The sequence below is a fragment of the Escherichia sp. HH091_1A genome (genome assembly GCF_030295175.1).
Taxonomy (GTDB): domain Bacteria; phylum Pseudomonadota; class Gammaproteobacteria; order Enterobacterales; family Enterobacteriaceae; genus Escherichia; species Escherichia coli_F.
This window is the reverse complement of the sequence record NZ_AP025747.1, coordinates 5232186-5343931: the sequence shown is the minus strand read 5'-3', so window position 1 is coordinate 5343931 and position 111746 is coordinate 5232186. Positions and strand designations below refer to the sequence as shown.

Genomic DNA, 111746 nt, shown 5'->3' with positions numbered 1-111746 from the left:
GTATTGTCGGTGCGCGACGCTGGATCGCCACCATAATGGTGCTTTGGGGCATCGCCTCTACTGCCACCATGTTTGCCACTGGCCCCACCAGCTTATACGTACTGCGTATACTGGTTGGCATTACCGAAGCCGGCTTTCTGCCTGGCATTCTGCTGTATTTAACCTTCTGGTTTCCGGCCTACTTCCGCGCCCGTGCCAACGCCTTGTTTATGGTGGCAATGCCGGTAACGACAGCGTTGGGATCTATCGTTTCCGGCTACATTTTGTCGCTGGATGGCGTATTGGCACTAAAAGGCTGGCAGTGGCTGTTTTTGCTGGAAGGCTTCCCGTCGGTATTACTCGGCGTCATGGTGTGGTTTTGGCTTGATGACTCACCGGACAAAGCTAAGTGGCTGACGAAAGAAGACAAAAAATGCCTGCAAGAGATGATGGATAACGATCGTCTGACGCTGGTTCAGCCAGAGGGAGCCATCAGCCACCACGCCATGCAACAACGCAGCATGTGGCGGGAGATCTTCACTCCGGTGGTGATGATGTATACCCTGGCGTATTTCTGCCTGACCAACACACTTAGTGCGATCAGCATCTGGACACCGCAGATCCTGCAAAGCTTTAATCAGGGCAGCAGTAATATCACCATCGGTCTGCTAGCCGCCGTACCGCAGATTTGTACCATTCTCGGGATGATCTACTGGAGCCGTCACTCAGATCGCCGCCAGGAACGAAGGCACCACACCGCCCTTCCTTATTTGTTCGCGGCCGCAGGTTGGTTACTGGCTTCGGCAACTGATCACAATATGATCCAGATGCTGGGGATCATTATGGCTTCGACCGGATCATTCAGCGCAATGGCAATTTTCTGGACAACACCGGATCAGTCCATCAGCCTGCGGGCACGCGCGATCGGTATTGCGGTGATCAACGCTACTGGCAATATCGGTTCGGCGCTGAGTCCGTTTATGATCGGCTGGCTGAAAGATCTGACCGGCAGCTTTAACAGTGGATTGTGGTTTGTTGCCGCGCTGCTGGTGATTGGTGCGGGGATTATCTGGGCGATTCCAATGCAGTCCTCCCGTCCGCGAGCGACCCCGTAAGGAACGACGATGTGCGATAGTCAGATTGCCAATATTGATATCAGCAAAGAGTATGATGAAAGCCTGGGCACGGACGATGTGCATTATCAGTCGTTCGCCCGCATGGCGGCCTTTTTTGGCCGCCATATGCTGCCACATCGTCACGAACAGTACTTTCAGATGCATTTCCTCAATAGCGGACAGATTGAGCTACAGCTTGACGATCATCGCTACTCGGTGGAAGCGCCTCTGTTTGTCCTGACGCCGCCGTCAGTACCTCATGCGTTTATTACGGAGTCTGACGCCGACGGTCATGTGTTGACGGTACGGGAAGATCTAATCTGGCCCCTGCTGGAAGTTCTTTATCCAGGCACTCGGGAAACCTTCGGCCTACCGGGGATTTGCCTGTCACTGGCAGATAAACCCGACGAACTGGCGGCGCTGGAACACTATTGGCAACTGATAGAGCGGGAATCGGTGGAACAACTGCCTGGACGGGAACACACCCTGACGCTACTGGCACAGGCAGTGTTCACCCTACTGCTGCGTAACGCAAAACTCGACGACCATGCCGCCAGCGGGATGCGCGGGGAATTAAAACTGTTCCAGCGTTTTCATATGCTGATTGAAAGCCATTTTCATCAGCACTGGACAGTTCCTGATTACGCTAACGAACTGCATATCACCGAATCACGACTCACGGACATCTGCCGTCGCTTTGCCAACCGTCCGCCAAAACGGTTGATTTTCGACAGACAGCTGCGAGAAGCCAAGCGGCTGCTGCTGTTTTCTGATAACGCCGTAAACAATATTGCCTGGCAACTCGGTTTTAAGGATCCGGCTTATTTTGCGCGCTTTTTTAATCGCTTAGTCGGTTGCTCACCCAGTGCTTATCGCGCCCAAAAAGTACCTGTGACGTGATAACCCTATAGTCTTAACGGGAAACCAGGCACCACCTGCTATTCCCCTTTCTCCGCCTGGAGCAAGGGGATTGAGTAACGTCAAAAATCGCTAAAAGCGACCTCGATCACAAAACCGTACCCTACCTGAAAAGTACCAGCCATTGTCCCAAAAGTCTCTTCCCGTAATAGCCCCTGCAAGCTTCAATTGAATAACAAAAACAACACACAAAATTAACAACCGTATTCCGATTAATACTGTAGAGGTCGACATGAAACCAGAAGATTTCCGCGCCAGTACCCAACGTCCGTTCACCGGGGAAGAGTATCTGAAAAGCCTGCAGGATGGTCGCGAGATCTATATCTATGGCGAGCGAGTGAAAGACGTCACCACTCATCCGGCATTTCGTAATGCGGCAGCGTCTGTTGCCCAATTGTACGACGCGCTGCACAAACCGGAGATGCAGGACTCTCTGTGCTGGAACACCGACACCGGCAGCGGCGGCTATACCCATAAATTCTTCCGCGTGGCGAAAAGTGCCGACGACCTGCGCCAGCAACGCGACGCCATCGCTGAGTGGTCACGCCTGAGCTATGGCTGGATGGGCCGCACCCCAGACTACAAAGCCGCTTTCGGTTGCGCACTGGGCGCGAATCCGGGCTTTTACGGTCAGTTCGAGCAGAACGCCCGTAACTGGTACACACGTATCCAGGAAACTGGCCTCTACTTTAACCACGCGATTGTTAACCCACCGATCGATCGTCATTTGCCGACCGATAAAGTGAAAGACGTTTACATCAAGCTGGAAAAAGAGACTGACGCCGGGATTATCGTCAGCGGTGCGAAAGTGGTTGCCACCAACTCGGCGCTGACTCACTACAACATGATTGGCTTCGGCTCAGCACAAGTGATGGGTGAAAACCCGGACTTCGCACTGATGTTCGTTGCACCAATGGATGCCGATGGTGTGAAATTAATCTCCCGCGCCTCTTATGAGATGGTCGCGGGCGCTACCGGCTCGCCGTACGACTACCCGCTCTCCAGTCGCTTCGATGAGAACGATGCGATTCTGGTGATGGATAACGTACTGATCCCATGGGAAAACGTGCTGATCTACCGCGATTTTGATCGCTGTCGTCGCTGGACGATGGAAGGCGGTTTCGCCCGTATGTATCCGCTGCAAGCCTGTGTGCGCCTGGCAGTGAAACTCGACTTCATCACGGCACTGCTGAAAAAATCACTCGAATGTACCGGCACCCTGGAGTTCCGGGGCGTGCAGGCCGATCTCGGTGAAGTGGTGGCGTGGCGCAACACCTTCTGGGCATTGAGTGACTCAATGTGTTCAGAAGCGACGCCGTGGGTCAACGGGGCTTATTTACCGGATCATGCCGCACTGCAAACCTATCGCGTACTGGCACCAATGGCCTACGCGAAGATCAAAAACATTATCGAACGCAACGTTACCAGTGGCCTGATCTATCTCCCTTCCAGTGCCCGTGACCTGAACAATCCGCAGATCGACCAGTATCTGGCGAAGTATGTGCGCGGTTCGAACGGTATGGATCACGTCCAGCGCATCAAGATCCTCAAACTGATGTGGGACGCCATTGGCAGCGAGTTTGGTGGTCGTCACGAACTGTATGAAATCAACTACTCCGGTAGCCAGGATGAGATTCGCCTGCAGTGTCTGCGCCAGGCACAAAGCTCCGGCAATATGGACAAGATGATGGCGATGGTTGATCGCTGCCTGTCGGAATACGACCAGAACGGCTGGACTGTGCCGCACCTGCACAACAACGACGATATCAACATGCTGGATAAGCTGCTGAAATAACGCAGCGGGAGGTTAAGATGCAATTAGATGAACAACGCCTGCGCTTTCGTGACGCGATGGCCAGCCTGTCGGCAGCGGTAAATATTATCACCACCGAGGGTGACGCCGGACAATGCGGGATTACGGCAACGGCCGTCTGCTCGGTCACGGATACACCACCGTCGCTGATGGTGTGCATTAACGCCAACAGTGCGATGAACCCGGTGTTTCAGGGTAACGGCAAGTTGTGCGTCAACGTCCTCAATCATGAGCAGGAACTGATGGCCCGTCACTTCGCGGGTATGACGGGCATGGCGATGGAAGAGCGTTTTAGCCTCTCATGCTGGCAAAAAGGTCCGCTGGCGCAGCCGGTGCTGAAAGGTTCGCTGGCCAGTCTTGAAGGTGAGATCCGCGATGTGCAGGCGATTGGCACACATCTGGTGTATCTGGTGGAGATTAAAAACATCATCCTCAGTGCAGAAGGTCACGGACTTATCTACTTCAAACGCCGTTTCCATCCGGTGATGCTGGAAATGGAAGCTGCGATTTAAGCTCCAGCCCCTTCACGTATTCGTTGAAGGGGCATTTTTATTGTGATCTCAATCACATATCCACCCGACGAATAATTCTTGCCCAACCGCTCACCGCCATTCCTGACCGCTTACGTCCCAAATATAACCACTCAGTTATTTACCTTACTTTACGCGCGCGTAACTCTGGCAACATCACTGCAGGATAGCGGTCAATTTACCTCCTCAAACGCAACGCAAACCTAGAACGGCTTCGGCCAACTATTAATCAATACATGCCAGGTTTTACTATGGATACTAAAAAGATATTCAAGCACATACCCTGGGTGATTCTTGGAATCATCGGTGCATTCTGCCTCGCGGTAGTTGCATTACGTCGGGGGGAGCACGTCAGCGCCCTGTGGATCGTGGTCGCCTCTGTGTCGGTGTATCTGGTGGCTTATCGCTACTACAGTTTGTACATCGCCCAGAAGGTGATGAAACTCGACCCCACGCGCGCGACGCCTGCAGTTATTAACAATGACGGTCTGAACTATGTTCCGACCAACCGTTACGTGTTGTTTGGTCACCACTTCGCCGCTATCGCCGGTGCGGGTCCGCTGGTTGGTCCGGTTCTCGCCGCGCAGATGGGTTACCTGCCTGGCACACTGTGGCTGCTGGCGGGGGTAGTGCTGGCCGGTGCGGTACAGGACTTTATGGTGCTGTTTATCTCTTCTCGCCGTAACGGCGCATCTCTCGGTGAGATGATCAAAGAAGAGATGGGGCCAGTACCGGGAACTATCGCGCTGTTTGGCTGTTTCTTAATCATGATCATCATCCTCGCCGTTCTGGCGCTGATTGTGGTTAAAGCCCTGGCCGAAAGTCCGTGGGGGGTCTTCACCGTTTGCTCAACCGTACCAATTGCGCTGTTTATGGGTATCTACATGCGCTTTATCCGTCCGGGGCGTGTAGGTGAAGTCTCTGTTATTGGTATCGTGCTGCTGGTTGCCTCTATCTACTTCGGTGGCGTAATTGCTCACGATCCGTACTGGGGTCCGGCACTGACCTTTAAAGACACCACCATTACCTTCGCACTGATTGGCTATGCGTTTGTTTCCGCACTGCTGCCGGTGTGGCTGATCCTCGCACCGCGCGACTATCTGGCAACCTTCCTGAAAATCGGCGTTATCGTCGGCCTGGCGCTGGGTATCGTGGTGCTGAACCCGGAACTGAAAATGCCTGCGATGACCCAGTACATTGACGGTACTGGCCCGCTGTGGAAAGGCGCTCTGTTCCCGTTCCTGTTCATCACCATCGCCTGTGGTGCGGTATCTGGCTTCCACGCGCTGATCTCTTCCGGTACGACGCCGAAACTGCTGGCTAACGAAACCGACGCGCGTTTCATTGGCTACGGCGCAATGCTGATGGAGTCCTTCGTGGCGATTATGGCGCTGGTTGCTGCGTCCATCATCGAACCGGGTCTTTACTTCGCGATGAATACCCCGCCTGCGGGCCTTGGCATCACCATGCCTAACCTGCATGAAATGGGTGGCGAGAACGCGCCGATCATCATGGCACAACTGAAAGACGTTACCGCACACGCGGCAGCGACTGTCAGCTCCTGGGGCTTCGTGATTTCGCCAGAGCAGATCCTGCAAACCGCGAAAGACATTGGTGAGCCTTCTGTCCTGAACCGTGCAGGTGGTGCGCCGACGCTGGCGGTAGGTATCGCTCACGTGTTCCACAAAGTGCTGCCGATGGCTGACATGGGCTTCTGGTATCACTTCGGTATTCTGTTCGAAGCCCTGTTCATCCTGACCGCGCTGGATGCGGGTACCCGTTCTGGCCGCTTTATGCTGCAAGACCTGCTGGGTAACTTCATCCCGTTCCTGAAAAAAACCGACTCTCTGGTTGCCGGTATCATCGGTACTGCGGGCTGTGTGGGTCTGTGGGGCTACCTGCTGTATCAGGGCGTGGTCGATCCGCTGGGCGGCGTTAAGAGCCTGTGGCCGCTGTTCGGTATCTCCAACCAGATGCTGGCAGCCGTAGCGCTGGTACTGGGCACCGTTGTGCTGATTAAGATGAAGCGCACCCAATACATCTGGGTAACTGTTGTTCCGGCTGTATGGCTGCTTATCTGCACCACCTGGGCGCTGGGCCTGAAACTGTTCAGCACCAACCCGCAGATGGAAGGCTTCTTCTACATGGCAAGCCAGTACAAAGAGAAGATTGCTAACGGTACTGACCTGACGGCACAGCAGATTGCCAACATGAACCACATCGTTGTGAACAACTACACCAACGCGGGCCTGAGTATTCTGTTCCTGATTGTGGTGTACAGCATCATCTTCTACGGTTTCAAAACCTGGTTGAAGGTGCGTAACAGCGACAAACGTACTGACAAAGAAACACCGTACGTTCCAATCCCGGAAGGCGGCGTGAAGATCTCTTCGCACCACTAACCGGTTGCCGGATGCGCTGCGCGTATCCGGCCTACAAAGTGTCTATCGTAGGCCGGATAAGGCGTTTACGCCGCATCCGGCAAATCCCCGGCCCGGACCTTCCGGGCTTTACGCATATCTGGAAGGCAAAATGTTTGGTAACTTAGGACAGGCAAAAAAATATCTCGGCCAGGCGGCAAAGATGTTGATTGGCATTCCAGACTACGACAACTACGTCGAGCATATGAAGACCAACCATCCCGACCAGCCGTACATGAGCTATGAAGAATTCTTCCGCGAACGCCAGAACGCGCGCTACGGCGGCGATGGTAAAGGCGGTATGCGCTGTTGTTAATGGAGAGAGCATGAACCCGATTGCAGTTACCCTACTCACCGGTTTTTTAGGCGCAGGCAAAACCACCCTGCTGCGCCATATTCTTAATGAACAGCACGGCTACAAGATTGCCGTGATTGAAAACGAATTCGGCGAAGTCTCCGTTGATGATCAACTGATTGGCGACCGCGCCACGCAGATCAAAACGCTGACCAACGGCTGCATCTGTTGTTCGCGCTCCAACGAGCTGGAGGACGCGCTACTCGACCTGCTGGATAATCTCGACAAGGGCAATATTCAGTTCGACCGTCTGGTCATTGAATGCACAGGCATGGCCGATCCCGGCCCGATTATTCAGACCTTTTTCTCCCATGAGATTTTATGCCAGCGTTACCTGCTGGACGGCGTGATTGCGCTGGTAGATGCGGTACATGCCGATGAGCAGATGAACCAGTTCACCATCGCCCAGTCACAGGTTGGCTACGCCGACCGTATTCTGCTGACCAAAACCGACGTCGCAGGCGAAGCAGAGAAACTGCGTGAGCGCCTGGCGCGCATCAACGCCCGCGCACCGGTCTACACCGTCACCCACGGCGACATCGATCTGGGCCTGCTGTTCAACACCAACGGTTTTATGCTGGAAGAAAACGTCGTCAGCACCAAACCGCGTTTCCACTTTATCGCGGATAAACAAAACGATATTTCGTCGATTGTGGTAGAACTGGATTACCCGGTAGATATCAGCGAAGTTTCCCGCGTGATGGAAAACCTGCTGCTGGAGTCGGCGGATAAACTGCTGCGTTACAAAGGAATGCTGTGGATTGACGGCGAACCTAATCGCCTGCTGTTCCAGGGCGTCCAGCGCCTCTACAGCGCCGACTGGGACCGCCCGTGGGGCGATGAAAAACCGCATAGCACGATGGTGTTTATCGGGATTCAGCTGCCGGAGGATGAGATTCGGGCGGCGTTTGCGGGGTTGAGGAAGTAATCGTGAAAGGTTGAGTGTAAAGCAGCTCAATGCCCCATTTAGCAGTGAGGGGGGAAACAGAACGACGTGCTCCCCTCCGCTAAGTTTTATTGCGCGTGAATACCTGGATCTGGCAAAAAATTGCCGCGTGTGGCGTCAGACCATGCTTCGCTACCAGAAGCAGGAATGTCGCTGTAATCAATGTCTTCGTCGGATTTATTAACCAAAGCCATGAGTTCAGCTTCTTGCTGCACATCAAGTGTGTAGAGTGTGCCCCGTTTATGTTTAATCATGCTCATTTATGATCAGAACCTTTACGATTTAATTATAAAGATGACTTATTTCAGCCATCCAGGCACGTTATATTCTGAGACATTCTCAATGGAATATGCATCTCTCCTGTCAGAACCTTTCTTACATTTCAACTCATTGAACCCCCATTTACCCTCTCTATTGGAATAAAATACAGTATATTTATCGGTATTAAACCCGAAATATCTTTCATCCGGACGTGAAATATTCAACTCTCCACATTTAACCTGATTATGCCATTCAAAATCTATGGTGCTTTTTAAAACGTAGTACGAAATACCTTCTACATTTTTTGAAGCAAAAGCCACTAAAATAGTAGATACGATAAATGCTCCGGCAAGTATAAACAACCTATATACACTTAATTTATCCCACAGAGTTAAAAAAGCAAAATAGATAACAAGTTGCATTAACATAAAGAAAAGCAACATAAAAGCCATCCCTTTCCAGAAATACTCAACCCATGGCGTTAGTGTGATATTGAGATTACTCAAACTTAAAAACAAACTGGAAGCACAACTACTTGCAAACAAATATATAATTGGTATGCAAGCTATAATCATGGACCTAATAAGTATTAGCTTATTATTGTTTTCAAATTCCAATTCTAATATAACGAAAATACTTCCCAGAAAAACGAATACTGAAAAAGCACTAAAAACGTATAGAGAGGCACTGGCTGAAAAAATATTAATTGACAACACAAAAAACAAAAATATAAACCATGCAATAAGTGAACACCAGGCAGCACAACTATTCAACCTGTTTTTATTACTGAACTTAACAAAATACTCCATATATTCTGTAATGCGATTTTCTTCCACTAATGCATAAAGAAGAATACCAACAAAGCACAGAGATAAAATAATATCTTTCCACAGATATTTATAAGGGAGAAGTATAAAACCAAGAAATAGATAAATTAGCAGAATGACATCTAATGCCTTAGTACAAAAATATTGTTTCACTCCTTGCAAGAACCGAACATTCTCCATATGAATCCTTCTCCAGCTATTGATGAAACTCAAGAATACCTTTAAAACAGTGACTTAACGCTGATAATACTCTTTGAACAGATGAATTCATCTATTTTTCTGTGTAGAATTTGCGCATCGCATTTAGATGAGAACACCCCATGGCGGAACTGAACCTAAGTAACCTGACGGAAGCAGACATCATTACCAAATGCGTTATGCCAGCCATTCTCAATGCAGGCTGGGACAACACAACGCAAATCAGACAGGAGGTCAAACTCCGGGACGGTAAAGTCATCGTACGTGGTAAAGTTGCGGCACGCAGAACGGTAAAATCTGCTGACATCGTGCTGTATCACAAACCAGGCATTCCCTTAGCCGTGATTGAAGCAAAAGCCAACAAACATGAAATTGGCAAAGGGATGCAACAGGGCATTGAATATGCGCGCCTGCTGGACGTTCCTTTTGTTTTTGCCACCAACGGTGATGGCTTTATCTTCCGCGATGCCACCGCAGCCGAAGGTGAATGCCTTGAAAAGCAAATAACGCTGGATGACTTCCCTTCCCCCGCTGAACTCTGGCAAAAATTCTGCCTCTGGAAAGGATACACACAAGCTCAGCTTCCGGTTATTACTCAGGACTATTACGACGATGGCAGCGGTAAATCGCCACGTTATTACCAGCTTCAGGCAATCAACAAAACCATTGAAGCCGTCTCCAACGGGCAAAACCGCGTTCTGCTGGTCATGGCGACCGGAACAGGGAAAACCTATACCGCATTCCAGATCATCTGGCGCCTGTGGAAATCAAAAAATAAAAAACGCATTTTGTTCCTTGCCGATCGCAACATTCTGGTCGACCAAACCAAAAATAATGATTTCCAGCCATTTGGTACGGCAATGACCAAAGTCAGCGGACGCACCATTGATCCCGCTTATGAAATTCACCTCGCGCTCTATCAGGCTATAACTGGCCCGGAGGAAGACCAAAAAGCGTTTAAACAAGTCGCACCAGATTTCTTCGATCTGATCGTGATCGACGAATGCCATCGCGGCAGCGCATCCGAAGACAGCGCCTGGCGAGAGATCCTTGATTATTTCAGTTCCGCCACCCAAATTGGCTTAACCGCCACGCCAAAAGAGACGCATGAAGTCTCCAGCACGGATTACTTCGGCGATCCGGTTTACGTCTACTCGCTAAAAGAAGGGATCGAAGACGGCTTCCTCGCCCCTTATAAAGTTGTCCGTGTTGATATTGATGTTGATCTGCAAGGCTGGCGCCCAACCAAAGGGCAAACTGACTTAAACGGCGAAGTGATCGACGATCGTATCTATAACCAGAAAGATTTCGATCGCACGATGGTAATCGACGAACGCACAGAACTGGTTGCCAGAACCATTACCGACTACCTCAAGCGCACCAACCCGATGGATAAAACCATCGTCTTCTGTAACGACATCGATCATGCAGAACGTATGCGCCGCGCCCTGGTTAATCTCAACCCGGAGCAGGTGAAAAAGAATGACAAATACGTCATGAAAATCACCGGCGATGATGAAATTGGCAAAGCTCAGTTGGATAACTTCATCAACCCGAAAAAACCGTACCCGGTTATCGCGACCACTTCAGAGCTGATGACCACCGGTGTGGATGCTAAAACCTGCAAACTGGTAGTACTGGACCAGAACATCCAGTCGATGACCAAATTCAAGCAGATTATCGGTCGTGTGTAACTTCGCGTTTTTTTCTGGGCTAATTGACGCGCAATTCCGGGCGGGGAGCGCGCAACCCAAAAGCCCAGAATTGACCGCTAATTACCACTAATCGCCATCGCTCTGATTGAGCGTAAATCCTCCAGGCTACTCAGTTCCTCTTTCATCTTCCGCTGACGTTCGTGGATTTTAAAGCCCTCCGCCACCATGGCCACCATCATGGCATCGTTCAGCGCAATAAGTTTCTCCCTGGTCAGTACGACGTTGTTATTATCCGCATCAGTCCAGAAAAAACCATCCGGAAGCAGTCCGGCCTGTGCTGTTGCAACCACGGGGGCAAGGCGTGACTGCGAGGTTTTTCCGCCATCAAAACGACGGCCATCAAACGTGAAAATAAACTCAACGTTTTCCTGACTGTCGCGCCATGCCTCAATTTCCCGCCTTTTGGCATCCTTTGCCGCTGCAATAAGTTCAGGCGTGACAGTGAACGGGGCGATTTCGCCCCATTTCCCGCTTTGCAGCTCCTGCCAGACATGCTGGCCTGTCGGGGCCATATCATCCTGTATGGCAGTATACAGGGCGAACTCCGTTTCACCTTCAAATAACACCTCGCAGTCAACCGCACCATTTTCAAGATAATGTGCGTTTCTGATACCTTTCACCGCTCTGATTTTCATGCCTGATTTCCTCATTACTCAATGCGTACAAAAAGACCGATAAAGCCACGCTGAGTACCATAATTGTTACCCAGGCCCGAAAGCGCCGTGTAACGACCGGGGAAGTTGTATTCACCGGCACCGCCAATCACAACCTGCGGTGAGGATGCGTATGTCCCTGTATCACTAACCTGTGCACTCATGGCCAGAGGACCAAGACGGGAACCCGGCACAGTATCACCGAGTCCCAGAGAAGCATTTTCACCAAAACTTTCTCCCTGATATACCGCCATAATCGGCACACCGACGGCCGGGTATTGGTAATATGAGAACGGACCATTACCGGCGGTTGAGGACATCAGATATGCCAGGGAGTTGCCGTCATACACAATAAGGCTTGATGTTGCATTCCAGCTGTTACCACTGTAGCGATAACGCATACAATGTATGCTGTGCTCATCCTCGTAATACTGGTTGTAGTACAGCAGCATTTTGAATTTACGCGCTGAGTCTGAACCATCGTTATCAGAGGGTGACCACATCACATCAATGATACCGTTAAATTTCGTGGTGCCCACCAGCAGCGTGGAGGAGTCCGCAATACTGACCGCATAACGCCCCGGGGTGACTGTCTGCAGCCATATAACGAAATCAGCCTGTCCGTTAAATGACAGAGCTTCGGCGCTGGTGAATGCCTGTCCAAACCCATACATCCCGGACAGGGCCAGCCTGCCCGGTGTGCGGTCACGGATATCACTCTGGGGTTCCATCGTCGCAGCCGCGCTCAGCTCAAGCTCCGTGCGCATGGCTTCAGCCGTGTCATGCGCCAGCAATGCGCGGCCCTTCTCTGACAGCAGAGACAGTGAGGCATTCCCGTCCGTATTGAAGTACAGAAGATTATCTGCCCGTTGCGTCAGTGCGCTGATTGCCGTTAAGACGTCATTAAGCGGTTGTTTGCCTGCCAGCGCGTTTGTGATTGTCGTCGCAAAGTTCGGGTCATTGCCCAGCGCCGCTGCCAGCTCGTTCAGGGTGTCCAGAACTTCCGGCGATGAGCCAACCAGCGCAGCAAGCAGTTTGCGCACAAACGCTGCGTTCGCTGCTTCCAGACCGGCGGCATCATCCGGTGGGGTTGGGGTGGTTGGGGTGCCGGTGAAGGCCGGGCTGTCCAGTGGCGCTTTTGTTTTCGTCTCGTCCATGACGGTTTTGACAGCCTTTGGCGTGGCAGCCAGTTCCTCGCTGTCGTTGTCCGTATCACTACACAGTTGCACCAGACCTTTTTCTGTCGTGGAGGCATTTGTTGCATTCAGGTCATCAACTATCTGCTGCGCCTCATCCCTGTACTGTTTCGCTTCCTGCGCATTGTCTGCACCTGCATCCTGGCTGGCTTTAGCCTGTCGGGCGTATTCAGCGGCGCTGTTTTCATGCCCGAGTGCAGCATTTGCTGCATTTTCCGCGCTGGTTGCAGCTGATGATGCGGCATTATGATAAAGGCGGGCACGTTCGGCGGCATCGACTGATTCGTCCCGCGCTGTGCCTGATGTCTGTGCGCTGTTTTCTGCCTCACCCGCAAAACGTTCCGCATCATCACGTGCGGTGACCGTTGCCTCCACATCCTGCGCGGTCTGCTGTGCGCTTTGTGCTGCATTATCAGCGTGATTTTCCGCATTCTGTTCGCTTTGTGCGGCAGCTTCGGCACTGGCCTTTGCCTCGCCGGTCAGCGTTGCGGCATCAGCAAGTTTATCGACCGCTTTCCGGACTATCGTGTCGGCATCCTTGACAGCCTGCTCTGCGCGGGCCGCATCCTGTGTGGCAGATGACGCCAGCAACGCCACCTGATTTTTGTCTTCGGCAACGGCTTCTGCATTCTGCTGTACGTTATCCGCCAGCGTCTCGCAGTCTTCCTTTATCTTCTGCGCATCAGCGACATGTTGCCCGGCCTGTCGCTCGCTTTCCGCTGCTGCTTCCGCGCTCTGCTGCGCCTGCGCCACCATTTCCTCAAAGCGTTTCACCACGTCGGGCTTGAGGTCGCCTTCATCCAGCGCGGTCAGAAAATCATTCAGTGTGCCGGGCTTTGAGTCATCGTAAACCGAAATATCACCCACACAGCACTTAGGGCCGTTCTTTTGTTTGATGTGTACGGTGTATTTGCCTTTTTGTGCTTCAAAGGCATACTGTCCCGCCGCATCGGTTTCAATAACCGCAAATGATTCAATAACCACTTCACTGGTATTAACCAGTGCATCTAAATAAATTTTGCATTCCGCCATCGGAATGCCAGCGCCATTAATCAGCGCTCCTGAAATTAATACAGACATAAAGCCTTCTGAACTGAAAACGGTCACCAGACAGCGACCGTTACTGTTTTACACGTCAGGTTTTTCCGGCCACTGAATTAAATCAAAGGAAGATTTATCACTGACCAGGCTTAAATCCAGCGCCTTCACCGCTTTGATATATGCCATCCACTGCGTAAGACGGGCTTTGTCATCGTCGCTGATGGTGCCCAGTCCCAGCTCGGTTTTCCAGTCGGAGGTGATGTCCCTGGCTTCAGCCAGAAGACGCTGGCGTTGCTTTTCTGCCAGTTGCGAATAATCAACCGGAACCGGCAGCACTTCGCCATCCCGGTAATACCAGCAGGCTTCAATGCCAAAACCCTCCGGCAGTTCGTCCACTTCCACAATAGTGAAACCAGCCGGATAAAGACGGGACACGTCTTCCGCCATCGAATAAATCACGCCGGTTTCAGGGTGAATACACAATTTGTATTTCTTCGTGAATTTATCCAGTGATTCATAAAAATCCTGTCCGTCTTCACTGCGGAAATACTGAATGTTTTCACCATAAGGCATTTCTTCCGGGTAATAACGCGTGACGTTTCTGAGTTCCATTATTTTCTCCTTAATTAACCGGATACGGTGCGCCATGAGCCATTGATATAAATCTGCGCGGATTTGTAATACACACCACCGATATTGTCTGCTGTATTATCTCCCGTTTCCTGGACATAAATGCCTGACAACTGACAGCCGGAAGGTGCCCGGAATGTCCATGTAATTTCAGTACCGCCGGGATTATGAAACACCTCGTTGGTATACTGGAAATTACGCACAGCACCAGAATCGGTACTGGTGATTGTGATATCGCTGGAGCCATCAAACAGCACATTGTTGATTCTGCGGGCGTTCTGAAGGCGGGTTGCTGTTCCGGCGTTGCCGCTGATGCTGCTGATGGTGATATCCGAAGTCAGGGCCATACCGTTGACCTTGCGTGCTTTTGGCACACCGCTGATGTTATCCAGAAACAACTGTTTATTCGGGATGTCTGCGCCGTTACGGTCTTTTGCCAGTCTGGCGTTTGCGTTATCTATCGCAATTTTGACCGCTTTTGGTGTGGCAGCTTCTGTTTCTGATTCACTATTAACAGCACTGTTAAGCTGCACCACGCCTTTTTGCGTCAGTGATGCATCCGGGACTTTCTGACCAATAAACGAGGTCAGCGCCTCAACCAGCTGGTTTTGTTTTTCCGGGTCAGGGGTGACGCCAGCCTCTTTAAGGACGTTAATCACCTCCTGCTGCAAATCACGCGTTGCTGCCTGATGATTATTCATAAATTCAGCAGTAACGATGGTTCCCTCAATTCCCTGAGTCGGGTCACCATCATGAAATAACTTATCCGGCGTATTCACCGGGGGCATTAAATTCTGCATTATTCCTCCACCTCATACGTAAAATAACAGTCTGTAAAAGCCGGTTTAAGGTCTTTAAACGTGTTTTCTAAAATGGATTCACCAAAGGCCGTCAGAGGTTCGCCGGTTGCCGATGCGCCCGTTCTGAACCGGTAGACCGGTGTTTTTGTCCCGATAACGTTGACCTGCCACGCCCAGCGGATTTCCGGTATCAGCAGACGGTCGCCGCAGCGGTTTATCCCCACCCGGAACGGTCGCGGCTCCGTAATGGTGATGGTATAGCCCAGACTGGCGGCAAGGCTCTTAAAGTAAGGGATTGACAGTCCGCCAGTGGCTGCCATTTTTACCAGAATGTTCTGCCGCCGCTCCTGTTGTGTTGCCTCTTCACGGGGGACAACACTGTACACGCGCTCCCAGTCGGACAGCGTCATCGATGCCTGCAACGGGGTGATTTGTGCCAGAACGCGCGCCGCTGAGGCCTTCACGGCCTCCATGACGTCAGCCTCGGCTGTCAGTTCTGCGGAAATATATTTCCCGTTCAGGTCATAACTGACAGGTGGCAGCATGGCGCGAAATAAATCGACCATATTCATAAAATCACCCCTCACGTGGAAAATACTGAATATCAATATTTCCCGGGCGCAGCCATTCCCACGTTGACGCGTTAATAATGGCTTTTACGTTGTCTGCTGGCGTAATGATTCGCCGGTCACTGACACCGGAAATTAATGAAATCTGGGTTTCCAGTTGTGAAATTATTAATTCCTGCCCCGGCTCCAGCCGGTTCATAAAATCCGTGATAACGTCAGTTATCTGCGGTTTTATCTGCTCAACGGTCAGGCCGCTGGTTTTTACCCGAACAACGAAATCAACGGCTTTTTTCGTCGGGGCCAGTACCATTGTGTCCTTCGCTGTGACCGGGCGGACTTCCTCAATATGTGCCAGCACGGCATTAATCAGTTCCTGCGAAGGGAGGTCATTGGCTGACGTAATGGCCACATCAACCGTCCCCAACCCACGACGTAACGGCTCCACATATGCTGAGGTAACGCCATCCACTTCCAGCGCCCAGCGTTTGTAATCATATTTGTTACCGCCAGCGGGCGGCCTGCGCAGGATATCCAGATAACGCGCCAGCAGGTCGGTGTCACTTTCCCTGTCCGTTCCACCGGTCAGGGATTTAATCGTCACCGTGCTGTTGATGCCTTCCGGCGGGCTGACCAGCGTTGCCGTCTGCGTTGCGGATGCGTTCGTCTGTACACCCGTGGCGGTGCTTTTTACCGTCACCTCTGCGCTGCCTTCATCACCGATGGTGCAGTCTGCTGTGGTGGCCACGCTGACACCTTCACCACGAATTTCCGCACCGGCTGGCAGCGTCTTACCGGGTGTGCCGGTAATCACTACCGGACCGGATGAGGCCGTTGCTTTTTTACGAAAAACATTGCGCGTACGGCAGTGCAGCTCCAGATATTCAGGGTCTGCCGTGTCAGGAAACACCTGACGGAGGATCCATCCCTGATGCATATAAAGTCCGTCCGCCACGCCGGATACGGCATTTGCTCGAATGCGGTAATCGCTGTCAGCGCCGGTGTCGATGGTTTCTCCCGGCAGGGCGTTAGCGATATCACGTAGCTGGCGTTCTGTGTTTTCAGCAACGCCCGGAACAGGAAACGGCATTACATAATCCTCACAGGGTGTTCAAACGTCTGCGGTGTGCCCGCGTTATCCGTGACGGTGATTAACAGCAACAGCCAGCCTCGCTGGCCCGCTTTCGTGTCAACGGTAATGGATTTTGCCCGCCCGTCATCAAGCAGGGGCTGAAGTGCCTGGCTGGCATACTGCGCCGCCAGCCTGTGAACACGGGAAACGTCTTTTTCCCGCTTCAGTTCGTGCAGGCGTGACCCCAGCGACGCATCCGCCCAGTAACTGCCAAGCGGTGTCGCCAGTCGCAGATAAACCGCGTTATGGAGTGTATAAATCCGGCGGCGTTCGTAGTCGCCGGTTGCAGGTGAAATCGTCTGGTCCATGCCGCCAGTCTGGCAGCATGGACAGGTCAGAATCAGGTGAGGGTGTTCAGCACTTAATTAACCGGCGTGTCAGACATGCCGTGTGGGGTCGGGTGTTTGTGCGTTCCGATTTTAACGCCATTAATGGTGACGTCAACGGAGGTAATCACACCGCTTGTGTGGTTGATATTGCCTTCAAAGGTGGCAGTATATTTTCCTTTGCCGCCTTTAATGGCCATACCCCCATTACCGGATATTTTCCCTTCAGCAATTAATTGCTCACTTGCGGTAAGTTGGGGAGTAATAAAACCAGCGCTGTCCTTTGCTTCAACTTCAAACGAATTACATTTCACCCGGTAAATATCACACTCCGTTTCAATCACACGTCCGCGCTTCAGCACAATTTTCGCGCCTTCGTCGGTATACAGGGCCACTTCCCCGGGTTTCAGTTCCGTCAGGCGATATGCGCCGTGCTCTGTGGCCACGACGACGGTATGGGAGGTATTACCATTCAGCGGAACGGCAATACCCATCGAGCCGGGCGGCGGGGATGTGGTGAGGCCGTAATGTTGAAAATACTCCGCACCGTCCAGCTGTTCGCCTGCCAGCCCGTTCAGCTGAAGCAACTGTACTTTGGTCGAACTGTCCACCGTACCGGTCACCACCCTGAATGCCTGGCGAACGGCGGCCAGTGCCTGCTGTATGCGCTGATTAACCTTGTCCCACATCATTTCTCCCAGACCTTAACAATGGCGACCTCTTTTTTCTTTTTGCCCCTGCGGTGATGGCGTTTCGTCTCGCGCGGGAAGGCATCAGGTATCCACACGCCATCCTCCTTAAAGCGGAGCCGGGTTGTCTGCCCGCTCCGGCCTCCGCTGAACTCACGCCCCATCAGGAAAAAGATGGCGTCGATGCCGTGGGGTTCGCTGACAATCCGCACACGCTGGCCGGGCTGCCACAGGACACCGTCCGCCGTGCGATGACCTGCAACCAGTGCGACGATATCCAGCCCCGACAGACGGGCATCACTCATCATTTTTTTGGCGCGCCAGTTCACCTGCTCCATGTTACTGGTGTCGCCCTGGGTGATTATCTGCGGGCGGTAATAATCCACGGTGGGGTCGGTGGCCACGGCTTTCATGTTATGAATGCCCGTCTGGCCACTGTCCGTATTACCGCTGTCCTGCCCGGACAATGTGCGCACGCTGCCGTCCTCGTTCCAGATGTCCAGTGGCACCACGGCTACCTGTTTCTTGCTGTCTGCGCGGCGGGCGTGGCTCTGGGCCAGCACCGTCAGCTCGGAGAAACAGCCGTTAATGGACCGGGTATCGTCCAGCTCCATCACGTTGTTCCCGGTGCCGTCCAGCTTCATAATCAGTGTATCCACCGGCGTGGTGGTGTAGTCAGGGCCACCCACAACCAGCGTACCGTCAGGCTCAAACCACGGCCATAAGCCGCGACCGGCGGCAGCTTTGGCCAGTGCATCCCACGCACGCATCCCCGGCTCTATAACGACCTTGTCATTACGTGACACGCCGGACGCCTGAATACGGATGCGCTGTATCCCCAGCGGTCTGACTATCCTGTCGATGACCTCGTCCAGCGTCAGCTGGTTGGCGCTGAATACCGGCGCGGCACAGTCCACCAGGATGGCGGCATCATCACGCCCGGACAGGGTCAGCGTGCAGCTCTGACGGGATACACTACGGCGCACGCTGTCCACGCGACCACTGAGGACCGTCTCGTCTCCCACCTGCAAACGGACTGGCGCACCCCGGACGATATCCGCCGGGAACACCTTTTCAGGCAGTCCCAGCTGAAGCTGCCACCCGTCGGCGGCTTTCAGGAAATCGCTGTCAATACGATAACTGCTCCAGTCAGAATGCGACCTTCCGGCAATGACCAGGCTGATTTTGTCGTCGTTATTTTGCGTAGGCATTAATCACCATCCCGGCGGTTATGTTGTTCGGGTCACGCAGCTGCGGGTTCAGACGTTGCAGCTCTGCCGCACGGCTGTAGTCGCCGTACCACTGCCACGCCAGCAACAGCAGACAGCTATCCGCCTGCACCTGTTTCTGCGTCAGCGGTGGGAGGCGTGACAGAACCAGCAGACCGACATCCTGCACGGATGCCGCCACGTTCTTCATGCTCTGAATAATTTCCGGGTACATCAGCCCCAGCGGTGATGCGGTTTCGGTTATCCGTTCGCGTTCGCCTTCATAGCGTTCACGGAACAGCGTGATGGCGGCCTGTAAGCGGGTGCGCACATCCCCGACCAGTCGCCCGATATCCGCCGGTATAAGCTGCTCTGACTGGGCCTCATCTGACAGTATCGCCGTCGCCACGCTGGCCAGCTCTGAGGCTGCCAGAACCGCATAAGCCGCTTTCACGTCCTGCACGTCTTCCACGGACGCATCCGGCGGAAGTGCCACAGACGGCGTTTTATCGCCGCTGACCAGTGCGACCGGCAGCGCGACCAGCTCATCCATATCTGCCATCACCTCATTCCAGCAGGTCATCACTGTCGCAGAACTGGCGACGCTGTCTTCCCCGGTCAGTCCGGTCGTGGTGGCGGAATCAGTACGCTCCAGCACCGGCACCGCGTGCCCGACATCTGACGTGTGGATTTCCAGCACCTCTGCCAGCCCGCCGATAAACTTTCCGGGTTCGCTGGCCAGTGACATCATATTGTCGATGGATGAGAGAAAATCGCTTTTGAACATCAGCAGGGTATTCACCAGCGTGGCACGTACCGTCTGGATTTTTTTAATCACGCTGTTAATGGTCTTTAAAGGGGCCGTAACAGCGTCAAATAATTCGCTTAACTGTGCCAGTAACTTATCCAGTTCTTCAAATAACTGCTGTGCAAACAGCTCCGGTAACGGGGTGCTGAACAACGCGCTGCCGGTGCGGTTCTCCAGAAAGCTCATGTCGATGGTGCAGCTGTCCGGGCTTTCTGCGTCATGGCGAATGCTGTAGCCGGTCACAATCACCGACGGTACGGAGCCGTAAACCGGATGAATCAGCTCACCATCGCCGCCTTCGTCCAGGGCGGCGATCAGCTTTTCGAGTTTATATTCGTAATACTCCCCCCACAGGAACGCCGTCATGCGGAACGGTCGCGCCTTGCGTCCGAGGTCGTGCAAATCCGCCCCGTCAACAAACGGGTATTCATAGGCCGCATGGTCGCGGCTGATTTGCTCATCCGTGTTCAGTACATCAAACTGCACACCGCGAAAGGAAGCGTTTTGCAGGTTTTCAGCCCAGCCCATCAGTAAGTTCCTCCCGTGCCTCTGTTACCGTCCTGAAGGTTGTATTTGTTCACTGCCTCCGCCACGACCTGACCATCGAGCACCAGTTGTGTGGTGAAATTAATGGGGCTGGCAGGTGGCCCCCAGTGCGTGAGGTATTCCGGCTGGGTGATGCGTCCGGGTTGCGTTGATGCCGGTTCAGGCGTTGTGTTTCCTGCGGCTTTGTTAACCTGCGCCGGTGATGGCAGGGCATCAGATGCGGCTTTTTTCGTGTCTTCCTCCCAGCGCCTCAACCATTCTTCGTTTTCGGTGGAATAGCCTTCCCCAAACTGCCACCATGGCTGGTATTTTTTGCGGGCGGCGTCGATGATTTCCTGGGGATATCGGGCGCGGATGCGTTTCCAGCGTTCTTCGCTTCCTTCGACGGCGGCGTCTTCTTCCGGGCTGGTTGCGGTGGCCAGTGCCGTAACGGTGCCACCGAAAGAAAGCAGGCTACCGGCAATGCCGGGGAATTTAAATCCTTTGCCTTTTTTGACCGTGTTTTCAATTACATCACCGACAACCTCGCCAGCCTTGCCACCGGGTTTACCCCCGGTCAGGATTTTGATCCCGGCCCATGTCAGAGCCGCTGCGGTCATCGCTTCAATCGCGGTCGTGGCACCCACCACTGCTGTGGTCAGCCCCGGAAATTTTTCACCCGCCCAGCTTATGGCATCGGCCACAGTACCGGACGCATCCGCCAGCTTTTTCATGCTGTCCATTTGTGAAAATTCAAGCGTGTTTTTAGCCTGTTCGGTTTTAAAGTCATTGAGGCCGGATATGAAGTTAAAATCCACATCACCCGCGCGCTGACCTTCCGGCAGGGTGCGCTGCTGATTAATCGCGTCTTCAACCTTTTTCCGGTATTCAGGGTTGTTACGGTAAGCCAGCAACGCTTTTAACGCCTGTTGGTCTGCAACCAGTTTCCCGACACCAAAGCCTTCAAGGAGTTTTGCCATCGAATCATAAACAGCCGTCTGCTCACCTTTATCCCGGGCGGAGGCCAGTTTCTTTTGCAACTCCTGAAAGCGTTTATCGCTGGCAACGATTTTGTCTATCAGGCTGGACAGCGCATCTATCGGATCAAGCCCATGTTCGCGCGCCTGAACCAGCGTGCCGGAAAAATCAATTCCTTTACCGTTGTAATCAATGCTCTTTGCCGCTGTTTCAATATCATGGCTGGTCAGTTTAGCCAGCAGGTTAAACACGTTATTTCCGGCCTCATCACTGCTTCCCGCCGTAATGGCGGCAGCTTCATTCAGCGCCAGAATCTTGACAAAATCATCCTTGCCTCTCATCCCCGCAGCTGACGCTGACCCCAGTTGCGAAGATAACCAGCGGGCCATGTCGCTCAGTTCAAAGCTGCCTTCTTTGCCCGCTGCAATTGCCATATTCAGAACGGTGGAAATATCTTCATCCCGGAATCCAAAGGTCTTTTTGCCCTTAAGCATCACATTAGCCAGGTCTGTCGCTGATGCACCAGAAGCCGTGGCGTATTTCATCAGTTCAGGTAGCCACTTGTTGGCTGTTTCAAATGAAATGCCGTCTTTCAGCAGGGCATCCAGCGTTTCGGCTGCATCCTCTTTCGTGCCGCCACCATAGGTCACTGCGTTACGGATGCTGCTTTTCATCTGCTCAAGACCAGCCCTGCGCCCCTCCAGACCGCCATCACTGAAAGCGGTATTGGCCATCATTGCCAGCTGGCGTTCGTAGCTCATCTGCTTTTTGACCGGCTGCGCCATAATGGCAGCACCTGCTACGATACCAGCGCCTGTAGTCACGGCATTCCCGCCAAATGCAGCCGCACGCGCAAAACGCCCCGGTTCAGGGATAACAGGCGTTTTCGCCATCTTCATCTGAGCCTGAGTAACGCCATCCAGTTCACGCTTGAGTGCCCGGGCTTTTTCCCGGGTGGCCTGCATGGCGCGTTCCTGCTCCTGCGCAGATTCAAAACCGGCGCGGGCCAGACGGTTATAACTGGCAACCGTCTGATAAATCTCACGCCGGATCTCACGCTCTGCACGGATACCGAGCGTTTCCCGGGCACGGGCGGCACGCTGTATCTCTTTTGCGGCCTTTTTCGTGCTGTTAACGCTCTCCTGCTCGGTACGCTTCTGCTCTGCGCCTGCCTTCCGTGTCGCCTTTGTTACACCTTCGGTGGCTTTGATAACCTGTTTTTGTCCCTTTTCCAGAACCTGCGAGGCTTCGTCCTTCGCAGTCAGGGTCATGCCAACTTTGAAATTACCGGCCATTTTTCTGCTTACCTTTTCTGCGTTTCTTTCTGAGGGATTTAAATGACTGGCGGGTGGTCTGTGAGGTGCCCTTCCTTCCTGAGCCGCCGCCGTTCAGCCTGTCAACGGCGGCAAGCCAGCCGTCCAGCTCGGGACGGCTCATGGTCATGATTTGCTCTTCGGTTATTCCGTAGCGCCCGAGGATGAGGACTGCGAGCCGGAGTCCGGCGAGCCGGGATTCCCGCCGTTCCGCTTTACCTTCAGGACGTTGCGTGATGCCAGCAGAATATTAAAATCGTCCGGCGTCATGTTGTCGTGCAACAGCTCCGCCGTCAGTTCTTCCTGCGGAATATCCCCCAGACGGACCAGCGTTGCCGCCATCACCGCACAGCGGTAGTAATAATCCGCCGCGAAGCCATCCACCGTCTGAAAGCGTTCTTCAGTTTCTTCCAGTGCCTGCCCGTTATCACGCATGACCGGCAGACGCAGCTCAAAGTTTTTATGAACGGTGCCGTTAAATACCACGCCATCAGACAGTTCGCCGGTCTGTGTATTACTCAAAGTCATCCTGTCACCTTCCTGAGTGCAGCCATTTTGATATCAATTTTCGCTTCACTGTCGACGGTGTATTTCTCACCCACTTCAACAGTGAAGCAGTCCAGATAGGAGGTGCGCTTACCGCTGTTGCTGAGCGGATAAATTGAGATTTTCACACCTTCCAGATTTTCCCAGTCCGGCTCGTTGGTATCAGGGATAACCGCCGAAACTGAAATATCGTAAGTGGCAATGCCACGGGCAAAGCCTTTGGCCCTGCCGGTTTTGTTCATGGTCTTGACCAGCTTTCGCCCGGTGTTGATCTGAACATCGAAGTCGGTGATCTCGATTTCCTGGCTGTCCACCTCCAGCACAATCGAACCGACATATTCTTTAATGGACATTTACCGCGCTCCTTACAAAATCATGTCGATGCGACCGGCAAACACATGCAGGCCGTTAACCACATCCGCCGGAACCACGCAGTCGAGACGGTTTGCATCTTTCCCGTTTCGCTGAACGCGCAGCTTTGCTTTGTTCGCTTCCACGTTCTCCAGAATTTCCGCTTCCTCCAGCTTGATCAGCACGTCATACAGTTCGCTTTCCACTTTTGCGATAGTGCGGGTGCTGAGTTTTTCGCGCGGGAAGCGAAGGCTGATGCGTTCGCGGCACGCCTTGCGGGTGTAGTCCAGCGTTCTGATGGACGTGATATCCAGTAACGAGACGTCAGTCACGCCCTGTGCGTTAACCGTGTACGTACTGACCGCACGCACAATCTGCACCGTGTTACCCGGGCCAACCTCAACCGGCGTCAGGCCGTTATGCAGGGCGTTTTCCTGCTCGTTACGGCTTTCACGCTGTGACATGGCGACCACATCCAGCCCGGACAGCGCCAGCGAGTTCAGCGGACGCGCCGGGTCTTCCTCGCCCGCCATCACAGCGCCGTAGATGGCAGCCAGTACCGCTGGCAGCTTCACGGAGCCGCGATACCAGGGGACGGACACGCGCCCGCTGTTCACACCGGCTGCCAGGGTGATCCCGTTTCCGAGACTGCCCGTCCAGCCCGCACAGCCAATCGCGCCGCGCTGTTCCATCGCGTTCCCGGTTTTCTCCAGATGCTGCTTCAGGGCGGCAAGGGCTGGCGTGGTACTGAACGGACAAATCAGAATGTTGTGACCGGCGGCAAAGACCGCATCCAGTGCGGGCTGAATATCCGGGTCCATTTCACCGTTCGCCATCGGCGTGGCGCTCACGGTCAGACCACCTGCCGTGGTGGACGCTGACAGGGTGATGTCATTCCCCCAGGCTCCTTTGGTCCGGGTGGTCACCGTCAGCTGAGAGGTTTCTGATTTGTATTCCCCCGTCACCAGAAGCGAGGGCGTCTGCGTCATTGCTTCCACCAGTGCCGGAATGATTTTCGACGGTTCATCACCGGTTTCCACATCCACCGAAACCTGCTCACCGGCAACCCATATCGACAGTGTGCCGCTGCTGATTGCCGTACCGTTGACGGTAACCGCGCCGGTTGCTGCCTTTCCTGCGCCACTGTCTGCAATACCGATAACATCCAGTTGCAGATAGCTGTTGGCATTAATGGCCGCGCGCGCCATTGCAGCGGCCAGCGAACCGGCCCCGAAATACAAATCCGCTTCGTCTTCGGAATACACGGAAACGGCATTCAGGGGCGTGGCGGTGCCGCCTGACAGCATCGGACCAATCACAAGAACACGCTGTTCATTACCCGGCAGCGTGTTAACGGCCAGCCGGGTATTAAACTCAAAATGCACACCGGGCTTACGGATACCGCCCGAAATGGTGTCAAACTGAATTTCACTCATCGGAATCCACCTGTTTCTCTCTCTTCGCCTTCGCTTTTACCTGCACGGCGTCCTGTTCAGCCGTCACGGTGGTTTCAGGCTCATCCTTCACCAGAATCAGGTCACCGTCCTGAACGGCGCGCCGGTAATAAGCGGTGTTCTCAACGTTCACCGCTTCCGTGGTGATGTATTTCCGGGCGTTATCCTCCATCGGGAACTTCACCCCGGGAGCCGCCTTAACCTTCATTTTGTTCATGCTGTTGCTCTCTTAATTCATCCAGACCACAGATATCTGCGCCGTATTGCGTACCAATTCGCAGTAAATCCGGGTCAGGGTCTGACAGCCTGCCGTGGTAGCGGTTGAAGAGACGGTCCGCTTCTGCGCCGCGCTCCGGCCATTTGCCGTTCTCCAGCGCGTGCTCCACCCAGCGGGTATCGAACTCACAGGCAAACACGGACATTGCCCGCTCTGCCACGCCGGTGTTAAACAGCGTCCTGACCCGCCCGGGTTCGAAATAATCAATCTCCAGCCCCAAATCCTGACCGGTCAGCAGGCGACGGACGGATTCAACAAGCTGGTTTGTCCCGACTTCATCCCGGACAGTGCCTCCCTGTCTGGCGCTCTGTTCGCTGCGGGTGTTGTAATCACCCACCACAACCACAAAGCGTCCGGTGGCAATGTATTTCCGGCGTGACGTGGAATAGCGTTCGGTTTTCACGATGCCGCCGAACGTCACCCAGGCTGCCGGAAGGCTGCGAACAATCCGGCCCGGGTCTTCATCCAGTTCACCGGCATAGGTGCGGACATCCTGCACCATATGCCCCAGACCACAGCGCAGACGCTCAACCAGCGCCCGTTCAATGTCAGTAATCAGAATGCACCTCCCCGCGTGGACTCACGCCCGAACTGACGGGAGCCGGAGCGGATACGCACCTGTGACGATGACTGGATCACGCTGCCGGACGTATCCCGTCCGAGGTTGATTTGTCCTGCCGCGACTTTCTCCAGAAAGCGGATGGCATCCCGGTAGCGCATCTGAATTTCTTCTGAGCAGATACGGTAATCGGTCGCCAGGTGATAACGGGCGATATCGCAGCAGTAACCCACCAGTATCCCCGGGCTGTCAGGCCACGGGGTCCGGTAACGCCCCACCAGATAGCCATCAATCCAGGCACTGGCACGTGCAAGCGCGGAGGCCAGCTTTTCTTCGTCGATGAATCCCGTCATGTCTTCATCCGTCAGTGTGCGCGCCTCGCGTTCACTGAACGCCCTGATGAACTGTTCCGGTGTGGCGTAAGACATGGGTTACTTCTCCTTTTTGTCCGCTTTTTGTGTTTTCTGTGCGGCGTTCAGCTGTGCGGTCAGTTCACTGACTTTCTGGCGTTCTTCTTCCAGTTGCGCCGTCAGTTCGCTGACTTTCTGACGCTCGGCATCCAGCTGTGCGGCCAGCTCATCACCCCGGGCCGCGTCGTTCTGGCCGGACGCTTTATCGCGCTCCACCACAATCAGCATGGGGTCAGCCTTCAGCACCGCCAGCTGTTCCGGGGTGAACGCATCCGCAGGCCATTCCTTCGTGGTTGCGCTGTGTGCCACACCGCAGCGGCGAAAACCCTCACGGCGGGCGGTAATTTCAATCACCTTTTCCATGCATTACTCCGTCGTACCATCAGAACCAAATGCCATCTGCCAGAAGCCGTAACCGCCGTTACAGCGCGCTTCGGCACCAAACAGGAACTTCTTACGCTTGAACACGTTGTCGCTGTTGTAGTCCGTCTGCTCCACAAAAACAGGCTTTTTACGCAGCTGATAAATCAGCGGTTTCACTGGTTTGGTGGTGTCAAACAGGAACCACGCAGAATCCGACGCCAGCTCCGGCATCACCAGCACTTCGGCGGTATTGCGGTACGGGTTCGGCGTGCCGTCCGGGAACTTCTCGGCGGTCATCAGGTAGTTCGCGTCATCCTCCAGCGCCGGTGGCACAACCAGCAGATTCGGGCGAATTTTGAGGGATGCGCCTTCGTCATCTTTCAGACTACGCATGGCCGTACGGGCGGCACCGTAGGAGGCTTTCGCCTCGGCAAGCGAGCCAACTTTGAGTTTTTTGGTGCCTTTGTTGGACACCGATTTACCGGCGACCAGGTGGTCGGTATCAAAGAACATCTGACCGTCGTAACAGGGATTGGTAAAACCGTTACTGATAAGGGACGCCACAATATCTGCTGGTAGCTCTGCCGCCGACTGTCCGGCCCCTTTCGCCTGAAGGGCATAGCCCATAATCTGGTCGTCCTCGATGTCGTTACGATCGACTTCAACCGTGGCTTCCCAGTCCTTGTTACGGATGGTGTAGTTAAATGCCGCCAGTGATTTAACGACCTTGTCACCAATCCACTCGCGCATTTTCGGGAAACGACTTAACCAGCTGTAGTCGTTCTCCTTGCCGTTTGATGGCACTTCCATTGCCACCTTCTGCCAGTCAGTTGGTGACTGGTCGAAGGCTTTCTGGAAGGTGGCCTTCAGATTGATAAAAATCTGTTTGACGTTTTTAACGTTGACTATCACGTTTTGCTCCTTAACTGAAATGAACCCAGACGCCATCGTCACCGATGCCGATTATTTTCCCGGCGACAGGGCGGGCGCTGCTGTTGTCGGTTTTTGCCACGGTCACGCTGTCTTCCACGTAGCACACCTTGCCGACCTGCGATTGCGTGACCGGGTCTGAGGTGCTGTTCGCCATCAGAAAGGCTTTGCCGCAACGCACCAGAACGGTGGCGTCGCCATCGCTGCCGGTGCTGTTATCCACCCAGCCATCAGACACGCCCAGCGTAATCTGTGAGGCCGTGGCACTGGCCGGAACGGCATAACCGGATGCGTTAACGGCCACCATATGGCCGCCAAAAATTTCGGTCGCAGCGGCAACCGGCACCGGGTTCAGCTCGCCGTCACGATAGGGGGTATTGCGATCCATTTACTTGTCTCCTGCGTAACGGGCGACATCCTCTGGATCAACGCCCATCATTGAACAAATGGCGATATCGACATCGATGTCATCACCGGTTTTAATCTGCGCCGGGGCAGGCGACGGCGTTTGGGGTGGTTTACCGCCGGTCTGGGTCTGACTGAGTGCAACAAGTTTTGGTGCGTTATCCAGCCAGGACTTAAAGCCGTTGATATCGCGGCTGGCGTAATCTTTCGCCCAGTCTTCCTGCGCCGGAAGCAGTCGCCCGTCAGACAGCGCCGCCTGAATCAGTGCCCCGGCTTCGGCCTCACCGGACTGTTGCGCCAGTGCGGCATAACGCCCCTGAAGTTCTTCAAAGGCCGCAAGGGAAATGTGTTTTGACGGGTCATAGGCACTGGCTGACAGGCTGGCGATTTGCTCGTCTTTCTGATTCAGCAGGGCCAGCAGGCTGACGGATGCCGCCGCCGTTCCCTGACCGTTCGAAATCATGTCAACGACCTTTTGCAGCTCGTTTTTGATATCTTCCGCCGTTGAGGTAACCGGGAGGTTAAGCATCCAGCGCAGACTGGACAGCAAGTCGTTTAACAGTTCTTCATCCACCGTTGTGTTCTCCGTTTCAGTTGACAGACTCGCCAGACGGCTGGCCGCAGCCAGCATGACCGCGTCCATACCGTCGAGCGCCGGGGTATTGGTCAGCGCAGCATGTAACAGCTCCAGCACTTCGCCGCGCTTGTTGTAGGCAAAAACAGGGGAAATAAATTTGTACTCACCGGCGGCAATCATGGCCGCCGCGTTATCCGTCCACTCCACACCGGTGGCATACAGGCCCGCGCCTTCTCGCCATTCCACCTGGCTGAACCAGCCCGCCGCCGGGGCGGGCTTGCCGTTGTTTACGGCGCGCAGCGTCTGATGTTCGTAATCAATGACAAAAGGCGTGGTACGGGCGGCCACCTGCGCGACAAGCTGCGCGGCCAGTTCAGCGGTCAGCACCCATTTACCGCTTTCGACTTCATCGGTATGTGGGCGACCATCCACCGCGCTGAACTCGCCCGCCGGAAACAGCTGGATTTCGCTGTGGGTTGCTTTAGTAATTTCGAGGCTTAACGCCGCAATGTTCAGTTTCATACGCGGCATGATGACGGAAGGGGAACACGGGGTACTGTGGAGGGTGTTCAGCACCCAGCCATAACGCGAAAGGATAAAAGGGGAAATAAAACCGTTTTTAAAACCCTTTTAAAAACGATTCTGACAGCATTTACGGGGTGCGGTGCTGTAATGCCTCATCCGTGAGGCGTTTATGTTGCCACAGACGATTACAGCGCGTTTGTGGTCATTCAGTCAATCACACGCGCAAAATAGCGGTTTGCGGTGTTCTCCAGCTCGTCGATGTCGTCCTGTACAAGCTGAAGGAAGGGGCGCGCGGGCATGTTGACCGTATACGCTCCGACCGTTGCGCTCTGCACAAAATTACTGTTGCGCTTTTTCACAAAGCGGGTGCTGACGCTGCCGTTTTTGTACTGTTTAAAATACAGGTTCTGCGTCCGTGCCTGATGGCGGATTTCGCCGCCTTCGTTGTGGATACGGGCATAACGGACGTTTGTCCCGACCGTGGCCTCGTTATTGTTAACCGCAGAGCGGATACTGGCAGCCAGTCGCCCGGATTTCTGAAGGATTTGCCCGGGGCCGCGCCGTTTCGCATAAGCCGGACTCCAGCCCATCCATTTCGGGCGCCCCTGTTGTTCAAAGTTAGTCTCAACCGCATCCAGCATGGAACCCGCAAGTGCCGTCATCAGATCGCGCCGGTCCTTCACGGAACGAATCAGTTTCCCCAGCGTGGTGTTATACGCGCTTAAATCAATCTTAATATCCAGTTTACCGTTGCTCATGATGCCTCCGGGGTATCCTGCATAACCCAGTCTGTCAGCACGTCATCCTCAACCGTCGCCACTGACCAGCGGTCGCCCGACTGTAACGCATACCGCCACGCGTTGCCGTCCTGCGTGACATGCTCCGCCCGTTCGATGGTCTGCTGCATCAGCACATAGTCGGCGGCGGCCGGGGGCGTGTCTGTTGCACTGAGGCGCTTCATAACGTCAGCCGTAAGGTTTACCGTCTGCCGTGCAGCGCCCGTGGCGGCGACCTGTTCCGGTGAACGGATGGCCAGCGGATATCGCTGGCGCGCATCCAGTTCGCTGACGTTCGCCAGTCCCCGGGCAAAATCCGGCCCGGTCAGAGTGCCGGTGACATACTGGCGGGCACTGCGGTAATCATATTTCTCCAGTTCCGGCTGCCATGCCACCCGACCGGGATTAAATCCGAAGCCCGGGTCGGCGGTATACACGGAGCCGTCCGGCATCTTCAGTCCCATTGTTCTGATGGTCAGGCCCGGCTGGCCATATTCCTGCTCAACCTCAACCAGTCGCCCCTCGCTGCTCTGCACCGTCAGGCCATATTTCTCCACATCAGACGCCGAACGCGCCCGGATACGGCAGCGGCATCCGTACCCGTCAGGGGCGTAGAAATACTCCCAGACCGGGTCATCCGCCCGGGCGGTAAAGCCGTTCAGGGCGGCGTGTTTCGGGCGTGTGTGAAGGTCCATCACCGCCACGCGCTCAAAATAAGGCCGGTCGGCCACGTTCGCCATCTGTTGCTGATAACGTCCGGCGTTGTAGGACGACTGAATGTTGGTATCAAATATCGTGCGCAACCGGCGCGGCGTCAGCTGTCTGCCGTGCAGTTCGCCGGTGTCCTCGTCCACAATCAGTTTTTTACCCAGCCAGCCTTTTTTCTCCAGCAGTGGCTCCAGTTGTGCAGCAAACTCCCGGAACGTCCCGCCGTCAGCCAGTGCGGCCGTCAGGCCATCACGGATATCCTTCAGCACATCCAGTTTCAGCACGCCAGCCACCGTGAACGCCCGGGCGTTGGCGATATCCTTCACATCGTGCCAGCGGAAGCCGATAACGTATCCCTTACTTTCGAAATACTTAATCGCTTCTTCCGGTTTCAGTGTGTACGCATACCCCAGGTCAACATCGTCAGCTGTCGGCATTCAGTCGCCCCCAGATATCCGCCACAAAGAATGCCTGCGCCAGCAACTGCCGCAGTGTGTCATCCGGCAGCTCCGTCCATGCATCCGCCAGTACGTTCATGACCTCGTCTGCATTCCGGCCTTCCTGTATGGCCTGCACCAGCGGGGCCACCAGTTCGTTCATTCCCTGCGCGATGGCCTCTGCCGGAAGTGCTGCCCGGTCGATGGCGCGCTGTGCCGGGTCGTCCTCCCCGTTGTCCTGCTGACTGAGTGCGGCAACATTCATCCGCTCACGCAGCTGGCTGAGACCGGCCTGCACAGGGAGACGCTGTGCCACCGGAACCAGTACCTCTTCGCCGTCTTTCGGGGTGGGGATACCGGTTTTTTTGCGCACCCACGACACCGGGATATCCTTCATTCCCACATTGTTGACCAGCACACTGACGGCTTCCGCCACCCCCTTAATGTCGGCTTCCTGCTGCACATCAAACACCAGACGCGGCAGACGGCGTGGCGGGATATCCTGCCAGCCGTTGAGGCTGGCCATCATCTGTATCAGGCTGCTGAACATGCCGGACAGCTGGCGCGCATCGGCGGCCAGAATGTCGTGCCGGACCTCGTTATGCACATTACCCAGCGCGTTGGTGGAGGTTTTACCGTCAGCCTGGCTGGTCAGCGTACTGCCCAGAATCACTTTTGAGGTGGTACGCTCCGCCCATTCCACCATCGACATGAACGCCTCCGGCCCACCGGACGCGGCTTCCTTGAACTCGATTTCGTTACCCTGCGGCAGGGCTGCCACCGCTTCATGGCCCAGATTAACCAGGGCTTCGAGAATGTTGTCCCGGTCTTCGTCACTGGTGCCCTGTGCATAGTACGCAATGCGCGCCGGAAGGCCGTAAATCTCCAGAAATTCCGCCATATCACGCAGCGCGAAGTTTTTGAACAGATACGGCCAGACCAGTACGCGGAACAGGCCGGATGAACCCAGGAACCCCGACCGGGCGTTGTAACGGTGAACCAGCCAGCCGAACGGCCACAATGCGGAACCGTCCTTACCATCTTCCCCACGGTTGCCGTCATCCAGCCGGAGTTCGTCATTGTGTTCCGGCAGGGTAATAAACCAGTTATGCGGGCGCAGCGTCACCGCATCCGGTAACCACGTTTTATCCACGAACGCCCAGCTGATTTCCTGACAGCTGAAGCCATAACCGACACTGCTCATCCCGTTGAGGATGATGTCCTCCATATCCGGGATACCGTGCAGCCACTCATCCACGGCAGCGGCCAGTTCCTTTTCTGCCTTCGAGGCATTGCGGGGCGGCTCCACCGACCAGTCCAGCGTCAGCAACGCTTTTTTGCGCTTTTCCATCTCGGCGAACAGATGGCCATCACGTTCTTCCATATCCGCAAACAGCATCGCCTGCGCCGGAAGATAACCGCGTTCGGCAGCTTCCAGAATGCGCGGCAGTTTTCTGATGTTCAGACCACGGGACGGGTGGTCGGGATAAATGCGCAGCCGTTCTGCCACTCTGACCGACTGCGTGGTTTTGAGTGCCTCACGTTTCAGCGGGCGTCCGTAAATATCAACAAGCTGTGCCATTAATTACCATCCTCCTGAACCAAAACGCCCGCCACGGTCACGCCCGCTGCTGCGTGGGGTGTGAATCTGAAATTTTGCGCTGCGCGAAACCGCCAGCGTCCACAGCATGTGCAGACAGTCCGGGCCATCATCGTGGTCGGCTTTGGGGTAGTGGCGCAGCTGGTCAATCAGTGTCTGATGTGTGTGACTGATGCGAATCAGGCCGTTGGCCATATGCGGCTGAAGGGATTCGATACGCAGCGCCTTATCCTCCAGCGGGATGACCGGCAGCGCCGGAACCGGCACACCCAGCGCCGCCGAACGCTCAACCAGCACGGTACGCAGAAACTCCTGAAACTGGACGGACTCAAACGACCAGCACAGGCAGTGATATTCCCGCTGATACTTAATCACGTCTTCGATAATTTTATTCGGCAGTCGTCGGCGGATATCGGCTTCAACCACATCCAGAATGCCGGTAAAACGGTTAAAGCCCCCCACGAAAATGGCCGACGGGTCGCGGTTTTTATTCTTCTTCCCGAGGCTGGGGTCAACAGCGCCGTAGAACACCCATTCATCAAGACGGTTAACCCAGAACTTAATGCAGCCCGCAAACAGCGCATCTTCACCGCTGACCGGGTCGTTCTGGTATTCAGAATCAAAGGTGTCGTGACCGTCACGGACACGGATTTTCATCAGCGCCAGCAGGGGCCGCGCCGCCCATGACACCACCGACCCGGCGAGCATATCGGCTTCGTTCTGCTGATAAAGTGCCTCCGCCGCTTCCGGCTGTTTGTTGCGGATGAGTTCTTCCCACTCGTCCCACAGCTTCATATTGGCAGGCCACTGAATGACGGCCTTAAAACGGGCCGTTTTCCACATCGGGTTATTGAGTGTGCGCGACAGCACGGAGTCGTAATGCAGGATGGTCCCGATATAAATAATATCGGTTTTACCGCCAGCCTCGCCCAGTGGCATCACGGTTTTGGTGAGCCAGTCATGCAGCTTGTCGCGCTGCTCCGGGTTACGCACCATCTCGTCGTTCTCGATATCGTCGAGGATAATCAGGTCAGGACGGTACGGACCGTGGCGCAGACCACGCAGTTTTTTACCACTACCGGCAACGGTCACCTTGATATTGTTGGCCGTGACGATGGTCCCCATACGCCAGACGCGACCCTGCCCGCACACCTCCGGGAAATCGTTTTTTAAACGGGGGTTAAACTCCAGTTCAGCCTTGATGGCTTCCAGCATCGGATAAGCCTGGTCGATACTGTCCATAATGATGACCGGGTAATGCTTAATGGCCCGGATAATGGTCCACAGGGTAAACAGCTGAGTCACCAGCGTGGATTTTGCTTCACCACGGGGCGCGGCGATGGCGTCGTTCTCCGGGTCCGGGCTTGCCACAACCTGTGGCAGACGGCTGAACAGGTATTTATGCAGCTCGCTTTTTGCCGGGTTGCGGACGTAGTGCGGGAAATAGTTTTCGACAAAATAATCGTAGCCCGTCACCGGGTCACAGACTGCCGCCCGGCGGGCCTGTGTGGCCTGCGGGTTAACATCGAACCCCAGACATTCAGCCTCAATGGTCTGGCGGAGGTTGGCGATGTACTCCTGTAAGCTTCTCTGAAACTCTTTAATGGAAAGTTTACGTTTTGCCACGTCACACCTGGTATACAAATATCAGACGGCCCGGAAAACCGGGCCGCTGTGGTTAACTGAAATTATCCTCAAGCTCTTTAGTGAAGCCTTCGAGCACCTCAAGAAACGGGGCATACTGTGCCGGATGACGCTCCTTGATGAACGCGCCGAGCCGCTGCACCACTTCCAGTGCCGTGGCGAGCCGGTCGGTTTCCGGCAGGATTTTTTTACTGCTGGCCACCGCCTTACTGAGACTGTCAGACAGACTCGCCAGCAGTTCGACGGACTCCTGCGGCGGGATGTCCGGGTTCTGGTTCAGCCGTTCAAGCGTCGTCTGACACTTCACCACCAGACTGATAAGCACGGTGCGGGCGACACTTTCCAGCCCGTCACCGGCGAGCGCGTGAGCGGCCCGCAGCTTGTCCCAGTCGTCACCGTTCTTCATCGCCTGCGTTTTCCAGCGCCGCGCGGTATCGTGCGGCACGGCGTACTTCATGGCGACGATATCCAGCGGAAGCTGGTCAAAGATGTACCCGTTACGGACTTTGTCCCTGATATCCTGTGACCACGCCATTAAGTGTCCTTCTGAGCCTGTTCAATCCTGCGCTGAACTTCGTCGGGATTTTCAAGAACGAACACGTTTTTCCCGGTATCCAGTTCAATGACAGTGCCATCATGTGTACCGTGCTGACGGTAAAAATGGGTGATGCGTTCAGCGAGCACCATGACAGCGCCTGCACCTCCTGAACCTGTGTATTCTGTAAATCTGATAACGCTCACTGTGCCAGACCTTCAAAAAATCAGTTCTGCGAACACTGCCGGATACCGTCGATAATCCGGCAGACCTGTGCCGCCGCGTCAAACAGCTGGCCCGCTCTGTTAATGTCAGTGCATCCCACCGGAAGCAACATCACCAGAAACAGGGCCAGAACACAGCGCACGGCTTTACGTGGCGTTCTGTGGGGCCAGTGACTTCTGTTCATAATCCCTCCCGCATCAGCGTTTTAACTGGAAATGAGGCCCGTCTTTCAGCGTTTTCCAGTCTCCGCCCCATTCGATGGCGACACCCAGCTCTGCGGCAGCCTGTTTAAAGGCTCGGGCGATTTTTTCGTATAACGGCCAGTCCCATGAAATGGTGCCACCAACGTAAGCCACGACATCAACAGCATCGCCAGTAAGGTGACGGCTGTTCATGGTCTGGCTCTTGCCTTCAGCGACAAGTTGTTTCTGACGTTCTTTCGTGCGTAAACCTTCGGTAATACCAAAATCGACGTCCGACAACGCCAGCGCACGGCGTACAACCGCCACCAGTTGTGGTTTTACGCCAGCCAGATTTTTCTCGCTACGTTGACTGAAACGGAATTTTTCCGACATATTCACCTCCGCAGTAACGAAAGGATTTTTGACAAATTCCCGTGCGCCCACACGATAAGCGCACAGAACACCAGATTCAGCGCCACAACCAGCCAGCTGGAGTGTGTGTATGTACCTGACAGCCAGCGGAACGGGATGATGATGTAGCCGAGCATCAGCCAGTACGCCAGCCAGGTAATCATCGGTTTATGCGCCGCACCGTGACGGCGATACACAAACAACCCCAGCACAATGGCGAGACACAGCCAGACATTCACGATACCGGCAAGGCTACTTTCCATTTCCACCCCCTCCGCCGCGCAGTCTGGAAAACAGGCCGAACAGCGATGAAATTTCCTGTTGATAAAGAAAGGTCAGTATCTTGATGGATAACGCCGAGACACCGACCGCACACAATGCATCGAGCGGCTTGTCGTTGTAGTGGGTCAGCCACTGCATCAGTGACGCAGCCACGCCAGCCCCCAGAACGCCAACCACAAACGCGACGAGCAGGTGGATGGCCATTCGCCACACCGGGATTTCTTTCTGTTGCGTGACAACAAAAAGCGCCCCGGCAAACGCGCCCACCACGACGCCAAAATCGGTATTGGTGAGAAGACCAAACACACTGGCACCACCGATGGTGACTGCCACAGCTCCGCCGCCTGATAAGGGTTCAGACATGAGTTTCTCCTGTAAATCTGAGCCACTGACGGCCCGTAAATAACACCCGGTCAAAGGCACAGAATGACTTTTGCCGGGCGCTATCCCTTAAGGTGCCTTGTGGTCTGAGTGGAGAGGGTAAACGGTCTGGTGTGGTGGGTACTGCTGGGGGAGTTCAGCACCCCGCCGCGGCGGGGTGCTAAATCAGAAGCGGGAAAGAGAATCCGGCGTAATAAGAGGTTTATTACAAAGCGGAGCAGAGGCGTTCGCCTTTTCCATCGCTGCGCGCATCTCGTTTTCGCTGGCGATGATGTCAGCAATGGCACACTGCAACGCTTCTTCCTGAACAACCATATCCGGTTGTTCGGCCATTCGGTTTAGCTGGCTGGCCAGATTTTTCATATAAGCGAAGCGGCGTCCGGCAGCATCCCGGGCCTGCTCTGAGTAGGCCGTATACTCGCCTGGTGCCGTATAGTTGGTCATAAGTGTCTCCTTTTTCTGAGGCCTGTTAATCAAAAAGCCCCACCTGGGTGGGGCTTTTCAGCGAAGTCTGTTTTTGTCGTCGGTGTATCAGTTGCCATGCGTACCGGTCTGAAATCCCGTAACGGGGACAGAGTAGTGCCAGCGCCTGCCGGTGTGAGCATCCGTCTTTTACATGCTGCTGTAAATCAGCCATAAAACGGGTGTTACGCAGGGCACGTAACGCATGATCGCAACGAGGAATGTAAAACGGTGCACCGCCAAGAAAGCGGATCAATTTGTTGATTTCGTCTTCGGTCAGCACGTCATGTAACAGGGCATGGACACCGCCGGTGCGTCCGGCGTGTGCGCCGGTTTTACCGCTTAACGTCACGCCACCAAAAGAACGGATTAACCGGGTCAGGGCGGGGAAGCCAATCACGCTAATCAGTTGCTGTACGGAATCGGGCAGCAGTACCTGCGCATCGCGAAGATCTGTTTCACTGAAGGTCTGCATGATGGCGTCTCCGGTAGTAACTTACTGTTATTATAGCCATACATGATCGCCTGTACAGTTCATAAAAAACCTCCGCGTTTGCGGAGGTTCCTGTTTATTCATCCCAGACATTAACAATGGCAAGGTCTTTTCTGGCCTCTATACGTTCTTTACCAAAGACGAATTGATCAAAGCAATCCATGCGATCCTGTATAAACAAACTTCTGGAACGCTCGAGAAACTGTTTGTTGTTGCCGAGGACGTTAGACCAGTAATCCTGTAGTTGAATCCCCATATTTACACAGGAACTATAAACAGGATCGAAGCCATTACCGCCAATTTTCTCTATTTGTTTATCGAATTCCTTCAGGCCTGTTATGACCTTACGCCATTTTTCAGGGTTACCGTTATTATATTCTGATGCAGCGTCTGGCATGTCATAATAGAGTTTCAGGCTTTCCCTCAGAAGTTGCTCAACCTGTGGTTTCATATCCTGATAACGTTTCAGTTCCTTTTGCGCCTGTTCCTCTGTCTGAGCCAACGCAGAACAAGAGAAAATAACCCCTACTAAACAAAACAACCATTTTTTCATCATTGATTTCTCCTTCTTGAATCTTTAACCAGCGCCACCATTACCCCAAAAAGCTGTTCATCCGTCAGCCATTCGATCACATGTTGCTTATACATGTGAGATGCCAGCCCTTCTGCATATGCCCAGGAACGACCGGCATCAGCCAGCAACGCTTCAATTTTGGATAATACTGATTTTCTGCTCATTGCAACACGGGGGCGGCGACCTTTACCGGCGGGTGCTTTGCGCGGAAATCCCTGTTCGTGCATGTATTCCCGGATGATGCGCAGTTCATCGAGGTTGCAGCGTGTGGTGCTGGTTTTACCGGTCAGGCGGGCCAGCGTCTGGCGATAAAGGACATCATCCCACCCCAGATACGCCTGACCGGCTTTAATGGCTCCGATCATCTTTTTCAGCATGTTTGTTATCCTCAAAACGCACGGTAAAACGTGAAACGCCAATCCCTGACAGGAACGCGGCGGCACGGTCAAGAGACAGCCACGTCTTGTAATCGCCACGGCGTTCCTGTAGAAAATAAGACACACCAGCGCGGCGATTCACAGCGAAGAGGTGATACACACCACCGAACCTCTGCACGACGAACTCATCCACGCCACCGCTTTCAGCCTGCTGCCGGAAGGCTGCCATTCCGATTTGTTCAATCTTCATAATGACCAAAACATCGCTTTTGGCAGACCAAAACATATATTTTGGTCTGCTATTGGTTATTATTTAATTACTTTGCGTTAGTGTGATTCTTCCAGCGGTTTTGCGCCGCGCTGGGCTTTTTGCAACAACTGTGCCCCATCACACCACGACACCCCGTCAACCTCACTCGTCTGTTACTAATCCTCAACCATCGCCAGACCCCAACACCGTTTCTGCGAGCTAACAGAATTTTTGCCTTACGGTTTTTCATCTGATTATTCCCCTGAAACCAGTTCTGAATAAATGACTGTTGTTGCAATACGCTCCCGTAATTGCTGCGTTCCGTGGTATTTGATTGCCACATCTCGTAACTGATTAACCAGCTCTCTGACCTGATGCTCCTTTACTCTCAGCGTCACTGGAATGATTCCAGCACTCCGGCGTTCCTGAAGTTCAACCAGGGACTGCCGTAAAAGCATCCACCACTCTCTGTCTACAATCGGTCCGCGCATATCAAGCATTTTGTCAGCATCGGCAATCAGTCTGGTCAGGCTCTTATCGCTTATTCTGGTTTGCTGGTTCACTGCGCCGCCTCCTGTTCATTTTTTTCACTCCGGTATACCAAAATCACGACATCTCCCTGGGTAATTACGCGTGCCGGGTCTCCCTGTTGCATACGGTCAATATCAAAAGCGTCATTAAACGCATTTAGTGCCTTCACGCGCTTGTCTTTGCGGCAACGTTTTTCACATTGCTTAAAGAACGAAGAAATCAACCACCTGAATGACATAAAAGTGATATAGCCATAACCGATAAGCGCCAGACCTGTATTCATGGCTACATCGATCGTTATCGTTTTATCAATGACCATTGCAAGCCTCCTGTTTTGCCACTTTAAACGCCCGCAACATCGGGACCGTTTTACCGCTGATGACAGTGTTCATAACAATACCGATTCCACTGTGATGTAACGCTCCCGGTGCAACAAACAGCGCAGCATCTACAACTCTGAAGTAACGGTGGAACTCCCAGAACCAACAAGAAATAGTGATAGTTGCGGTGACCCCATGGTCATAAAATTCAATTTTCATTTGCAGTTAAACCTTCTCTTATGACGTTCTACGGCAGCCTTCATATTGTTGTGCACGGTTCTTTTAATAATCCGACGTCCCACACTGTCATAGAACCGCCACCGGGAAGCCCCCGGATATCCGGGGAACTCAACCACCGCGCTACCGTCATTCATCCTGTATTCGTGGCGTTCTCCGGGCGGCTGGTATATTGCTTCGGTAACACTAAGAAGTTTAAAAGCCATCGTTACACCCTCCCCAGTGCCAGCGGTCTGTTGCTCTGACCATTAACCCCCTGATGCAGTCTGGCGTTTTTCCCGGCGATAAAACCGGCTGTAGCGGCAAACTCTGCACCTCGACACGCTTTAGCTGTGCGCATATCCCCGTCGCGCAGCCCCTTAGTGCTGTGCAGGTTCTTTCTGTAAAGCTCAAGGCGGCTTTTTTCTTCCGGGGAGACGTCATACACCGCAATGACATCACGGGCACCAAAGACCCAGCCTTCGCAGAACTGGTCGCCACGGGCTACCCGCGTGGACGGACCACAACGTTTGCAGTGTTTATCCTGATATTTCTTACGCTCTGCCATCATCTGACGGGAAAGCACATCAAACGCGTAAGCCGCGATTTCCGGGCGGCTGTCAGAGCCATAAAAACGCACGTGACGTTTGAGTGAACCAGAAGCCCGGTATTCGCCGGATATGTAACACTCGACACCGAAGGCTTTACAGACCAGGTCACACAGGATGTGCATATAACGCGGCGGTGTACTGGCATCACTCGGCGCACCCGCGCTGGCAGCTTCCTGAATGTCGAACAATTCAGCGTCGTTTTCGCTGATGCCATGCTGGCGCATATAAGCCTGGGCTTTTGCAATAGCGTTAGCGGCTTCTTTCGGGCTTGATGTTCCTCTGGCAAGGCGTAACAGCTTTTTGATTTTGGCGATGTATTTGCTTTTATTTTCCATAATGAATTCCTCAGATTCAGGCGTAAGCCAGCCCCGGCGGGTTTACGCCTGTTTTAAATAACAATTAAAAACAAATTAAATTAATGCGGTGCTTTCAGTGTTTCGACTTTTACGAAATAAGGCTCGACATTAATTTCAACCACACAACCACATTTAAAATCTCTGGCAGGTGAAACGGTTTTCACCACACGACCACCACGCAACGCCGGATGTGCAGTGTGCATGAAGCGAGTCCCTACCGGATACTGCTTATTAAAGTTCTTCGCATTCATGGCGTGGCTTCCATCCTTTCAGGTGAGCATTAGCACAGAACTCGGCCCGGTGTTCCGCCCAGATGCGGCGCAGGGTGCTACACGGGCTTTGTGCTGCCTTACGCCACAGCTTTTCAGCCTCGGCATAATCGCCGCGTTGTTCTGCTCTGGACGCGCCCAGCGAATACGCCGCGCAACTATTTCCGGCTCTGTACTCTTTGATATCCTGATGCATGTTAAACCCCTGCAATATCAAGCGGGATTGCGCGGTATTCAGCAGAATCACCGACGCGCTCATACACGCGGATATAGCTTTTGCTGCCAATTACCTGGACGGCTTCACCAATCAGTTTCATGGCGTTATCCCAGCGTTCCTCCGTAATATCGAGACGACGCAGAGCCAGAACGCGCCCGGTGTTAATGTTGCCTTCCTTGTCCGTGCTGAATGCTTCACTGATGATGGCTTTAATTTCAGGGCGCGCTCCTTCCGTCCAGTCAGCCAGACAGTCATCAATCAGTGCCTTCGCGGTCTGAATGCGTTCATCAAGCGCGATACGGTCCTGCATGGCGCGCTGAATCTTGTAACGCCCGTCAAAGCTGTAAAGTGTGATATTCCCTTTTTTACCGCCTTTCACAGCGCCGTATTTCTCCGCCGACAGGTCAATAAATGCCTGAATATCACCAAACGCACGCAGTTTCAGTTCACGCAGTGAGGCAGAGGCAGCAATCACCATCTCCACAAGCTCACCGACCAGCTGCTCACGGTCGCGGTCAATATCTTTGATAAGACTTTCAGGCGTCATCACACCACGGGCATCAACCCAGTAGCCTTCCTGCACTTTATTTTTTGTATATTGCTTAACTTTATTTTCAGTCGTCATAATTAAATTACCTCAGTGATATTTACAGATTAATGTGTGTTATGTGCGCGAGGCGCAACATTTTCAGAAAAAAGATTCACGCCGTTATAGTCATTTCTGAGCGTTTCCTTGATAGCATCATGTAATCTTGTTGCCACCTGAAACTCCTTTTCGGAAGCTCCGTCCTTCGAATAACTCCCCGTGGTCTGGGTTAAAACACAGCCTTTTTCATCGGTATAGATAATTACTTCTAACTTAACCGCCATTCTGATTTCCTCTTATTGCCATACGACGGTGCAGCCGTCGATACAGGACGTTTTCACCACGCGGCGCAGGCCGCTGAATGTCTGGATGATTTCCGTTACCGGCCATACAGGGCCGCCCACGGGCGGGCAGGCATAAACCACAGGTAAACGGTGATGTTGCCCAGTTACGCGACCGCCGGTGGTGTGGATGGCCACACGGGCACGGGAACGGACGGCGTTAATGGTCTGCTTGTCCATCGTCTTGTTCTCCATCAGTGAATTAACATTTCTGCGAATTTATCAATGGCCTGCACACTGACCGGTGCATCGCTGATATCACAAATCCGGTACACACCGCGCGCCAGTTTGAACAGGCGGCGGGCATTACCCAGTGAGCGTGCGTAGAGCGCCTCGCTGATTTCCGGTTCTGCTGCTTCCGGCATCAGCCCGGTAGCTATCTGGTTAAAATCTTCCTGCGACAGCGTATCGCCCAGGTTAAGCGCCAGCGCCACACGGCTGTATAACTGGGCGAACTCACCGCGACGTCCCTTGAGGTTAATCAGAAGGCGTGGCATACCCGCCAGGACAATCCCGATACCCGCTTTGTCATGCAGACGGCGCAGAACCTCCAGTGCGCGATAGGGGAGCAGTTCAGCCTCGTCCACCATCAGCAGGCGACCGGAATCACGCAGTTCTCGCACACATGCATCAATCAGTTCGTGGATATTGCCGCGAACTTTTACCCCCAGCTGGCGGCACAGCTCCTCAAGCAGTGTTCTGGCTGTATAGCCCGGGTCGGCTTCAATCAGGACCGCATCCCGGTTTCTGGCGGCGTATTCACGCAGAATCATTGTTTTGCCAAGACCTGCTGCGCCATACAGCACACAGATTTCACATTCCAGGTGAGCGTAGGCCAGCACCTCCAGTCCTTTGGCAGCCATACCGGTGGTCACAAACTTTGCTTTAATACGGCGGCTGTTTTCTTTTTCCCGCTCACGGGTCACAAAGGCAGAAATGCGTTCTTCAATATCAGACATATCGCCCTGATATTTACCCTGCAAATACTGGCTGATAACGGCGCTGCTACGACCAATAGCACGGGCGACGTGGGTCTGCGTATAGCCGCGACGGGCCATTACGTCATTTAATTGCGTAATTAAACTCATAATTAAATACCTTTTAAATTAATGGTTGTTTGTGCCGTTTTTCTTTAAATTGCGCTCGCGTTCAGATGCGAATAAATAAAGTTCTTCTTTTTCCTTTTTCTCCGGGCGTTCCAGTCCATATCCCAGATTAAAGTCAGGCTTCTGCGTAATAGCCGGGGTAAGCTCGCGTTTAGCCTCTTCGATTTTCTGCGTGGCCCGTGCAATGCGGCCCCTGACGCGTTTCTCCAGTTTTTGTTCGATAACTGGTTTAGCGAAGGCATCAACCTTGTTACCGTTCCAGATGGCATCGCAGATATAAGAGCCATCAGCCCGCCGGACAATGACGCTGTTTGCATCATGAATATCGTAACTGACCCTGACTTCATTCCCGTGCTCTGCGGCCAGCTCATATGAGTAATAAATATTGTTGAATAACTGAATTTCCCCGCGAAATGTTTTGCGCGTCACTTCCGGTCTGAACATTTCATGCAGTTCTTCCGGCGACAGGAAATCAATTTCAACATTCTGCTCTTTTATCAGTTTCCGGCGATACGCTGCCGGGCTGTAATATTCGCCATCCTCTTTGCGGGGTAGGCTGCTGTGTGGCCGGTTGTTATAGCGTCTGACCTCCAGCTCTATGGCTGCCAGCAGTTGCTCAAAGGTGGGGATTTCATCCCTCGCCTTAACCTGCCGTTTTGTCAGTTCTTTCCCTTTGTGGGTGGCCTTAATGGCTGACTGCATAATCCGTTGCTGCATCATTACGGTTTCCTTGTCTGCATCCCTTGCGCAGTACGTCTGGAAACTCAGAGCCACGTCTTTGGGTATTCCTTTGTTTGCCCGTTCAATCACCCCGCGCCCCTGCGGGTTACCTGGTATCCCCGTGTGATGTTCCACACCCAGCCGGGGCAGAATCCCGGTAATATCGGCATCAAGCACCCGGTTTTTTTCACCGCCCCCGTTATCGGAGTAATAAATCAGCGGTATCCCGTGCTGCGCCATGCCGTAACGTAACGCATCAGCAACGGCTATCACGTTCTCCGACAGGGATAGTGACCAGCCCACAACAAAGCGTTGACCCGCATCCATAACCAGCGTCACTTCTGGCCGGAAAATATTGCCGGTCAGTGGGTTAAACGCAGTCATTTTCATACAGTGACCATCCCCGACCCATACCGCATTAACCGGTAATGTGCTCCAGTCGCGCCGCACAAAAGGATTGAGCGAACGCCAGGCTGAACCGGTGGAGCGGAAACGCTCCTTAACAATCACCGGGACGTTGCTTAACACCCGTCTTACTGCGTGAACTGAAGGCAGTGCCGCCAGCATTCCCGCATCATTCGCGTGTTTCTCATGCCACCAGGCTGAAAACTCGCGATAAGCGTATTCAACGGTCGGGCGCTTCCATGAGCGATAGAACATAAAGAAATCGCTCAACCACCAGACCTGCTCCCACGGTGTTCCCTTATGATGACCGGGAGCCAGTAACGCCAGTAACTGATTGGCATCACCGCGCGCCATCACCCAGCTGGAGTACCAGCTATCCAGGCTGCCGGTGCTGACACCGGTTCGCTTTCCCTGACGTGCATTTGCAGTATTCGCTGCTTCGATAATGCGGTCAGGCAACGCCCCCATGCGCACACCATCAACGATGTGCTTTAACGCGGCCTTCCTGGTCATTCCGGCGTATTCACGCAGTTTATGCACTTCAGTAGCCAGCAATATCCGCGCATCAGCAATGGCCTTTTGCTTGTCGGTCAGTGCCTGGACTTCGCGTAATGCCAGTTCCGGGCATTTGACCATCACTTCCAGTTCATCGCGAACGGCGACGTTTTTAACTGCTTTCTGCTCAACCACGGCGGGCAGTTGTGCATCTTCCAGGACCTGATGGGTCAGGCGCTTACGTAAAACTTTCTGCGCTTCAGCGGGCAGGCAGTCGATGTGATACTCGAATGCTTTGGTGCCTTCACGCTTGCGCTTCCATTCCGGGTTATTTTCAGCAAGACGATCCAGACGTGCCCGGATGTTTTTTTCTGCTGATGGAAAACCGGATAATCCCAGGCAATCCCGCACTACAAACCACACGATTCCACCTTACACCGCTATTTGCGATGTCTCATGCAAATAGCGACTTGGCCAAATCACATCAGGCGTTACGCCAACAGCCTGGGCAATTACCTGTTCGTATTTGGAGCACGGTCGATAAAACACATTCCGCATGGAACCGGGTTTCAATCCTTGTGCTTTTTCCAGCGAGGGTAAATCAATCCCTTTATTTTTTAACGCTGTTTGAATCGCCATTGCTGACCAGTCATGACCGCGACGAACAAACAGGTCGGTTAGATCTTGTCTCAACAACTGCATTGTGTGATCCTCTCACGTTTATCGAATTCGATAATCAAATTCGATTATCGAATGTGATAAAAGATATGCGATCAAAAGTACGCGGTCAATAACTTTTTGCGTATTTTTAGTCGCGCAAGCACAAAAGTACGCACATGCTTGTAACCTGTTAATTTATATGGTGAATTATGGAAAAGAACGGAAATGCGCCAATTAACGATAAACGTACTTTTTCTTATGATGGAATAGTACGCTTTAACGAACGTCTGAGAATCGCCATGGGAGATATGAGTAATCACGCTCTTGCACGGCAAAGCGGCTTATCCGAGGCATCTATAAGAAAGTATGTAAAAGGTGATAGCTATCCAACTATTGATAATGCAGCAAAAGTTGCTGATGCGTGTGGAGTATCTCTTGCATGGCTGTTAACTGGTGAGGATTGCGGTACTGATGATAATCACAAACGACCAGGTGCGAACAAAAAGACGCAAAAGAAAGCGTTAACTGATGCGTGCAATGATGCGCAGAACGGATTACAACTTATATTGGCTAATCTTCTACCTGAAGATGCTGAAATGTTATTCTCGACGCTATGCAAAGTAGGTATTAACGGTGTGTTGGCACGATTACACGCAACAGGCGACCATGTTTTAAGTGCTGACCCAGAAACGGTCATCCGAAGCCTGAACATCAGAGAATCGCTCAAAGATGCCATTAGTGTGGCATTGGCTGGCAACGAAGAAACTGACAAAGAGATTTTGCAACGCGCCAAATCCTGTATCCGAGCAGGAACACCAGGTGATCGCGTTCCCGTCACACCGGAGCAAAAAACTAAGCCTATAAACAAGAAATCAGCATAAGCGCCTCGTTTTGGCGGGGCGTGTGCTGTTAGCTAATCAGCAATAACCACAACAAAACCGAACACAACAGATGAGAACAACTTGAGGAAAACGGGCAAGGATAAAACACTTTTTAAAAGCATTTAAAACCCGTTAAGTTTGTAGCAGAACCAGATCAAAAGCGCCCAGAAAAAAGCGCAAAAAAAAGCGTTTTTGGTCATTTCTCACAAAACCGCCCAGAATCACACTAAATCACCACACCCCGCGCCACACAAGGCTTGCAGGTTCTACCAGGCTGCACGAACTCCGCCCAGAATTGATCACTACCCCACACGTGGTACACGCATCGACGAACGTTACGGCAAACTCTGGTTTACCATCCTCGACTTTAAAAAAGCCACCGAACTGTTTGCCGATGAGCGTTTCGATGGCATTCCCGAAAAAGTCATGGATACCACGCCAGAGGATATCGCCGACCCAGAATCTGATTTTGAAGAGAAACTCGAAGAAATCAGCGAACATGACGAAGAGCAGGTAACAGGCGTTGATGAACCGCCTGCGCCACCATACCAGGTTACCGATACCGATGATGTCGGCCCACTTCCGGAAGAAGACGAGAAGAAAATCCGCAAGTTTCACGTCAACGGTGTCGCGGTGGGCGTTATTGCGCAGCGCGTTCAGTATTACGATGCCGACGGTAAACTGGTTACCGAATCTTTTAAAGATTACACCCGCAAAACACTGCTCAAAGAATATGCCTCGCTGGATGACTTTACCCGCAAGTGGCAGGACGCCGATCGCAAAGAAGCGATCATTCACGAGCTGGAGCAACAGGGGATCATCTGGGAAGTACTGGCAGAAGAAGTCGGTAAAGATCTCGACCCGTTCGACATGCTTTGCCACGTAGTGTATGGTCAGCCGCCGTTAACCCGCAAAGAGCGTGCCGAGAACGTGCGCAAGCGGAACTACTTCACAAAATACTCTGAAGCAGCACAAACCGTGCTCGATAATCTGCTGGATAAATACGCCGATGCGGGCGTACAGGAGATCGAAAGTATTCAGGTGCTGAAACTTAAACCATTCGACAGCATGGGCACTTTACCGGAGATTATTAAAACCGGATTTGGCGACCGTAACGGGTATAATCAGGCGCTCAGCGAGCTGGAAAACGAAATCTACCAATTACCGCCCCGCTCTGCTTAACAACTCTCTTTTGCGCCTTCTGCAACCATCATGTTGCAGAAGGCCTTGTTTTTCATGGAATACAACATGTCTATCAGCTCAGTAATCAAATCATTACAAGATATTATGCGCAAAGATGCCGGTGTGGATGGCGATGCGCAGCGTCTCGGTCAGCTCTCCTGGCTGCTGTTTTTGAAAATCTTCGATGCCCAGGAAGAGGCGCTGGAACTGGAGCAGGATAACTATCAATATCCGATCCCACAGCGTTATTTGTGGCGCAGTTGGGCCGCCAACGCGCAGGGCATTACCGGTGATTCCCTGCTGGAATTCGTTAATGATGATCTGTTCCCGGCGTTGAAAAACCTCACTGCGCCTATCGATAAAAACCCACGCGGCTACGTGGTGAAGCAGGCGTTCAGCGATGCCTATAACTATATGAAAAACGGTACGCTACTGCGTCAGGTGATCAACAAGCTGAACGAAATTGACTTTACCAGCGCCAGCGAACGCCATCTGTTTGGTGATATTTACGAACAGATCCTTAAAGATCTACAATCTGCGGGCAATGCTGGCGAATTCTATACGCCACGCGCCGTCACTCGCTTTATGGTGGATCGCGTTGATCCGAAACTCGGCGAATCCATTATGGACCCGGCCTGCGGTACGGGCGGTTTTCTTGCCTGCGCGTTCGATCATGTAAAGAACAAATACGTGAAGAGCGTCGCCGATCATCAGACGCTGCAACAACAGATCCACGGTGTCGAGAAAAAACAGCTTCCGCACCTGCTGGCGACCACCAATATGCTGCTGCACGGCATTGAAGTGCCTGTACAAATTCGTCACGACAACACCCTGAACAAACCGCTTTCCTCCTGGGATGAGCAACTGGATGTCATTGTTACCAACCCGCCATTTGGTGGCACGGAAGAAGACGGTATTGAGAAGAACTTTCCGGCAGAGATGCAAACCCGCGAAACGGCGGATCTGTTCCTGCAACTGATTGTGGAAGTACTGGCGAAAAACGGTCGCGCGGCGGTGGTATTGCCGGATGGCACACTATTTGGCGAAGGCGTTAAAACCAAAATCAAAAAACTGCTTACCGAAGAGTGCAACCTGCATACCATCGTGCGTTTACCGAATGGGGTGTTTAACCCCTATACCGGCATTAAAACCAACCTGTTGTTCTTTACCAAAGGTCAGCCAACCAAAGAGATTTGGTTCTATGAGCATCCGTATCCGGCGGGCGTAAAAAATTACAGTAAAACCAAGCCGATGAAGTTTGAAGAGTTTCAGGCGGAAATCGACTGGTGGGGGAACGAGGCCGATGGTTTTGCCAGCCGCGTCGAGAATGAGCAGGCGTGGAAAGTCAGCATTGATGACGTGATTGCGCGTAACTTCAATCTGGATATTAAAAACCCACATCAGGCGGAAACCGTTAGCCATGATCCGGACGAACTGTTAGCGCAGTATGCAAAACAGCAGGCGGAGATCCAGACGCTGCGTAATCAACTGCGCGATATTCTTGGCGCTGCGCTGTCTGGCAAGGAGGTTAACTAATGAGTGTGGAAAAGCTGATCGTTGATCATATGGAAACCTGGACCTCGGCGTTGCAAACCCGTTCCACCGCCGGGCGCGGCAGTTCCGGAAAAATTGATTTATATGGCATTAAGAAATTACGTGAGCTGATTCTGGAACTGGCTGTGCGCGGTAAACTGGTGCCGCAAGACCCGAACGATGAACCGGCGTCGGAGCTGCTGAAGCGTATTGCTGCCGAGAAAGCAGAACTGGTGAAGCAAGGCAAAATTAAAAAGCAAAAACCACTGCCAGGAATTAGTGAGGAAGAGAAGCCATTTGAATTGCCGCAGGGATGGGAGTGGGCAAGAATCAATGACATAGCTTCATTTACAAATGGATATGCATTTAAGAGTAGCGAGTTTCAGAATTCTGGAGTTGGTATAGTCAAAATAGGTGATATCGACAGTTCCGGGTTTATTTCTACCGCAGGTATGTCATATGTTAGTGAAAAAAAAATAAATGTATTACCCGAAGAGATGAGGGTTAATCCTGGTGATATGGTTATTGCTATGTCTGGAGCAACAACAGGGAAACTAGGATTTAATAAAACAAAAAGCACGTTCCTTCTAAATCAACGAGTCGGTAAAATTGTGACTTACTCAGTTGACAAAGAGTTCATTTATCACTATTTATCTACAAGAATTGAAGAAAATCTATCTATTTCTTTAGGTAGTGCAATACCAAATATTAGCACAGCACAAATAAACAATATCATTATTCCAATCCCCCCATCAGATGAACAAGTTAAAATAATAGCCAGAGTTAAGTTACTTATTTCCCATTGCGACCAACTGGAACAGCAATCCCTGACCAGTCTGGACGCACATCAGCAACTGGTTGAAACCCTGTTGGGAACACTTACAGACAGCCAAAACGCCGAGGAACTGGCTGAAAACTGGGCACGTATTAGCGAGCATTTCGACACACTATTTACCACCGAAGCCAGCGTGGATGCATTAAAACAGACCATTCTGCAACTGGCCGTAATGGGTAAGCTTGTGCCGCAGGATCCGAATGATGAACCAGCCTCTGAACTGCTCAAACGAATTGCGCAGGAAAAAGCACAACTGGTGAAAGAAGGAAAAATAAAAAAACAAAAACCGTTGCCGCCGATTAGCGATGAGGAAAAACCTTTTGAACTGCCGGAAGGGTGGGAATGGATTAGACTAGGAAATATTGGTGAAGTTAAAGGGGGCGGAACCCCAAGTAAAAACAATTCTGATTTTTGGAAAGGTAATATTCCATGGGTTTCACCAAAGGATATGAAGGTTAATTACATCTCCAAAAGTCAACTAAATATTTCAAAAGAGGCTGTATTGGAGAGTTCAGTACATCTAATCCCTGAAAATAGTCTTATTTTTGTTGTCCGAGGCATGATTTTAGCCCATACATTCCCCGTAGCAATAACAAAAAAAGAAGTCACTATTAATCAAGATATGAAAGCCATATCAACTAATCAATTAAATACTGATTTTTTAATTTACTTACTTAAAGCAAACGAGACTCGAGTAATATGCTTAGTTGACCGCTCCTCTCATGGCACATGTAAACTTGTTTCAGATAAACTTTTCAATTTGGTTTTACCGTTGCCTCCATTAGAAGAACAATTTCGTATTACAGAACGAATAAATATGCTATTAGCTTATTGTGATAGATTGAAAAATTATATAAACCTAAAAAAACAAACCCAACTGCACCTTGCAGACGCACTGACTAACGCGGCGATAAACTAATTTTCCCGCCCTCAAAAAAGCAATAAAGCGGCTCAATAGCCGCTTTATTCACATCACCAAAAATTATATTTCACGCTAACTTCCATCTTATTTTCATTAATTTTTAGCTGGACTTTCCCCATATTTACTGATGATATATCCAGGTATTTAGCGCGGTGCGGATGTGCGCCAACACACCCGCACCGCTCATCACAATCACTATTATCGGAGAATAGCAGTTATGACTGACACGCATTCTATTGCACAACCGTTCGAAGCAGAAGTCTCCCCGGCAAATAACCGTCAATTAACCGTGAGTTATGCGAGTCGCTACCCGGATTACAGCCGTATTCCCGCCATCACCCTGAAAGGTCAGTGGCTGGAAGCCGCCGGTTTTGCCACCGGCACGGCGGTAGATGTCAAAGTGATGGAAGGCTGTATTGTCCTCACCGCCCAACCACCCGCCCCCGAAGAGAGCGAACTGATGCAGTCGCTGCGCCAGGTGTGCAAACTGTCAGCGCGTAAACAGAAGCAGGTGCAGGAGTTTATTGGGGTGATTGCCGGTAAACAGAAAGTCGCCTGATACATTGACCCGGTAGCGCCAGTGCTACCGGGTATTATTCGCCACGTTATACCAACGCGCTCTCCATCTGTTTTTCAAATGCCTGACGGATTAATCCCATAATGTAAGGAAGTTGTGCGAGGTCGCTGAAACCAATTTCTACATCGCCATTGCCCCAGCGCCCAACATTTGTCACATCTTTGGCAATACCTTTCGGATCGACCAGTTCATGAAACTGCATATTAAGCGACAATCGCAGTCGGCTTTTTTGCGGCACAACATCAACAAAATTCGTTTCAGCTTTAAACGCAATATAGAGCTTCAATACTTCCTGCGTGATCCCTGCGTCCAGGCGCATAACTTCATCGCGAAGATGATCGAATAACACCCGGCTATGCGAACCATCAGCAAGAAAAGGATAATCACTCAGGCTGTAACTGGTTTTGTTCTCCGGTTGCCCCCGATAAACAGCTAAAACCTCTTCAGGAAGAGAAGGCGCTTGCCAGACCTGAACCGCGAGATCGGCCAGACGATCGGCTCGGGCGTGAATAGCGGCTTCATCCCATTTTTCGCACTGTCCAAGACCGATATTCAAATAGAGCGGGCTATGTTTAAAGCCATCTTCAATATCGCGTTTTTCCGCGAAAGGTCTGTCACTGTAGCGGGAGTTATAGCGCGTTAATGTGAGATTCCCCAACGTATGCAACAGTTCTTTATGAATGCGTTGCCAGTCGATTCCCAGCTCTTCACGCCATTTAGCCGACAGATTTTCATTCTGCGGCATAATGTGCTCAATCGTAAACTCTTCCACGCGCTCTCTGCGTTTATCGTTTTCCAGTCGTCGTAACCAGTAGCTGCGACTGCGGAAGTTATAGAGATCGCGAACTTTTAATTCCCGTTTAAATTCATCATCGTTGGGAAAACGACGATATGAAGGCAGGTTCAAAAAATGCACCTGAATACTTTCCAGATAATTTTCTTTATTAATGATCTTATAAAAAGTGGCAAACGTCTTGTTAAGAGAATTTGTTGGAATCGCACATACTGCACGGCGGAAAACATAAGATTCAATTAAACGAATTATGCTCAGGAAATCTTCGTGAGACAAATCGTCATTTTTATAGTCATGATAAAGCACCAGTAAGAAAGGATACGCCACATCAACCTTTAACTCGCGCAAATCCTGAAATGCCGTAGCAAGCGATTTGTCACTTTCTTTTCCCAATGCCATTGCACAGTAATACTCCGCGTAGATGTGAATATCTTCAACCAGCCGATCTACGCCTTTTTCAGCAACACTCTGGCTACGGGCATGTAGTTTAAATGCCTCATAGACTTCATCTGTCCGAGGGATCTCCCCCGTTTTTACCGTCAGATAATGACGCATAAAACTGTCAAAATATTCGCTGTAACCTTGCTGACCAAAAGCGACTTCCATTGGACGCCAGTGATCTTCATACAACCGGGTTTGATGCTCTGGTTCGAGGCCCATCAGGATAAAATTGCGCACCAGATCGGCCTGACTTAACGCCTTACCGGTGGAGTTCATACTTTCAAAAATCAGTTGCGGATTATCCTGGCCACGATTAAGTGCCACATCGACAATTAATAACTTTGCTAACCCACGACATAAGGGAATCAAGTCATCCCCGAGTTTGGCAATTTGTTCATCAAAGAAAGTAAAGTTTTCCATTATTCGATGGGAATAGTTTTCTGGCATCGGTCTTTGTTTTATTAACGCCAGCAAACTGTCTTTATCAGTCTCGGTCAGCAGTAATTTAAATCCTTTCTCGCCGGACTCATAAGGATTGAGTAAATAATAATTACGCAATTTCATTGCTGAAAAGCCATCAAAAACTTCGTCTTCGCCAAGATGACGCGATAAAGCCTCAATCAGCAACATTGCGGTCGTCAGCCTTTGTTGACCATCAATGACCAGTAACGGAGAAATACCAGAAACCTGATACAACCCCTGCTCAATATAAACAACCGAACCGATAAAATGCGCTGATATATCGTCACGCTTTCCGGCACGAATGATGTCGTCCCAAAGTTGCCGACATTGTTGCCCGGTCCATGAATAAGTCCGTTGATAAATGGGAATAACAAACTGCTGCGAACGTTTTAAAAAATCGAGTAGGCGAGCCTCTGTGGCTTTCATCCTGGCGTCCTTCCGTGAAGCAATAATGACGCAATAATAACCACTTCCTTGTGAAGGTTATAGCGAAATCCGGTTTATCCGCGATGAATTGCCCCCTCACTCCACATCCTCCCTGCGTAACCCAATATCCCTCAACCGCTCATCACTCATCTGCTGTAACACGCGTCGGGTCTGCATTTGCCGCCGCCAACGCCTCACCGCCTGCCAGAGTTGCACCAGGCCGATAAACGGCGCTTTAGCTCTGTTTTCGTGAAATTCCATCTGCTGCCTCCTCATCTTTCAGAGGCTTCATCATCCGCCTTCTGGCAGTTCACAATACAGATGCAAATATTAGTTTTATTTAACATACAGACAGGTTAAAACAGCATCTGCATCCGGTTTTTTAGCCTCATCTGTACCGGTTTTTCTCTCTGTATGGTCCAAATAAGGAGTACAGCATGACGCGTTATCAACATCTGGCGACTCTGCTTGCCGAACGGATTGAGCAAGGGCTGTATCGTCACGGGGAGAAATTGCCGTCGGTGCGCAGCTTAAGTCAGGAGCACGGCGTCAGTATCAGCACCGTGCAGCAGGCGTATCAGACGCTGGAGACGATGAAGCTCATCACTCCGCAGCCGCGTTCGGGTTATTTTGTCGCACAACGTAAAGCCCAGCCGCCAGTACCGCCGATGACGCGTCCGGTGCAGCGCCCGGTGGAAATTACCCAGTGGGATCAGGTGCTGGATATGCTAGAGGCGCATAGCGACAGTTCCATTGTTCCGTTAAGCAAAAGCACGCCGGATGTCGAAACGCCCAGCTTGAAACCGCTGTGGCGGGAGCTAAGCCGGGTGGTGCAGCATAATCTGCAAACCGTTCTCGGTTATGACTTGTTAGCCGGTCAGCGAGTATTGCGAGAGCAGATTGCCCGCCTGATGCTCGACAGCGGCTCGGTAGTCACCGCCGATGACATCATTATTACCAGCGGCTGCCATAACTCGATGTCGCTGGCGTTAATGGCGGTGTGTAAACCGGGCGATATTGTCGCGGTCGAATCCCCCTGTTATTACGGTTCGATGCAGATGCTGCGCGGCATGGGCGTGAAAGTGATTGAAATCCCAACCGATCCAGAAACAGGCATCAGCGTTGAAGCGCTGGAACTGGCGCTGGAACAGTGGCCAATTAAAGGCATCATTCTGGTGCCAAACTGTAATAATCCGCTGGGATTTATTATGCCGGACGCGCGCAAACGGGCCGTTCTCTCTCTCGCTCAGCGTCATGATATTGTGATTTTTGAAGATGATGTCTATGGCGAACTGGCAACGGAGTATCCGCGCCCGCGGACCATTCATTCCTGGGATATCGACGGGCGAGTGCTGTTGTGCAGTTCGTTCAGTAAAAGTATTGCACCAGGCCTGCGCGTGGGTTGGGTCGCACCGGGGCGTTATCACGATAAACTGATGCATATGAAATACGCCATCAGCAGCTTTAATGTGCCGTCCACGCAAATGGCGGCGGCAACGTTTGTGCTGGAAGGTCATTATCATCGCCATATCCGGCGGATGCGGCAGAATTATCAGCGCAATTTGGCGCTTTATACCTGCTGGATACGGGAATATTTTCCCTGCGAAATCTGTATTACGCGCCCGAAAGGCGGATTTTTACTGTGGATAGAATTGCCTGAACAGGTCGATATGGTTTGCGTTGCGCGGCAGCTATACCGCATGAAAATCCAGGTGGCGGCAGGCTCGATTTTCTCGGCTTCCGGCAAATACCGTAATTGTCTGCGCATCAACTGCGCTTTGCCGCTCAGCGAAACCTATCGCGAAGCACTGAAGCAAATTGGCGAGGCCGTGTATCGGGCAATGGAATAAATTCGAAATAGCGGCGAAGCGCCTGATTTCCTCTCATGAATAACCTGTGACTCGTTTTATCTTTGCTGGGTCATCGCCACGTTCCAGCCTGAATTAGGCAAACTACGCTTTGTTCATGCCGGATGCGGCGTGAACGCCTTATCCTGCCTACAAACCGCGCAAATTCAATAGATTGTAGAGAAAATGTAGGTCTGATAAGCGTAGCACATCAGGCTGCTTTGCGTTTGTCATCAGTCTCTGATTAGTACTCGATCCATGGATCACGCTTGCTTTCAGGCAAGGGCTGATCTAATGCCTGCATTTGCTCCGCCGAAAGTCCGGTAATCTTTTGTATCCATTCAGGATCTGCCCCATTCTGCAACAACAATCTAAGGAGGCGTTGTTCCCCTTCTTCTTTCCCTTTCTCCCTCCCCAACAGCCATCCATCATTATAAATTCGCTCTGCAATTGTCATTATTCGCTCCCTGTGTTGTGGCATTCGCCTGGTAAGTTCGCTGATAAACGCCTTAAAACGCGCTTCATCGCCAGTCAGTAAAATGTAATTTAACAGCGCAGTTATCTGGCTGTCATTAGCGCACCCTGTAACCAGTAATACTGCCAGTTGATCAATAAGCCCCATTAGATCGCGCTGGCGAATATGCTTTTGGATCAACTCCAACAGGGCGACTCTGCGGTGTTGCACAATCTCGTCGTCTGGCACGACAGTGATATCCACCAGCGGGAACGCGGCGGTATAAAGCTTCCGTGCGATAGTCGGGTCGGCAAATTCGTCCAGCCAGCACAAAGACCAGGGATAAGGACTACGGCTACCGTGATAAAACAGCATCGGGATGACCAGCGGTAGCGGTCGGCGTTTATCATGTTCGATATGGCGCTGCATCACCGCCATGGAATAGCGCATCAGGCGAAAAGCCATGTGAATATCCTCGCGGCTCTGATGTTCAATCACCACATAGATATAGCCATCGCCTTCGCGGGTCTTTACCGACCATAAAATATCGGAGTGTAGCGCCCGCAATTTTTCATCGACAAAGCTGGCGGATTCCAGTTTTAAGGTGTCGAGATCGCACAGTTCACGTAAATCTTTAGGTAAGTGAATCTCCATAAAATCCCGCGCAGTGTCAGGGTGCGTGAGAAAGGTTTTAAATAATGCATCATGCGGCGTACTGGTCGTGAAGTTTGTCATGGCGATCCGTCACCTGTAGATAAGATGGTCTGACTTTAGCGGCTAACAAAACCACTCTCACCCGGCAATTTCCCATTCCCCGAGGCGCTTTCCAGGCTATTTTTATTCTTCTGCAAACGATACATTTTTCCGGAAACAAGCTCGCGTTTTACATGTCCTGTACCCGGCAGATATTCCCCTTCCCACCGCGCTCTTTTGATTAACCGCAAATTTTAATTACACTTAAGGTGTATATTTTCTATGCAACCCATCAATTAAAGAGGTGTAATGTGCTGATGACTATTTGTAATCGTTATACATTCTGACCCGAAGTCAGAAAGTATTTCTCTGTCTGTGTGTTCACAGGCAGTGTGGTTGATTACATGAAATTCAGTACATTTGCAGTCTCGTTGCCCTTCTCACCTGCCTTTCGTCATTACCGACGGTATTGAATTTCGTTTTCCCCGTTGAGGTTCTCCGGACAAGGAGTTGTTTGTTATGCCACGTTTTTTTGCCCGCCATGCCGCCACGCTGTTTTTCCCGATGGCGTTGATTTTGTATGACTTTGCCGCGTATCTGTCGACGGATCTGATCCAGCCTGGGATCATTAATGTGGTCCGTGATTTTAACGCCGATGTCAGTCTGGCCCCGGCTGCCGTCAGTCTCTATCTCGCTGGCGGTATGGCGTTACAGTGGCTGCTGGGGCCGCTCTCCGACAGAATTGGCCGCAGGCCGGTGCTGATTACCGGGGCGCTAATTTTTACCCTTGCCTGCGCCGCGACAATGTTCACAACGTCTATGACACAGTTTCTTATCGCGCGTGCAATTCAGGGCACCAGTATCTGTTTTATTGCCACCGTTGGTTATGTCACGGTGCAGGAGGCGTTCGGACAGACAAAAGGGATCAAGTTGATGGCGATTATCACCTCCATCGTACTGATTGCGCCGATTATCGGCCCGCTTTCCGGCGCAGCTCTGATGCACTTTATGCACTGGAAAGTCCTTTTTGCCATCATTGCGGTTATGGGTTTTATCTCATTTGTTGGCTTACTGCTGGCGATGCCAGAGACAGTGAAGCGCGGCGCGGTTCCGTTTAGCGCCAAAAGCGTATTACGCGATTTTCGTAATGTCTTTTGCAACCGTCTGTTCCTCTTTGGCGCAGCAACCATCTCTTTAAGCTATATCCCGATGATGAGCTGGGTGGCTGTCTCGCCGGTGATCCTGATTGACGCAGGCGGCTTAACAACTACGCAGTTCGCCTGGACACAGGTTCCGGTGTTCGGCGCGGTGATTGTTGCGAATGCCATCGTGGCGCGTTTCGTTAAAGATCCGACCGAACCGCGGTTTATCTGGCGTGCCGTACCCATTCAACTGGTCGGCCTCTCGCTGTTGATTATCGGCAATCTGCTGTCGCCGCACGTCTGGCTGTGGTCGGTGCTGGGCACCAGTCTGTATGCTTTCGGGATTGGTTTGATTTTCCCGACCTTATTCCGCTTTACGCTGTTTTCCAATAACTTACCGAAAGGGACCGTCTCCGCATCGCTAAATATGGTGATCCTGATGGTGATGTCGGTCTCGGTCGAAATCGGCCGCTGGCTGTGGTTTAACGGCGGTCGCTTGCCGTTTCATCTGTTAGCCGTTGTGGCGGGCGTTATCGTCGTTTTCACCCTGGCGGGATTGCTCAATCGCGTGCGCCAACATCAGGCTGCCGAGCTGGTGGAGGAGCGGTGATTTTTGCGCGATCCTGCCGTCAGGCTCTATTCTTAACGTTATGAATAAACTCATCGAACTCAGACGCGCCAAAAGGTTGGCGCTCTCTTTACTGCTTATCGCCGCTGCTACCTTTGTCGTTACGCTGTTTTTGCCGCCCAATTTTTGGGTGAGCGGCGTGAAGGCGATTGCTGAAGCGGCGATGGTCGGCGCGCTGGCTGACTGGTTTGCGGTGGTGGCGCTATTTCGCCGCGTGCCGATTCCGATCATTTCTCGTCATACGGCGATTATCCCGCGTAATAAAGACAGGATTGGTGAAAATCTCGGCCAGTTCGTGCAGGAAAAATTTCTCGATACCCAGTCGCTGGTGGCATTGATTCGACGTCACGAACCGGCGTTGTTGATTGGCAACTGGTTTAGTCAGCCGGAAAACGCCCGCCGCGTTGGTCAGCATCTGTTGCAGATCATGAGCGGTTTTCTTGAACTGACCGATGATGCGCGCATTCAGCGCCTGCTTAAGCGCGCAGTCCATCGGGCGATTGATAAGGTCGATCTCTCCGGCACCAGTGCGTTGATGCTGGAGAGTATGACCAAAAACGATCGCCATCAGGTGCTGCTGGATACGCTGATCGCACAGTTGATCGCCCTGCTTCAGCGCGATAAATCGCGCAAGTTTATCGCCCAGCAAATTGTTCGCTGGCTGGAGAGCGAGCATCCGCTAAAAGCCAAAATTTTGCCCACTGAATGGCTGGGCGAACATAGCGCGGAGTTAGTTTCTGACGCGGTGAATTCTTTGCTTGATGATATTAGTCGCGATCGTGCGCATCAGATCCGCCATGCGTTTGATCGCGCCACCTTCGCCCTGATCGACAAGCTGAAAAACGATCCGGAAATGGCAGCGCGAGCCGATGCCGTAAAAAGCTATCTGAAAGAAGATGAAGCTTTTAACCGCTATCTCAGTGAATTGTGGGGGGATTTACGGGAATGGCTGAAAGCGGATATCAACAGTGAAGATTCTCGTGTGAAAGAACGTATCGCACGAGCGGGTCAATGGTTTGGCGAAACGTTAATTGCCGATGATGCCTTGCGGGCGTCGTTAAATGGTCATCTGGAACAAGCCGCGCACCGCGTTGCGCCTGAGTTTTCCGCATTCCTGACGCGCCATATCAGCGATACGGTAAAAAGCTGGGATGCCAGGGATATGTCGCGGCAAATCGAGTTAAATATCGGCAAAGATCTGCAGTTTATCCGTGTCAACGGTACGCTAGTTGGCGGTTGTATTGGGCTAATTTTGTATTTGCTGTCGCAGCTCCCGGCCTTGTTTCCCCTCGGCAATTTTTAGAAATCCATGAAAAACTAAGTGGCTAACCGCGAGAGAGATCAAATAAACCACACTAAAAGAATGGTAATAATGTGGCCTCTTTTCATTATCTCCCGTGGTACGGGGAAGGAAAATCATGTCACTTGTCACCGATCTACCCGCCATTTTCGCTCAGTTCTCTGAAGCTCGCCAGAAAGGCTTTCTCACCGTCATGGATCTCAAGGAGCGCGGCATTCCGCTGGTTGGCACCTACTGCACCTTTATGCCGCAAGAGATCCCGATGGCAGCCGGCGCGGTTGTGGTTTCGCTCTGTTCCACCTCTGATGAAACCATTGAAGAAGCCGAGAAAGATCTGCCGCGCAACCTCTGCCCGCTGATTAAAAGCAGCTATGGCTTCGGCAAAACCGATAAATGCCCCTACTTCTACTTTTCTGATCTGGTGGTCGGTGAAACCACCTGCGACGGCAAAAAGAAAATGTATGAATACATGGCAGAGTTTAAGCCTGTTCATGTGATGCAATTGCCCAACAGCGTTAAGGACGATGCCTCGCGTGCATTATGGAAAGCTGAGATGCTGCGCTTACAAAAAGCGGTAGAGGAACGTTTTGGACACGAGATTAGCGAAGATGCTCTGCGCGACGCCATTGCGTTGAAAAACCGCGAACGTCGCGCACTGGCCAATTTTTATCATCTTGGGCAGTTAAATCCCCCAGCGCTTAGCGGCAGCGACATTCTGAAAGTGGTCTACGGCGCAACCTTCCGGTTCGATAAAGAGGCGTTGGTTGACGAACTGGATGCAATGACCGCCCGCGTTCGTCAGCAGTGGGAAGAAGGCCAGCGACTGGACCCGCGTCCACGCATTTTAATCACCGGCTGCCCAATTGGCGGCGCAGCAGAGAAAGTGGTGCGCGCGATTGAAGAGAATGGCGGCTGGATTGTCGGTTATGAAAACTGCACCGGGGCGAAAGCGACCGAGCAATGCGTGGCAGAAACGGGCGATGTCTACGACGCGCTGGCGGATAAATATCTGGCGATTGGCTGCTCCTGTGTTTCGCCGAACGATCAGCGCCTGAAAATGCTCAGCCAGATGGTGGAAGAATATCAGGTCGATGGCGTAGTTGATGTGATTTTGCAGGCGTGCCATACCTATGCGGTGGAATCGCTGGCGATTAAACGTCATGTGCGTCAGCAGCACAACATTCCTTATATCGCTATTGAAACAGACTACTCCACCTCAGATGTCGGGCAGCTCAGCACCCGTGTCGCGGCCTTTATTGAGATGCTGTAAGGAGTGGCAGTGGCATATTCGATTGGCATTGATTCCGGCTCAACCGCCACCAAAGGGATCTTACTGGCAGACGGCGTGATTACGCGCCGTTTCCTCGTTCCAACACCCTTTCGCCCGGCAACAGCAATTACTGAAGCCTGGGAAACTCTGCGCGAAGGGTTAGAAACAACGCCGTTTCTGACGCTCACCGGCTACGGGCGGCAACTGGTGGATTTTGCCGATAAACAGGTGACGGAAATCTCCTGTCACGGGCTGGGCGCACGGTTTCTTGCGCCAGCAACGCGCGGGGTAATCGACATCGGTGGTCAGGACAGCAAAGTGATTCAGCTTGATGACGACGGTAACCTGTGCGATTTCCTGATGAATGACAAATGCGCGGCGGGCACCGGGCGTTTCCTGGAGGTGATCTCGCGCACGCTTGGCACCAGCGTCGAGCAACTCGACAGCATTACCGAAAATGTCACGCCGCACGCCATCACGAGTATGTGTACGGTGTTTGCCGAATCAGAAGTGATCAGCCTGCGCTCAGCGGGCGTCGCGCCAGAAGCGATTCTCGCTGGAGTGATTAACGCGATGGCGCGGCGGAGTGCCAATTTCATTGCTCGTCTCTCCTGTGAAGCGCCGATTCTGTTTACTGGTGGCGTTAGTCATTGCCAGACGTTTGCCCGGATGTTGGAAACTCACCTGGGAATGCCGGTAAATACCCATCCTGATGCGCAATTTGCTGGCGCAATTGGCGCAGCGGTAATTGGTCAACGAGTGAGAAAACGCCGATGAAAGAGTTTTTATTTTTATTTCACTCCACGGTCGGCGTCATACAAACCCGCAAGGCGTTGCAGGCAGCGGGCATGACTTTTCGCGTCAGCGATATTCCCCGTGATTTACGCGGCGGCTGCGGGTTATGCATTTGGCTGACCTGTCTGCCCGGCGAGGAAATACAATGGGTGATCCCTGGGCAGACCGAAGCGATATATTGCCAACAGGGCAGCAACTGGCAGTGCGTGGTGCATTACGATTCAGAAGCGTCAACCAGGCAATAAGATCTTTAAATATAACGCCCGGATATTTGGCTGCACATAATCCTGCATGAAGGAAGTTGTATTAAATATCTCGCCTGCTGTGAAATATTTCCCATCCACAAAATGAGCGATTTTTGATAGCACCTTGCTATTGCGCGTCTAAAATACAATATACATTGTATTATACTTAAACCCATAATTATACATAGAGCAATAAAATGATTACCGGGTGTGGTAATGATAAAGATAAGTTTCAGTGTGAAGCTTATCTTTACCCACACCCCCTGATTATTTTAGATTTAGAAGAATATTTCACAATTCAAGGATAAAAATATGGGCTCCACATTTAACATATACGGCGATATTCTTCCAACACTCGACATGTATTCGGGACTAAAACCTTGCCATAAAAAAAGCAACCAACCATTTGACATTAACACGGAAATTGAAACCATACAAAAACAAATTAATTATGATATAAATCATTTGAATGATGGTTTTATTAAGCGTGTACTGAATGTTTTTATTCACCTTATCTCTAATCCCGACAATCTCGAATTAACCTTAAATCGATATTCATCAACAACAGAACAAATCATCGCCAAAACCAAAAGAAATGGTTTAAATGAGTTTGAAATTAACGATCTAAAAATAATATTTAATCGACAAGATGATAATGAAAGCGTATTAACTGTTTACCACAAAGATATAAGTCATAGTTGCAATGTTAAAACCGAGCAACTGCAGCAGTTTATTAAAATAATGGAACAAAAAGCGCAACTACCAATCTATATTGACAAGAACAATTTGAAAGAGAGCATTTTCTCTGTTTTGCGAAATGACCCACAGCACGTAGAAAAAGAGCAATACCTTCCCTTTGATAAGTTTTTAACACATGCCTGCAAAAGTTCAAATTCATTTGAAGTGAAATTAGATGCCACTCATCAATATCGACATCTGAATAACTTCATGATTTCTTTTGACCCAGTAGAAAGTCAATTAACCATACGGGATAATAATAACGAGACTGAAACTATCTCGTTGACAAACTTACAATGGGAAAATGTGCTGCAATACTACAGAGAAAATCACCAGCAGCCAAATATATCAGGATCACGAAATCTCACGGATAATAGAGATAAAATAAAAAATACAATATCCACCTCTGAAATTATAGAGTGCGCCTCTCCTGAAATAAGAAATAGCGTTCTGAACGATCTTTATAGCATTGCTAACTTCCTCCCGGACAATAATCTGACACCAAATGAGAGCTGGAAAAGATTTTGTCATACATGCGAGCGCTTTTACGTTGCTCAGAAGAGTATCACTGGAGATAAGAGTGAACGCCTTACGCGAAAACTCTCTATCTCTGACGCAGAAATTACAATGACCTTCACGATAGGTGATGTTGTTATCAATACTATTAGCACTGCTATTCCTAAAGATTCAACGGGTCAACGGTGTATCAAAGGGTTGAATTTAGCGGGAATGGATTTAACCGGCATAGACTTGTCTAAAATGGCTCTAAGGAATGTCAATTTTAATGGCAGCATTCTTAGAAAAGCGGATTTCTCCGGTACGATCTGTGAAGGCGTGGATTTTACAGATTGTGATCTGCGTAATGCAAAATTCGAAAATGCCACATTAGAAAATAATGATTTTCGTAAAGTTCGCCACTTGACTTATGTAAATTTCAAAAACGCAAATCTACGAAACTGTAACTTCAGCGGAAAAGTTCTCACTGGCGTTAATTTTACTGGAAGTGACCTTAGTAAGGCTTATCTTGAACACATAGATTTCACATCAGTCATTCTATATGAAACATCTGCAACATCTGCAACATCTGCAACATCTGCAACATCTGCAACATCTGCAACATCTGATACTTCTAAAATACCTGAAATACCTGGAGCACCTAAAATACCTGCAACACCTCGAATACCTGGTACACCTAAAGTAATTCTTACTGGAGCAATACTAAATTATTCCGATCTATCGGATAAAGATCTTTCAGAATATGATCTTACTGATACTGTCTGCATGTTTACCAATTTTACAAACGCTAATTTAACAAAATGCAAACTGTTTAATACAAACTTTTCTGCTGCAACATTTAACAATACTAATTTCACTGGTACAGAAGGTTCTAATATTCTATTTAACCATGCATGGTTGTTCAATACGATATTTATAGATACGATTTTTAAAAATGCCTGTTTTTTCAATGCCAAAGTGAATAATGTTTCTCTTAAGAGTGCATATCTTTACAATGATAATATCGATAAAAAAGCCAAGAACAGTACCGAGCAACAGGACAGTAACAGTTTTAATCAAGCCCGTTTAAAGAAAGAAGTGAATAGCAGTTTTTCCATTCCGGGTTTAACGTCTTATCAGCCAACGTATATAGTTGACGAATAGTTCAATAATCACCCAAACAGAGTGAGTATGGCAGAGGATATAAATTGTTAACCGCCTCATCTATCATTCATGGATGAGGCGCATTTGTCAGCCAACGTAAGCTGAAAATGTTCTGCCATCCAAAGACAAACGCCGCAACTCCCCTGCGGCGTTTACTATTTCATCGCCCCGCGTTAAGAATTCATTAAGCTTCATCCGTATACTCCTTATCTGTCGCACTGAATTTGACGAGAAAAAAGCAATAATAAGGAGCAACAAGTTGAAAAAGCGCATCACCTTTATCGTTTTTCTTTGCGCCATCGTGGCGGTAAGCCTGTTTTTTGTGCAATCCTGCGTCCGTAAAAGCCAGCATGTCGCAGGGTTTCAGAATTATCAGGCCACTATCGATGGTAAAGAGATTACAGGAGTAACTAAAAATATCTCCTCACTGACCTGGTCTGCGCAGAGCAATACTTTGTTTAGCACTATCAACAAACCTGCAACCATCGTTGAAATGACGACCGAGGGCGATCTGATCCGCACCATTCCGCTCGATTTCGTTAAGGATCTCGAGACGATTGAATACATTGGTGATAATAAATTTGTCATCAGTGATGAACGTGATTATGCCATTTATGTGATTTCACTTAACGCTGATTCGGAAGTGAGCATCCTCAAAAAAATAAAAATCCCATTGCAGGAAACGCCAACCAACTGTGGCTTTGAAGGGCTGGCTTATTCCTCTCAGGACCATACCTTCTGGTTTTTTAAAGAGAAAAATCCGATAGAGGTCTACAAAGTAACCGGGCTATTGCGTAGCGATGAGTTGCATATCAGTAAAGATAAAGCATTGCAGCGTCAGTTTACTTTGGATGATGTTTCTGGTGCGGAATTTAACCCACAGAAAAATACGCTACTGGTGTTGTCACATGAGTCACGCGCCCTGCAGGAAGTGACCGTGACAGGTGACGTTATCGGCGAAATGTCGTTAACCAAAGGCAACTATGGCCTTTCACATAACATCAAGCAGGCGGAAGGGATAGCGATGGATGCCAGTGGCAACATCTATATCGTTGGCGAACCCAATCTTTTTTATCGCTTTACGTCGACAAAATCACAATAACAGTCTGGCAGGCTCGCTTTTTTGTTATTAAATTGTTAACTCAATTAATACAAATCAGGCAGAACATGAATTCGACATCGCATCCCGTAGAACGTTTTTCTTTCAGCACCGCGTTATTCGGGATGCTGGTTCTGACCCTAGGTATGGGTTTAGGCCGCTTTCTCTATACGCCGATGCTGCCAGTCATGCTGGCGGAAGGCGAGTTTTCCTTTAGCGAACTCTCGTGGATCGCCAGTGGTAACTATGCCGGGTATCTGGCGGGGAGCCTGCTGTTTTCATTCGGCGCGTTTCATTTGCCCTCACGCCTGCGCCCATTCCTGTTAACTTCCGCCCTCGCAACCGGATTATTAATCCTCGCGATGGCGTGGTTGCCGCCGTTTCTTCTGGTTTTCATCATTCGCTTTCTGGCAGGGGTCGCCAGCGCCGGGATGTTGATTTTCGGCTCGACGCTTATCATGCAACACACCCGCCATCCCTTTGTTCTTGCGGCGCTATTTTCTGGCGTTGGCGTCGGTATTGCTCTGGGTAATGAATATGTACTGGCAGGCCTGCATTTTTCCCTCTCTTCACAAACGTTGTGGCAAGGTGCCGGGGCACTTTCTGCCATAATATTGCTTGTTCTGGCGCTGCTCATTCCGTCGAAGAAACATATTATCGCACCAGCACCATTGGCAAAAATTGCCCGACAACCCATGAGCTGGTGGTTACTGGCGATTCTGTATGGTCTGGCGGGTTTTGGTTATATCATCGTCGCCACGTACCTGCCGCTCATGGCGAAAGACGCGGGCCAGCCTGTGCTGACGGCTCACCTCTGGACACTGGTTGGCTTGTCAATTGTCCCAGGTTGCTTTGGCTGGCTATGGGCAGCCAAACGGTGGGGAGCATTACCTTGCCTGACCGCAAATTTGCTGGTGCAGGCTGTCTGCGTGCTGTTAACCCTCGCCAGTAGCTCTCCTTTATTACTCATCATCAGCAGTATTGGTTTTGGCGGCACCTTTATGGGGACTACCTCGTTGGTGATGACCATCGCCCGCCAGCTTAGCGTGCCGGGAAATCTTAATCTTTTGGGCTTTGTGACACTTATTTATGGTATAGGGCAAATTCTTGGCCCGGTGCTGACCAGCATGCTCGGCAACGGAACGTCGGCGCTCGCCAGTGCCACGCTCTGCGGCGCAGCTGCGCTATTTATCGCAGCGTTAATCTGCGGGATGCAAATATTCAAAATACATACGAATTACTCTTAGTTGATTTAATGAATTTAACTTTTCAGTACAGCACGTAAAATAACTAAAACACCCTTGTTCTTTGGCGGTGCTCAGCCACCGCCACTATTATTCATGGTTTAGCAAATTTACGACTAATTCATTATTTCTGGTCATATTATAGTCAGGATCGTTTTATACCTCCGTGCTAGAAAAAACACGTTTAATTCTGTTTTTTCACGGAAGGTCACTATGGCTTCGACAAATGCGCAGCAAATAAAAAATAATGATCAAAACTCTTTATGCGGTCTGGGTGACAAAATACGCCGCCTGGCCGCCGGAGTTTGTTTATTCACACAAATTTTTTTCCCCGTCATCGCGACGGCACAAAATGTGGTACACGCTAAACCCCAGATGACAGTTTCATCTCCTCCCCCTCTTACAGAAAATAAAACCGTACCTTACACGCTTGGCGCGCTGGAATCAGCGCAAAGTGTTGCTGACCGGTTCGGTATTTCACTGGAAGAGCTTCGTCGTCTTAATCAGTTTCGTACTTTTGCTCGCGGCTTTGATAACGTGCGTCAGGGTGAAGAACTGGATGTTCCGGCAACAACCTCGCAGAGAAGTCATGAGCTACAAAATGCCGTATCACCGGCGAATGCCGAAAACACACTGGAGAATCAAATAGCCAGTACTTCACAGCGAGTTGGCACTCTGCTTTCACAAGGTATGAATAGTGAGCAGGCAAGCAGCATGGCGCGTGGTTGGGCGTCTTCAGAAGCCTCTGGCACGATGACTGATTGGTTAAATAACTTTGGCACCGCGAAAATCTCTCTGGGCGTGGATGAAGATTTTAGCCTGAAAAATTCGGAATTCGACTTCCTGCATCCATGGTATGACACACCCGATTATCTGCTCTTCAGCCAGCATACCCTTCATCGAACGGACGATCGCACCCAGATCAACACCGGTTTAGGCTGGCGTTACTTCACCCCCAGTTGGATGTCAGGCATCAACCTGTTTTTTGATCACGACCTGAGCCGCTATCACTCCCGCGCGGGACTTGGCGCAGAATACTGGCGTGACTATCTGAAGTTGAGCAGCAATGCTTATATCGGCCTGACCGGCTGGCGTAGCGCACCAGAATTGAATAATGACTACGAAGCCCGCCCGGCTAACGGCTGGGATTTACGCGCAGAAGGCTGGTTACCTGCCTGGCCGCATCTGGGTGGAAAACTGGTCTATGAACAATACTATGGCGATGAAGTGGCGCTGTTTGACAAGAATGATCGTCAAAGTAATCCCCATGCTATTACCGCAGGCCTCAACTATACCCCCTTCCCGCTTCTGACTCTCAGTGCAGAGCAGCGTCAGGGGAAACAAGGTGAAAATGACTCACGGTTTGCCGTTGATCTGACCTGGCAACCCAGCAGCTCAATGCAGAAACAGCTTAACCCGGACGAAGTGGCCGGACGGCGCAGTCTGGCCGGTAGTCGTTATGACCTGATTGATCGCAACAACAACATCGTTCTGGAATACCGCAAGAAAGAGCTTATCCGCCTGAGTCTGCTGGACCCAGTGAAAGGGAAATCGGGAGAAATAAAATCGCTGGTTTCCTCGCTACAGACCAAATATGCCCTGAAAGGCTATAAAATCGACGCTGCTGCGCTGGAATCTGCTGGAGGAAAAGTCAGCACTTCCGGAAAAGATATCACGGTCACGCTGCCTGGTTACCGCTTCACTAACACCCCGGAAACCGATAATACGTGGCCGATAGACGTTACCGCTGAGGATGTAAAAGGTAATCTGTCACATCGTGAGCAAAGCATGGTCGTCATCCAGGCTCCGACATTAAGCCAGAAAGATTCTCTGTTATCCGTTAATCCGCTAACCCTGGCAGCAGATAAAAAATCGACTACCACATTGACTGTGACTGCGCACGATTCCGACGGAACTCCGGTTCCGGGGCTGGCACTGCAAACCCGCAGTGAAGGTGTTCAGGATATCACGCTGTCTGACTGGACAGATAACGGGGATGGTAGCTACACACAGATGCTGACTGCAGGAACGACTTCAGGTTCAGTAACACTGACACCGCAACTTAACGGTGAGAGTGCGGTAAAAGAATCCATCGTCGTTAATATCGTCCCTGTTGTCTCATCCCGCGACCATTCTTCAATATCCATAGATAACATATTGTATTATGCCGGAGACGACATCAAAGTCAGGGTAGAACTGAAAGACGACAACAATAAACCGGTTGAATATCAAGAAGACGCGTTGGTAAAAGCCGTCACTGTCGAGAACAGCAAACCAGGCGCCACGGTTGTCTGGCACGAAGAGCATCCGGGCGTTTATGCAGCGAATTATCCGGCCCATAAGCAAGGAGCAGCCCTGAGGGCACAACTTAGCCTTCACAACTGGAATACTCCTCTGCAATCGCATATTTATAATATCGAAGCAAACCAGAATAAGGCTCACGTCGCTACATTATCCGCAACGAATAATGACGTTTACGCCGATAAAAAGACGTTTAATACCATCACTATTAACGTCACTGATGAGAGTGATAATCCCCTGAGAAATCATCAGGTCACCTTTAAGAATGAGAAAGGAAGCGCGGAATTTGTAGAACCGACGCAACAAAATACTGATGCACATGGTGTTGCCACAATCAACATGATAAGTCAGGTTGCGGAAGAAAATACGATTAGCGCTACGCTGCCAAATGGTTCTACTCAACGGGTAACTGCGAAATTTGTTAGCGATTCGAATACGCCAAAACTCAAACAACTGGTTGCCGCTCCAGATACCATTAGTGCTGGTAATAGCCAGGGTAGTACCCTGACCGCCACCGTCACAGACTTTCATAACAACCCGTTAAAAGATATGAAAGTGAATTTTGTGGCACCAACTGACTCGCAACTGGACAACACGACCGCCACAACTGACCAGTCCGGGATTGCGCGGGTGCACCTGACCAGTTCAAAAGCAGGTAACTATACCGTCGATGCCTCGCTTGAGGCGGATAAAAATATTCACCAGTCGGTTACGGTTACCGTGGTCCCAAACAGGGAACAATCGGTAATTATTTTGAATGCCGGATCGGGCAGTACGATTGCTAACAATACAGATACCGTTACCCTGACTGCCAGTGTGAAAGATGTTTATGGACACTCACTACCGGATGAGGATGTGAAATTTACCTTGCCAGCATCTATGACAGGGAACTTCACGCTAAGTAGTGACACCGCTCGCACCGATTTGAACCGCCCCGGGTTTCCTGGAGAGTGTTTTATCTGTGAACTCAGGCTGCCAGATCATTGTTTCCGATGGAAGCATAATAAGCTTTTTCTGCTTCTGCCGGAGGAGTATGGCCCAGCCTTCCCAGCAATCGTCGATTGTTATACCAGTCCACCCACGTTAGTGTGGCCAGTTCCACTTCTGCACGGTTTTTCCAGCTCTTACGGTGTATTACCTCCGCTTTGTAAAGACCATTGATGCTCTCAGCCATCGCGTTGTCATACGAGTCGCCTGTACTCCCTGTTGATGCCAGTAATCCGGCTTCTTTTAGTCGCTCCGTATAGGCCAGTGACACATACTGAGAGCCTTTATCGCTGTGATGGATGGTGCCAGACGGACGACGGGCCCACAACGCCTGCTCCAGCGCATCCAGCACGAATGTCGTTTCCATAGACGATGAGACCCGCCACCCCACGATGTATCCGGCAAACACATCAATGATAAACGCCACATAGACGAAGCCCTGCCATGTGCTGACGTAAGTAAAATCAGCCACCCACAGCTGGTCAGGACGTTCTGCCACGAACTGACGGTTTACGCGGTCACCTGTGGCAACGGTTTTCCGGCTGACGGTAGTGCGGACCTTTTTACCCCGGAGAACACCGGCAAGTCCCATAACCGCCATGAGGCGCGCCACTGTACATCTGGCCACCCTGATTCCTTCCCGTAACAACTGACGCCAGACTTTACGCACACCGTACACCTGATGATTTTCATCGTATACGCGCTGTATCTCTCTCTTCAGCCAGTCATCGTGCTGCGCACGGGCACTGCGTTTATCCGGATGATGTCGCTGTTGCTGACAATGGTAATACGTTGACGGGGCAATATGCAGTTCGCTGCATACCGGTCCGACCCCGTACTGCTCACGCAGCTTATCCAGCAGTGGCATCATTTTTTCCAGAGGCGGTCGAACTCCGCCTTCGCAAAATAAGCGGAAGCCTGGCGAAGGATATCGTTACTGCGGCGCAGTTCACGATTTTCACGTTCCAGCTCTTTCAGACGCTGACGTTCAGCGCTGGTGAGCCCACCATCACCGCCCCCGGTATCCCGCTCATGCTGGCGAACCCAGACACGCAGAGTCTCCGGCGTACAGCCAATCTTTGGGGCAATGGAACAAATTGCCGCCCACTGTGAGTCATATTCATCCTGACTTTCCAGAACCATACGAATCGCCCGCTGACGGACTTCGGGGGAAAAACGAGTATTTTTAGTCATCCTGTTTACCTCTTTCTCAGGGAGTTTAGTCTCCAGGATTTCCGGGGCGGTTCACACCTGATTGTGCACGTCCGCCTGTGAACGCGAACTGCCGTTATCTGTGGTCATGGTCTGCCCCAGTACGGCTTTACTGATTTGCGCATCGCACCATTCAGCCATTTCACGGAACAGCGCGCCGCCGTTATTCCGGCTGGCGGTTTCCTGCATCTCCAGTTGCATGGACTGCGGAATGGCACACCCGGCATCCGAGGCAATGGACGCAATCGCGTCAATCAGCACACGGATTTGTTCTTCCGTGGCGTTGGGGCCGTATTTCCCCACCGTGACCGGAATGCCGAATTTTTCTGCGAACGCCCACCAGTCGCGCACGGTATAGGATTTCAGCATGTACATTACTGCCACCAGACGGGCCAGACCGTTACGCAGCGGCAGACCGGATTTCAGACGCGGCTGGTGAACAATGAATTTTCCCGGTGTCAGCGGTACGCCATCCACCGGTTCATCGTCAGTCAGCAGGCGGAACCGGCGCAGCGTGGGCTTTTCGGCTTTCAGAAAACGGGGATCAACCCACTCATAATCACGGGGCACCCAGTGGTTGTTGCAGGTGTTCCACAAAATTTCACAGACCGCCACGCCTTTTCCCAGCCCGTCGAGCAAATCAAACATCAGCTCGGGGATTTGCGGGGCTTCCATCAGCGCACGTATGGCATCCGCCAGCTGCACGTCGGCATCGTCATCACTGGCAGCCACCACCACCGGTTCGATACCTGCCACCGTCAGCTTGCGGGTGCGCAGCACCGAGGCGTAATGCAAATCGCGTTCTTCCATCTCTTCGGCAAGGATAAAAAAATCACGCGTGATACCGTTGGCGGCATTGCGCAGAATGCCTGCCAGCCTGCCGGGATTCAGCCCGGAAGCGATGCTGATGCCCGGCGAGGCCGGACGCACGCCAGCCTGACGCGGACGGGCCTGTGCTTCATTGAGCGCCTCTTTTTTCAGCGTGTCTTCCTCACCGGTTGCCGGGTTCAGCAGACGGCGTGCGGCCCCGGCCTGTTGTTTCAGGTTCACAGTAAACCTCCCTCATTTTTCAGGCCGCGCGTCAGCTTCATCTGGCGGCGCGCGTTGCGTTCTTCCGGTTTCGCCGGGCGGTTCAGACGGTGCAGTTCGTAACGGTGGCAGTCATCTTTACTGGCAAGGAAGCCCAGGAAAATGGCCACAGCGGCGTCGCCGTGACGTTTGTGACCGTCGCTGCCTCTGGTTCGTGAATCATCAATGCCGGGAACGCCACGCAGTAACTGAATGGCCCCGAGGTCATTGATCACGTCTTCATGCTTCGGAAGGATCAGCTCATCATCTTCAAACGCCGCACGGAAACGGGGCATGTTTTCACGGTAAAACGCCACGGACAGCATCACCTGTTCCACCTCGTCGCCGTACCGCTCCGCCGCCTGTTCTGCCAGATACTGACCATTCCCCCGCGCATCCATTTTGATGCCGTCACGACGGGGCAGACGATCGCAAAGCCAGAACAGTACCTGCTCCTGCTGTTTAAACGGCACATTGGCAAGCTCAACCAGGAACGGCACCTCGCGGGTGGTGTCGTCGTTCACCGTCACCGGGGCCAGCACAGTCAGGTCACCCGAACGCGCAAAGTCTTCCCCCAGACAGTGGCGCAGGTTCTGTGGGAGTTTTTCCAGTTCAGGGCGCACCACCGTTTCCAGCCATTCCCGGATATCTGCCCGGCGCTGGCTTTCCGTCAGTGCGTTAAATTCCGGTGTGCCGGTAAAGCGCAACACTTTTCCGGTGCCACGGGCTGCACGTTCACGCATTGAGCGGGGGATATACGTGCCGCCGCCGTTTTTCGGGACGCAGTAATATTCCTCCAGGGCGTCTTCGCGAGTGGCGGTATTTCGCAGCAGGCCTTCTTTCCATTCCGCCTCGGCCTCCGGTGACCACTCCATGCCGCGTACCTGACAGATCCGCCGGTACAGCCCGTCACTGCAGGCGTCATCCAGCGTGATGGTGTGAATACGGTAATCTTTTTTGCCTGCGCGGCTCTCCTGAATCAGCTGGTTAAACGGGTTGTCCACGCCGTCATGGGTGGAGATAAGGCGAACCTTACCGCCCCACGTGGTCAGTGGTGTGACCGCCTTGAGTACCTCATCCAGTTTTTCATGAAACGCCGCTTCGTCGATGGTGACATTCCCCTGCATCCCGCGAATGTTGCCCGGATTGCTGGACAGCGCCTTGACCTTAAAACCGCTGGCGAAGTACACGACGAACGTCAGAATGTCCTTGTCTTCGTCGGTGATCACTTCCTCGCGGATTTCTTCCGCTGCCGCATTAAACGCTTTCGCCCACATCGCCACGGCGTCGATAAATTCGCGGGCCATCTCCTTATTCGAACCGATATAAAAGTGATCGCACCCGCCGTTTTCCTTCTTCAGTGATGCGGTCAGTGCTGCATCTGCCGCTTCCGCCCAGGTTAAACCGGTACGGCGGGATTTTTCGGCGATTTTCAGTTTTGAATCATCCGCCACCCAGCGTTTCTGATACGGCAGCAGAACATCGGATTCACTGAACGTGTTCATCTGTGTCATGCGCTAATCCCCAGAATGTCTCGTTTGATGGTGTCAGCCGCACCGCCTGACAGACCACCCGTTCTGACCAGCTCTTCGGTTTTCTCAGCCATCTCCTGTGCAAACGCATCACGGATCGCTTTCTCGCGTTTATGGCTGGTCATGGCTGCCGCTTCCAGACGCTGGGCAACCAGCGCCAGTTGCCCCAGCGCCTTTGGTGCTACAGGTTTGTCGTCTTCTGCCATCGACATGGACGTTTCAAAGGCCAGCGTTTTTACAAACTCCATCAGCAGCCTGCCGACGTCTGATGTTGGCGCGGAACCCAGCTTTGCCGCCCAGACTTCGGCCATTTCGCGGGAGGCGCGGATTTTGGCCCCGACTTTTTCCATGCGGCTGGCATAACGGTTTAAACCCGTCCGGCTTAACTGCATCTCTTCCGGCAGGTTGTGTTCGTCAATCAGGGCGTTGATGGCTTCGCGGATTTCTTCCTGCGTGTGCCGCTTTTCCCGCAGCATCTGATGCAACTGCTCCCGGATGCTGTCCGGGAGTAAATCCACTTTGGAAAGACGGCCACGGGTGGGGCGTTGTTCATTTTCCATGTTTGCCCTCCTGTTGCTCACTACGCTGTAAACTTTCGTATGCAGATTTCAGCGCGCCGCTCTGGATTTCCCGCCATGTCAGGTTGTGCGCCAGACGGCGGAGTTCATCACGGGACGCTTTACTTATCGGATTCTTTTTACGGTTCACGACGGCCCCCGTCTTCAGTTCCCGGTGTTTTCAGACCGGCGTATATTTCTTCGCGAACGGAGCGGATATCCTTACCCAGCAGCTTCCACAGCCGCGCACATGCCGGTGATGACCGCAGAAAGCGTCTCATGGGGCTGTCCGGTGCATCCGGGCTCCAGGGCTTTCCGGTCTGTTGTTCGTATGCACGGGCAATAGCGTTTTGTTCGATATCCGCCAGCACAAGGCAGTGCGCAAGCCGCCATATGACGGCACGTTCTCCGCGGCTTAACGGCTTCAGTTTTCGGGGCATGCTCAGCCTCTCGCACGGGGTTTTTTAACGCCCGGCACACCGGACAGACCGTTTGCCACATCCTCGCCGCTGCCGGTGATTTCAGCCACGTAACAGCCGCCCACATCAGACAGACGAACCAGCCCCTGCTCGCGAAGCCATGCAAGCTGGGTGCGCACCACATCACGGGATACCTTATGACCGTAGGCCTGAAGGCAGGTCTGCAACACGGATTCATTCGCGCTGTCGCCACAGTCCAGCAGGGAACGCAGCAACACCAGACGACGGTCTTCAGTGAGGATCTCTTTCATCGCCATTAATTTTTTTCCTTTAACTCGTTCTCTAATAACAAATCACTGATGCGGGAAACCTGGCGTATGGATGGCCCCAGTTCCCGGATTTCGCCCCGCAGGTTGCTGATATCCAGTTGCAGGCGGTGAAATTCATTGCGGTCGGGGAGCTGATTCACCAGACCTTCCATCACCGACACACGGGAACGCAGCGAATCAAACTCTTCGCGTTTGACGTAAGTCTTTGCCAGAATCAGCTGAAGCAAATTTATCGCTGTCATCAACAGCGCCCATAAAATGGGCCAGTTGGCCCGGATCACTTCCCAGGACACGTCTTCCTCCTGCGCTCACGCATCTGCTGGCAGTCAATACAGGTCACCACATCCGGCAGCGCCGCAAGGCGCTGTGCCGGAATGATGTTTCCGCAGTCATTGCAGAAGCCCCGACTGTGGGGCGCTTCTTTTGTCCGCGTCTGCCAGGCTTTAACGACGCACTGACGCTCGTTCAGAACCACTTCACTGATGCGGTCGATTTCATCGGTCATTTCAGCCCCGCAGACATTTTGTGACGGCTTGATTTGCTGTAACGGGCAAAGCCGTCAAGGGTTCGCACGCCGAGATAGCCCAGCGCAGGGGTAAGCAACATCAGCGTGATATCCCAGTCCGGTGTTGGCATATGCAGCGTGATACCTCTGGCACCGGCAACGGCTCCGGCAATCTGGCCGCAGGAGAGCAACAGCACATAGGCCAGACCGCTGTAACAGGAAAGGCGGGCCAGCAGCGGGCGCGTCTGGCGCACATAGCTGTCCGTGGCATTGTCACCATTGCGGATGGTTTCCTGCTGTTCGTGGTGTGCGGCCTGCTGGTCAGCCAGCACCAGCTTCTGCCGCTCCACCTCCAGTTGTTGCAGCTGAATTTTCAGGGTTTCCAGTTGTATCTGTTGTTCCGGTGGTAACATCGCCATCTTCTGTTCCAGAACGCGCTGCTGTTCAGCCACCGGCAGGCTTTCCCGGACGCTTTCCACCATACCGGCCACCGAGTCAGCGGCGGCAGATGTACCGCCACCAAACCAGCGCCCGACGGAACGAATCAGCCCCGGCCCGGCTTTCAGCAGAACGGAGGCGATGCCTGAAAGGGTTAACGGATCCACGGGAAACCTCCATACAGATAACGCTGAAGACAGAGCAGAGCGCCGCAACCGCCACCACACAGCCAGAACACCGGGTGTGCCGGTGACATCATCATCAGCGTGCTGAAGACGCAGCAGAAATATCCCAGCGCCCAGACCACCCATGACCACACGATGATGTGGCGACCAAAAGCCCGGTAACGGACCTCAGGCAGCAGGCGAAATGGCACATTCCCGAGGCTTGCGCTGTATGAAAACAACACCACCCCGGCAAAGGACAACAACATCAGCACGAACGATCGCCAGCCACATAACATGCTGATGATGAACATACAGAGCGTCAGTCCGGCCAGCGGCCATGGGGTTCTCATCAGTCGGGAACAAATCAGCCAGTCACATAGTTTTAAAATTTTGTTCATAACCTTTTTCCACATTGAATTTTTCCCTGTACTTCTGGCACTGCCAGAAAATGTCCCGTGTATCCACGGAGTTCCAGCCACGCATGTAGTAGCTGGCGTGTGTGCCGTCATGGCCGGTATAGTCCAGCGGTTTCGGGGGCGGACCTCCGGCCATGCGGTGCAGAACCTCCTGACGCAGGCGGTCGCGCCGCCCGGCTTTCAGAGAGGCATCCCAGCCTTTGCCCATATCACCCCCGCGTGGCGGACATGATGCCCAAAGGGGTATCGATGATTTCCAGACAGGCGTCGGTCAGCTTTTCCATGCGGTTAAACCAGCCGTTCAGGTATTTGCCCTGGGCGGGTTTGGATTTGATGATGTCGGCATAAAAGCGGGAACGACGGACAATGCAGCGGGCCAGCAGCCAGTCAGGGGTGGACTGGCTCACGGCCTTACGGGTACGGGGGCCGATGATGCCGTCAGCATCCACATCAGCGGCTTCCTGCAAAATCCTGATGGCTTTTTTAACGCCATGCTGAACCGCCGCATCGAACACAAACATCGCCACGCCATCAGGCCACTGGTCACATCCGGCAGGCAGCCAGTAATCGCGCCAGTAAATCTGCGCAACCTGTTCGCGGGTTAAATCCCTGATGCGGGTATCCGGTTTGCCGTCGCCGTTGACATCGGTCTGGCCGTCAATCACACCGTCGCGGCGGTCAGAAATGCCGTATTTGGTTTCGCCGCCACGGTCAGTGGGGTCATTGACATAGACGCCTTCGATATCGGGACGCAGAATGAAATTCAGCGCATGTTCAAAAGCCGGGGAGAATTTTTGATTTACCATAAAAGCACCTGTGAAGCAGATTTAAACGTGGTCTGCTTCATGGTGCCGGAGGCATAAAAAAAGCCGGATTTACCGGCTTCATTGAATATCAGGTTATCGACTCAGTTAACTTTGCGGGCAGAGCATGTGGTCTTCATTGCTGAACGTTCAATTTTTATCTTCCACCCATTCACTGTTTTTTCGACAGGAGCATCTTCATCCTCCTTTGACTTCCCCACGTACATAAAATTTAGCGGGGCGGGTGTATCATCATCCCATGATGTTGGGGGAACATAATCAGGGGCAACAAAAGGCTCAAACACAGTTTCACACAAAAGAGATGTCATCTGTGCGAACTGTTCGCTATCAGGACGAACAGGCCCTGTAACATACTGCATTTTTATGTTGATTTCGTTATTCCGCACGGATGCCTTTAAATCCTGATATACCCCAAAGTTAAATCCTTTAAACTCAGCAATGGCGGTGTCACCTTTAGCGTACCAGTCGGTGTAGTCAACAGAGGTTTTATTCTGAAAAACATCTTTGACTCTTTGCTGGAATGTATCCGCCGCTTGTACAGAAGCAGCACTCAGTAAAAGAATAAGGGGAAGATATTTCATGACTCATCCTTAAATAGTTGCATTTGATATTTTCCACGCTCCAGCCTTCGCATTCTTTTGATGGCCTGATATACCGTTTTGTATGTCACTTTGTAACGCTGCGCCAGCTCCGCTACGTTTTTTCCATCAAAATCACGCCAGATGCGCATGTCTCTGATAAGGTTTTCCAGTATTTTCCCTTGCGGAACATATATCTGAATCCCACCGATATGATTGCAAATCGCCACTACCAGCTCAAGGGAGTGGGCAGGGTTAACACCAAGCCTTCTCAGTTCCTGTCGTAACAGAGCATTCAGCTCTGAAAGTAGCGCCGGGTAAGCATATTTTTCCTGATAATCGTGGAGATATTCCAGAACACTGTCGTCCTGACAGTCTTCAAATAAATCCTGCTCTTTCATCTGTTTCATACAGCAATTCTCCCGCTGTTTCGTGCACGGGCATACGCACTGGTCAGTGCATCATATCCGCGCAGCTCCCGCCCGGTTTCGCTCACAGGTAAAGGCACACCATGTCGGGCAAAGGCTTCACGGATGCAGCGCATATGCCACTGTTTGAGCGTTTCGAGCACAACCTGCAACGATTCCCCATGACACCAGGCCAGCGTGGAAACACCCTGACCACCATTACGTCTGGCCGTCAGGCGCTCAACGTATTTGTCCAGCGCAGCGTCGCTGATATCGGAAACGAAACCATCAAGGAACATCTGCTGCCAGATTTTGTAAATCTTCTCGCGTGGTGTGACATGCCCCTTAAAGCGACGGCGGGGATGTTTTTTCTGCTTCTTAAAACCGCGCTCTTTCATGGCATCGAGCACTTGTTCCAATTGTGCAACGGACAGCTCGCGGCAACTGGTTTTGCCCGTGCACTGCACCAGAAAAGCTCGGTAAGTGTCATCGTCGAGTTGCAACTCCCGACGGGCAACATGAATTAATTTAATCAGGGATGTGCGGCTCATTATGTCCCATCTCCTTAATGCAGTGTTTTTCGACCCATGCCACACGAGCAGAATTCAGGTGACATCTGCCAAGTCTGCATTCCTCATGATAGTGCGCTCTACTTTCATTGAAAGGTAATAATTCATCCAACTCGTTCGCGATAAAATCTGCACGTAATTGTTCTAATATATCTTCGGTATCCACTCCGATTTCGTCAAAATAACGACAAGCATTTGCACATAATCCTGAATATTGAACAAATATTTCACTCTCTGTTTCTGGTGCACCATTTTTTAACCACTGGTTATAGGCAACATAAAAATCATAAAGATGTTTTCTGGTGCTGGCGGATGTGGATTTAATTTCATTTTTCTCTGCGTTATTCATTTCGTAATACCTCTTCGCAATAAAAGATTTCACTGGGATAACGTTTTTGTATGCGCTCCATCACCTGTATACACACTTGCTCTGTGGGCCAGATTTTTTCCGTTACCGGAATGGCATCGCAGGCATCATTCCCGCAGGTGCCAACCAGCAGGACAAAGCCAATTGACTTAATCATGCCCGCTGACTTCCTGTGTTGCCGCCGGAACCGGTGAATAATCAATAATGAGATAACGCACCACATGGTCGGTGATATTCCAGGAGCTTAAACTGCAAATAAAACGTCCCAGCCGGATATCGATACGTGCCATTGCAAAACGGGGCATTCCCTGTTTGCACATCTCATCATCCACTTCTGCAACGATGTGAACCGACTCGCAGGTCAGTACACCTGTCGCAAACTCTTTTGCCAGTGCCGGAATGGCATTGCCTTCCAGCCAGGGCAAAGAGCGGCGGAACGCGCACCATTGAGCATCATCAACATCGGGGTGCTCCGTTGTTGCGTTTCGTATTACTGGCGGCGTCGGACGAGGGCGCGGAACGTCATAAAATCCGTTGCATTCAGTGAGAACTCCGGCATCAACCGCATCACGCAGGAAATACACCATTGAGGAAGGTGGCATCTTCATTTTTTCAGCCAGAACGCCACAGGTCAGACGGCCGTAAACCTGTAATAATGTGCTGACGCCGCTCAGAACTTTTGCATTAATCATTTTTTATTTCCCGTATATCAGATTCAGGCGCGAGCAATCCCCTGACGCATCGCGCCATAATTAAAAGAAAGTGAACTAATTAAATATTTGTGGTGGTATTAAATACCGGCTTCCTGCTCAAACGGAATAATAGAAAAATCTTCAATGCCTGATTTAACTGTAATTCCGGCAACACCTGCGACCGCTTTCGGTTCCAGTAAAATCGCTTCCTTGTTGATTTCCTGTTTCGTGCGAATAAAACGTTGCAGACCAAGACGCTCCAGCGTTTCCATCACCGCATCCACACCGCGAATACTTACCGATGGTGGGCGCTGACGCCATGACACATCGCCGGTTACCAGGTTGGCCGTCTTCACCTTGCCGCCGTTCGTCAGTTCGTCACGGTTCGCTTCACACCACCCCTGAACGCCTTTTGAAAGGGTTTCAATACGGGTTTTAAGCGGCGCAATCCGTGAGGCGTATTTCTCCGTAATTTCAGCAATAGCGTCATTCATTTCCGTTTCAAGTCGTACCGCTTCGCGTTGGAGGTCACCAATCCAGCGAATATCACACACCACGGCATCGCGGGATTGAGGAACATAAGCTGCTGCGGCATTCCTGATTCGTTTTGCTGGTTTAGCCATAATAAATAAAGCTCCTGTTAATTAATATTCGCTGTATACAATGCTGGATACAGCCCGATTGCTTAATTCCATCTTCTGGGCTATCACATGAATAGCCAGGCCTTCTTTATAAAGTTCACGACACAAATATTTGTCGCGCTCACTGATTTTGTATACACACAACGATATTCCGTACCTTCTGGCATGCGCACGCAGGGCGCTTGTGGCAACATTCAGTTTTTTCGCCATTTCTTCAACAGTCATTTTCCCGACACTGGCTTCGATAAATTCCCGGTCTTCACGTGACCATCTTTTGCTAGGGGTTATCATGATGATGCCCTCCTTATCAGTGCACCGGGAGTTCGAATCGTGCCGACAGCATATGCCGCACAGATAGCTGAACCGCTTTCAGGGCAAGGGAAGAATACGTCCCCTGCGTCCAGCCTTTCGCCATTTGCCGGTAATCGCGCCAGATGTTCTTCCACTGCTCCCGTGCGTCCGGGTCTGACGCGCTGATGTATTCGCGGTCCATGACGTATTCCCATAAATCCTCGTTAAACGCACCGCCAAACGTGATGGCATTAGAGATGTTTTCGCCACAATAACGCGCACAAATGCTGTAATGGTCAAATGCAATCAGGTAAGTTTTTCACCATACCCCTCAACTTCGCGCGCGCAAATAAACTCGCGTAAGTCTCCACCATTGTTATTACGCATTTTAATTCGAATTAATGCCTGAATTTCGTTTCTGATTTTGGCGTTCATTGTCAGCGTTCCTTTGTGAATTAATGTTTGATTGCATCTGGATCAAATGGTAGCAACTTGCCTTTTGCATTCAGTCCTTTGGCTCGTGCTGATTTCAGTAGCTCTCTGGATGCCTTTTCAATGATTTCCGGTCCCATGCTCTCAACAATGCACGCAAGCGCGTCATGCGGTCCGGTTTCCTCCTCCGGGGAAAGTTCAATTGCTCGCACGGTCATGCTTATGCATGAAGCGTCTTTTCCCTGATATTCCATACTTTCCGGGCTGTTAAATTCAAAGATCACTTTTGCCATTTTGTTATTCCTCACAAATAAATAAGCCGTTATTAACGCCAGATAATCTGGCAGCCATTAAGGCGGGCCGTCCATACTGAACGGGCAACCCCTGATTTATGCTCCATAATCCTGACAGCGTTTCTGACCAGCTCCGGTGGCGGGCAGGTGATTTCAAGCACCGGGCGGGCCACGCCCAGCCAGGATTCGTTGACGTGGCTGCCGCGCTCCTGTAACCAGGTCTTTACTTCCGTTGCCATTTTGATATTCCGTGACATCATGGTTTATGCCCCTTACTGCCAGTTCAGCAACTTAGGGTTGCTGTAAGCCTCCTTAAAAGCCGCTTTTATGTGACTTTTATTCAGGGATGAACCAGCACCTTTCGCCGCCAGCCACGCATGATTCAGTGTGTGAGTTAATACACGCAATCCCCCGGGCTTTTCGGCAACCCTCATCAGCAGATCCAGCTCATCTTCCTGTGTTACTCCCCATGCTTTGGCTACAGCCATCACATCAGTCTTTTTCACTTTGCGCAGTTGTTTTGTCATGGCAAAACGGCTGAACAAACGAGCCAGTTCATCAGTCCCACGACGGGTGGCATCCGCCATCTGTTTCGGGTTGCCAATTAAAACCATCCCCACGCCAGTAGCATCCTGAATGGCGCGTAATTGCTCCAGACCATCCACACTTAAGTGATCAGCTTCATCAATAATCAGCAGGGGGTTCACACGGACACTGGTTTCTTTACCACCGCCCAGTTTTCTGCGAATGGCGCGGGTTATATTCCCCTTATTTCTTCCCGGATTATTAATTTCCAGCGCATATGCTATTTCAAGGAGGCATTCCGTTACGCTCGAATGTGCCGGTGCAAGCGTCACCATCCAGGCATTAGCTGTCTTGCGGCAATATTCCCGTGCAGCAAAAGTTTTGCCGACACCCGGTACGCCAACAACAACACTGATAATCCCGAGTGAGCGCACTGTTTTAAACAGCTCATGCAAATCACAAAATGTCTGGGTCTTCACAACGCCGGGGGCACCTGACAAATTCTGCCCTTTTTGCCAGACCCGATACCATTCCTGTAATTTGTCATGCATACCTTCGACATTGCCTTTGTATTCTCCTTTACGCAGAGCCGAGAGTGTTGCCGGAGACATTCCGGCCTCATCAGCAATATCTTCCTGGGGCTTGTCGCCCTCGTTGATCAACGTATTAATAGTGTTGAAAACATCATCAATATCAGTCATAGTATTTCCTCCATCATTACAGATTCACTTTGTTTTCCTTGTTTAACAGTCCGTTCCCGCGGACTGTTTTTTTATTCAGGCCAGCGGATCATCTTCTTCCTGCATGGCAAAAAGTTTTTGCATCCCCAGTCTGAAATCGCGTTCAAATTCTTCGTCATGCTCTTCTTCATATTCCGGTTGCTGAACGGTCACCACATTACCAACCGGGCGATAAACATTATCCAGCCAGGGTTCAGCCTGTTTGTGTTCCAGAATCTGAATACCTTCATCTTCAGCATCGCGAATTTTTTCCTCAGCGCGTTTGCGCATCCCTTTAATACGCTGCTGTTGTTTGTGATATTCCGCACTGACAGGGAAGGCTGCGCGTTTATTGCCGTTCCATATCGCCTCACAGATAAAGCTGCCGTCCTTGCGACGTACCGTAATTCGCTCGGCGTCATGAATGTCATAACTGATAAGCACTTTGCGACCGTGTTCGTCACGCAGCTCCGGCGCGTAATAAATATTGCCAAGCCATTTGATTTCACAGCGTTTTACCGGACGCTCCACCATCGGGCGGAACATGTCGCGCAGCTCAAGATCACTCAGCCACTCAATTTCGGTGTCTTCTTCTGCCAGGCGTTTTTTTCTGAACTCTGCCGGGCTGTAATGCCGCCCGTTCGGTTTCATAGGCAGCTCAGAATGCGGGCGGTTGTTGTACCATTCCACGCCTTCACGAATAGCCTCAATAAGCTCCGCCCACGATGGTAGCTCGCGCATTGCAGCTTTCTGGCGGTCGTTCAGAGGCTTGTCCTGTTGCAGGGCGTTAAACGCTGAACGCAGATCACGGTTAAGTACACGCAACGATTCCCGGTCAGCACCCTTGCCAAAATAGGTGCGATACCTCCTGGCTATACGCATCGGCAGTGTCCGGTTCAGGCGTTCAATAATGCCGCGCCCCTGTGGATTACCGGCAATACCTGTTGGGTGTTTAATCCCCAGGCGGGGCAGAATACCCACGACCTCTTTGTCCAGCATGTCAGCCGTTTCACCAGAACCGTTATCCGAGTAATACAGAAACGGTTTTCCGTGGTTACGAATGCCGTGCTGTATCGCACCGGCAACGGCGAACACGTTCTCGGCAAGGTCAAGACTCCAGCCAACAACAAACCGGGTTCCACCGTCGATCACAAATGTGACTTCCGGTGAGAATGGACGCCCGTGGATCGGATGTGCACATTTCAGCTTCATACCGTGACCGTCACCAATCCAGACATAATTCACCGGCATAGCTATCCAGTCGCGGCGGGTGAATCCTTCAAGCTGACGGTATTCACTGCCAGTAACGCGTCCTTTTTGTTTCACCACTTCCGGCAATTTCTTCATGGCATAACGAACCACATCGTAAGAAGGCATCACCTCCAGCATGTACGGTTCGTCTGCATGGCGACGCTGCCATTCCGCGACAAAATCCTCGTAGGCTTCAGACATAGGTCTGCCGTTCACCTGGCGATACTGCGCCAGAAATTCAGGCAGCCAGCTAATTTCTTCCGGTTTTATTTCGTCGCGTTTTCCTGGTGCCAGTAACAGCAGCCGTTCTGCGGCGTTCTGTGACTGGTTGTACTTCAGCACCCACTGATAAAGCGGGTCACGACTGATGGTGCGATTAGCGCCACGTTTTGCATTGGCGTTAACTGCGGCCTGTTGCAGGCGTTCCGGTAGTTCACCTTTACGGGCTTTTTCGACAAGATAGTTAATGGCTTTCAGCCGCCCGAGATTACCGTCGCTTTCCAGCTTCAGCACTTCCACCACCAGCGCAGCCCTTGCTTCAGATACCCGACGCTGATTTTCGGTCAGCGCGTTCAGGCGTTCTTCCATCAGTTGTGGCGAACCGCGATATGCTTCGATTGCCTGGACTGCATCAGGATTACGAGCCTTCCTGGTAACAACCTTCACTTCAGAAACATTGTTCTCTGTAGCCACCAGCTGTTCTATATAGCGTTCACGCAGTGCTTTTTGAATTACAACAGGTAAAGAGTTTATTTCGCACTCAACAACACGCCCCTTAACCCCTGCTTTAAGACGTGTCCGCCATGACTCTTTCTTAGCTTTCTTATGCAAACCTGCAAGTGAACTAGGTAAACCACAAAATGAAGCTAATTCAGTCATTGGAACCCACATTCTTCCTCCGTGAGCGACGTTCATATCTGGTTGGCCAAATAACCTCTGGTTGAACTCCAATAGCCTGCGCAATAATCCCTTCTCCCTTTAAATAGGGGACTCGCAAAGTATTACCTAACGTTCTTGGCCTTAAATTATTTTCTCTCGATAAGCGAGATAAATTAGTACCACGTTTCTCAAGCTCAGCCTTGATATCAGCGGAATCCCAATCCTCACCTAAAATCACGATTAACACCCCACGCGCTTTCTATGGCAAACTCTATAACTCATGCGTGTAACTCCCGAGAGTTACTCAACTGTGTGTACTTGGAATGTTAGATATTAACTTAGTAAATATCAACTGGTTAATTTCAAATTTCTCGCACGCTCTTTGTATGTTGTTGATATTGATATAAATATTTTTGAAATTAACTATGATCAATAGATATTTCCTTAGTTAATTTCATCTGGAGGTTGATATGATCCAAGATCAAGAATGGGTGCCTGCTAGTGAACTCCTTGGTGTTGGTGGTTTACCCACATCCCTTGCAGGGCTCCATAAGCGAGCAAGAAATGAGGGGTGGGAAAAACGTTCAGTTACAACACCTGGAGTTAGAGGAAGAGCCTTTGCGTACCGAGTGCAAGATTTGCCTGAACACGTCGCTGCAATTGTTAGCGGTCAGTCACAAGCAACAACTAAACCATCAAACAAGGCCTCAAAAGCTAATGAGTTGATGAAAATTATGGATTCTCTAAGCGAACAAGAAAAAGAGATTGTGATCCACATGCTCAAACGAAAAGGCGTTGAAAAGTTGCTCGAATTTTGCAGCCAAGAAAACCAAGAGTTGATTAGTTTAACGGGTATCCGAAGATTAGCCGCTTTAAGCCTAAATAACCTGTCAGAACAAAAGGTTAGAGAGATTTTGGCGAAAAATGAAGCTGAGGCCGATCTCATCCAACTGACCAACAAGACAGCTAGCATATAATCAGCTAGCTGTACTTAACTTACCTAGTCCCTTTCTACAACTTCTGATAAGCTAGTTTTAAAAGTCTTTAAAAGGTCAAAATAAGCAAGATGCCTTATCTTGAATGTTTTGTTGTTCTGAACAAACTAAACGGCCCTTGCTCATTTTATCTTGAATACAACTAGCAGCTAACTTATTGAATCCAATCAAATCCCGTCTTTTTTAATCTCTTCCCGGTTATCTTGAATAATTTACCTAGTCATATTGAACAGGTATACGCCCGCGGCAAACTGATGGTTAAAGACGGCAAAGCCTGCGTGAAAGGAACTTTTGAAACGGCATAAACGGTTGTCAGCCGCCCGAATGGACGTAGAATGCCCGCAAGGGCGGCTGACAGAGTAAAACGTAATGGATGACTGTGGTGCAGTTTTGCATAATATTGAAACAAAATGGCTTTATGATTTTCTGACCCTGGAAAAATGCCGCAACTTTTCCCAGGCGGCAGTCAGTCGCAACGTCTCACAACCCGCATTTAGCCGTCGCATCCGCGCGCTGGAACAGGCAATTGGCGTTGAATTGTTTAACCGCCAGGTGACACCTCTGCAACTCTCGGAACAAGGGAAAATCTTCCATTCGCAGATCCGCCATCTGCTGCAACAGTTAGAGAGCAACCTTGCAGAACTGCGTGGCGGCAGCGATTACGCGCAACGTAAAATCAAGGTAGCCGCTGCACACTCTCTTTCTCTCGGTCTTTTACCGTCCATTATCAGCCAGATGCCGCCGCTCTTTACCTGGGCGATTGAAGCCATTGATGTTGATGAAGCGGTCGATAAACTGCGTGAAGGGCAAAGCGACTGTATTTTTTCCTTTCATGACGAAGATTTGCTGGAAGCACCGTTTGACCACATTCGCTTATTTGAATCTCAATTGTTCCCCGTCTGCGCCAGTGACGAACACGGAGAAGCGCTTTTTAACCTCGCACAGCCACACTTTCCGTTACTGAATTACAGCCGTAACTCCTACATGGGGCGATTGATTAACCGTACCCTGACGCGCCACAGTGAGTTAAGTTTCAGCACCTTTTTTGTCTCGTCGATGAGCGAGCTTTTAAAGCAGGTTGCCCTCGACGGCTGTGGGATTGCCTGGCTGCCGGAGTACGCCATCCAACAAGAAATTCGCAGCGGGAAGCTTATCGTTCTGAATCGGGACGAACTGGTGATCCCGATTCAGGCCTATGCATACCGGATGAACACCCGTATGAATCCCGTGGCCGAACGCTTCTGGCGCGAACTGCGCGAGCTGGAGATTGTGCTTAGCTGACATTCTCCAGCGTCGCACTACACCAACCGCCACTATCCCAGACCAGATCAAACGTTAGCGGTTCATCGTCGTGGTGCAGCATTATCTCAAGGCTGATCGCCAGCGTGTGGCTGTACGCTTCTTTCAAATTGACCTGCAACGCCGCAATCCGAGGCTCATGAAATAACAGTGCAGAACGTAGTTGACGGCAATACCAGCTCTGGAGATGTTTGTCGCTCTGGTTATGCACTTGCCACTCAGGCATACCTGAAACAAGTAATGAAGGTAATGCCGAATGAGGAGAATTAAAAAGAGTGAGGAGATCGCTGCATACCGATTTACGCAGTGATAACGTTTTATTGCCTGAAATTTCAGGTGAAACAGCCTGAAGTGATTGGCGCATCATTTTGCGCACTCCTGACGTTTAGCAACATATGTGGCTTGCCCTGAATACCGGGCACCACTGTATTGATGCTCATTTTCCATAGCCATTCCCTTTTGTTCATTACATCCATGTCAGTCTGAGACAGGCCTGAATCCTGTCAGCAAAGTATAAAACCTTACTTGCCTATGAATATCTACTGACTTTTCAGGAAAAAAGTCATGATTTGATAAAAATCATCAAACTCAAAAAAAAACTGCTAGTATATTCTGAATATTCCGAATAGTTACGTAGATTAAAATACTTGTCACCGCCGCTACTTAATCCCGGCGGGAGATTATTTATTTTCGTATAATCAACCATGTATTATTTGAAACAATTAGTTTGTAAATAATATAAATTGATAACATATCAAATACATCAAAAACACCATTCACAGGCATTATTAATATAGACATCAATATAACAACATCAAATTCCAATTAGTAATAAGATATGCTTTTTAATTGCATGCAAATAATTTTAAATGAGCGTTTTTTGATACTTTAGAGTGTTTCCCACCCTTTAATATGACCGTGTAGAGTTGATATCACTACAACAGAAACATGCATGTCATTTGTTTACTTCTCTTTTTACTACAGAAAAATTTATCTATTTTTCTAAGCATCAGTGAAATACTCATAAAGGTAACTATTATGTCTATGCCATTAAGCAATACCGCTAATAACCAAATCTATACAAATAATCACTTCCTTCATCATCCAAAAGTCGACAATAAGTTAACACGTGAATATGAATATGCACGCATGGATACGGAAAATATCTATCTCCTGCCTCTTACTCGTGGCAATAACCATAATTATGATGGAAAAAGCGTTGTCGAAATTAGAAAACTTGATATTAGCAAAGAGTCCTGGCGATTTAATTATGTGACAGAAACATGCAGAGAATTCAATGGTATTACAACAACAGGACGTATGCTCTATCGAAACTTGAAAATCACCTCAGCTTTAGACGAAATATATGGTGGTATATGTAAAAAGGCGCATGCTGCCACAGAGTTAGCGGAAGGATTACAACTAAATTTATTTATGAAGAGCCCTTTCGATCCTGTTGAGGAATATACAGTTCATGAAATAACATTAGGCCCTGGTTGCAATGTTCCAGGTTATGCTGGAACCACGATAGGATATATTTCAACCCTTCCAGCTTCTCAGGCAAAAAGATGGACCAATGAGCAGCCAAGGATTGATATCTATATTGATCAGATAATGACGGTAACAGGGGTAGCAAATTCTTCCGGATTCGCCCTTGCCGCATTACTTAATGCTAATATTGGAATGGGAAATGACCCAATAATTGGTATAGAAGCTTATCCAGGTACCGCGGAGATCCATGCAAAAATGGGATATAAAGTTATCCCCGGTGATGAAGATGAGCCACTCAAACGCATGACTCTGCAACCGTCATCTCTTCCAGAACTGTTTGAATTAAAAAATGGTGAATGGAATTATATTGGTAAATAACCACTGGGAAGAATGAGTACTAACATTCAGGTTATACAGATATTTAAACAATACCCTGCAATTTATAAAGTAATACTCATTGCGACTTCTTAATTTAAGAAAGCGCAAGGAACGTTTACCCTTGCGCTTATCATAATAAGTCAGGCGTCGACTTTATCCAGCGGCCATGAATCAAACAGATAGCCATCAAAATAAATATCGTCAACGTTCGAGAATTCAAGCAGACGTTGCTTCACGTTTTCCAGATGCTGCCACATTGCCAGCTTCGCCGCTCGGGCGTCTTTTTTGATTAACGCGGCGAGGATCTGTTTGTGATCGCCCAACCACTCTTTGCGATACAGGCTGTCATCCAGATGGCTGTGCAACTGGATCCACATCGGATTGTTTTCCCGCCATTGCCAGGACTGACGGAATAGCTCCACCAGCATGCTGTTATGCGTCGCTTCGGCAATGGCGAGATGGAACTGCATGTCACCGCTTTCGCTGCTGCCCGGCGCGCTGGAAGCCAGCTCACGCTCTTCCAGTTGTAATGCCTGGCGCATTTTGACGATATCTTCGCGGGTAGCCTGCAGGGCGGCAAATTCCGCGATGTTACTTTCCAGTAACTGACGCGCCTGTAACAGCTCAAAAGGACCGGCATCATTGCAGACGTTGGCATCCGGACTGTCTGTGTTGTGGCTGCCTGAGCTATCAAGAACATAAATACCGGCACCCCGGCGCACTTCCACCAGCCCTTTGATCTCCAGCATGATCAGCGCTTCACGTACCACCGTCCGCGTGACATCAAGCATTTCTGCAATTTCACGCTCCGGCGGCAGCCGTTCGCCAGGATTGTACGGCGTCTTTATGATCAGATCGCGGATCATCGCCCCGACTTCCTGGTAAGGTCTTTGCGCAGAGGTGGCAGATTTCATGGTGTTGTGTCCGTTAGGTGCAGTTAATCAAATTTTTGCCGGATGCGTCGTGCACGCCTTATCCGGCCTACAACGGGCGATTTTACGGCCCCCGTCAATCTCAAACTATACCATTAGCACTGGAAGTTGGCACGTACAGGTGGGCAAAAAACGAAAACTGGTCAACCAAATATTATTTTGATTGACCAGTAAGTCTGTTGGGTAATCAGTTAGTTACAGCGCAGCCACACACTCGCGCGCACCGCGTTCGCACAGCTGCTGATATGCCGCCGTCACCGCGCCAACAAAGTCGGCATTCTGCGGCAGATCATCGGCAAAAATACCGCTCAGGCCCAGCAGCGCTTTCACGCGGTCTGCGCCCTGATACTGCGCGTTAATCTTCTGGAACTCGGCCAGCATCGGGTCTACCACGTCAATGGCATTACCCTGCTCATCCACACCCTGGGTGTAGCGCATCCAGCCAGCCACGCCGAGCGCCAGGTGACGCCAGCTACCGCCGTTTTGTAGGTGCAGACGCACCGGGTCCAGCAAACGCTGCGGTAACTTCTGGCTGCCGTCCATCGCAATCTGCCAGGTACGGTGACGCAGAGACGGGTTGCTGAAACGCTCGATCAGCAGCGTCGCATAGGCGTTCAGGTCCGTACCTTCCGGCATCGACAGCGTTGGCGCTTGTTCCTGCATCATCAGGGCAAAGGCCGCTTTGCGATAATCCGGATTAGTCATGGTGTCGGCAATGGTTTCATAGCCGCCGAGGTAACCGAGGTACGCCAGGAAAGAGTGGCTGCCGTTCAGCATACGCAATTTCATCATTTCGAACGGCACAACGTCTGCAACGAACTGTGCGCCCACTTTATCCCAGTCCGGGCGACCATTAACGAAGTTATCTTCAATCACCCACTGACGGAACGGTTCGCAGGCAATGGCACACGGGTCATAAACACCCAGCTGGTCAGCAATTTCCTGTAAGGTTTCTGGCGTCGCAGCCGGAACGATGCGGTCAACCATGGTGCACGGGAAGGTGACATTCTCTTCAATCCATGCAGCCAGCTGCGGATCACGCGCCTGAGCCAGCCCCAGAACGGCAACTTTTGCCACGTGGCCGTTTTCACGCACGTTGTCGCAGGACATCACCGTAAACGCTTTCAGCCCTTTTTCACGACGCAGACGCAAAGCTTCAACGATGTAACCAATCGCGGACTTCGGCGCAGTCGGGTTTTCCAGATCGTGCTTGATCAGCGGGTTATTGAGATCCAGCTGACCGCTCGCCGCATCGGCGCAATAACCTTTCTCTGTGACCGTCAGGGAGACAATCGCCGTCTGCGGACGCGCCATCGCGTTGAGAATACCTTCACAACCGTCGATTTCCGGGTGCAGGGCTTCTTTCATCGAACCGATAATTTTCAGCTCGGTGCTTTCTGCGCCTTTTTCCGCCACGGTGTACAGCAGTTGCTGTTTTTTCAGGTTTTCGATCAGCACGCGGTCGTTACCTGGCATCAGGTTAACTTCGCAGATCCCCCAGTCGCTATCCGTGCTTTCCAGCAGGTGATGGGTGTACAGCGCCTGGTGCGCGCGGTGAAACGCCCCGCAACCGAGATGCACAATGCGTGATTCCAGACGAGAATGATCCCATGACGGGCGGGCAACCGGCAGATTGCTGTCAACAATAGTAGTCATCGTAAACTCCAGAATCCGTCTTCAGAGAGTGACGGCAAGGAAGAAGGAACCGGCACGGCGCGCAGCCATGCCGGTGGATATTAACGGCTAAAGAAAGCGCGCTGGATCGCCATTTCGACGCCGCGAACTTCAGCCAGACCTTTCAGACGACCAATCGCGGAGTAACCTGGGTTGGTTTTCTTCTTCAGGTCGTCCAGCATCTGGTGGCCGTGATCCGGACGCATTGGGATCAGGTCTTCTTTGCCTTCCGCTTTACGACGATGCTCTTCTTCAACAATCGCTTTCACCACTTCGTACATATCAACGTCACCGTTCAGGTGCGCCGCTTCGTGGAAGGTTTTCGGGTTATCTTCACGCATGGTGGAACGCAGATGGGTGAAGTAAATACGCGGACCGAACTGCTTGATCATATCAACCAGATCGTTGTCAGCACGCACGCCGTAGGAACCGGTGCACATGGTGAAACCGTTCGCCATGCTGTTTACGGTATCAACCATCCACTGCATATCTTCAATGGTGGAAACGATACGCGGCAGGCCGAGGATTGGGCGCGGCGGATCGTCCGGGTGAACAGCCATACGCACGCCAACTTCTTCCGCAACTGGAATGATCGCCTTCAGGAAGACCGCAAAGTTTTCGCGCAGTTTGGCTTTGTCGATATCTTTGTACAGCTCCAGGTGCTTACGGAACTGGTCAAGGGTGTAGCCTTCTTCCGCACCCGGCAGACCGGCAATGATGTTACGGGTCAGACGCGCTTTGTCTTCGTCGCTCATAGTGGCGAAGCGTTCAGCGGCCTGAGCAATTTCTTCTTCGGTGTAATCCGCTTCCGCGCCTGGACGCTTGAGGATGTGCATTTCAAACGCAGCAAATTCGATCTGGTCGAAGCGCAGAGCTTTGGAGCCATCTGGCAGCACGTATTCGAGGTCAGTACGGGTCCAGTCGAGCACCGGCATGAAGTTGTAGCACACGGTGCGAATGCCGCACTGCGCCAGATTGCGCAGAGTTTGCTGATAGTTAGCGATCCACTGCTCGTAGTTGCCAGTATGAGTTTTGATATCTTCGTGAATTGGCACGCTTTCTACGACAGACCACACCAGGCCTGCGTCTTCAACGATCGCCTTGCGTTTGAGGATCTCTTCTACGGACCATACTTCCCCGTTCGGGATATGGTGCAAAGCGGTAACCACGCCAGTCGCGCCCGCCTGACGGACATCAGCTAAAGTGACCGGATCATTTGGGCCGTACCAGCGCCAGGTCTGTTCCATGATTTTTCCTCTTTCACATAGTGGGTTCCACAGCAAAGAGACGCGGAACCCCGGAGTTGTTTAGGTATCCGGATGAACAACCAAACCGCAGCCGTGGCGTTGCATCGGATGAGATGGCGTATAAGTTCTACCTTTTGGTAAGACATGTCAACCCGAAATCTGAAATTGGTTAACCACATCACAAGATTTCACGCGCACGCTCGTTGCTGCAAATTGCAGCAACGGGTAATTGACAGTTATTAATCAGAGGGTGTGACATTCATCGCAACAATGGTTGACCAATTTACATAACATGTCGCCCAAAATAACAACGGTTCAACCAGGTAAGGTAAAACGTTATGCATGTGCTTAACATTCTTTGGGTAGTATTCGGTATCGGCCTGATGCTGGTACTGAATTTGAAGTTCAAAATCAATTCAATGGTGGCTTTGCTAGTGGCGGCGCTGTCCGTCGGGATGTTGACGGGCATGGATTTGATGTCGCTGCTGCACACCATGAAAGCGGGCTTCGGCAACACGCTGGGGGAACTGGCAATCATTGTTGTGTTCGGTGCGGTCATTGGTAAATTGATGGTCGACTCCGGCGCGGCCCATCAGATAGCGCATACGCTGCTGGCGCGTCTCGGCCTGCGCTATGTCCAGATATCGGTGATTATCATCGGCCTGATTTTTGGTCTGGCGATGTTCTATGAAGTGGCCTTTATCATGTTAGCGCCGCTGGTTATCGTCATTGCCGCCGAAGCTAAAATTCCGTTCCTGAAACTGGCTATTCCGGCAGTAGCGGCTGCTACCACCGCACATTCACTTTTCCCTCCGCAGCCGGGTCCGGTGGCGCTGGTGAATGCTTATGGTGCAGATATGGGGATGGTTTATATCTATGGTGTACTGGTGACAATCCCAAGCGTAATCTGCGCAGGCCTGATTCTGCCGAAGTTCCTCGGTAATCTTGAGCGCCCAACGCCATCATTCCTCAAAGCGGATCAACCGGTGGATATGAATAATCTCCCCTCTTTCGGCGTTTCGATTCTGGTACCGCTGATCCCGGCGATCATTATGATCTCTACCACTATCGCCAATATCTGGCTGGTCAAAGACACCCCTGCGTGGGAAGTCGTTAACTTTATAGGTTCATCGCCGATTGCAATGTTTATTGCGATGGTGGTTGCATTCGTACTCTTTGGCACCGCGCGTGGTCATGACATGCAGTGGGTGATGAACGCCTTTGAAAGCGCGGTAAAAAGCATTGCGATGGTGATTCTGATCATCGGTGCGGGCGGCGTGCTGAAGCAGACCATCATCGATACCGGCATTGGTGACACCATTGGCATGTTGATGTCACACGGCAATATCTCGCCGTACATCATGGCGTGGCTGATCACTGTGCTAATTCGTCTGGCGACGGGTCAAGGTGTGGTTTCGGCGATGACTGCCGCCGGGATTATCAGTGCTGCAATCCTTGATCCAGCAACCGGTCAACTGGTTGGCGTGAATCCGGCGCTGCTGGTGCTGGCGACGGCTGCGGGTTCCAACACCCTCACCCACATTAATGATGCCTCATTCTGGCTGTTCAAAGGTTATTTTGACCTGTCAGTAAAAGACACGTTGAAAACCTGGGGTCTGCTGGAGCTGGTCAACTCCGTGGTTGGGCTGATTATTGTGTTGATTATCAGCATGGTAGCGTAAAAGAACGCCAGAGCCTGCCAATGGCAGGCTCTGTTCGGATTGTCGGTAAAGTGCGCTTTGTTTATGCCAGATGCGACGCTGGCGCGTCTTATCTGGCCTACAAAGGGCTAACGTGCGGGTTTGTAGGTAGCGTAGCGCATCAGGCAATATTGCGTACCAGCATTAGCAATGTCCTGTGATTTCTTTATTGATAAACAAAAGTCACGCCAATAATCGATTGCACATTCCCTGCGGTCACCTGCCCTCCGGTACGTGCGTAATTTGCCGTTAATCCCAGACTTACCGCCGAAGTCCCTACTGCTCCTAACGATACCGTGTTATTCGCTGGAATAATCGTACCGTTGCGCGTTAACTGTACGCCAACGCCCTGCGCTGGTGAAAACGACGCGGTATTGGTGAAAATCGAGTTGCCCGCATCTGCGGTTGTGCCGGAGAGGTAATACCCCAGGTTTTGGCTTTTCGCACAATAAACGGTAAGAGGAATCGGCACTGAACCAGGGTAGTCTGGCAGAGTAACGGTGACATCACGAGCAGAAACATCGCAGCCGCCAGTAGGCACCACCACATCATTATTGGCGTAAATATTCCACACAAACTGGAAATCATCGCTGTTATAGTTGTTGGTCTGTCGCAAAATAAGCATGGCAATTAATGAGCCAGCTTTAATCGCCACCCCGCCCGCACTGCTCACAGGCGTCAAATAAAGCGCCACCGGCCACGGCTTATCCGTTCTCGAATTATAAACAACGCGCGGCGTTTCGCTGGTGGTAGGAAATGGATAGCTACTGCCATTATATTTTACGGTCCCGGAAAAATGAGATAACACGCCGCCATAAGCCGAACCTCGTTGCAGTGTGACATAGTCTGTAATGGTTTCCGGGTAATCGTTATGGCAAAAGATTTGCGTCGAAAGATCTACGACCAGGTTTTGCCCCACATTCACGGCGGGCGCAAGGTTTACATAAACATTGGCGCTGCCACCGCCAATAGGGATAGCGGTGCCATTGGCGGTTTTACAGGCGAATGACCAGGCATTTACCGACCAGCCCATCAGCAGTACAGCAAACAGGGTAATAACTCTTTTCATTACAATCATCTCTTCGGATTCAGCTGTAGGTATAGGTGATGCTAATCACTGCCTGAATGGTTCCCTGAGTGGCTCCGCCATTTACCGTCAATGCTCTAACCTGTAACGGGAAGTGCGCTGATTGTGAGGAATCATCCACCTGAACTGTTTTGGTTGCGCCAGTATTCAATGTGTTGCCACTGTCATCTTGCAGCTCTAACTGGATGTTTTGCGCGGTCCCCTGGTTTTTATAATATCCCGTACTATCGGCTGCCCCGCTGAAGCTGGCGGTGACCCTCGATGTTCCCACCGGACAATGAGTCAACTCTAACGCAACATCATGCCAGGCCGATGCCGCACCGGCAGACACGAGACTGAAAGAATAAAGATCGCCGAGATCAACCGTGGCATTAGTGGTGGAAACCGTGCACGGTTTGGCGACGACCTTACCGTTCACGGTGATCGTGACATCGGCTGCCTGTAGCGTCGCACTTACGAGCGTCAACATTGCCGCCAATAAACACCCACGTATGCGCCATTTCATGAGCATCTCCTGTTACTGATATTCAAGAGTGAAGGTAGCCGTGGCATTGATATGCCCCGCAGTGACAGGCACCTGTGTCGCCATTAGCCGGGCGTAAAAATTCAGCGTATTTGGTTTACCCGGCGTCAGGGTCGTCCACGAAATCGCGGAGGATGGCGCATTAAGGGGGAACTGATTTTGTTGCTCATTCAGAAGCTGTATTCCCAGCCCCGCAGCCGCTGACACCGTATTTTCAAGTGCAAGCAGGTTGGCATTGTGACTATCTGCAACGCCGGTAAACCCAACCTTTACGGCAGAAACGGCATTACCACAGGGTGACAGCAAAATACGAAATGGAACGACAGGAGTCGTCGCGCCAATGTTGTTAAATTGCTTCGCCGCGTTTTCCATCAGATCAACAGTAAAATTGGTTGATTCAGCGGCCACACTACAGCCGTTATCTCTGACATAGCCGCGGATAGTAATCGTGCTATCCGCAGCCAAAGCGTGACTTACCGCCAGCCACAAAAAAGCGCACAGAAGATAAAAAGGTTTGCTTTTCATCACGCCCCCTTAACGACATTCAGCTGATAGCTGGGTTAATAACTGCTGCTGACTCTCTGGTGGCAGTTGATAATTGGCGACACAGTGAGCATTTTCCTCTTCTCCCCATTTCACCTGAACTTTTCCCGCTAAAGGCATCCCGCTGAGATAAACCTGACCATTATCCGCAACAATGCCGCTACTCTGACTACTCTCTGATGTGACCATCGCCCCAAACGGCAGCGGCTTATTATTGTGGGTTAGCGTCATGAGCAGTTTTATCCCAACACGCGCTTTAAACTCTGCTCGCACAATTGCCCCACGGGTGGGAACAACGTTAGCGACCGCGTTATCTAAATCGACGTTATCAGCCAGGGTATTGGTATCCAGCGCCACTCTATTTTCCCGATATTCTGTGGCATAAGGCAGCACGGCATAGCCGCGCCAGTCGGTACGCACCCCCGTCTGGTTTTCAACTTTTGCATCTTTTGCGCCGGGCGCTTTAACAAGCACCACCGTATCGTTTAACGGCTGCCCCAGCGTTACGCCATTGGCATGAGCCAATACCCCACCGCTGATTCCGTAATAGAGCTGCTTAATATCATCGCTATGGCTGTAACCAATGTTGGCATTGCCGTAGCCACCGCGATAATTCAGCGCGGCGTAGCCTGTACTTCCGCTATTACCATCGCCTCCCCCGGCATAGCCGGTTTGCACGCTATAGCTGAGGTTATTGTCTTCCAGCAACGTACCGTATACGCCCGCAAGGTTGGTCATCCGACCGTTGAGATCGTGTGACATGCTGTAGCTGGCACTGGCATGTCGCCACTGAGATTTACTGTCAGAACGCAGCCAGTGGCTGAAAGGAATATTGACGTTAAGAGCCAACATCTGATCCCGTCCTTTTTGCCACGCGTTTTTCGTCAGGCTATAGCTGAGCGTCCAGTTGATATCTTCGAAAGCAGTATTTAATCCAGCCTGGAATTGCTCATCGACATTACTCGTTCCCCAATAAGTTTGATGGCTACCACTCAAATACAGTGTTGATGTGCGTCCGAGTTGCTGAGTAACAGTGAGCTGTAATTTCCCGCGTTTGTTATAAGCGAGATTGTAATAGTCGGTAAATTTCGGCTTAACCTGAATAACACCATCCTGTGTTTCGATGTTGTAGCCACTCATTCGGCTGTATGTTGTATCAGCGAAATTAAAATACCCGCTGGTCGAGTAACGGTAACCCACTAACTGAAAATTCGTACCTGACTCATTGAGCGATTTGTTATAGAGAAAACGCACCGATTGCCCGTCATGCTGACTGTCATCAGGAAGTGTGGAATTAGCCTGCGTCATATCCACGGACAGAGCGCCCAGTGCCCCCATGTTTTTCCCGATACCGAAATTAAAAGCGCGATAACGATCCGCCAGTTGCGTTCCACCATATATTGTCCAGCCAGCCGGAAGGCCGTGGAGTAATGTACTCTGGAAAAAACGGGGTTTATCCTGTTGCGCATTTCCACTACGGTATTCTCCTGCCGTAATGGAATAACGAGTATGCCCTTCACGTTGCAAAAGCGGGACTGACGAATAGGGTACGGTAAAGATCTGCGTGCTACCGTCAGCCTCTTTAATCGTTACCTGCAAGTCACCACTATTACCTGCGGCATAGATATCGTTGATGGTAAAAGGCCCCGGTGGCACCGTACTATTATAAATGTCATACCCATTTTGTTTAATAGTGACCTGTGCAGTACCACGCGCAATACCGTGGATCACCGGGGCAAATCCTCTTTGGCTATCGGGTAACATATTGTCATCTGAGGCCAATTGTGCGCCGCGAAAGTTAATACCATCGAAAATATCGCCCTGAGTATAACCATCACCCAGCGTCAGCCGGGAACGCAACGGTATTATGTCTCGCTCAAGCCAGGTATTGATATGTTGCCATTTATTTTTGCTACCTGATGAACTGTCGCTACTGTTATAACTCCAGGTGGTATTGTCGCGTAAACGCCATGCACCAATATTTAACCCACTCTGTAGGTTTAAATATGCATAATGGCTGTTACCACCAATCCGATTCTGTACACTATTTCCGCTGAAATTATAATTGAGCAATCCGGCATTAATACCGGGGTCCCATAACTCTGGAGGAATATAACCACGCGCGCGATTACTCATAAATGCCTGAGGGATCGTCAGGTTGAGTCGCTGCTGACCAACATCTAAATGCGCAGTAGCGTCATGGATCATTGTAGTTAATGGCACGCAGGCATCATCCGCCAGCAAATTCATACCGGAGACAGAAGCCGTATTCAGCCCCATACTGGCAAGTTGCGCGCGTGTCAGGCAGGGAACAATCCCTTGTTCACTGTCGCCCGTATTAAATGTGACATCACGCGTTGCCATATAACCATTATTCAAATAGATATCGACGCGATACGTCCCTGGCGGTAATTCTTGACCATTCTCAAAACGCGATAAATCGGCCACAGCCTGGGGATCATCCGCTAAAAAGCGCGGATTAAAATAGAGTTCGGCAGATGACAAAGGTGCCTGTGCGGCAAAAGCACAGGCGACAAAGAGCCGAACAAAAAAACCAGCCAGACGAGGCTTACGAATATGCAAGCATTGTGTGTTTCGCTGGTAAAGTCTTAAATTCAGATATGACATTATTCCTCCGGTTTAAAATTACCCGGCAGTCAATTCTTTTTATTCAGGCGAAAAATTCCCCCTGCGTTATTCCATTACGCCCGTCATTTTTGGAGTAAGTGCGCCATAATCATTTATTGTTCGGTAAGTAATGTTGCTTCCTGCATCAGAAGGTAATTTAACTGTGCTTTCGCCCATTGGAGGCACCAATGCATTTTCAAGAACCCGAGTTCCGGCATTCAACTCTGTTACCGTCAGGTAATAGGGTGTCGGGTTAATCAGCGTCAGAGAATTCGCGCTACGACGAAATCTTAATTTTTCTGCGGCATGATCGGGTGGCAACGCTAATTTAGCCGGGCGATAGTACAATTTAATGCGGCTGATAATTGCGAGCTGTAGCGTATTCTCAGTCAATTTTGATTTATCCATTGACGGAATCGCTTTAACGTTCATCCAGAATAAACTTTCCCGATCCTGTGGCAATTGGTTATTTGTTGCATCAAGAATACGTAAGGTATTCTCTTTTTTTCCCTTCATCGCAAACAGAGGTGGCGTCACGATAAAACGACCATCCTTTACACCATCGGCATTTTCCACCCATGATTGAATTAAATAGGTGCTATTTTCATCATTATTTGTCACGGCAAGTTGTACTTGTTTTTGCCCTGCCGGATAAATAACGCGAGTCGCACCTAAGGCCACTCCTGCTTCCGCGCGTCCGGCAGCCATCATTGCCATGATCATCAGGATACCTGCCAGCAAGCAGAATGTTATTTCCTGCAATTTCCTTACATTGACGTTTTTATTACTCACTGTCTTGTTCCTGTTATCACATTATCTGCTGAACAATTACTGATAGGTTAAAGAGAACCAGGCCTGAGCATTGGCGATGCCGCCAGTAACCCGACGCCCGGTAGCACGATATTTGGCGATGAAATGTAACGAAGTAGAGCCTGAGTAAAGCCGTTTCCAGTTTGCTGGAGGACGATTAATCGGTACAAGGTTTCCTTCATCATCAAACAACGCTACGCCAATATTGGTGGCAATCCCTGGCCCCTCTCCCACGGAAAGCACATCCGGATTTTTACCATCCGCGACACCGTGAAACGCCACCCCCACACGTTCACTCACCACCGTGCTACATTCCCGTAAATGAATAACAAAAGGCACCGGTGCGCTATCTTCCCCAACCGCATGAAACCGGTTACTGCTGATTTGCCCCATATTGACCGTCATTTGTTTATCACCAGCTTCAATCCGGCAAGCTTCTGCAATAATGACGCCCTGAAATTGCATATTTCCGCCGGGCAACGTGGTGTTCCATTTATTTCCGGCCAGAGCAAACATTGGCAGCAACGACGCTAATAGAAATAATTTCTTCCTTTTCATCGTTATTTTTATCGCACAAGGGTGGGCATCCCTGCCCGTAATGACGTCCCTGAACCTGGGTAGGTTATTGATACTGAACCTTGAAGGTCGCATCCGCATTAGCAGCACCTGGGGTTGCGGCACCGGTTGCAAAGTAACGCGCCTGGAACGGAATGGTGTTAGTACCGTTATTCAGGGTTGATTCTGCACTAAATGTCGCACCGTCCAGCGCCAGCGCAGCACCGGTTCTGTCCAGAATTTGCACACCAACGTTTGTTGCGCTACCTGCAGCAGAACTCTGCAGAGCCAGTACATCAGTATGCGTAGCATCAATTGCCGTACCTAAGAAGGCAACAGCGGCTTTTGTAGCAACAGTGGTATCGCAATCATTCAGCTGAATGTTAAAACCAACGGCAGAGCTGGTTGCTCCAGTCTGCTTCAGGCTAGCGGTACGAACCTGTCCTAACTGAACGGTTTGATCAACAGAGCCTGCATCAACTGCGCAAGCGGCGTTAACAACTTCCCCTTTGAAGTGAACGGTCCCACCATTTACCGTCGTAGTATCGGCCAGAGCCGCTGCGGAACTGAGGGACAGAGCCGACAGAACAACGATCGCCAAAGTTTTAATTTTCATGCTGCTTTCCTTTAAAAAAACTGTTTCTAAATCGACATGGGCAGTCGTTCTGTACACTTTGTTTTGAAACGAATTGGACTGCCAACACTGCACAGTTCTTCCCCAAAAGATGAAACATTTGGGGCCATTTTGACTCATAGAGGAAAGCATTACGCACGAACTTTCTTAGTTTATTATTTGGATTTATATTCTATTAATACATTCTTTTATAGATTTTTATATTGAACACGGTGGTTTTTGGAGAGATGAATGAGGAAGTTGCTTCGAGACACAGAAACGTTAGCTTTACCTATAGCGGAGGTGATGTGAAATTAATTTATAAGAGAAACAATTTACATATCAAACAGTTAGTTGCTTTATGTCGTTTTTTTATATTTTTATGCTTGAGAACAAATACAAAACTTTTTTATGATATGGACAGTTTGGCCCCAATTGTCTTATATTTCCTTATCTTTTCATATTATTATCAATAAGTTACATCAGGCATCTTCTCTTTTTAATTTTTCGTTTATGAGATTATTTCTTTCCCATAATCCGGCAAAACGTGCAGCATTACTGGCGGTATAACGCACAGTATGGCGAATATTTCGATGCCCGAGATAATCCTGAATTAAACGGGTATCTGCACCACGCTCCGCCAGTTCATAACCGCAAGCATGCCTTAACATATGAGGATGAGTCTGCGTCACGGTTCCAGCTTCAATACCGGCATCGCGAATAATGCGATAGGCCTGCTGGCGAGAAAGTCGACTCCCGCGGCGAGAAATAAATATGGCGTCGGTCTGGTCAGCGCCTTTCCAGTTAATACGTTCCTGGGTCCAGCGCTCCACAGCTTCACGCTCATCAAAACGTAACGGGTGAACGGTAGAAAATCCGTTCTTCAGTCGGCGAATATTTATTCGACCTTCGTTAAGGTCAAGATCCTGATAATGCAGATCAAGCAGTTCACTAATACGCATCCCATGCCGATATGCCAACAAAATTAGGCAATAATCTCTGGCTCCCGTTGCCCCGTAACAAACCGCCTGCATCATGTCCTGAACTTCTTTACCGGTAAGATAACGACGTTTACTCACAATAGTAGTACTCCTGACTGAGATATATTTGAATGAATACCTATAGGAAACCTCGATCGGTTAAAATTAGCCCAATAGATAAAAAGATAACCACACAGGAAGTTATGTGGCTATCAGTCAATTACATTAAATATCATACAAAAATAAAATATCACTGATGTGACAACATCTATTTTCATTGATTTGATTCAATATAACAATAGATTGCAGCGGATTAACTTCCAGTTGCTTAAAAAATAAAGAAAAAAGTGCAGAAACAGGAGAACTTGAGTGATGTGTAAATTTATGAATGATTTTGTTTATTTATTTTGAAGAACATAAACCATTGTATTTTGTATGGATATGGTTAACTTAATGTTTATTATGATAATTAAGAATCACACTTACAATAACATCAATTAATAAATGGTTAATCATTTTTGATATATCGTAAGAATAATGTATTTTTTAACACCATCCCTGGTATCTCATCTATCTCTATAAAACTGCGTGATGCTGTCGTCCTCTGGCTCTATCCCAGATGCCGTAAAAACGCCCTGCATTGCTGGCGGTATACCAGACAGTATGACGAATATTGCGATGCCCAAGATAATCCTGGATAAGTCGTGTATCTATTCCCATATTCGCCAAAGCAAAACCACACGAATGGCGTAACATATGCGGATGAATCTCCAGTGATAACCCAGCATTACCACCAGAAGTCGAGATAATATGGTAAAACTGTTGCCGAGAAAGCGGGTTCCCCTTACGTGATAAAAATACCCACTCGCTCTCAGCATACGGATAAGAAGTACGTATACTCAACCAGTTTTTTAAAGCCTGAACTTCTTTGTTCAATAGCGGGTGCGTTGTTGAAAAGCCTTTTTTTAATCGATGGATATAGATACACTTTGCCTTAAGATCAATATCCGAAATCCTCAATCGGCAAATTTCACTCGCCCGGAAACCATGAATAAAACAAAGCAAAGTCAGACAATAATTACGTGCTGCATGAGGCCCGGTATTTGCTGCTTTAAGGAGTGACTCGATTTCACTATGGGTCAGGAAGTTCCTTTTTTTGTTATCAGCCTTATTCTTCATCGTTTTCCCTTATAATTACAGACGCGCACTAGCTGTGCTGGGTTAGCAATAATCCAACATTTTAATCCTGATTATGTTTATAAAAGCGAACGTTTGCTTAATAACTAACGTAAGTGGACCAGTTCTTCTGAGTGAACTTAAATGGAGTAGCGATAGTTACTTATAATAACTTTGCCATACAAACGCCATGCTCTTGCATGCTATGTACCTTTATATATTTATCAATGTGATACGAATCTAATAATAACCCTCATCATTAATGCAACTAATCTTATCTATATATCATGTGATATGTTCTGTAACAAGTAAAATCAACATAAAAAATTCAGCAAAATTTAATATTCGTTCAACTAGCCGTCTCACATATGACATTATTAGTCAACACCATTTGCCACAAAATGGCTATTTCATGGAACGCAGTAATTTCTTAGTGGCTATTATCATGCTAATGCTTAGGTCCCTAGCGATTATTCCTGTCTGGTTCGTCAACTCACGCCATGAGATTGTTATATTCCTTTTTATCATGGAGATATGGGGGAAAGCAGGAAACGATTTTTTCATCTACATTCGTTGGTAAATATGGCTTTGGTCACTACGTCTTAAACCTTCTTCAATCACAGCTATTCGCCGGGCGATACGGCAAACAAACTAAGTGAAGCATCATCCTGAAAACACCATCATCAACAAGCCTCTCCAGATCGACTTCAGAAGTAACCAGTTACAAGCCACAAACCAAGAAACATATTTCATGATGAGAATTATGCTCAGCCTGATGGCGGGTAAACACTTATTTTCACCAAGCTCACTGAGTTAGCTTGCAAAGCTTTCCTTGTTTAGACTCTAAATAAATTATCTATAAAACAGATAGTTAAAAGAAAATCTTTAGTTTTTGAAGACCACCGCAAGTGTTCGTCTGGCTTCACATGGCATCTTCCTCTTAGAAAAAGATCGACATATTTTGTGACACGAATTGCAAATCTGGTTTTGTTGTATGGATTGCGTGATTTTTGATCTGGTATAACAGGTATAAAGGTGCACCACGATAGTCAATGAGACTGGGCATCTCGTAATCTATGGCAAACATCACTTCAGTTCTTTCACATCGGGTGATGAAAATGCACTTCAGTCTGAAAGGAATATGAAAATGAGATCAACAGACACTCTATTTTATGACTCTGGGTAAAATGGATTGAGTAAGTGATATAGCTTACGAACATTCAAATCAATCAAACATCAGAAGAGATTTTATACTCAGGTATTTAATCTGGATCTCTGTTTATTTAAATAATGTGGAAAGAGATTTTTCACAGGAGACATTATACAAAAAATATAAAATACAGCTTTCGGTTGCCAAAGACACTATAAGCCTGGCAAAAAATATTACACAACATAAATGCTAATTGTTTATGCGGGCTTTGTATTGCTTTCTGTATCCTACAAATGAGTGAAATTTATGAAAAAGGCTAAAATACTTTCTGGCGTATTATTACTGTGCTTTTCGTCACCACTAATTTCCCAGGCTGCGACACTGGACGTACGTGGTGGATATCGTAGTGGAAGCCACGCCTATGAGACTCGACTCAAAGTCAGTGAGGGATGGCAAAATGGATGGTGGGCAAGTATGGAAAGTAATACCTGGAATACCATTCATGATAATAAAAAGGAAAATGCCGCACTCAATGATGTTCAGGTTGAAGTTAATTACGCGATTAAACTTGATGATCAATGGACGGTGCGCCCGGGAATGTTAACGCATTTTAGCAGTAACGGCACACGCTACGGACCCTACGTAAAATTGTCCTGGGACGCGACAAAAGATCTTAATTTTGGCATTCGCTATCGTTACGACTGGAAAGCTTACCGACAACAAGACTTATCCGGTGATATGTCTCGTGATAACGTTCATCGTTGGGATGGATATGTCACTTACCATATTAATAGTGATTTCACCTTCGCATGGCAAACGACGCTATACAGCAAACAAAACGATTATCGCTATGCAAACCATAAGAAATGGGCGACAGAAAATGCATTTGTTCTACAATACCATATGACGCCCGATATTACGCCATACATAGAATATGACTACCTTGACCGTCAGGGTGTTTATAACGGCAGAGATAATTTATCGGAAAACAGTTATCGCATTGGTGTGTCATTTAAACTGTAGTAGACAGGAGACAGTCACAATGAATAAAACAATAACGGCGCTTACTATCATAATGGCTTCATTTGCCGCAAACGCGGCTGTATTACCGGAAACTCCTGTGCCATTTAAAAGTGGTACCGGAGCAATTGATAACGACACTGTCTACATTGGTTTAGGTAGCGCAGGTATGGCATGGTACAAGCTGGATACACAGGCCAAAGAAAAAAAATGGATAGCGTTAGCTGCATTCCCTGGTGGGGCGAGAGATCAAGCAACCTCTGCATTTATTGATGGCAATCTGTACGTATTTGGCGGCATTGGCAAAAACAGCGAAGGCTTGACTCAGGTATTTAATGACGTACACAAATACAACCCCAAAACCAATAGCTGGGTTAAATTGATGTCGCACGCGCCGATGGGCATGGCGGGCCATGTGACTTTTGTACACAACGGCAAGGCTTATGTTACTGGCGGTGTTAACCAGAATATCTTCAATGGCTATTTTGAAGATCTCAACGAAGCTGGAAAAGATTCAACCGCTATAGATAAAATCAACGCCCACTATTTTGACAAAAAAGCAGAAGATTATTTCTTCAATAAGTTTCTGTTGTCTTTTGATCCCTCAACACAGCAATGGAGTTACGCTGGCGAATCTCCCTGGTACGGGACGGCTGGTGCAGCGGTTGTGAATAAAGGCGATAAAACCTGGCTTATTAATGGTGAAGCCAAACCAGGACTACGAACGGATGCCGTATTTGAACTTGATTTCACCGGTAATAATTTAAAATGGAATAAACTTGCTCCCGTCTCATCACCAGATGGCGTCGCTGGCGGTTTTGCAGGTATGAGCAATGACTCACTTATATTTGCCGGGGGGGCCGGATTCAAGGGGTCGCGGGAAAATTATCAGAACGGTAAGAACTATGCGCATGAAGGCCTGAAAAAATCATATAGCGCTGATATTCATCTTTGGCATAACGGGAAATGGGATAAATCTGGCGAATTATCGCAAGGTCGGGCCTACGGAGTATCATTGCCCTGGAATAATAGTTTATTAATTATTGGCGGTGAAACTACAGGCGGCAAAGCGGTGACGGATTCAGTTTTGATCTCTGTGAAGGATAATAAAGTCACAGTACAAAACTAATGCTTCAGGGCCCCAGTAAAGGGGCCCTGCTATCAATTTATCATTTCAATTACGCGAAAATTATATGAACGCAATAATATCGCCCGATTATTACTATGTTCTTACCGTTGCTGGTCAGTCTAATGCCATGGCGTATGGCGAAGGACTGCCATTACCGGACAGGGAAGATGCGCCTCATCCCAGGATTAAACAATTAGCGAGATTCGCGCATACGCATCCCGGAGGCCCCTCATGTCACTTTAACGACATTATTCCACTGACTCACTGCCCACACGATATTCAGGATATGCAGGGTTATCACCATCCTCTGGCAACGAATCATCAAACACAGTACGGCACCGTTGGCCAGGCACTGCATATTGCACGGAAATTACTGCCCTTTATTCCTGATAATGCAGGGGTTCTCATCGTTCCGTGTTGCCGTGGCGGATCGGCTTTTACTGCGGGCAGCGAAGGGACATATTCAGAACGGCACGGAGCCAGCCATGATGCTTGTCGTTGGGGAACGGATACCCCTCTATACCAGGATTTAGTCAGCAGAACGCGAGCCGCACTGGCAAAAAATCCGCATAACAAATTCCTCGGCGTATGCTGGATGCAAGGCGAATTTGACTTAATGACAAGTGACTACGCGTCACACCCTCAACACTTTAATCATATGGTTGAAGCCTTTCGTAGGGATCTAAAACAATACCATTCTCAGCTTAATAATATTACTGGCGCGCCGTGGTTTTGCGGCGATACCACCTGGTACTGGAAAGAAAGTTTCCCTCATGCGTATGAAGCTATTTATGGCAATTATCAAAATAATATTTTAGCCAATATTATTTTCATCGACTTCCAGCAACAAGGTGAAAGAGGGCTGACGAACGCGCCTGATGAAGATCCGGACGATTTAAGCACGGGATATTTCGGTTCAGCGTACCGGTCACCGGAGAACTGGACGACGGCACTGCGAAGCAGTCATTTCAGCGCGGCAGCCCGTCGGGGGATTATTTCTGACAGGTTTGTAGAAGCAATTTTGCAGTTTTGGAGCGAAAGGTGAGCGTTCATTAATTTGATTTATTCGCATCCATCAACGCTTTTAACTGCTCCGGCGTAAACGGTGGTTTGCGTCGGTGCAACATCGCATGGCAATTAGGGCACACAGGCAGCAAAAAAACAAATGAGATCAAGGTAATATATCTTCACTTGCAGGCTTGAACAGCAGAAAATTTGCGAGCATGATCGCAATTATTTCACTGCCAGGGATATCAATGGCTTCCAGTAAATCGCTACAGCAGGCAATTGCCAATATAAAAATCTGGCACAAGGGTGAACAGCGTGCGCCGCATAAGCCATTGTTATTGCTATACATATTAGCGGGATACCTGAATGGACATCCGCGCCTTTTCGATTATGGCTCGGAAATCTACGAACCTCTGCACAGTTTACTGGAACGTTTTGGTCCACAGCGTTCACAGTACCGACCTGATATGCCGTTCTGGCGATTACAAGGCGACGGTTTCTGGCAATTACACAATGCCGGGCTTTGCTCAACAGCAGGGAGCAGCCGACAACCACCAGTGAAGGAACTGACTGAATACCACGTTGCAGGCGGTTTCGATGAACAGCACTACGCCCTGGTAACTGGCAATAAAAAACTCATCAATACTCTGGCGCAACAGATACTCGAAGCGCACTTCACCGAGAGTATTCAGGAAGAAATTGCTGACGAGCTGGGTTTTGATCTCCAGCAAATCCGTAAACAGCGCGACCCGTTATTTCGCAAAAATGTATTACGCGCTTATAAATACCAGTGCGCGATATGTGGCTTTAATATGCGCCACGACGACGCCACCGTCGCGCTTGAAGCGGCGCATATAAAATGGAAACAGCACGGCGGTCCTTGTGAAATTCCTAATGGCCTGGCGCTTTGCGCAATTCACCATAAAGCCTTTGATAAAGGATCGATTGGCCTGGACGAAAATATGCGGGTACTGGTATCAGATGCGGTAAACGGCGGAGGGATCGTTGAGAGATTATTCTGGGATTTTGACGGGAAAACTATTGCGTTGCCGCAGGTGCGTAAAAATTACCCTTATGAGGTGTTTGTAGAGTGGCATCGGAAAGAGGTTTTTAGGGGGTGAGTGAACCGCCCCGGGTTTCCTGGAGACTAAACTCCCTGAGAAAGAGGTAAACAGGATGACTAAAAATACTCGTTTTTCCCCCGAAGTCCGTCAGCGGGCGATTCGTATGGTTCTGGAAAGTCAGGATGAATATGACTCACAGTGGGCGGCAATTTGTTCCATTGCCCCAAAGATTGGCTGTACGCCGGAGACTCTGCGTGTCTGGGTTCGCCAGCATGAGCGGGATACCGGGGGCGGTGATGGTGGGCTCACCAGCGCTGAACGTCAGCGTCTGAAAGAGCTGGAACGTGAAAATCGTGAACTGCGCCGCAGTAACGATATCCTTCGCCAGGCTTCCGCTTATTTTGCGAAGGCGGAGTTCGACCGCCTCTGGAAAAAATGATGCCACTGCTGGATAAGCTGCGTGAGCAGTACGGGGTCGGACCGGTATGCAGCGAACTGCATATTGCCCCGTCAACGTATTACCATTGTCAGCAACAGCGACATCATCCGGATAAACGCAGTGCCCGTGCGCAGCACGATGACTGGCTGAAGAGAGAGATACAGCGCGTATACGATGAAAATCATCAGGTGTACGGTGTGCGTAAAGTCTGGCGTCAGTTGTTACGGGAAGGAATCAGGGTGGCCAGATGTACAGTGGCGCGCCTCATGGCGGTTATGGGACTTGCCGGTGTTCTCCGGGGTAAAAAGGTCCGCACTACCGTCAGCCGGAAAACCGTTGCCACAGGTGACCGCGTAAACCGTCAGTTCGTGGCAGAACGTCCTGACCAGCTGTGGGTGGCTGATTTTACTTACGTCAGCACATGGCAGGGCTTCGTCTATGTGGCGTTTATCATTGATGTGTTTGCCGGATACATCGTGGGGTGGCGGGTCTCATCGTCTATGGAAACGACATTCGTGCTGGATGCGCTGGAGCAGGCGTTGTGGGCCCGTCGTCCGTCTGGCACCATCCATCACAGCGATAAAGGCTCTCAGTATGTGTCACTGGCCTATACGGAGCGACTAAAAGAAGCCGGATTACTGGCATCAACAGGGAGTACAGGCGACTCGTATGACAACGCGATGGCTGAGAGCATCAATGGTCTTTACAAAGCGGAGGTAATACACCGTAAGAGCTGGAAAAACCGTGCAGAAGTGGAACTGGCCACACTAACGTGGGTGGACTGGTATAACAATCGACGATTGCTGGGAAGGCTGGGCCATACTCCTCCGGCAGAAGCAGAAAAAGCTTATTATGCTTCCATCGGAAACAATGATCTGGCAGCCTGAGTTCACAGATAAAACACTCTCCAGGAAACCCGGGGCGGTTCACACCAGTCATGTTGATTGCGCTGACAGAAGGCCATTGGGAATACGCCGCTGACACTGCAAAGTTTGATGATTTAGCCTATCAGCTGTTAAGTGATATCGAAGGTGACTGGCCAGTATATGCCGTTGTGGACGATGGCTTGAACCACCGTATTTTGGCCTTGTTCGGTGCCGATGGTTCTGACGGTACCCACGGTGCAGATACCCTGCCTGGTCTGGAAGAATTACGTAGCTTTGATCGCATGGAGCGTGATCCAACCTTTCGCTGGTCGATGCGTGTTTATACACGCTTAATGCAGCGATTTGATGCCTTTCATGAAAATGTTTATCGCGTTACCAAAGACAAGGTAAACGACAAGAACGACATTATTGAGGAAGTGGCTAAACTTCTGTTTTTAGAAACTTTCCGCTTGCATCACGATGAAGACTTGACCTTTAAAGATGATGAGGGAAATACCCTGCGTTTTCGTGATGTCTTTGATTGGCAATATGTGGAGAGCCATGGCGATAAAGCCGTTGCCCAAATCAAAGCCGCCTTTGAGGAATTTAAAAACCACGAAAACTACGTTGTGATCTCAGATGATGGCTCACGTAACCCCATCTTTAGTAAAGAAACACACCTGCGGCTGTCTGTTGCGAAAAACTATCAGGATTTGCTGGAAGCAATACAAAACCTGGGGCCGGTAAAAACCAACGACGGCAAAATCGCTAAAGAACACGGCACGTTGGCTGATGTGTCAGGAGATTTACTCGGCAGAGTGTTTGATGTATTCCTACGCGCTAACTTTGAATCCAAAGGTGGCCTTGGCGTTTATTTAACACCTAACCCAGTAAAACAGGCCATGCTAGAAATTGCTATGCACGACATCGACGATGACGATGAAATGCGATCGCGCTTAGCCAATGGCGATTTTCGTTTCTGCGACCCCACCTGTGGCTCCTTTGGTTTTGGCTCGGTGGCGTTAAGCCAGATTGATAAATGGATCGATTTTAAGCTGGTGCTGGCCGACGATAAAAAAGAATCATTGAAACAGAAATTACGCGACTGTGCATTTACCGGTGCCGATGCTGCACCACGCATGGTAATGCTGGCCCGCGTGAATATGGCATTGCAAGGTGCCCCCAAAGCGCAGATTTTTTATACCGACAACTCACTCACCACTAACGCTCTGAAGCCGAATAGCTTTGACCTGATTTGCACCAACCCGCCGTTCGGTACGCCTAAATTTGATAAAGGCAAAAATGGTCAAAACTCAAAAGCCAATTACGAAGCCAATATGGAGCAAGTGCTCGGTGGTTTTCGTC

The 111746-nt window shown here is 50.5% G+C and carries 128 protein-coding genes, 9 pseudogenes and 2 other annotated features (2 of these 139 cut by a window edge); of the genes and pseudogenes, 35 read left to right on the top strand and 102 right to left on the bottom strand.

Going from position 1 to position 111746, the window contains the following annotated elements; genetic code table 11:
* The 7 genes from hpaX to yjiA form a co-directional block, all read left to right on the top strand.
* Positions 1-1094, top strand: partial view of a 4-hydroxyphenylacetate permease gene (hpaX, locus tag QUF14_RS26465; protein ID WP_046076305.1) — the 3' portion only. The gene continues 283 nt to the left of window position 1, outside the view; the window shows 1094 of its 1377 coding nt (coding positions 284-1377); its start codon lies off the left edge, out of view; it ends in the stop codon at positions 1092-1094.
* A gap of 9 nt (positions 1095-1103) precedes the next feature.
* Positions 1104-1994 (top strand): 4-hydroxyphenylacetate catabolism regulatory protein HpaA, encoded by an 891-nt coding sequence (gene hpaA / locus QUF14_RS26460; RefSeq protein ID WP_000332911.1) that lies wholly within the window; start codon positions 1104-1106, stop codon positions 1992-1994.
* A 250-nt stretch (positions 1995-2244) separates the two neighbouring features.
* Complete coding sequence (hpaB, locus tag QUF14_RS26455; protein ID WP_000801473.1) at positions 2245-3807, top strand: 4-hydroxyphenylacetate 3-monooxygenase, oxygenase component; 1563 nt, start codon at positions 2245-2247, stop codon at positions 3805-3807.
* A 17-nt stretch (positions 3808-3824) separates the two neighbouring features.
* Positions 3825-4337, top strand: coding sequence for a 4-hydroxyphenylacetate 3-monooxygenase reductase subunit (locus tag QUF14_RS26450; RefSeq protein ID WP_001175455.1), 513 nt, complete (start codon positions 3825-3827; stop codon positions 4335-4337).
* A gap of 269 nt (positions 4338-4606) precedes the next feature.
* Positions 4607-6757 (top strand): pyruvate/proton symporter BtsT, encoded by a 2151-nt coding sequence (gene btsT, locus QUF14_RS26445; RefSeq protein WP_001314407.1) that lies wholly within the window; start codon positions 4607-4609, stop codon positions 6755-6757.
* Between the two features lie 130 nt (positions 6758-6887).
* The gene (locus QUF14_RS26440; protein WP_000467861.1) at positions 6888-7091 is read left to right on the top strand and encodes a YbdD/YjiX family protein; all 204 of its coding nucleotides are present in this window, start codon (positions 6888-6890) and stop codon (positions 7089-7091) included.
* A 10-nt stretch (positions 7092-7101) separates the two neighbouring features.
* Positions 7102-8058 (top strand): GTPase, encoded by a 957-nt coding sequence (yjiA, locus tag QUF14_RS26435; protein WP_001295525.1) that lies wholly within the window; start codon positions 7102-7104, stop codon positions 8056-8058.
* A gap of 86 nt (positions 8059-8144) precedes the next feature.
* On the opposite strand, the gene QUF14_RS26430 is transcribed toward yjiA, so the two are convergent.
* Positions 8145-8336 (bottom strand): hypothetical protein, encoded by a 192-nt coding sequence (locus QUF14_RS26430; protein ID WP_000061760.1) that lies wholly within the window; start codon positions 8334-8336, stop codon positions 8145-8147.
* A 39-nt stretch (positions 8337-8375) separates the two neighbouring features.
* On the bottom strand, positions 8376-9344 hold the full coding sequence (locus tag QUF14_RS26425; protein WP_100733726.1) for a hypothetical protein: 969 nt from the start codon (positions 9342-9344) through the stop codon (positions 8376-8378).
* Between the two features lie 140 nt (positions 9345-9484).
* On the opposite strand from QUF14_RS26425, the pseudogene hsdR reads away from it, so the two are divergent.
* Positions 9485-11050 (top strand): annotated as a pseudogene (gene hsdR, locus QUF14_RS26420) (EcoAI/FtnUII family type I restriction enzme subunit R); the annotation flags it as partial.
* A gap of 83 nt (positions 11051-11133) precedes the next feature.
* Here hsdR and QUF14_RS26415 read toward each other — a convergent pair.
* From QUF14_RS26415 to QUF14_RS26175, 51 genes are all read right to left on the bottom strand, one after another.
* Positions 11134-11712: a DUF4376 domain-containing protein gene (locus QUF14_RS26415; protein ID WP_105282975.1), complete on the bottom strand. Its 579-nt coding sequence runs from the start codon at positions 11710-11712 to the stop codon at positions 11134-11136.
* Between the two features lie 14 nt (positions 11713-11726).
* Positions 11727-14006 (bottom strand): prophage tail fiber N-terminal domain-containing protein, encoded by a 2280-nt coding sequence (locus tag QUF14_RS26410; RefSeq protein ID WP_286333204.1) that lies wholly within the window; start codon positions 14004-14006, stop codon positions 11727-11729.
* 48 nt (positions 14007-14054) lie between these two features.
* Positions 14055-14579 carry a tail fiber assembly protein gene (locus tag QUF14_RS26405; protein WP_042966142.1) on the bottom strand — a complete coding sequence of 175 codons (525 nt, stop codon included), beginning with the start codon at positions 14577-14579 and terminating at the stop codon, positions 14055-14057.
* Positions 14580-14593: 14 nt separating this feature from the next.
* Positions 14594-15397: a phage tail protein gene (locus QUF14_RS26400; RefSeq protein WP_042966141.1), complete on the bottom strand. Its 804-nt coding sequence runs from the start codon at positions 15395-15397 to the stop codon at positions 14594-14596.
* Positions 15397-15969 (bottom strand): YmfQ family protein, encoded by a 573-nt coding sequence (locus QUF14_RS26395; RefSeq protein ID WP_042966140.1) that lies wholly within the window; start codon positions 15967-15969, stop codon positions 15397-15399. Before QUF14_RS26395 ends, QUF14_RS26400 begins: the two co-directional genes overlap by 1 nt.
* A gap of 4 nt (positions 15970-15973) precedes the next feature.
* Complete coding sequence (locus QUF14_RS26390; protein WP_075842596.1) at positions 15974-17053, bottom strand: baseplate J/gp47 family protein; 1080 nt, start codon at positions 17051-17053, stop codon at positions 15974-15976.
* Positions 17053-17403 carry a phage GP46 family protein gene (locus QUF14_RS26385; protein WP_000372931.1) on the bottom strand — a complete coding sequence of 117 codons (351 nt, stop codon included), beginning with the start codon at positions 17401-17403 and terminating at the stop codon, positions 17053-17055. Before QUF14_RS26385 ends, QUF14_RS26390 begins: the two co-directional genes overlap by 1 nt.
* A 53-nt stretch (positions 17404-17456) precedes the next feature.
* Positions 17457-18110, bottom strand: coding sequence for a phage baseplate assembly protein V (locus QUF14_RS26380; RefSeq protein ID WP_042966138.1), 654 nt, complete (start codon positions 18108-18110; stop codon positions 17457-17459).
* The gene (locus QUF14_RS26375; RefSeq protein WP_286333199.1) at positions 18110-19321 is read right to left on the bottom strand and encodes a phage baseplate assembly protein; all 1212 of its coding nucleotides are present in this window, start codon (positions 19319-19321) and stop codon (positions 18110-18112) included. The genes QUF14_RS26380 and QUF14_RS26375 overlap by 1 nt, the downstream gene beginning before the upstream one ends.
* Positions 19305-20654, bottom strand: coding sequence for a DNA circularization protein (locus tag QUF14_RS26370; protein ID WP_148050630.1), 1350 nt, complete (start codon positions 20652-20654; stop codon positions 19305-19307). The genes QUF14_RS26375 and QUF14_RS26370 overlap by 17 nt, the downstream gene beginning before the upstream one ends.
* Entirely contained in the window at positions 20654-22924 is a 2271-nt protein-coding gene (locus QUF14_RS26365; protein WP_263802896.1) for a phage tail tape measure protein, read from the bottom strand. The genes QUF14_RS26370 and QUF14_RS26365 overlap by 1 nt, the downstream gene beginning before the upstream one ends.
* A complete protein-coding gene (locus tag QUF14_RS26360; protein ID WP_187440530.1) occupies positions 22914-23072 on the bottom strand; it encodes a hypothetical protein in 159 nt (52 codons plus the stop codon). Before QUF14_RS26360 ends, QUF14_RS26365 begins: the two co-directional genes overlap by 11 nt.
* 14 nt (positions 23073-23086) lie before the next feature.
* Positions 23087-23470, bottom strand: a complete 384-nt coding sequence (locus tag QUF14_RS26355) for a hypothetical protein (protein ID WP_141220723.1) — start codon at positions 23468-23470, stop codon at positions 23087-23089.
* On the bottom strand, positions 23467-23841 hold the full coding sequence (locus QUF14_RS26350; RefSeq protein WP_000023097.1) for a hypothetical protein: 375 nt from the start codon (positions 23839-23841) through the stop codon (positions 23467-23469). The genes QUF14_RS26355 and QUF14_RS26350 overlap by 4 nt, the downstream gene beginning before the upstream one ends.
* A 12-nt stretch (positions 23842-23853) precedes the next feature.
* Positions 23854-25275 (bottom strand): phage tail sheath C-terminal domain-containing protein, encoded by a 1422-nt coding sequence (locus tag QUF14_RS26345; RefSeq protein WP_286333184.1) that lies wholly within the window; start codon positions 25273-25275, stop codon positions 23854-23856.
* Entirely contained in the window at positions 25268-25510 is a 243-nt protein-coding gene (locus QUF14_RS26340) for a DUF2635 domain-containing protein (protein WP_042966132.1), read from the bottom strand. Before QUF14_RS26340 ends, QUF14_RS26345 begins: the two co-directional genes overlap by 8 nt.
* Positions 25491-26129 carry a DUF1834 family protein gene (locus QUF14_RS26335; protein ID WP_071988111.1) on the bottom strand — a complete coding sequence of 213 codons (639 nt, stop codon included), beginning with the start codon at positions 26127-26129 and terminating at the stop codon, positions 25491-25493. The genes QUF14_RS26340 and QUF14_RS26335 overlap by 20 nt, the downstream gene beginning before the upstream one ends.
* On the bottom strand, positions 26126-26557 hold the full coding sequence (locus tag QUF14_RS26330; RefSeq protein ID WP_096913030.1) for a gp436 family protein: 432 nt from the start codon (positions 26555-26557) through the stop codon (positions 26126-26128). The genes QUF14_RS26335 and QUF14_RS26330 overlap by 4 nt, the downstream gene beginning before the upstream one ends.
* A 3-nt stretch (positions 26558-26560) precedes the next feature.
* Positions 26561-26902 carry an HI1506-related protein gene (locus tag QUF14_RS26325; protein ID WP_001402713.1) on the bottom strand — a complete coding sequence of 114 codons (342 nt, stop codon included), beginning with the start codon at positions 26900-26902 and terminating at the stop codon, positions 26561-26563.
* A 3-nt stretch (positions 26903-26905) separates the two neighbouring features.
* On the bottom strand, positions 26906-27814 hold the full coding sequence (locus QUF14_RS26320) for a Mu-like prophage major head subunit gpT family protein (RefSeq protein ID WP_042966129.1): 909 nt from the start codon (positions 27812-27814) through the stop codon (positions 26906-26908).
* A gap of 10 nt (positions 27815-27824) precedes the next feature.
* On the bottom strand, positions 27825-28220 hold the full coding sequence (locus QUF14_RS26315) for a hypothetical protein (protein WP_042966128.1): 396 nt from the start codon (positions 28218-28220) through the stop codon (positions 27825-27827).
* A complete protein-coding gene (locus QUF14_RS26310) occupies positions 28221-29336 on the bottom strand; it encodes a phage protease (RefSeq protein ID WP_042966148.1) in 1116 nt (371 codons plus the stop codon). It lies immediately after the preceding gene.
* A gap of 209 nt (positions 29337-29545) precedes the next feature.
* Positions 29546-30097 (bottom strand): phage virion morphogenesis protein, encoded by a 552-nt coding sequence (locus QUF14_RS26305; RefSeq protein WP_050937630.1) that lies wholly within the window; start codon positions 30095-30097, stop codon positions 29546-29548.
* Positions 30094-31260, bottom strand: coding sequence for a phage head morphogenesis protein (locus QUF14_RS26300; protein ID WP_042966127.1), 1167 nt, complete (start codon positions 31258-31260; stop codon positions 30094-30096). The genes QUF14_RS26305 and QUF14_RS26300 overlap by 4 nt, the downstream gene beginning before the upstream one ends.
* Positions 31247-32842 (bottom strand): DUF935 domain-containing protein, encoded by a 1596-nt coding sequence (locus tag QUF14_RS26295; protein WP_047088854.1) that lies wholly within the window; start codon positions 32840-32842, stop codon positions 31247-31249. The genes QUF14_RS26300 and QUF14_RS26295 overlap by 14 nt, the downstream gene beginning before the upstream one ends.
* A gap of 3 nt (positions 32843-32845) precedes the next feature.
* Positions 32846-34486, bottom strand: coding sequence for a phage terminase large subunit (gene terL, locus QUF14_RS26290; protein WP_286333179.1), 1641 nt, complete (start codon positions 34484-34486; stop codon positions 32846-32848).
* Between the two features lie 52 nt (positions 34487-34538).
* Positions 34539-35039: a DUF1804 family protein gene (locus QUF14_RS26285; protein WP_286333178.1), complete on the bottom strand. Its 501-nt coding sequence runs from the start codon at positions 35037-35039 to the stop codon at positions 34539-34541.
* Entirely contained in the window at positions 35039-35191 is a 153-nt protein-coding gene (locus tag QUF14_RS26280; RefSeq protein ID WP_162838175.1) for a hypothetical protein, read from the bottom strand. Before QUF14_RS26280 ends, QUF14_RS26285 begins: the two co-directional genes overlap by 1 nt.
* Positions 35178-35327 carry an SPASM domain-containing protein gene (locus tag QUF14_RS29110; protein WP_157839881.1) on the bottom strand — a complete coding sequence of 50 codons (150 nt, stop codon included), beginning with the start codon at positions 35325-35327 and terminating at the stop codon, positions 35178-35180. The genes QUF14_RS26280 and QUF14_RS29110 overlap by 14 nt, the downstream gene beginning before the upstream one ends.
* A complete protein-coding gene (locus QUF14_RS26275) occupies positions 35266-35448 on the bottom strand; it encodes a hypothetical protein (RefSeq protein WP_042966123.1) in 183 nt (60 codons plus the stop codon). The genes QUF14_RS29110 and QUF14_RS26275 overlap by 62 nt, the downstream gene beginning before the upstream one ends.
* A gap of 13 nt (positions 35449-35461) precedes the next feature.
* Positions 35462-35839 (bottom strand): M15 family metallopeptidase, encoded by a 378-nt coding sequence (locus QUF14_RS26270; protein ID WP_042966122.1) that lies wholly within the window; start codon positions 35837-35839, stop codon positions 35462-35464.
* Positions 35840-35841: 2 nt separating this feature from the next.
* Entirely contained in the window at positions 35842-36120 is a 279-nt protein-coding gene (locus QUF14_RS26265; RefSeq protein WP_000445984.1) for a phage holin family protein, read from the bottom strand.
* A complete protein-coding gene (locus QUF14_RS26260) occupies positions 36110-36502 on the bottom strand; it encodes a phage holin family protein (protein ID WP_001372993.1) in 393 nt (130 codons plus the stop codon). The genes QUF14_RS26265 and QUF14_RS26260 overlap by 11 nt, the downstream gene beginning before the upstream one ends.
* Before the next feature lie 183 nt (positions 36503-36685).
* Complete coding sequence (locus QUF14_RS26255) at positions 36686-36964, bottom strand: hypothetical protein (RefSeq protein WP_042971158.1); 279 nt, start codon at positions 36962-36964, stop codon at positions 36686-36688.
* Between the two features lie 25 nt (positions 36965-36989).
* Positions 36990-37457 (bottom strand): Mor transcription activator family protein, encoded by a 468-nt coding sequence (locus QUF14_RS26250; protein WP_047087262.1) that lies wholly within the window; start codon positions 37455-37457, stop codon positions 36990-36992.
* Between the two features lie 94 nt (positions 37458-37551).
* Positions 37552-38031: a hypothetical protein gene (locus QUF14_RS26245; protein ID WP_042970930.1), complete on the bottom strand. Its 480-nt coding sequence runs from the start codon at positions 38029-38031 to the stop codon at positions 37552-37554.
* Complete coding sequence (locus tag QUF14_RS26240) at positions 38028-38426, bottom strand: gp16 family protein (RefSeq protein WP_047087260.1); 399 nt, start codon at positions 38424-38426, stop codon at positions 38028-38030. Before QUF14_RS26240 ends, QUF14_RS26245 begins: the two co-directional genes overlap by 4 nt.
* Positions 38398-38676, bottom strand: coding sequence for a hypothetical protein (locus QUF14_RS26235; protein WP_021564522.1), 279 nt, complete (start codon positions 38674-38676; stop codon positions 38398-38400). Before QUF14_RS26235 ends, QUF14_RS26240 begins: the two co-directional genes overlap by 29 nt.
* A 67-nt stretch (positions 38677-38743) precedes the next feature.
* Entirely contained in the window at positions 38744-38926 is a 183-nt protein-coding gene (locus QUF14_RS28950; RefSeq protein WP_071940939.1) for a hypothetical protein, read from the bottom strand.
* Between the two features lie 4 nt (positions 38927-38930).
* Complete coding sequence (locus tag QUF14_RS26230; RefSeq protein WP_042970913.1) at positions 38931-39239, bottom strand: hypothetical protein; 309 nt, start codon at positions 39237-39239, stop codon at positions 38931-38933.
* Positions 39236-39526 carry a DUF4752 family protein gene (locus QUF14_RS26225; RefSeq protein ID WP_042970909.1) on the bottom strand — a complete coding sequence of 97 codons (291 nt, stop codon included), beginning with the start codon at positions 39524-39526 and terminating at the stop codon, positions 39236-39238. Before QUF14_RS26225 ends, QUF14_RS26230 begins: the two co-directional genes overlap by 4 nt.
* Entirely contained in the window at positions 39516-39746 is a 231-nt protein-coding gene (locus QUF14_RS26220; protein WP_286333177.1) for a hypothetical protein, read from the bottom strand. The genes QUF14_RS26225 and QUF14_RS26220 overlap by 11 nt, the downstream gene beginning before the upstream one ends.
* Before the next feature lie 226 nt (positions 39747-39972).
* Positions 39973-40689 carry a DUF2786 domain-containing protein gene (locus QUF14_RS26215; protein WP_286333175.1) on the bottom strand — a complete coding sequence of 239 codons (717 nt, stop codon included), beginning with the start codon at positions 40687-40689 and terminating at the stop codon, positions 39973-39975.
* 80 nt (positions 40690-40769) lie between these two features.
* Positions 40770-40961, bottom strand: a complete 192-nt coding sequence (locus QUF14_RS26210; RefSeq protein ID WP_000992254.1) for a hypothetical protein — start codon at positions 40959-40961, stop codon at positions 40770-40772.
* On the bottom strand, positions 40942-41175 hold the full coding sequence (locus QUF14_RS26205; protein WP_029392806.1) for an ANR family transcriptional regulator: 234 nt from the start codon (positions 41173-41175) through the stop codon (positions 40942-40944). Before QUF14_RS26205 ends, QUF14_RS26210 begins: the two co-directional genes overlap by 20 nt.
* Before the next feature lies 1 nt (position 41176).
* The gene (locus tag QUF14_RS26200) at positions 41177-41821 is read right to left on the bottom strand and encodes a DUF3164 family protein (RefSeq protein ID WP_029392807.1); all 645 of its coding nucleotides are present in this window, start codon (positions 41819-41821) and stop codon (positions 41177-41179) included.
* 29 nt (positions 41822-41850) lie between these two features.
* Positions 41851-42066: a hypothetical protein gene (locus QUF14_RS26195; RefSeq protein ID WP_001402685.1), complete on the bottom strand. Its 216-nt coding sequence runs from the start codon at positions 42064-42066 to the stop codon at positions 41851-41853.
* Positions 42067-42078: 12 nt separating this feature from the next.
* Positions 42079-42303 (bottom strand): hypothetical protein, encoded by a 225-nt coding sequence (locus QUF14_RS26190; protein ID WP_000361028.1) that lies wholly within the window; start codon positions 42301-42303, stop codon positions 42079-42081.
* A 14-nt stretch (positions 42304-42317) separates the two neighbouring features.
* Positions 42318-43211: an AAA family ATPase gene (locus QUF14_RS26185; protein ID WP_000053172.1), complete on the bottom strand. Its 894-nt coding sequence runs from the start codon at positions 43209-43211 to the stop codon at positions 42318-42320.
* An 18-nt stretch (positions 43212-43229) separates the two neighbouring features.
* Positions 43230-45272, bottom strand: a complete 2043-nt coding sequence (locus tag QUF14_RS26180; protein ID WP_286333173.1) for a Mu transposase C-terminal domain-containing protein — start codon at positions 45270-45272, stop codon at positions 43230-43232.
* 9 nt (positions 45273-45281) lie between these two features.
* The gene (locus tag QUF14_RS26175; RefSeq protein WP_077781711.1) at positions 45282-45551 is read right to left on the bottom strand and encodes a helix-turn-helix domain-containing protein; all 270 of its coding nucleotides are present in this window, start codon (positions 45549-45551) and stop codon (positions 45282-45284) included.
* A gap of 167 nt (positions 45552-45718) precedes the next feature.
* Here QUF14_RS26175 and QUF14_RS26170 point away from each other — a divergent pair, with 167 nt between their 5' ends.
* The 5 genes and pseudogenes from QUF14_RS26170 (at position 45719) to symE (ending at position 51421) form a co-directional block, all read left to right on the top strand.
* Positions 45719-46390 carry a helix-turn-helix domain-containing protein gene (locus QUF14_RS26170; RefSeq protein ID WP_286333172.1) on the top strand — a complete coding sequence of 224 codons (672 nt, stop codon included), beginning with the start codon at positions 45719-45721 and terminating at the stop codon, positions 46388-46390.
* Positions 46391-46702: 312 nt separating this feature from the next.
* Positions 46703-47572: pseudogene (locus QUF14_RS26165) on the top strand (type I restriction-modification enzyme R subunit C-terminal domain-containing protein); the annotation flags it as partial.
* 66 nt (positions 47573-47638) lie between these two features.
* Entirely contained in the window at positions 47639-49108 is a 1470-nt protein-coding gene (locus QUF14_RS26160) for an N-6 DNA methylase (protein ID WP_001387312.1), read from the top strand.
* Positions 49108-50859 carry a restriction endonuclease subunit S gene (locus QUF14_RS26155; RefSeq protein ID WP_000110091.1) on the top strand — a complete coding sequence of 584 codons (1752 nt, stop codon included), beginning with the start codon at positions 49108-49110 and terminating at the stop codon, positions 50857-50859. The genes QUF14_RS26160 and QUF14_RS26155 overlap by 1 nt, the downstream gene beginning before the upstream one ends.
* 220 nt (positions 50860-51079) lie before the next feature.
* Complete coding sequence (gene symE, locus QUF14_RS26150) at positions 51080-51421, top strand: endoribonuclease SymE (protein ID WP_000132619.1); 342 nt, start codon at positions 51080-51082, stop codon at positions 51419-51421.
* 46 nt (positions 51422-51467) lie between these two features.
* Here symE and QUF14_RS26145 read toward each other — a convergent pair whose 3' ends face one another.
* From QUF14_RS26145 to QUF14_RS26135, 3 genes and pseudogenes are all read right to left on the bottom strand, one after another.
* Positions 51468-52631, bottom strand: a complete 1164-nt coding sequence (locus tag QUF14_RS26145) for a GmrSD restriction endonuclease domain-containing protein (protein WP_138983873.1) — start codon at positions 52629-52631, stop codon at positions 51468-51470.
* Between the two features lie 276 nt (positions 52632-52907).
* A pseudogene (locus tag QUF14_RS26140) lies at positions 52908-53561 on the bottom strand (DUF262 domain-containing protein); the annotation flags it as partial.
* A gap of 96 nt (positions 53562-53657) precedes the next feature.
* Positions 53658-53822 carry a DUF1127 domain-containing protein gene (locus tag QUF14_RS26135; RefSeq protein ID WP_000394281.1) on the bottom strand — a complete coding sequence of 55 codons (165 nt, stop codon included), beginning with the start codon at positions 53820-53822 and terminating at the stop codon, positions 53658-53660.
* 176 nt (positions 53823-53998) lie between these two features.
* Between QUF14_RS26135 and QUF14_RS26130 the strand changes: the two genes are divergently transcribed.
* Positions 53999-55411, top strand: coding sequence for an aminotransferase-like domain-containing protein (locus QUF14_RS26130; RefSeq protein WP_000199312.1), 1413 nt, complete (start codon positions 53999-54001; stop codon positions 55409-55411).
* 241 nt (positions 55412-55652) lie between these two features.
* Here the strand turns inward: QUF14_RS26130 and QUF14_RS26125 are convergent, their stop codons facing one another.
* Positions 55653-56597, bottom strand: coding sequence for an Rpn family recombination-promoting nuclease/putative transposase (locus QUF14_RS26125; protein WP_000181206.1), 945 nt, complete (start codon positions 56595-56597; stop codon positions 55653-55655).
* 477 nt (positions 56598-57074) lie between these two features.
* On the opposite strand from QUF14_RS26125, the gene mdtM reads away from it, so the two are divergent.
* The 9 genes and pseudogenes from mdtM to QUF14_RS26080 all read left to right on the top strand — a co-directional run.
* The gene (gene mdtM / locus QUF14_RS26120) at positions 57075-58307 is read left to right on the top strand and encodes a multidrug efflux MFS transporter MdtM (protein ID WP_001136997.1); all 1233 of its coding nucleotides are present in this window, start codon (positions 57075-57077) and stop codon (positions 58305-58307) included.
* Positions 58308-58347: 40 nt separating this feature from the next.
* A complete protein-coding gene (locus QUF14_RS26115) occupies positions 58348-59628 on the top strand; it encodes a DUF445 domain-containing protein (RefSeq protein ID WP_001037416.1) in 1281 nt (426 codons plus the stop codon).
* Between the two features lie 115 nt (positions 59629-59743).
* On the top strand, positions 59744-60895 hold the full coding sequence (locus QUF14_RS26110; RefSeq protein ID WP_100733728.1) for a double-cubane-cluster-containing anaerobic reductase: 1152 nt from the start codon (positions 59744-59746) through the stop codon (positions 60893-60895).
* A gap of 9 nt (positions 60896-60904) precedes the next feature.
* Entirely contained in the window at positions 60905-61672 is a 768-nt protein-coding gene (gene yjiL / locus QUF14_RS26105; RefSeq protein ID WP_088144641.1) for a putative 2-hydroxyacyl-CoA dehydratase activator YjiL, read from the top strand.
* Positions 61669-61935: a putative Se/S carrier protein gene (locus QUF14_RS26100; protein WP_000657672.1), complete on the top strand. Its 267-nt coding sequence runs from the start codon at positions 61669-61671 to the stop codon at positions 61933-61935. The genes yjiL and QUF14_RS26100 overlap by 4 nt, the downstream gene beginning before the upstream one ends.
* Before the next feature lie 312 nt (positions 61936-62247).
* Entirely contained in the window at positions 62248-64332 is a 2085-nt protein-coding gene (locus QUF14_RS26095) for a pentapeptide repeat-containing protein (protein ID WP_286333171.1), read from the top strand.
* Between the two features lie 259 nt (positions 64333-64591).
* Positions 64592-65434, top strand: a complete 843-nt coding sequence (locus QUF14_RS26090; protein ID WP_001355119.1) for an SdiA-regulated domain-containing protein — start codon at positions 64592-64594, stop codon at positions 65432-65434.
* Positions 65435-65499: 65 nt separating this feature from the next.
* Positions 65500-66678: an MFS transporter gene (locus QUF14_RS26085; RefSeq protein WP_001089438.1), complete on the top strand. Its 1179-nt coding sequence runs from the start codon at positions 65500-65502 to the stop codon at positions 66676-66678.
* Positions 66679-66888: 210 nt separating this feature from the next.
* A pseudogene (locus tag QUF14_RS26080) lies at positions 66889-69906 on the top strand (inverse autotransporter beta domain-containing protein); the annotation flags it as partial.
* A 37-nt stretch (positions 69907-69943) separates the two neighbouring features.
* Here QUF14_RS26080 and QUF14_RS26075 read toward each other — a convergent pair.
* The 27 genes and pseudogenes from QUF14_RS26075 to QUF14_RS25945 all read right to left on the bottom strand — a co-directional run bounded on the left by QUF14_RS26075 (position 69944) and on the right by QUF14_RS25945 (position 85312).
* A protein-coding gene (locus QUF14_RS26075; protein WP_371829233.1) for an IS3 family transposase occupies positions 69944-71157 on the bottom strand; the annotation gives its coding sequence in 2 pieces (ribosomal slippage) (positions 69944-70869 and positions 70869-71157; 1215 coding nt in all).
* Positions 70760-70876: a sequence feature (AL1L pseudoknot), on the bottom strand. Its footprint overlaps the gene before it by 117 nt.
* 51 nt (positions 71158-71208) lie before the next feature.
* The gene (locus QUF14_RS26070; protein WP_249822558.1) at positions 71209-72225 is read right to left on the bottom strand and encodes a phage portal protein family protein; all 1017 of its coding nucleotides are present in this window, start codon (positions 72223-72225) and stop codon (positions 71209-71211) included.
* Entirely contained in the window at positions 72222-73757 is a 1536-nt protein-coding gene (locus tag QUF14_RS26065; RefSeq protein ID WP_047084867.1) for a terminase large subunit domain-containing protein, read from the bottom strand. Before QUF14_RS26065 ends, QUF14_RS26070 begins: the two co-directional genes overlap by 4 nt.
* Entirely contained in the window at positions 73754-74335 is a 582-nt protein-coding gene (locus QUF14_RS26060) for a DUF3486 family protein (RefSeq protein ID WP_047084866.1), read from the bottom strand. Before QUF14_RS26060 ends, QUF14_RS26065 begins: the two co-directional genes overlap by 4 nt.
* A complete protein-coding gene (locus QUF14_RS26055; protein WP_170981737.1) occupies positions 74325-74483 on the bottom strand; it encodes a hypothetical protein in 159 nt (52 codons plus the stop codon). The genes QUF14_RS26060 and QUF14_RS26055 overlap by 11 nt, the downstream gene beginning before the upstream one ends.
* Positions 74473-74772 carry a hypothetical protein gene (locus tag QUF14_RS26050; protein WP_100733907.1) on the bottom strand — a complete coding sequence of 100 codons (300 nt, stop codon included), beginning with the start codon at positions 74770-74772 and terminating at the stop codon, positions 74473-74475. Before QUF14_RS26050 ends, QUF14_RS26055 begins: the two co-directional genes overlap by 11 nt.
* Positions 74773-74774: 2 nt before the next feature.
* Positions 74775-75062, bottom strand: coding sequence for a VpaChn25_0724 family phage protein (locus QUF14_RS26045; protein WP_047084883.1), 288 nt, complete (start codon positions 75060-75062; stop codon positions 74775-74777).
* A gap of 5 nt (positions 75063-75067) precedes the next feature.
* Positions 75068-75373, bottom strand: coding sequence for a DUF2730 family protein (locus QUF14_RS26040; RefSeq protein WP_047084864.1), 306 nt, complete (start codon positions 75371-75373; stop codon positions 75068-75070).
* The gene (locus tag QUF14_RS26035; protein ID WP_047084863.1) at positions 75358-75585 is read right to left on the bottom strand and encodes a TraR/DksA C4-type zinc finger protein; all 228 of its coding nucleotides are present in this window, start codon (positions 75583-75585) and stop codon (positions 75358-75360) included. Before QUF14_RS26035 ends, QUF14_RS26040 begins: the two co-directional genes overlap by 16 nt.
* A complete protein-coding gene (locus tag QUF14_RS26030) occupies positions 75582-76190 on the bottom strand; it encodes a hypothetical protein (RefSeq protein ID WP_047084862.1) in 609 nt (202 codons plus the stop codon). The genes QUF14_RS26035 and QUF14_RS26030 overlap by 4 nt, the downstream gene beginning before the upstream one ends.
* Positions 76178-76588: a hypothetical protein gene (locus QUF14_RS26025; RefSeq protein ID WP_047084861.1), complete on the bottom strand. Its 411-nt coding sequence runs from the start codon at positions 76586-76588 to the stop codon at positions 76178-76180. The genes QUF14_RS26030 and QUF14_RS26025 overlap by 13 nt, the downstream gene beginning before the upstream one ends.
* Positions 76563-76814, bottom strand: a complete 252-nt coding sequence (locus QUF14_RS26020) for a hypothetical protein (RefSeq protein ID WP_047084860.1) — start codon at positions 76812-76814, stop codon at positions 76563-76565. The genes QUF14_RS26025 and QUF14_RS26020 overlap by 26 nt, the downstream gene beginning before the upstream one ends.
* A 1-nt stretch (position 76815) precedes the next feature.
* On the bottom strand, positions 76816-77412 hold the full coding sequence (locus tag QUF14_RS26015) for a glycoside hydrolase family 108 protein (protein WP_047084859.1): 597 nt from the start codon (positions 77410-77412) through the stop codon (positions 76816-76818).
* A gap of 101 nt (positions 77413-77513) precedes the next feature.
* On the bottom strand, positions 77514-78011 hold the full coding sequence (locus QUF14_RS26010) for a hypothetical protein (protein WP_047084858.1): 498 nt from the start codon (positions 78009-78011) through the stop codon (positions 77514-77516).
* The gene (locus QUF14_RS26005) at positions 78008-78418 is read right to left on the bottom strand and encodes a Mor transcription activator family protein (protein WP_047084857.1); all 411 of its coding nucleotides are present in this window, start codon (positions 78416-78418) and stop codon (positions 78008-78010) included. The genes QUF14_RS26010 and QUF14_RS26005 overlap by 4 nt, the downstream gene beginning before the upstream one ends.
* A complete protein-coding gene (locus tag QUF14_RS26000; protein ID WP_100733906.1) occupies positions 78415-78966 on the bottom strand; it encodes a gp16 family protein in 552 nt (183 codons plus the stop codon). Before QUF14_RS26000 ends, QUF14_RS26005 begins: the two co-directional genes overlap by 4 nt.
* A complete protein-coding gene (locus tag QUF14_RS25995; RefSeq protein WP_047084856.1) occupies positions 78944-79333 on the bottom strand; it encodes a hypothetical protein in 390 nt (129 codons plus the stop codon). The genes QUF14_RS26000 and QUF14_RS25995 overlap by 23 nt, the downstream gene beginning before the upstream one ends.
* Positions 79326-79508, bottom strand: coding sequence for a hypothetical protein (locus QUF14_RS25990; protein WP_047084855.1), 183 nt, complete (start codon positions 79506-79508; stop codon positions 79326-79328). Before QUF14_RS25990 ends, QUF14_RS25995 begins: the two co-directional genes overlap by 8 nt.
* Positions 79501-80043 (bottom strand): hypothetical protein, encoded by a 543-nt coding sequence (locus QUF14_RS25985; protein ID WP_047084854.1) that lies wholly within the window; start codon positions 80041-80043, stop codon positions 79501-79503. Before QUF14_RS25985 ends, QUF14_RS25990 begins: the two co-directional genes overlap by 8 nt.
* A gap of 98 nt (positions 80044-80141) precedes the next feature.
* The gene (locus tag QUF14_RS25980; RefSeq protein ID WP_065226797.1) at positions 80142-80666 is read right to left on the bottom strand and encodes a host-nuclease inhibitor Gam family protein; all 525 of its coding nucleotides are present in this window, start codon (positions 80664-80666) and stop codon (positions 80142-80144) included.
* Between the two features lie 21 nt (positions 80667-80687).
* Positions 80688-80975 carry a hypothetical protein gene (locus tag QUF14_RS25975; protein WP_047085332.1) on the bottom strand — a complete coding sequence of 96 codons (288 nt, stop codon included), beginning with the start codon at positions 80973-80975 and terminating at the stop codon, positions 80688-80690.
* Between the two features lie 16 nt (positions 80976-80991).
* Positions 80992-81410 (bottom strand): annotated as a pseudogene (locus QUF14_RS25970) (hypothetical protein).
* Between the two features lie 20 nt (positions 81411-81430).
* Positions 81431-81700, bottom strand: coding sequence for a hypothetical protein (locus tag QUF14_RS25965; protein ID WP_047085333.1), 270 nt, complete (start codon positions 81698-81700; stop codon positions 81431-81433).
* Positions 81701-81732: 32 nt separating this feature from the next.
* Entirely contained in the window at positions 81733-81960 is a 228-nt protein-coding gene (locus QUF14_RS25960) for a Kil protein family (RefSeq protein ID WP_000987805.1), read from the bottom strand.
* Between the two features lie 12 nt (positions 81961-81972).
* The gene (locus QUF14_RS25955) at positions 81973-82926 is read right to left on the bottom strand and encodes an AAA family ATPase (protein ID WP_100733530.1); all 954 of its coding nucleotides are present in this window, start codon (positions 82924-82926) and stop codon (positions 81973-81975) included.
* A gap of 75 nt (positions 82927-83001) precedes the next feature.
* Entirely contained in the window at positions 83002-85086 is a 2085-nt protein-coding gene (locus QUF14_RS25950; protein WP_100733529.1) for a Mu transposase C-terminal domain-containing protein, read from the bottom strand.
* The gene (locus tag QUF14_RS25945) at positions 85067-85312 is read right to left on the bottom strand and encodes a helix-turn-helix domain-containing protein (RefSeq protein ID WP_032333633.1); all 246 of its coding nucleotides are present in this window, start codon (positions 85310-85312) and stop codon (positions 85067-85069) included. The genes QUF14_RS25950 and QUF14_RS25945 overlap by 20 nt, the downstream gene beginning before the upstream one ends.
* Positions 85313-85544: 232 nt before the next feature.
* Here QUF14_RS25945 and QUF14_RS25940 point away from each other — a divergent pair, with 232 nt between their 5' ends.
* From QUF14_RS25940 to hypT, 3 genes and pseudogenes are all read left to right on the top strand, one after another.
* Entirely contained in the window at positions 85545-86051 is a 507-nt protein-coding gene (locus tag QUF14_RS25940) for a DNA-binding protein (RefSeq protein ID WP_047085337.1), read from the top strand.
* A 242-nt stretch (positions 86052-86293) separates the two neighbouring features.
* Positions 86294-86374 (top strand): annotated as a pseudogene (locus tag QUF14_RS25935) (hypothetical protein); the annotation flags it as partial.
* A 64-nt stretch (positions 86375-86438) separates the two neighbouring features.
* Positions 86439-87350, top strand: a complete 912-nt coding sequence (gene hypT / locus QUF14_RS25930; RefSeq protein ID WP_000340767.1) for a hypochlorite stress DNA-binding transcriptional regulator HypT — start codon at positions 86439-86441, stop codon at positions 87348-87350.
* On the opposite strand, the gene iraD is transcribed toward hypT, so the two are convergent.
* From iraD to ytiC, 4 genes are all read right to left on the bottom strand, one after another.
* Complete coding sequence (gene iraD / locus QUF14_RS25925; protein WP_000986225.1) at positions 87343-87735, bottom strand: anti-adapter protein IraD; 393 nt, start codon at positions 87733-87735, stop codon at positions 87343-87345. The two genes, hypT and iraD, sit on opposite strands and share 8 nt — an antisense overlap.
* A complete protein-coding gene (gene idlP / locus QUF14_RS25920; protein ID WP_123009414.1) occupies positions 87732-87815 on the bottom strand; it encodes an iraD leader peptide IdlP in 84 nt (27 codons plus the stop codon). Before idlP ends, iraD begins: the two co-directional genes overlap by 4 nt.
* A gap of 115 nt (positions 87816-87930) precedes the next feature.
* Positions 87931-88074: a hypothetical protein gene (locus QUF14_RS25915; protein WP_272942095.1), complete on the bottom strand. Its 144-nt coding sequence runs from the start codon at positions 88072-88074 to the stop codon at positions 87931-87933.
* On the bottom strand, positions 88053-88121 hold the full coding sequence (gene ytiC / locus QUF14_RS29105) for a small protein YtiC (RefSeq protein ID WP_418930497.1): 69 nt from the start codon (positions 88119-88121) through the stop codon (positions 88053-88055). The genes QUF14_RS25915 and ytiC overlap by 22 nt, the downstream gene beginning before the upstream one ends.
* A 285-nt stretch (positions 88122-88406) precedes the next feature.
* On the opposite strand from ytiC, the gene QUF14_RS25910 reads away from it, so the two are divergent.
* Positions 88407-89237 carry a DUF2686 family protein gene (locus QUF14_RS25910; protein WP_000062585.1) on the top strand — a complete coding sequence of 277 codons (831 nt, stop codon included), beginning with the start codon at positions 88407-88409 and terminating at the stop codon, positions 89235-89237.
* A gap of 140 nt (positions 89238-89377) precedes the next feature.
* Here the strand turns inward: QUF14_RS25910 and uxuR are convergent, their stop codons facing one another.
* The 3 genes from uxuR to uxuA all read right to left on the bottom strand — a co-directional run bounded on the left by uxuR (position 89378) and on the right by uxuA (position 93090).
* The gene (uxuR, locus tag QUF14_RS25905) at positions 89378-90151 is read right to left on the bottom strand and encodes a Uxu operon transcriptional regulator (RefSeq protein WP_000833686.1); all 774 of its coding nucleotides are present in this window, start codon (positions 90149-90151) and stop codon (positions 89378-89380) included.
* Positions 90152-90364: 213 nt separating this feature from the next.
* The gene (locus QUF14_RS25900) at positions 90365-91825 is read right to left on the bottom strand and encodes a fructuronate reductase (RefSeq protein ID WP_000208194.1); all 1461 of its coding nucleotides are present in this window, start codon (positions 91823-91825) and stop codon (positions 90365-90367) included.
* 80 nt (positions 91826-91905) lie between these two features.
* The gene (uxuA, locus tag QUF14_RS25895; RefSeq protein ID WP_000438605.1) at positions 91906-93090 is read right to left on the bottom strand and encodes a mannonate dehydratase; all 1185 of its coding nucleotides are present in this window, start codon (positions 93088-93090) and stop codon (positions 91906-91908) included.
* Positions 93091-93428: 338 nt separating this feature from the next.
* On the opposite strand from uxuA, the gene gntP reads away from it, so the two are divergent.
* Entirely contained in the window at positions 93429-94772 is a 1344-nt protein-coding gene (gntP, locus tag QUF14_RS25890; RefSeq protein WP_000558264.1) for a gluconate permease GntP, read from the top strand.
* A gap of 20 nt (positions 94773-94792) precedes the next feature.
* Entirely contained in the window at positions 94793-94951 is a 159-nt protein-coding gene (locus QUF14_RS25885; protein WP_001355118.1) for a hypothetical protein, read from the top strand.
* Between the two features lie 5 nt (positions 94952-94956).
* Here the strand turns inward: QUF14_RS25885 and fimH are convergent, their stop codons facing one another.
* The 9 genes from fimH to fimB all read right to left on the bottom strand — a co-directional run bounded on the left by fimH (position 94957) and on the right by fimB (position 103708).
* Positions 94957-95859, bottom strand: a complete 903-nt coding sequence (fimH, locus tag QUF14_RS25880) for a type 1 fimbria D-mannose specific adhesin FimH (RefSeq protein ID WP_024212026.1) — start codon at positions 95857-95859, stop codon at positions 94957-94959.
* 19 nt (positions 95860-95878) lie between these two features.
* A complete protein-coding gene (fimG, locus tag QUF14_RS25875) occupies positions 95879-96382 on the bottom strand; it encodes a type 1 fimbria minor subunit FimG (protein WP_000872000.1) in 504 nt (167 codons plus the stop codon).
* A 12-nt stretch (positions 96383-96394) separates the two neighbouring features.
* A complete protein-coding gene (gene fimF / locus QUF14_RS25870; protein ID WP_100733712.1) occupies positions 96395-96925 on the bottom strand; it encodes a type 1 fimbria minor subunit FimF in 531 nt (176 codons plus the stop codon).
* 9 nt (positions 96926-96934) lie between these two features.
* Complete coding sequence (gene fimD / locus QUF14_RS25865) at positions 96935-99571, bottom strand: fimbrial usher FimD (protein WP_000121028.1); 2637 nt, start codon at positions 99569-99571, stop codon at positions 96935-96937.
* Positions 99572-99637: 66 nt separating this feature from the next.
* A complete protein-coding gene (gene fimC / locus QUF14_RS25860) occupies positions 99638-100363 on the bottom strand; it encodes a type 1 fimbria chaperone FimC (RefSeq protein WP_000066536.1) in 726 nt (241 codons plus the stop codon).
* 36 nt (positions 100364-100399) lie between these two features.
* Positions 100400-100939 carry a type 1 fimbrial minor subunit FimI gene (fimI, locus tag QUF14_RS25855; RefSeq protein WP_000823427.1) on the bottom strand — a complete coding sequence of 180 codons (540 nt, stop codon included), beginning with the start codon at positions 100937-100939 and terminating at the stop codon, positions 100400-100402.
* 64 nt (positions 100940-101003) lie between these two features.
* Positions 101004-101552: a type 1 fimbrial major subunit FimA gene (fimA, locus tag QUF14_RS25850; protein ID WP_000695548.1), complete on the bottom strand. Its 549-nt coding sequence runs from the start codon at positions 101550-101552 to the stop codon at positions 101004-101006.
* A 479-nt stretch (positions 101553-102031) separates the two neighbouring features.
* A complete protein-coding gene (gene fimE / locus QUF14_RS25845; RefSeq protein ID WP_000044720.1) occupies positions 102032-102628 on the bottom strand; it encodes a type 1 fimbria switch DNA invertase FimE in 597 nt (198 codons plus the stop codon).
* A gap of 477 nt (positions 102629-103105) precedes the next feature.
* Positions 103106-103708 (bottom strand): type 1 fimbria switch DNA invertase FimB, encoded by a 603-nt coding sequence (gene fimB, locus QUF14_RS25840; protein ID WP_000790590.1) that lies wholly within the window; start codon positions 103706-103708, stop codon positions 103106-103108.
* 1453 nt (positions 103709-105161) lie between these two features.
* Here fimB and nanC point away from each other — a divergent pair.
* From nanC to QUF14_RS29100, 3 genes and pseudogenes are all read left to right on the top strand, one after another.
* Positions 105162-105878 (top strand): N-acetylneuraminic acid outer membrane channel NanC, encoded by a 717-nt coding sequence (gene nanC / locus QUF14_RS25835; protein ID WP_001295734.1) that lies wholly within the window; start codon positions 105162-105164, stop codon positions 105876-105878.
* A 19-nt stretch (positions 105879-105897) separates the two neighbouring features.
* Complete coding sequence (gene nanM, locus QUF14_RS25830; protein WP_100733710.1) at positions 105898-107004, top strand: N-acetylneuraminate epimerase; 1107 nt, start codon at positions 105898-105900, stop codon at positions 107002-107004.
* A gap of 64 nt (positions 107005-107068) precedes the next feature.
* Positions 107069-107635 (top strand): annotated as a pseudogene (locus QUF14_RS29100) (sialate O-acetylesterase); the annotation flags it as partial.
* Between the two features lie 332 nt (positions 107636-107967).
* On the opposite strand, the gene QUF14_RS29095 reads toward QUF14_RS29100, so the two are convergent.
* A complete protein-coding gene (locus tag QUF14_RS29095; RefSeq protein ID WP_418933331.1) occupies positions 107968-108057 on the bottom strand; it encodes a hypothetical protein in 90 nt (29 codons plus the stop codon).
* Positions 108057-108161 (bottom strand): annotated as a pseudogene (locus QUF14_RS25820) (HNH endonuclease); the annotation flags it as partial. The gene QUF14_RS29095 and the pseudogene QUF14_RS25820, both read right to left, overlap by 1 nt.
* Positions 108162-108260: 99 nt before the next feature.
* On the opposite strand from QUF14_RS25820, the gene QUF14_RS25815 reads away from it, so the two are divergent.
* The 3 genes and pseudogenes from QUF14_RS25815 to QUF14_RS25805 all read left to right on the top strand — a co-directional run.
* Positions 108261-109133 carry a phosphorothioated DNA-binding restriction endonuclease gene (locus tag QUF14_RS25815; RefSeq protein WP_000168552.1) on the top strand — a complete coding sequence of 291 codons (873 nt, stop codon included), beginning with the start codon at positions 108261-108263 and terminating at the stop codon, positions 109131-109133.
* Positions 109134-109188: 55 nt separating this feature from the next.
* A protein-coding gene (locus QUF14_RS25810) for an IS3 family transposase (RefSeq protein ID WP_371829233.1) occupies positions 109189-110402 on the top strand; the annotation gives its coding sequence in 2 pieces (ribosomal slippage) (positions 109189-109477 and positions 109477-110402; 1215 coding nt in all).
* Positions 109470-109586 (top strand) — a sequence feature (AL1L pseudoknot). It overlaps the preceding gene by 117 nt.
* Positions 110403-110446: 44 nt before the next feature.
* Positions 110447-111746, top strand: a pseudogene (locus QUF14_RS25805) (HsdM family class I SAM-dependent methyltransferase) (its annotated part continues 680 nt past the right edge of the window); the annotation flags it as partial.

Bases quoted from the DNA above. Each gene is read 5' to 3' on its own strand.
- QUF14_RS26385 (WP_000372931.1), bottom strand. From the start codon at position 17,403: ATGGACCAGACGATTTCACCTGCAACCGGCGACTACGAACGCCGCCGG.
- QUF14_RS26220 (WP_286333177.1), bottom strand. From the start codon at position 39,746: ATGAAAATTGAATTTTATGACCATGGGGTCACCGCAACTATCACTATT.
- QUF14_RS26015 (WP_047084859.1), bottom strand. From the start codon at position 77,412: ATGGTAAATCAAAAATTCTCCCCGGCTTTTGAACATGCGCTGAATTTC.
- QUF14_RS26225 (WP_042970909.1), bottom strand. From the start codon at position 39,526: ATGGTCATTGATAAAACGATAACGATCGATGTAGCCATGAATACAGGT.
- QUF14_RS26100 (WP_000657672.1), top strand. From the start codon at position 61,669: ATGAAAGAGTTTTTATTTTTATTTCACTCCACGGTCGGCGTCATACAA.
- QUF14_RS26415 (WP_105282975.1), bottom strand. From the start codon at position 11,712: ATGAAAATCAGAGCGGTGAAAGGTATCAGAAACGCACATTATCTTGAA.
- QUF14_RS26410 (WP_286333204.1), bottom strand. From the start codon at position 14,006: ATGTCTGTATTAATTTCAGGAGCGCTGATTAATGGCGCTGGCATTCCG.
- QUF14_RS26365 (WP_263802896.1), bottom strand. From the start codon at position 22,924: ATGGCCGGTAATTTCAAAGTTGGCATGACCCTGACTGCGAAGGACGAA.
- QUF14_RS26205 (WP_029392806.1), bottom strand. From the start codon at position 41,175: ATGCATCAGGATATCAAAGAGTACAGAGCCGGAAATAGTTGCGCGGCG.
- mdtM (WP_001136997.1), top strand. From the start codon at position 57,075: ATGCCACGTTTTTTTGCCCGCCATGCCGCCACGCTGTTTTTCCCGATG.
- QUF14_RS25950 (WP_100733529.1), bottom strand. From the start codon at position 85,086: ATGTGGGTTCCAATGACTGAATTAGCTTCATTTTGTGGTTTACCTAGT.
- QUF14_RS25995 (WP_047084856.1), bottom strand. From the start codon at position 79,333: ATGAATAACGCAGAGAAAAATGAAATTAAATCCACATCCGCCAGCACC.
- QUF14_RS26270 (WP_042966122.1), bottom strand. From the start codon at position 35,839: ATGTCGGAAAAATTCCGTTTCAGTCAACGTAGCGAGAAAAATCTGGCT.
- QUF14_RS26370 (WP_148050630.1), bottom strand. From the start codon at position 20,654: ATGGGCTGGGCTGAAAACCTGCAAAACGCTTCCTTTCGCGGTGTGCAG.
- QUF14_RS26160 (WP_001387312.1), top strand. From the start codon at position 47,639: ATGTCTATCAGCTCAGTAATCAAATCATTACAAGATATTATGCGCAAA.
- QUF14_RS26130 (WP_000199312.1), top strand. From the start codon at position 53,999: ATGACGCGTTATCAACATCTGGCGACTCTGCTTGCCGAACGGATTGAG.
- QUF14_RS26355 (WP_141220723.1), bottom strand. From the start codon at position 23,470: ATGACTTTGAGTAATACACAGACCGGCGAACTGTCTGATGGCGTGGTA.
- QUF14_RS26325 (WP_001402713.1), bottom strand. From the start codon at position 26,902: ATGGAAAAGGTGATTGAAATTACCGCCCGCCGTGAGGGTTTTCGCCGC.
- QUF14_RS26390 (WP_075842596.1), bottom strand. From the start codon at position 17,053: ATGCCGTTTCCTGTTCCGGGCGTTGCTGAAAACACAGAACGCCAGCTA.
- QUF14_RS26110 (WP_100733728.1), top strand. From the start codon at position 59,744: ATGTCACTTGTCACCGATCTACCCGCCATTTTCGCTCAGTTCTCTGAA.
- QUF14_RS26425 (WP_100733726.1), bottom strand. From the start codon at position 9,344: ATGGAGAATGTTCGGTTCTTGCAAGGAGTGAAACAATATTTTTGTACT.
- QUF14_RS28950 (WP_071940939.1), bottom strand. From the start codon at position 38,926: ATGAAAAACCGTAAGGCAAAAATTCTGTTAGCTCGCAGAAACGGTGTT.
- QUF14_RS26265 (WP_000445984.1), bottom strand. From the start codon at position 36,120: ATGGAAAGTAGCCTTGCCGGTATCGTGAATGTCTGGCTGTGTCTCGCC.
- fimI (WP_000823427.1), bottom strand. From the start codon at position 100,939: ATGAAAAGGAAGAAATTATTTCTATTAGCGTCGTTGCTGCCAATGTTT.
- nanC (WP_001295734.1), top strand. From the start codon at position 105,162: ATGAAAAAGGCTAAAATACTTTCTGGCGTATTATTACTGTGCTTTTCG.
- QUF14_RS26275 (WP_042966123.1), bottom strand. From the start codon at position 35,448: ATGAACAGAAGTCACTGGCCCCACAGAACGCCACGTAAAGCCGTGCGC.
- QUF14_RS26195 (WP_001402685.1), bottom strand. From the start codon at position 42,066: ATGGCGGTTAAGTTAGAAGTAATTATCTATACCGATGAAAAAGGCTGT.
- QUF14_RS26145 (WP_138983873.1), bottom strand. From the start codon at position 52,631: ATGGCATTGGGAAAAGAAAGTGACAAATCGCTTGCTACGGCATTTCAG.
- QUF14_RS26190 (WP_000361028.1), bottom strand. From the start codon at position 42,303: ATGGACAAGCAGACCATTAACGCCGTCCGTTCCCGTGCCCGTGTGGCC.
- QUF14_RS26380 (WP_042966138.1), bottom strand. From the start codon at position 18,110: ATGTGGGACAAGGTTAATCAGCGCATACAGCAGGCACTGGCCGCCGTT.
- QUF14_RS25960 (WP_000987805.1), bottom strand. From the start codon at position 81,960: ATGATGTCACGGAATATCAAAATGGCAACGGAAGTAAAGACCTGGTTA.
- QUF14_RS26280 (WP_162838175.1), bottom strand. From the start codon at position 35,191: ATGGTGCTCGCTGAACGCATCACCCATTTTTACCGTCAGCACGGTACA.
- uxuA (WP_000438605.1), bottom strand. From the start codon at position 93,090: ATGGAACAGACCTGGCGCTGGTACGGCCCAAATGATCCGGTCACTTTA.
- QUF14_RS26045 (WP_047084883.1), bottom strand. From the start codon at position 75,062: ATGAAAGAGATCCTCACTGAAGACCGTCGTCTGGTGTTGCTGCGTTCC.
- fimB (WP_000790590.1), bottom strand. From the start codon at position 103,708: ATGAAGAATAAGGCTGATAACAAAAAAAGGAACTTCCTGACCCATAGT.
- hpaB (WP_000801473.1), top strand. From the start codon at position 2,245: ATGAAACCAGAAGATTTCCGCGCCAGTACCCAACGTCCGTTCACCGGG.
- QUF14_RS26310 (WP_042966148.1), bottom strand. From the start codon at position 29,336: ATGAAACTGAACATTGCGGCGTTAAGCCTCGAAATTACTAAAGCAACC.
- QUF14_RS26250 (WP_047087262.1), bottom strand. From the start codon at position 37,457: ATGCAGACCTTCAGTGAAACAGATCTTCGCGATGCGCAGGTACTGCTG.
- fimG (WP_000872000.1), bottom strand. From the start codon at position 96,382: ATGAAATGGCGCATACGTGGGTGTTTATTGGCGGCAATGTTGACGCTC.
- QUF14_RS25915 (WP_272942095.1), bottom strand. From the start codon at position 88,074: ATGGTTGATTATACGAAAATAAATAATCTCCCGCCGGGATTAAGTAGC.
- QUF14_RS25980 (WP_065226797.1), bottom strand. From the start codon at position 80,666: ATGGCTAAACCAGCAAAACGAATCAGGAATGCCGCAGCAGCTTATGTT.
- btsT (WP_001314407.1), top strand. From the start codon at position 4,607: ATGGATACTAAAAAGATATTCAAGCACATACCCTGGGTGATTCTTGGA.
- QUF14_RS26175 (WP_077781711.1), bottom strand. From the start codon at position 45,551: ATGCAGTTGTTGAGACAAGATCTAACCGACCTGTTTGTTCGTCGCGGT.
- QUF14_RS26350 (WP_000023097.1), bottom strand. From the start codon at position 23,841: ATGTCCATTAAAGAATATGTCGGTTCGATTGTGCTGGAGGTGGACAGC.
- QUF14_RS26065 (WP_047084867.1), bottom strand. From the start codon at position 73,757: ATGACACAGATGAACACGTTCAGTGAATCCGATGTTCTGCTGCCGTAT.
- QUF14_RS26085 (WP_001089438.1), top strand. From the start codon at position 65,500: ATGAATTCGACATCGCATCCCGTAGAACGTTTTTCTTTCAGCACCGCG.
- QUF14_RS26155 (WP_000110091.1), top strand. From the start codon at position 49,108: ATGAGTGTGGAAAAGCTGATCGTTGATCATATGGAAACCTGGACCTCG.
- QUF14_RS26400 (WP_042966141.1), bottom strand. From the start codon at position 15,397: ATGCAGAATTTAATGCCCCCGGTGAATACGCCGGATAAGTTATTTCAT.
- QUF14_RS26315 (WP_042966128.1), bottom strand. From the start codon at position 28,220: ATGGATCGCAATACCCCCTATCGTGACGGCGAGCTGAACCCGGTGCCG.
- idlP (WP_123009414.1), bottom strand. From the start codon at position 87,815: ATGGAAAATGAGCATCAATACAGTGGTGCCCGGTATTCAGGGCAAGCC.
- QUF14_RS25910 (WP_000062585.1), top strand. From the start codon at position 88,407: ATGTCTATGCCATTAAGCAATACCGCTAATAACCAAATCTATACAAAT.
- fimF (WP_100733712.1), bottom strand. From the start codon at position 96,925: ATGAAAAGCAAACCTTTTTATCTTCTGTGCGCTTTTTTGTGGCTGGCG.
- QUF14_RS26215 (WP_286333175.1), bottom strand. From the start codon at position 40,689: ATGGAAAATAAAAGCAAATACATCGCCAAAATCAAAAAGCTGTTACGC.
- QUF14_RS29095 (WP_418933331.1), bottom strand. From the start codon at position 108,057: ATGAACGCTCACCTTTCGCTCCAAAACTGCAAAATTGCTTCTACAAAC.
- QUF14_RS26240 (WP_047087260.1), bottom strand. From the start codon at position 38,426: ATGCTGAAAAAGATGATCGGAGCCATTAAAGCCGGTCAGGCGTATCTG.
- QUF14_RS26405 (WP_042966142.1), bottom strand. From the start codon at position 14,579: ATGGAACTCAGAAACGTCACGCGTTATTACCCGGAAGAAATGCCTTAT.
- QUF14_RS26005 (WP_047084857.1), bottom strand. From the start codon at position 78,418: ATGAAACAGATGAAAGAGCAGGATTTATTTGAAGACTGTCAGGACGAC.
- QUF14_RS26020 (WP_047084860.1), bottom strand. From the start codon at position 76,814: ATGGGCAAAGGCTGGGATGCCTCTCTGAAAGCCGGGCGGCGCGACCGC.
- QUF14_RS26360 (WP_187440530.1), bottom strand. From the start codon at position 23,072: ATGACCATGAGCCGTCCCGAGCTGGACGGCTGGCTTGCCGCCGTTGAC.
- uxuR (WP_000833686.1), bottom strand. From the start codon at position 90,151: ATGAAATCTGCCACCTCTGCGCAAAGACCTTACCAGGAAGTCGGGGCG.
- QUF14_RS26440 (WP_000467861.1), top strand. From the start codon at position 6,888: ATGTTTGGTAACTTAGGACAGGCAAAAAAATATCTCGGCCAGGCGGCA.
- QUF14_RS26345 (WP_286333184.1), bottom strand. From the start codon at position 25,275: ATGAGTGAAATTCAGTTTGACACCATTTCGGGCGGTATCCGTAAGCCC.
- iraD (WP_000986225.1), bottom strand. From the start codon at position 87,735: ATGATGCGCCAATCACTTCAGGCTGTTTCACCTGAAATTTCAGGCAAT.
- QUF14_RS25955 (WP_100733530.1), bottom strand. From the start codon at position 82,926: ATGACTGATATTGATGATGTTTTCAACACTATTAATACGTTGATCAAC.
- QUF14_RS26135 (WP_000394281.1), bottom strand. From the start codon at position 53,822: ATGGAATTTCACGAAAACAGAGCTAAAGCGCCGTTTATCGGCCTGGTG.
- QUF14_RS25990 (WP_047084855.1), bottom strand. From the start codon at position 79,508: ATGATTAAGTCAATTGGCTTTGTCCTGCTGGTTGGCACCTGCGGGAAT.
- QUF14_RS26245 (WP_042970930.1), bottom strand. From the start codon at position 38,031: ATGATGAAAAAATGGTTGTTTTGTTTAGTAGGGGTTATTTTCTCTTGT.
- fimA (WP_000695548.1), bottom strand. From the start codon at position 101,552: ATGAAAATTAAAACTTTGGCGATCGTTGTTCTGTCGGCTCTGTCCCTC.
- QUF14_RS26330 (WP_096913030.1), bottom strand. From the start codon at position 26,557: ATGTCTTACGCCACACCGGAACAGTTCATCAGGGCGTTCAGTGAACGC.
- QUF14_RS26305 (WP_050937630.1), bottom strand. From the start codon at position 30,097: ATGAGCAACGGTAAACTGGATATTAAGATTGATTTAAGCGCGTATAAC.
- QUF14_RS26170 (WP_286333172.1), top strand. From the start codon at position 45,719: ATGGAAAAGAACGGAAATGCGCCAATTAACGATAAACGTACTTTTTCT.
- QUF14_RS26395 (WP_042966140.1), bottom strand. From the start codon at position 15,969: ATGAATATGGTCGATTTATTTCGCGCCATGCTGCCACCTGTCAGTTAT.
- fimH (WP_024212026.1), bottom strand. From the start codon at position 95,859: ATGAAAAGAGTTATTACCCTGTTTGCTGTACTGCTGATGGGCTGGTCG.
- QUF14_RS26285 (WP_286333178.1), bottom strand. From the start codon at position 35,039: ATGGCGTGGTCACAGGATATCAGGGACAAAGTCCGTAACGGGTACATC.
- QUF14_RS26000 (WP_100733906.1), bottom strand. From the start codon at position 78,966: ATGAGCCGCACATCCCTGATTAAATTAATTCATGTTGCCCGTCGGGAG.
- QUF14_RS26115 (WP_001037416.1), top strand. From the start codon at position 58,348: ATGAATAAACTCATCGAACTCAGACGCGCCAAAAGGTTGGCGCTCTCT.
- symE (WP_000132619.1), top strand. From the start codon at position 51,080: ATGACTGACACGCATTCTATTGCACAACCGTTCGAAGCAGAAGTCTCC.
- QUF14_RS25975 (WP_047085332.1), bottom strand. From the start codon at position 80,975: ATGATAACCCCTAGCAAAAGATGGTCACGTGAAGACCGGGAATTTATC.
- QUF14_RS26200 (WP_029392807.1), bottom strand. From the start codon at position 41,821: ATGACGACTGAAAATAAAGTTAAGCAATATACAAAAAATAAAGTGCAG.
- QUF14_RS26235 (WP_021564522.1), bottom strand. From the start codon at position 38,676: ATGAAGATTGAACAAATCGGAATGGCAGCCTTCCGGCAGCAGGCTGAA.
- QUF14_RS26010 (WP_047084858.1), bottom strand. From the start codon at position 78,011: ATGAAATATCTTCCCCTTATTCTTTTACTGAGTGCTGCTTCTGTACAA.
- QUF14_RS26255 (WP_042971158.1), bottom strand. From the start codon at position 36,964: ATGACCAACTATACGGCACCAGGCGAGTATACGGCCTACTCAGAGCAG.
- hpaA (WP_000332911.1), top strand. From the start codon at position 1,104: ATGTGCGATAGTCAGATTGCCAATATTGATATCAGCAAAGAGTATGAT.
- QUF14_RS26210 (WP_000992254.1), bottom strand. From the start codon at position 40,961: ATGAATGCGAAGAACTTTAATAAGCAGTATCCGGTAGGGACTCGCTTC.
- QUF14_RS25900 (WP_000208194.1), bottom strand. From the start codon at position 91,825: ATGACTACTATTGTTGACAGCAATCTGCCGGTTGCCCGCCCGTCATGG.
- QUF14_RS26375 (WP_286333199.1), bottom strand. From the start codon at position 19,321: ATGCCTACGCAAAATAACGACGACAAAATCAGCCTGGTCATTGCCGGA.
- QUF14_RS26060 (WP_047084866.1), bottom strand. From the start codon at position 74,335: ATGGAAAATGAACAACGCCCCACCCGTGGCCGTCTTTCCAAAGTGGAT.
- fimD (WP_000121028.1), bottom strand. From the start codon at position 99,571: ATGTCATATCTGAATTTAAGACTTTACCAGCGAAACACACAATGCTTG.
- QUF14_RS26295 (WP_047088854.1), bottom strand. From the start codon at position 32,842: ATGGCACAGCTTGTTGATATTTACGGACGCCCGCTGAAACGTGAGGCA.
- QUF14_RS26430 (WP_000061760.1), bottom strand. From the start codon at position 8,336: ATGAGCATGATTAAACATAAACGGGGCACACTCTACACACTTGATGTG.
- QUF14_RS26125 (WP_000181206.1), bottom strand. From the start codon at position 56,597: ATGACAAACTTCACGACCAGTACGCCGCATGATGCATTATTTAAAACC.
- gntP (WP_000558264.1), top strand. From the start codon at position 93,429: ATGCATGTGCTTAACATTCTTTGGGTAGTATTCGGTATCGGCCTGATG.
- QUF14_RS26450 (WP_001175455.1), top strand. From the start codon at position 3,825: ATGCAATTAGATGAACAACGCCTGCGCTTTCGTGACGCGATGGCCAGC.
- QUF14_RS26025 (WP_047084861.1), bottom strand. From the start codon at position 76,588: ATGAACAAAATTTTAAAACTATGTGACTGGCTGATTTGTTCCCGACTG.
- QUF14_RS26260 (WP_001372993.1), bottom strand. From the start codon at position 36,502: ATGTCTGAACCCTTATCAGGCGGCGGAGCTGTGGCAGTCACCATCGGT.
- QUF14_RS25965 (WP_047085333.1), bottom strand. From the start codon at position 81,700: ATGGCAAAAGTGATCTTTGAATTTAACAGCCCGGAAAGTATGGAATAT.
- yjiA (WP_001295525.1), top strand. From the start codon at position 7,102: ATGAACCCGATTGCAGTTACCCTACTCACCGGTTTTTTAGGCGCAGGC.
- QUF14_RS26340 (WP_042966132.1), bottom strand. From the start codon at position 25,510: ATGAACAAAATGAAGGTTAAGGCGGCTCCCGGGGTGAAGTTCCCGATG.
- QUF14_RS25815 (WP_000168552.1), top strand. From the start codon at position 108,261: ATGGCTTCCAGTAAATCGCTACAGCAGGCAATTGCCAATATAAAAATC.
- QUF14_RS26300 (WP_042966127.1), bottom strand. From the start codon at position 31,260: ATGCCGACAGCTGACGATGTTGACCTGGGGTATGCGTACACACTGAAA.
- QUF14_RS26050 (WP_100733907.1), bottom strand. From the start codon at position 74,772: ATGCCCCGAAAACTGAAGCCGTTAAGCCGCGGAGAACGTGCCGTCATA.
- QUF14_RS26035 (WP_047084863.1), bottom strand. From the start codon at position 75,585: ATGACCGATGAAATCGACCGCATCAGTGAAGTGGTTCTGAACGAGCGT.
- hypT (WP_000340767.1), top strand. From the start codon at position 86,439: ATGGATGACTGTGGTGCAGTTTTGCATAATATTGAAACAAAATGGCTT.
- nanM (WP_100733710.1), top strand. From the start codon at position 105,898: ATGAATAAAACAATAACGGCGCTTACTATCATAATGGCTTCATTTGCC.
- QUF14_RS26185 (WP_000053172.1), bottom strand. From the start codon at position 43,211: ATGAGTTTAATTACGCAATTAAATGACGTAATGGCCCGTCGCGGCTAT.
- QUF14_RS25985 (WP_047084854.1), bottom strand. From the start codon at position 80,043: ATGATTAATGCAAAAGTTCTGAGCGGCGTCAGCACATTATTACAGGTT.
- QUF14_RS25885 (WP_001355118.1), top strand. From the start codon at position 94,793: ATGGCAGGCTCTGTTCGGATTGTCGGTAAAGTGCGCTTTGTTTATGCC.
- QUF14_RS26095 (WP_286333171.1), top strand. From the start codon at position 62,248: ATGGGCTCCACATTTAACATATACGGCGATATTCTTCCAACACTCGAC.
- QUF14_RS25940 (WP_047085337.1), top strand. From the start codon at position 85,545: ATGATCCAAGATCAAGAATGGGTGCCTGCTAGTGAACTCCTTGGTGTT.